This is a genomic window from Pantoea sp. Acro-807 (assembly GCF_011752675.1).
GTDB classification, from domain to species: Bacteria; Pseudomonadota; Gammaproteobacteria; order Enterobacterales; family Enterobacteriaceae; genus Pantoea; species Pantoea eucrina.
In genome coordinates, this window is record NZ_VWXE01000003.1 from 344,194 (window position 1) to 459,536 (window position 115,343).

99 protein-coding genes, 7 tRNA genes and 1 other annotated feature (2 of these 107 only partly in view) are annotated in these 115,343 nt (G+C 56.8%); of the genes, 82 read left to right on the top strand and 24 right to left on the bottom strand.

Translation table 11 applies throughout. The annotated features are described in order from the left end of the window. A protein-coding gene (gene aas, locus F3J39_RS10310; RefSeq protein ID WP_039379979.1) for a bifunctional acyl-ACP--phospholipid O-acyltransferase/long-chain-fatty-acid--ACP ligase crosses the window boundary here: on the top strand, positions 1 to 1,615 show its 3' portion. Its footprint begins 536 nt before the window's first position; the window shows 1,615 of its 2,151 coding nt (coding positions 537-2,151); its start codon lies beyond the left edge, outside the window; the stop codon is at positions 1,613 to 1,615. Continuing rightward, positions 1,612 to 2,811, top strand: a complete 1,200-nt coding sequence (gene lplT, locus F3J39_RS10315) for a lysophospholipid transporter LplT (RefSeq protein ID WP_104085481.1) — start codon at positions 1,612 to 1,614, stop codon at positions 2,809 to 2,811. Before aas ends, lplT begins: the two co-directional genes overlap by 4 nt. Before the next feature lie 310 nt (positions 2,812 to 3,121). On the opposite strand, the gene F3J39_RS10320 is transcribed toward lplT, so the two are convergent. The 3 genes from F3J39_RS10320 to mutH all read right to left on the bottom strand — a co-directional run bounded on the left by F3J39_RS10320 (position 3,122) and on the right by mutH (position 5,438). Further along, positions 3,122 to 4,162 (bottom strand): NADP(H)-dependent aldo-keto reductase, encoded by a 1,041-nt coding sequence (locus F3J39_RS10320; RefSeq protein WP_039379975.1) that lies wholly within the window; start codon positions 4,160 to 4,162, stop codon positions 3,122 to 3,124. A gap of 143 nt (positions 4,163 to 4,305) precedes the next feature. Beyond that, positions 4,306 to 4,524 carry a YgdI/YgdR family lipoprotein gene (locus F3J39_RS10325; protein WP_039379973.1) on the bottom strand — a complete coding sequence of 73 codons (219 nt, stop codon included), beginning with the start codon at positions 4,522 to 4,524 and terminating at the stop codon, positions 4,306 to 4,308. Positions 4,525 to 4,751: 227 nt separating this feature from the next. Continuing rightward, entirely contained in the window at positions 4,752 to 5,438 is a 687-nt protein-coding gene (gene mutH, locus F3J39_RS10330; RefSeq protein WP_039379971.1) for a DNA mismatch repair endonuclease MutH, read from the bottom strand. A 685-nt stretch (positions 5,439 to 6,123) separates the two neighbouring features. Between mutH and rppH the strand changes: the two genes are divergently transcribed. The 12 genes from rppH (at position 6,124) to recD (ending at position 24,417) form a co-directional block, all read left to right on the top strand. Beyond that, positions 6,124 to 6,654, top strand: a complete 531-nt coding sequence (gene rppH / locus F3J39_RS10335; RefSeq protein WP_039379969.1) for an RNA pyrophosphohydrolase — start codon at positions 6,124 to 6,126, stop codon at positions 6,652 to 6,654. 12 nt (positions 6,655 to 6,666) lie between these two features. Next, a complete protein-coding gene (gene ptsP / locus F3J39_RS10340; protein ID WP_039379967.1) occupies positions 6,667 to 8,913 on the top strand; it encodes a phosphoenolpyruvate--protein phosphotransferase in 2,247 nt (748 codons plus the stop codon). A gap of 112 nt (positions 8,914 to 9,025) precedes the next feature. Next, positions 9,026 to 9,907 carry a prolipoprotein diacylglyceryl transferase gene (lgt, locus tag F3J39_RS10345; RefSeq protein ID WP_039379964.1) on the top strand — a complete coding sequence of 294 codons (882 nt, stop codon included), beginning with the start codon at positions 9,026 to 9,028 and terminating at the stop codon, positions 9,905 to 9,907. Then, positions 9,904 to 10,698 carry a thymidylate synthase gene (gene thyA, locus F3J39_RS10350; protein ID WP_039379962.1) on the top strand — a complete coding sequence of 265 codons (795 nt, stop codon included), beginning with the start codon at positions 9,904 to 9,906 and terminating at the stop codon, positions 10,696 to 10,698. The genes lgt and thyA overlap by 4 nt, the downstream gene beginning before the upstream one ends. A gap of 189 nt (positions 10,699 to 10,887) precedes the next feature. Then, on the top strand, positions 10,888 to 11,358 hold the full coding sequence (locus tag F3J39_RS10355) for a prepilin-type N-terminal cleavage/methylation domain-containing protein (protein WP_166714148.1): 471 nt from the start codon (positions 10,888 to 10,890) through the stop codon (positions 11,356 to 11,358). Beyond that, the gene (locus F3J39_RS10360) at positions 11,349 to 11,888 is read left to right on the top strand and encodes a prepilin peptidase-dependent protein (RefSeq protein WP_039379955.1); all 540 of its coding nucleotides are present in this window, start codon (positions 11,349 to 11,351) and stop codon (positions 11,886 to 11,888) included. The genes F3J39_RS10355 and F3J39_RS10360 overlap by 10 nt, the downstream gene beginning before the upstream one ends. Further along, positions 11,885 to 12,313: a DUF2509 family protein gene (locus tag F3J39_RS10365; protein WP_166714149.1), complete on the top strand. Its 429-nt coding sequence runs from the start codon at positions 11,885 to 11,887 to the stop codon at positions 12,311 to 12,313. The genes F3J39_RS10360 and F3J39_RS10365 overlap by 4 nt, the downstream gene beginning before the upstream one ends. A 22-nt stretch (positions 12,314 to 12,335) precedes the next feature. Further along, on the top strand, positions 12,336 to 12,632 hold the full coding sequence (locus tag F3J39_RS10370; protein WP_166714150.1) for a prepilin-type N-terminal cleavage/methylation domain-containing protein: 297 nt from the start codon (positions 12,336 to 12,338) through the stop codon (positions 12,630 to 12,632). A 36-nt stretch (positions 12,633 to 12,668) separates the two neighbouring features. Next, positions 12,669 to 16,049, top strand: coding sequence for an exodeoxyribonuclease V subunit gamma (gene recC, locus F3J39_RS10375; RefSeq protein ID WP_039379950.1), 3,381 nt, complete (start codon positions 12,669 to 12,671; stop codon positions 16,047 to 16,049). A 90-nt stretch (positions 16,050 to 16,139) separates the two neighbouring features. Then, a complete protein-coding gene (ptrA, locus tag F3J39_RS10380) occupies positions 16,140 to 19,034 on the top strand; it encodes a pitrilysin (protein ID WP_104085487.1) in 2,895 nt (964 codons plus the stop codon). Beyond that, complete coding sequence (gene recB / locus F3J39_RS10385) at positions 19,031 to 22,573, top strand: exodeoxyribonuclease V subunit beta (RefSeq protein WP_166714151.1); 3,543 nt, start codon at positions 19,031 to 19,033, stop codon at positions 22,571 to 22,573. Before ptrA ends, recB begins: the two co-directional genes overlap by 4 nt. Continuing rightward, entirely contained in the window at positions 22,570 to 24,417 is a 1,848-nt protein-coding gene (gene recD, locus F3J39_RS10390; RefSeq protein ID WP_039379943.1) for an exodeoxyribonuclease V subunit alpha, read from the top strand. Before recB ends, recD begins: the two co-directional genes overlap by 4 nt. 171 nt (positions 24,418 to 24,588) lie before the next feature. On the opposite strand, the gene argA is transcribed toward recD, so the two are convergent. Continuing rightward, positions 24,589 to 25,917 carry an amino-acid N-acetyltransferase gene (gene argA, locus F3J39_RS10395; protein ID WP_039379941.1) on the bottom strand — a complete coding sequence of 443 codons (1,329 nt, stop codon included), beginning with the start codon at positions 25,915 to 25,917 and terminating at the stop codon, positions 24,589 to 24,591. Between the two features lie 232 nt (positions 25,918 to 26,149). Between argA and amiC the strand changes: the two genes are divergently transcribed. Continuing rightward, positions 26,150 to 27,385: an N-acetylmuramoyl-L-alanine amidase AmiC gene (gene amiC, locus F3J39_RS10400; protein WP_039379939.1), complete on the top strand. Its 1,236-nt coding sequence runs from the start codon at positions 26,150 to 26,152 to the stop codon at positions 27,383 to 27,385. An 89-nt stretch (positions 27,386 to 27,474) separates the two neighbouring features. Here the strand turns inward: amiC and F3J39_RS10405 are convergent. From F3J39_RS10405 to F3J39_RS10415, 3 genes are all read right to left on the bottom strand, one after another. Further along, positions 27,475 to 27,551, bottom strand: a tRNA-Met gene (locus F3J39_RS10405). A gap of 51 nt (positions 27,552 to 27,602) precedes the next feature. Then, positions 27,603 to 27,679 (bottom strand) — tRNA-Met (locus tag F3J39_RS10410). Positions 27,680 to 27,730: 51 nt separating this feature from the next. After that, positions 27,731 to 27,807, bottom strand: a tRNA-Met gene (locus tag F3J39_RS10415). A 205-nt stretch (positions 27,808 to 28,012) separates the two neighbouring features. Between F3J39_RS10415 and mltA the strand changes: the two genes are divergently transcribed. Both mltA and tcdA read left to right on the top strand, forming a co-directional pair. Next, the gene (mltA, locus tag F3J39_RS10420; protein ID WP_071668551.1) at positions 28,013 to 29,161 is read left to right on the top strand and encodes a murein transglycosylase A; all 1,149 of its coding nucleotides are present in this window, start codon (positions 28,013 to 28,015) and stop codon (positions 29,159 to 29,161) included. 83 nt (positions 29,162 to 29,244) lie between these two features. Then, entirely contained in the window at positions 29,245 to 30,051 is an 807-nt protein-coding gene (gene tcdA, locus F3J39_RS10425; RefSeq protein ID WP_039379935.1) for a tRNA cyclic N6-threonylcarbamoyladenosine(37) synthase TcdA, read from the top strand. Here the strand turns inward: tcdA and csdE are convergent. After that, entirely contained in the window at positions 30,039 to 30,482 is a 444-nt protein-coding gene (csdE, locus tag F3J39_RS10430) for a cysteine desulfurase sulfur acceptor subunit CsdE (RefSeq protein WP_039379933.1), read from the bottom strand. The two genes, tcdA and csdE, sit on opposite strands and share 13 nt — an antisense overlap. Before the next feature lie 4 nt (positions 30,483 to 30,486). Next, a complete protein-coding gene (gene csdA, locus F3J39_RS10435; protein ID WP_166714152.1) occupies positions 30,487 to 31,692 on the bottom strand; it encodes a cysteine desulfurase CsdA in 1,206 nt (401 codons plus the stop codon). Between the two features lie 206 nt (positions 31,693 to 31,898). Here csdA and F3J39_RS10440 point away from each other — a divergent pair, with 206 nt between their 5' ends. The 4 genes from F3J39_RS10440 to rlmM all read left to right on the top strand — a co-directional run bounded on the left by F3J39_RS10440 (position 31,899) and on the right by rlmM (position 34,915). Next, on the top strand, positions 31,899 to 32,123 hold the full coding sequence (locus F3J39_RS10440) for a YgdI/YgdR family lipoprotein (RefSeq protein ID WP_039379928.1): 225 nt from the start codon (positions 31,899 to 31,901) through the stop codon (positions 32,121 to 32,123). Positions 32,124 to 32,458: 335 nt separating this feature from the next. Continuing rightward, positions 32,459 to 33,376, top strand: a complete 918-nt coding sequence (locus F3J39_RS10445) for a transcriptional regulator GcvA (RefSeq protein WP_039379926.1) — start codon at positions 32,459 to 32,461, stop codon at positions 33,374 to 33,376. A 50-nt stretch (positions 33,377 to 33,426) separates the two neighbouring features. Beyond that, positions 33,427 to 33,822, top strand: a complete 396-nt coding sequence (locus tag F3J39_RS10450; protein ID WP_039379923.1) for a DUF423 domain-containing protein — start codon at positions 33,427 to 33,429, stop codon at positions 33,820 to 33,822. Then, positions 33,815 to 34,915, top strand: coding sequence for a 23S rRNA (cytidine(2498)-2'-O)-methyltransferase RlmM (rlmM, locus tag F3J39_RS10455; protein WP_166714153.1), 1,101 nt, complete (start codon positions 33,815 to 33,817; stop codon positions 34,913 to 34,915). Before F3J39_RS10450 ends, rlmM begins: the two co-directional genes overlap by 8 nt. A 100-nt stretch (positions 34,916 to 35,015) precedes the next feature. Here the strand turns inward: rlmM and xni are convergent, their stop codons facing one another. The 3 genes from xni to queF form a co-directional block, all read right to left on the bottom strand. Continuing rightward, entirely contained in the window at positions 35,016 to 35,774 is a 759-nt protein-coding gene (gene xni / locus F3J39_RS10460) for a flap endonuclease Xni (protein ID WP_166714154.1), read from the bottom strand. A gap of 42 nt (positions 35,775 to 35,816) precedes the next feature. Further along, positions 35,817 to 37,178, bottom strand: coding sequence for a nucleotide 5'-monophosphate nucleosidase PpnN (ppnN, locus tag F3J39_RS10465; protein WP_039379917.1), 1,362 nt, complete (start codon positions 37,176 to 37,178; stop codon positions 35,817 to 35,819). A gap of 186 nt (positions 37,179 to 37,364) precedes the next feature. Beyond that, positions 37,365 to 38,210 (bottom strand): NADPH-dependent 7-cyano-7-deazaguanine reductase QueF, encoded by an 846-nt coding sequence (gene queF / locus F3J39_RS10470; RefSeq protein ID WP_039379915.1) that lies wholly within the window; start codon positions 38,208 to 38,210, stop codon positions 37,365 to 37,367. A gap of 61 nt (positions 38,211 to 38,271) precedes the next feature. Here queF and syd point away from each other — a divergent pair, with 61 nt between their 5' ends. The 4 genes from syd to F3J39_RS10490 all read left to right on the top strand — a co-directional run bounded on the left by syd (position 38,272) and on the right by F3J39_RS10490 (position 40,972). Continuing rightward, the gene (gene syd, locus F3J39_RS10475; protein ID WP_104085491.1) at positions 38,272 to 38,829 is read left to right on the top strand and encodes a SecY-interacting protein; all 558 of its coding nucleotides are present in this window, start codon (positions 38,272 to 38,274) and stop codon (positions 38,827 to 38,829) included. 578 nt (positions 38,830 to 39,407) lie between these two features. Beyond that, a complete protein-coding gene (locus F3J39_RS10480) occupies positions 39,408 to 39,734 on the top strand; it encodes a YqcC family protein (RefSeq protein WP_039379911.1) in 327 nt (108 codons plus the stop codon). Beyond that, complete coding sequence (gene truC / locus F3J39_RS10485) at positions 39,734 to 40,513, top strand: tRNA pseudouridine(65) synthase TruC (RefSeq protein WP_039379909.1); 780 nt, start codon at positions 39,734 to 39,736, stop codon at positions 40,511 to 40,513. Before F3J39_RS10480 ends, truC begins: the two co-directional genes overlap by 1 nt. 12 nt (positions 40,514 to 40,525) lie before the next feature. Next, positions 40,526 to 40,972, top strand: a complete 447-nt coding sequence (locus F3J39_RS10490) for a flavodoxin (protein ID WP_071668546.1) — start codon at positions 40,526 to 40,528, stop codon at positions 40,970 to 40,972. Between the two features lie 51 nt (positions 40,973 to 41,023). Here the strand turns inward: F3J39_RS10490 and garD are convergent, their stop codons facing one another. Then, complete coding sequence (garD, locus tag F3J39_RS10495; protein WP_039379905.1) at positions 41,024 to 42,583, bottom strand: galactarate dehydratase; 1,560 nt, start codon at positions 42,581 to 42,583, stop codon at positions 41,024 to 41,026. Positions 42,584 to 43,091: 508 nt separating this feature from the next. On the opposite strand from garD, the gene F3J39_RS10500 reads away from it, so the two are divergent. From F3J39_RS10500 to F3J39_RS10525, 6 genes are all read left to right on the top strand, one after another. Beyond that, entirely contained in the window at positions 43,092 to 44,447 is a 1,356-nt protein-coding gene (locus F3J39_RS10500) for an MFS transporter (RefSeq protein WP_039379902.1), read from the top strand. Beyond that, positions 44,444 to 45,790, top strand: coding sequence for an enolase C-terminal domain-like protein (locus tag F3J39_RS10505; protein WP_039379900.1), 1,347 nt, complete (start codon positions 44,444 to 44,446; stop codon positions 45,788 to 45,790). The genes F3J39_RS10500 and F3J39_RS10505 overlap by 4 nt, the downstream gene beginning before the upstream one ends. A gap of 10 nt (positions 45,791 to 45,800) precedes the next feature. Further along, positions 45,801 to 47,132 carry a glucarate dehydratase gene (gene gudD, locus F3J39_RS10510; protein ID WP_039379898.1) on the top strand — a complete coding sequence of 444 codons (1,332 nt, stop codon included), beginning with the start codon at positions 45,801 to 45,803 and terminating at the stop codon, positions 47,130 to 47,132. Between the two features lie 52 nt (positions 47,133 to 47,184). Continuing rightward, on the top strand, positions 47,185 to 47,952 hold the full coding sequence (gene garL / locus F3J39_RS10515; RefSeq protein ID WP_039379896.1) for a 2-dehydro-3-deoxyglucarate aldolase: 768 nt from the start codon (positions 47,185 to 47,187) through the stop codon (positions 47,950 to 47,952). Between the two features lie 18 nt (positions 47,953 to 47,970). Beyond that, complete coding sequence (gene garR, locus F3J39_RS10520) at positions 47,971 to 48,855, top strand: 2-hydroxy-3-oxopropionate reductase (RefSeq protein WP_071668545.1); 885 nt, start codon at positions 47,971 to 47,973, stop codon at positions 48,853 to 48,855. Positions 48,856 to 48,945: 90 nt separating this feature from the next. After that, a complete protein-coding gene (locus F3J39_RS10525; protein ID WP_104085495.1) occupies positions 48,946 to 50,085 on the top strand; it encodes a glycerate kinase in 1,140 nt (379 codons plus the stop codon). A gap of 78 nt (positions 50,086 to 50,163) precedes the next feature. Here the strand turns inward: F3J39_RS10525 and barA are convergent, their stop codons facing one another. Further along, positions 50,164 to 52,893, bottom strand: coding sequence for a two-component sensor histidine kinase BarA (gene barA, locus F3J39_RS10530; RefSeq protein ID WP_166714155.1), 2,730 nt, complete (start codon positions 52,891 to 52,893; stop codon positions 50,164 to 50,166). 82 nt (positions 52,894 to 52,975) lie between these two features. Here barA and rlmD point away from each other — a divergent pair, with 82 nt between their 5' ends. The 6 genes from rlmD (at position 52,976) to queE (ending at position 61,516) form a co-directional block, all read left to right on the top strand. Then, on the top strand, positions 52,976 to 54,292 hold the full coding sequence (gene rlmD / locus F3J39_RS10535) for a 23S rRNA (uracil(1939)-C(5))-methyltransferase RlmD (RefSeq protein ID WP_166714156.1): 1,317 nt from the start codon (positions 52,976 to 52,978) through the stop codon (positions 54,290 to 54,292). A gap of 32 nt (positions 54,293 to 54,324) precedes the next feature. Next, entirely contained in the window at positions 54,325 to 56,559 is a 2,235-nt protein-coding gene (relA, locus tag F3J39_RS10540; RefSeq protein ID WP_039379884.1) for a GTP diphosphokinase, read from the top strand. Between the two features lie 81 nt (positions 56,560 to 56,640). Then, positions 56,641 to 57,432, top strand: coding sequence for a nucleoside triphosphate pyrophosphohydrolase (gene mazG, locus F3J39_RS10545; protein ID WP_039379882.1), 792 nt, complete (start codon positions 56,641 to 56,643; stop codon positions 57,430 to 57,432). Between the two features lie 251 nt (positions 57,433 to 57,683). Beyond that, positions 57,684 to 59,321, top strand: coding sequence for a glutamine hydrolyzing CTP synthase (pyrG, locus tag F3J39_RS10550; protein ID WP_071668542.1), 1,638 nt, complete (start codon positions 57,684 to 57,686; stop codon positions 59,319 to 59,321). Positions 59,322 to 59,397: 76 nt separating this feature from the next. Continuing rightward, entirely contained in the window at positions 59,398 to 60,696 is a 1,299-nt protein-coding gene (gene eno / locus F3J39_RS10555; RefSeq protein ID WP_065648317.1) for a phosphopyruvate hydratase, read from the top strand. 148 nt (positions 60,697 to 60,844) lie between these two features. Beyond that, positions 60,845 to 61,516 carry a 7-carboxy-7-deazaguanine synthase QueE gene (queE, locus tag F3J39_RS10560; protein ID WP_039379876.1) on the top strand — a complete coding sequence of 224 codons (672 nt, stop codon included), beginning with the start codon at positions 60,845 to 60,847 and terminating at the stop codon, positions 61,514 to 61,516. A 145-nt stretch (positions 61,517 to 61,661) separates the two neighbouring features. Here queE and F3J39_RS10565 read toward each other — a convergent pair whose 3' ends face one another. Together F3J39_RS10565 and queD are read right to left on the bottom strand one after the other, a co-directional pair. Continuing rightward, the gene (locus F3J39_RS10565; protein WP_166714157.1) at positions 61,662 to 62,261 is read right to left on the bottom strand and encodes an inorganic diphosphatase; all 600 of its coding nucleotides are present in this window, start codon (positions 62,259 to 62,261) and stop codon (positions 61,662 to 61,664) included. Positions 62,262 to 62,508: 247 nt separating this feature from the next. Then, positions 62,509 to 62,871, bottom strand: a complete 363-nt coding sequence (queD, locus tag F3J39_RS10570; RefSeq protein ID WP_104085513.1) for a 6-carboxytetrahydropterin synthase QueD — start codon at positions 62,869 to 62,871, stop codon at positions 62,509 to 62,511. Positions 62,872 to 63,164: 293 nt separating this feature from the next. Here queD and cysJ point away from each other — a divergent pair, with 293 nt between their 5' ends. From cysJ to rpoS, 16 genes are all read left to right on the top strand, one after another. Next, the gene (gene cysJ / locus F3J39_RS10575; RefSeq protein WP_104085497.1) at positions 63,165 to 64,970 is read left to right on the top strand and encodes an NADPH-dependent assimilatory sulfite reductase flavoprotein subunit; all 1,806 of its coding nucleotides are present in this window, start codon (positions 63,165 to 63,167) and stop codon (positions 64,968 to 64,970) included. Further along, the gene (gene cysI, locus F3J39_RS10580) at positions 64,970 to 66,694 is read left to right on the top strand and encodes an assimilatory sulfite reductase (NADPH) hemoprotein subunit (RefSeq protein WP_039379868.1); all 1,725 of its coding nucleotides are present in this window, start codon (positions 64,970 to 64,972) and stop codon (positions 66,692 to 66,694) included. The genes cysJ and cysI overlap by 1 nt, the downstream gene beginning before the upstream one ends. Further along, entirely contained in the window at positions 66,691 to 67,425 is a 735-nt protein-coding gene (locus F3J39_RS10585; RefSeq protein ID WP_039379866.1) for a phosphoadenylyl-sulfate reductase, read from the top strand. The genes cysI and F3J39_RS10585 overlap by 4 nt, the downstream gene beginning before the upstream one ends. Before the next feature lie 268 nt (positions 67,426 to 67,693). After that, complete coding sequence (gene cysG, locus F3J39_RS10590; RefSeq protein WP_071668539.1) at positions 67,694 to 69,109, top strand: siroheme synthase CysG; 1,416 nt, start codon at positions 67,694 to 67,696, stop codon at positions 69,107 to 69,109. Between the two features lie 9 nt (positions 69,110 to 69,118). Further along, the gene (gene cysD, locus F3J39_RS10595; protein WP_039379862.1) at positions 69,119 to 70,027 is read left to right on the top strand and encodes a sulfate adenylyltransferase subunit CysD; all 909 of its coding nucleotides are present in this window, start codon (positions 69,119 to 69,121) and stop codon (positions 70,025 to 70,027) included. Positions 70,028 to 70,037: 10 nt separating this feature from the next. Then, positions 70,038 to 71,465: a sulfate adenylyltransferase subunit CysN gene (gene cysN, locus F3J39_RS10600; protein ID WP_039379860.1), complete on the top strand. Its 1,428-nt coding sequence runs from the start codon at positions 70,038 to 70,040 to the stop codon at positions 71,463 to 71,465. Next, the gene (gene cysC / locus F3J39_RS10605) at positions 71,465 to 72,070 is read left to right on the top strand and encodes an adenylyl-sulfate kinase (RefSeq protein WP_166714158.1); all 606 of its coding nucleotides are present in this window, start codon (positions 71,465 to 71,467) and stop codon (positions 72,068 to 72,070) included. The genes cysN and cysC overlap by 1 nt, the downstream gene beginning before the upstream one ends. 58 nt (positions 72,071 to 72,128) lie before the next feature. Then, positions 72,129 to 72,449 (top strand): DUF3561 family protein, encoded by a 321-nt coding sequence (locus F3J39_RS10610; RefSeq protein WP_039379856.1) that lies wholly within the window; start codon positions 72,129 to 72,131, stop codon positions 72,447 to 72,449. Between the two features lie 169 nt (positions 72,450 to 72,618). Continuing rightward, complete coding sequence (ftsB, locus tag F3J39_RS10615; protein WP_039379853.1) at positions 72,619 to 72,936, top strand: cell division protein FtsB; 318 nt, start codon at positions 72,619 to 72,621, stop codon at positions 72,934 to 72,936. A gap of 4 nt (positions 72,937 to 72,940) precedes the next feature. Beyond that, a complete protein-coding gene (ispD, locus tag F3J39_RS10620) occupies positions 72,941 to 73,657 on the top strand; it encodes a 2-C-methyl-D-erythritol 4-phosphate cytidylyltransferase (protein WP_104085514.1) in 717 nt (238 codons plus the stop codon). Then, positions 73,657 to 74,136, top strand: a complete 480-nt coding sequence (gene ispF, locus F3J39_RS10625) for a 2-C-methyl-D-erythritol 2,4-cyclodiphosphate synthase (protein ID WP_039379851.1) — start codon at positions 73,657 to 73,659, stop codon at positions 74,134 to 74,136. Before ispD ends, ispF begins: the two co-directional genes overlap by 1 nt. Continuing rightward, positions 74,133 to 75,176, top strand: coding sequence for a tRNA pseudouridine(13) synthase TruD (truD, locus tag F3J39_RS10630; RefSeq protein ID WP_166714159.1), 1,044 nt, complete (start codon positions 74,133 to 74,135; stop codon positions 75,174 to 75,176). Before ispF ends, truD begins: the two co-directional genes overlap by 4 nt. A gap of 222 nt (positions 75,177 to 75,398) precedes the next feature. After that, positions 75,399 to 76,157, top strand: coding sequence for a 5'/3'-nucleotidase SurE (surE, locus tag F3J39_RS10635; protein WP_039385625.1), 759 nt, complete (start codon positions 75,399 to 75,401; stop codon positions 76,155 to 76,157). Next, entirely contained in the window at positions 76,154 to 76,780 is a 627-nt protein-coding gene (locus F3J39_RS10640) for a protein-L-isoaspartate(D-aspartate) O-methyltransferase (protein ID WP_166714160.1), read from the top strand. The genes surE and F3J39_RS10640 overlap by 4 nt, the downstream gene beginning before the upstream one ends. Before the next feature lie 166 nt (positions 76,781 to 76,946). Next, positions 76,947 to 78,086, top strand: coding sequence for a murein hydrolase activator NlpD (gene nlpD, locus F3J39_RS10645; protein ID WP_039379844.1), 1,140 nt, complete (start codon positions 76,947 to 76,949; stop codon positions 78,084 to 78,086). A gap of 51 nt (positions 78,087 to 78,137) precedes the next feature. Beyond that, on the top strand, positions 78,138 to 79,130 hold the full coding sequence (gene rpoS, locus F3J39_RS10650) for an RNA polymerase sigma factor RpoS (protein WP_039330767.1): 993 nt from the start codon (positions 78,138 to 78,140) through the stop codon (positions 79,128 to 79,130). 57 nt (positions 79,131 to 79,187) lie between these two features. Here rpoS and mutS read toward each other — a convergent pair whose 3' ends face one another. Next, positions 79,188 to 81,743: a DNA mismatch repair protein MutS gene (gene mutS, locus F3J39_RS10655; protein ID WP_166714161.1), complete on the bottom strand. Its 2,556-nt coding sequence runs from the start codon at positions 81,741 to 81,743 to the stop codon at positions 79,188 to 79,190. A 331-nt stretch (positions 81,744 to 82,074) separates the two neighbouring features. Between mutS and F3J39_RS10660 the strand changes: the two genes are divergently transcribed. The 19 genes from F3J39_RS10660 to luxS all read left to right on the top strand — a co-directional run bounded on the left by F3J39_RS10660 (position 82,075) and on the right by luxS (position 99,265). Continuing rightward, entirely contained in the window at positions 82,075 to 83,064 is a 990-nt protein-coding gene (locus tag F3J39_RS10660) for a LacI family DNA-binding transcriptional regulator (RefSeq protein WP_039385624.1), read from the top strand. A gap of 306 nt (positions 83,065 to 83,370) precedes the next feature. After that, the gene (locus F3J39_RS10665; RefSeq protein ID WP_071668534.1) at positions 83,371 to 84,288 is read left to right on the top strand and encodes an ABC transporter substrate-binding protein; all 918 of its coding nucleotides are present in this window, start codon (positions 83,371 to 83,373) and stop codon (positions 84,286 to 84,288) included. A gap of 21 nt (positions 84,289 to 84,309) precedes the next feature. Then, positions 84,310 to 85,794, top strand: coding sequence for a sugar ABC transporter ATP-binding protein (locus tag F3J39_RS10670; protein WP_166714162.1), 1,485 nt, complete (start codon positions 84,310 to 84,312; stop codon positions 85,792 to 85,794). A gap of 17 nt (positions 85,795 to 85,811) precedes the next feature. Next, positions 85,812 to 86,780: an ABC transporter permease gene (locus F3J39_RS10675; RefSeq protein WP_039385622.1), complete on the top strand. Its 969-nt coding sequence runs from the start codon at positions 85,812 to 85,814 to the stop codon at positions 86,778 to 86,780. Between the two features lie 66 nt (positions 86,781 to 86,846). Continuing rightward, positions 86,847 to 87,932 carry an alcohol dehydrogenase catalytic domain-containing protein gene (locus tag F3J39_RS10680; RefSeq protein WP_039379838.1) on the top strand — a complete coding sequence of 362 codons (1,086 nt, stop codon included), beginning with the start codon at positions 86,847 to 86,849 and terminating at the stop codon, positions 87,930 to 87,932. A 128-nt stretch (positions 87,933 to 88,060) separates the two neighbouring features. Beyond that, positions 88,061 to 89,143 (top strand): lytic murein transglycosylase B, encoded by a 1,083-nt coding sequence (gene mltB / locus F3J39_RS10685; protein WP_113655787.1) that lies wholly within the window; start codon positions 88,061 to 88,063, stop codon positions 89,141 to 89,143. Positions 89,144 to 89,227: 84 nt separating this feature from the next. Beyond that, on the top strand, positions 89,228 to 89,563 hold the full coding sequence (locus F3J39_RS10690) for a zinc ribbon domain-containing protein YjdM (protein ID WP_166714163.1): 336 nt from the start codon (positions 89,228 to 89,230) through the stop codon (positions 89,561 to 89,563). Positions 89,564 to 89,915: 352 nt separating this feature from the next. After that, positions 89,916 to 90,407, top strand: coding sequence for a nicotinamide-nucleotide amidase (gene pncC / locus F3J39_RS10695; RefSeq protein ID WP_039379832.1), 492 nt, complete (start codon positions 89,916 to 89,918; stop codon positions 90,405 to 90,407). 93 nt (positions 90,408 to 90,500) lie between these two features. Continuing rightward, entirely contained in the window at positions 90,501 to 91,571 is a 1,071-nt protein-coding gene (recA, locus tag F3J39_RS10700) for a recombinase RecA (protein WP_039379830.1), read from the top strand. Between the two features lie 111 nt (positions 91,572 to 91,682). Further along, a complete protein-coding gene (locus F3J39_RS10705; RefSeq protein ID WP_223811772.1) occupies positions 91,683 to 92,198 on the top strand; it encodes a regulatory protein RecX in 516 nt (171 codons plus the stop codon). A gap of 135 nt (positions 92,199 to 92,333) precedes the next feature. Next, on the top strand, positions 92,334 to 94,961 hold the full coding sequence (alaS, locus tag F3J39_RS10710) for an alanine--tRNA ligase (RefSeq protein ID WP_166714164.1): 2,628 nt from the start codon (positions 92,334 to 92,336) through the stop codon (positions 94,959 to 94,961). Positions 94,962 to 95,207: 246 nt separating this feature from the next. Beyond that, a complete protein-coding gene (gene csrA, locus F3J39_RS10715; RefSeq protein ID WP_039379826.1) occupies positions 95,208 to 95,393 on the top strand; it encodes a carbon storage regulator CsrA in 186 nt (61 codons plus the stop codon). Between the two features lie 292 nt (positions 95,394 to 95,685). After that, positions 95,686 to 95,778: transfer RNA gene (locus tag F3J39_RS10720), tRNA-Ser, on the top strand. Between the two features lie 8 nt (positions 95,779 to 95,786). Next, positions 95,787 to 95,863 (top strand) — tRNA-Arg (locus F3J39_RS10725). A gap of 96 nt (positions 95,864 to 95,959) precedes the next feature. After that, positions 95,960 to 96,036, top strand: a tRNA-Arg gene (locus F3J39_RS10730). Between the two features lie 56 nt (positions 96,037 to 96,092). Beyond that, positions 96,093 to 96,169: transfer RNA gene (locus F3J39_RS10735), tRNA-Arg, on the top strand. 365 nt (positions 96,170 to 96,534) lie between these two features. Then, the gene (locus F3J39_RS10740) at positions 96,535 to 96,963 is read left to right on the top strand and encodes a YqaA family protein (RefSeq protein ID WP_039379824.1); all 429 of its coding nucleotides are present in this window, start codon (positions 96,535 to 96,537) and stop codon (positions 96,961 to 96,963) included. A 31-nt stretch (positions 96,964 to 96,994) separates the two neighbouring features. Continuing rightward, complete coding sequence (gene gshA / locus F3J39_RS10745; RefSeq protein WP_039379822.1) at positions 96,995 to 98,599, top strand: glutamate--cysteine ligase; 1,605 nt, start codon at positions 96,995 to 96,997, stop codon at positions 98,597 to 98,599. A gap of 150 nt (positions 98,600 to 98,749) precedes the next feature. After that, positions 98,750 to 99,265, top strand: coding sequence for an S-ribosylhomocysteine lyase (gene luxS, locus F3J39_RS10750; RefSeq protein ID WP_039379820.1), 516 nt, complete (start codon positions 98,750 to 98,752; stop codon positions 99,263 to 99,265). A gap of 48 nt (positions 99,266 to 99,313) precedes the next feature. Here luxS and F3J39_RS10755 read toward each other — a convergent pair whose 3' ends face one another. Then, positions 99,314 to 100,600, bottom strand: a complete 1,287-nt coding sequence (locus tag F3J39_RS10755; RefSeq protein ID WP_039379818.1) for an HlyC/CorC family transporter — start codon at positions 100,598 to 100,600, stop codon at positions 99,314 to 99,316. Positions 100,601 to 100,611: 11 nt separating this feature from the next. Then, a complete protein-coding gene (locus F3J39_RS10760) occupies positions 100,612 to 101,406 on the bottom strand; it encodes an inner membrane protein YpjD (RefSeq protein ID WP_039379815.1) in 795 nt (264 codons plus the stop codon). A 166-nt stretch (positions 101,407 to 101,572) separates the two neighbouring features. On the opposite strand from F3J39_RS10760, the gene ffh reads away from it, so the two are divergent. From ffh to rplS, 5 genes are all read left to right on the top strand, one after another. Next, the gene (gene ffh, locus F3J39_RS10765) at positions 101,573 to 102,934 is read left to right on the top strand and encodes a signal recognition particle protein (protein ID WP_039379813.1); all 1,362 of its coding nucleotides are present in this window, start codon (positions 101,573 to 101,575) and stop codon (positions 102,932 to 102,934) included. 141 nt (positions 102,935 to 103,075) lie between these two features. Continuing rightward, the gene (gene rpsP, locus F3J39_RS10770) at positions 103,076 to 103,324 is read left to right on the top strand and encodes a 30S ribosomal protein S16 (RefSeq protein ID WP_007893313.1); all 249 of its coding nucleotides are present in this window, start codon (positions 103,076 to 103,078) and stop codon (positions 103,322 to 103,324) included. An 18-nt stretch (positions 103,325 to 103,342) separates the two neighbouring features. Further along, the gene (rimM, locus tag F3J39_RS10775; RefSeq protein ID WP_039379809.1) at positions 103,343 to 103,891 is read left to right on the top strand and encodes a ribosome maturation factor RimM; all 549 of its coding nucleotides are present in this window, start codon (positions 103,343 to 103,345) and stop codon (positions 103,889 to 103,891) included. Between the two features lie 35 nt (positions 103,892 to 103,926). Beyond that, positions 103,927 to 104,691 (top strand): tRNA (guanosine(37)-N1)-methyltransferase TrmD, encoded by a 765-nt coding sequence (trmD, locus tag F3J39_RS10780; RefSeq protein WP_052246437.1) that lies wholly within the window; start codon positions 103,927 to 103,929, stop codon positions 104,689 to 104,691. A gap of 42 nt (positions 104,692 to 104,733) precedes the next feature. Further along, a complete protein-coding gene (gene rplS, locus F3J39_RS10785) occupies positions 104,734 to 105,084 on the top strand; it encodes a 50S ribosomal protein L19 (RefSeq protein WP_039379805.1) in 351 nt (116 codons plus the stop codon). Positions 105,085 to 105,139: 55 nt separating this feature from the next. Here rplS and F3J39_RS10790 read toward each other — a convergent pair whose 3' ends face one another. Next, the gene (locus tag F3J39_RS10790; protein WP_071668529.1) at positions 105,140 to 105,655 is read right to left on the bottom strand and encodes a GNAT family N-acetyltransferase; all 516 of its coding nucleotides are present in this window, start codon (positions 105,653 to 105,655) and stop codon (positions 105,140 to 105,142) included. A 303-nt stretch (positions 105,656 to 105,958) separates the two neighbouring features. Between F3J39_RS10790 and F3J39_RS10795 the strand changes: the two genes are divergently transcribed. Both F3J39_RS10795 and tyrA read left to right on the top strand, forming a co-directional pair. Next, a complete protein-coding gene (locus F3J39_RS10795) occupies positions 105,959 to 107,038 on the top strand; it encodes a 3-deoxy-7-phosphoheptulonate synthase (protein WP_071668528.1) in 1,080 nt (359 codons plus the stop codon). A 6-nt stretch (positions 107,039 to 107,044) separates the two neighbouring features. Beyond that, positions 107,045 to 108,166, top strand: a complete 1,122-nt coding sequence (gene tyrA / locus F3J39_RS10800) for a bifunctional chorismate mutase/prephenate dehydrogenase (protein ID WP_104085505.1) — start codon at positions 107,045 to 107,047, stop codon at positions 108,164 to 108,166. 31 nt (positions 108,167 to 108,197) lie between these two features. Here the strand turns inward: tyrA and pheA are convergent, their stop codons facing one another. The 4 genes from pheA to bamD form a co-directional block, all read right to left on the bottom strand. After that, the gene (pheA, locus tag F3J39_RS10805) at positions 108,198 to 109,361 is read right to left on the bottom strand and encodes a bifunctional chorismate mutase/prephenate dehydratase (protein ID WP_071668526.1); all 1,164 of its coding nucleotides are present in this window, start codon (positions 109,359 to 109,361) and stop codon (positions 108,198 to 108,200) included. Between the two features lie 23 nt (positions 109,362 to 109,384). Continuing rightward, positions 109,385 to 109,510, bottom strand: a sequence feature (Phe leader region). Continuing rightward, positions 109,462 to 109,509, bottom strand: coding sequence for a pheA operon leader peptide PheL (gene pheL / locus F3J39_RS10810; RefSeq protein WP_104085515.1), 48 nt, complete (start codon positions 109,507 to 109,509; stop codon positions 109,462 to 109,464). (Overlaps the previous feature by 48 nt.) A 98-nt stretch (positions 109,511 to 109,608) precedes the next feature. Beyond that, positions 109,609 to 109,935 (bottom strand): ribosome-associated translation inhibitor RaiA, encoded by a 327-nt coding sequence (gene raiA / locus F3J39_RS10815; protein WP_104085506.1) that lies wholly within the window; start codon positions 109,933 to 109,935, stop codon positions 109,609 to 109,611. Between the two features lie 263 nt (positions 109,936 to 110,198). Further along, the gene (gene bamD / locus F3J39_RS10820) at positions 110,199 to 110,930 is read right to left on the bottom strand and encodes an outer membrane protein assembly factor BamD (protein WP_065648353.1); all 732 of its coding nucleotides are present in this window, start codon (positions 110,928 to 110,930) and stop codon (positions 110,199 to 110,201) included. 128 nt (positions 110,931 to 111,058) lie between these two features. On the opposite strand from bamD, the gene rluD reads away from it, so the two are divergent. The 3 genes from rluD to clpB all read left to right on the top strand — a co-directional run. Beyond that, positions 111,059 to 112,039, top strand: coding sequence for a 23S rRNA pseudouridine(1911/1915/1917) synthase RluD (gene rluD, locus F3J39_RS10825; RefSeq protein ID WP_104085507.1), 981 nt, complete (start codon positions 111,059 to 111,061; stop codon positions 112,037 to 112,039). After that, the gene (yfiH, locus tag F3J39_RS10830; RefSeq protein ID WP_166714165.1) at positions 112,036 to 112,764 is read left to right on the top strand and encodes a purine nucleoside phosphorylase YfiH; all 729 of its coding nucleotides are present in this window, start codon (positions 112,036 to 112,038) and stop codon (positions 112,762 to 112,764) included. The genes rluD and yfiH overlap by 4 nt, the downstream gene beginning before the upstream one ends. A gap of 127 nt (positions 112,765 to 112,891) precedes the next feature. Further along, positions 112,892 to 115,343: the 5' portion of an ATP-dependent chaperone ClpB gene (gene clpB, locus F3J39_RS10835; RefSeq protein WP_071668523.1), read on the top strand. It continues 122 nt past the right edge of the window; the window shows 2,452 of its 2,574 coding nt (coding positions 1-2,452); it begins with the start codon at positions 112,892 to 112,894; its stop codon lies beyond the right edge, outside the window.

Consider the following 115,343-nt stretch of genomic DNA (forward strand, 5'->3'; position numbering starts at 1 on the left):
CGACCGGCGCGTGCTGGCAGGTGAACACCTGCACCATATTATGATGGAAGCGCGCATGGCGGTGCGCCCGCGCGAAACGCTCTACGAAGCTTTTCTCAGCGCGCGTACCCGCTACGGACTGACCAAAGCCTGTATTGAAGATGTAAATTTTCAGCCGGACAGCTACACCGGCCTGCTGAAAAAGGCGCTTGGGGTGGGACGTATTCTTGAGCGCTACAGCCGGCAGGGAGAATATATTGGTCTGCTGCTGCCTAATGCTACCGTGACCGCTGCAGCGATCCTCGGTGCATCCATGCGCGGGCGCGTTCCGGCCATGCTCAACTATACGGCTGGCGTCAGCGGCATGCGTGCCGCGCTGACCGCCTCGCAGGTAAAAACCGTGTTTACCTCACGCCAGTTTCTGGAAAAAGGCAACCTGTGGCATCTGCCGCAGGGGCTGACTGAAGTCGAATGGATTTACCTCGAAGATCTTAAAGAGACGGTAACGCTGCAGGATAAGCTATGGATCCTTGGCCATCTGCTGCTGCCGCGCCGGGCACAGCTGGCGCAGCAGCCGGAAGAGGCGGCGATGGTGCTGTTTACCTCTGGTTCGGAAGGCCATCCTAAAGGGGTGGTGCATTCTCATAAGAGCCTGCTGGCTAACGTGGAGCAGATCCGCACCGTGGCCGACTTTACGCCGCGCGATCGCTTTATGTCAGCGCTGCCGCTGTTTCACGCCTTCGGCCTGACGGTGGGCCTCTTCACGCCGCTGCTCACCGGGGCGCAGGTTTTCCTCTATCCCAGTCCGCTGCACTATCGCATCGTGCCGGAGCTGGTTTATGACCGCAACTGCACCGTTCTGTTCGGTACGTCAACGTTTCTGGGTAACTACGCGCGCTTCGCCAGCCCCTATGATTTTGCCCGTTTGCGCTACGTGGTAGCCGGTGCGGAGAAGCTGCAGGAAGGCACGCGCCAGCTCTATATGGAGAAATACGGTATTCGTATTCTTGAGGGCTATGGCGTCACCGAGTGCGCGCCGGTTGTGGCGATCAACGTGCCGATGGCTGCCCGCACGCATACCGTTGGCCGTCTGCTGCCCGGCATGGATTCCCGTCTGATTTCAGTGCCGGGCATTGAGCAGGGTGGACGGCTGCAGCTGCGCGGCCCGAATATCATGAATGGCTATCTGCGTGTTGACGCGCCCGGCGTGCTGGAACCGCCCGTGGCGGACAACGGCGAAGGTGTGATGGAGGCGGGCTGGTATGATACCGGTGATATTGTCAGTTTCGATGAAGGCGGTTTTTGTCAGATTCAGGGCCGGGCGAAGCGCTTTGCCAAGATAGCCGGTGAGATGGTGTCGCTGGAGAGCGTTGAACAGATTGCGCTGAAAGCCTCCGGTGAAAAACAGCATGCCGCCTCGCTGCGTCCGGACGGTAATCGCGGCGAAGCGCTGGTGCTGTTTACCACCGACAGCGAGCTGACGCGCGAGCAGCTGCTGCAGGCGGCGCGTGAAACCGGTGCGCCAGAGCTGGCGGTGCCGCGCGATATCCGCGTCATGAAACAGCTGCCGATGCTCGGCAGCGGTAAGCCAGACTACGTCAGCCTGAAGCAGCTGGCGGAAGAGGAGAGAGCATGAGCCAGCATGGGGAGGCCCGCGCTCCGCTGCTGTCGCGCGGTATGATTGCCGTGATCGTGGCGCAGTTTTTTTCCGCTTTTGGTGATAACGCGCTGCTGTTTGCCACGCTGGCAGTGCTGAAAAATCAGTTCTACCCCGACTGGAGCCAGCCGGTCCTGCAGATGCTGTTTGTCGCCACCTATATTCTGCTGGCGCCGTTTGTCGGGCAGATGGCCGACAGCTTCGCCAAAGGACGGGTGATGATGCTGGCGAATAGTCTGAAGCTGCTGGGTGCGCTGACCATCTGTTTCGGCTTTAATCCGTTTCTCGGCTATACGCTGGTGGGCATCGGCGCGGCCGCTTACTCGCCGGCGAAGTATGGCATTCTGACGGAAATCACCAGCGGTGAACGTCTGGTGAAAGCCAACGGGCTGATGGAGGCATCGACCATCGCGGCCATTCTGCTCGGTTCGGTAGCGGGCGGGATACTGGCGGACTGGCATCTGCTGATGGCGCTGGCCGCCTGTGCGCTGACCTACGCGCTGGCGGTCGTCGCCAATCTCTTCATTCCCCGCCTCAGCGCGGCGCGTCCCGGTCAGAGCTGGCATGCGCTCAGGATGCTGCGCAGCTTCAGCGGTGCAGCACGCCAGCTGTGGCATAACGGCGAGACGCGTTTTTCCCTGCTGGGTACCAGTCTGTTCTGGGGAGCAGGGGTCACGCTGCGTTTCCTGCTGGTGCTCTGGGTGCCGGTGGCCTTAGGCATTACCGATAACAAAACGCCCACCACCCTCAACGCCATGGTAGCGATAGGAATTGTACTGGGCGCGGCGGCGGCGGCTAAGCTGGTGACGCTGCAGACGGTGCGGCGCTGTATGCCGGCAGGGGTGCTGATAGGAGTGATGGTTGTGCTGTTTTCGCTGCAAACCACGCTGCTGAACGCTTATCTCCTGCTGATGGCGATCGGCGCCCTGGGCGGTTTTTTTGTGGTGCCGCTCAATGCACTGCTGCAGGAGCGCGGTAAGGCGAGCGTGGGTTCAGGTAATGCAATTGCCGTGCAGAACCTCGGCGAGAATAGCGCCATGCTGCTGATGCTGGGTCTCTATACCCTGGCGATTAAGCTCGGTGCCCCGGCGATTGCCACCGGCACAGGCTTTGGCATAGCATTTGCCGCCGCAATCGCGCTGCTGTGGTGGAAATCGCGTCCCGTATCCCCGTAGGGGCCGCATTTATGCGACCCTGGTGCATTCACAGGGCGTCATTAATGACGCCCCTACGAATTCCCATCGCATGATTCAAAATTCCCGTAGGGGTCGTATTCATGCGACCCTGGTGCATTCACAGGGCGTCATTAATGACGCCCTGTGAATTCCCATCGCATGATTCAACATTCCCGTAGGGGTCGCATTTATGCGACCCTGGCGTATGTATCGATGCACCTGCGTTTATACGATTTCACCGCAATCAAAAAGGGCGTCATTAATGACGCCCTTGCGTTAATCTCCGCCGTATTCATATAACCCTGAAAAATTACGGTGCGGGATAGGTATACTGCCGGTGGATGGTTTCCAGCGCTTCCAGCACATCGGCGTTCAGCGTCAGATTAAAACTCTCCACATTCGTTTTCAGCTGCTCCAGCGTGGTCGCGCCCAGCAGGGTACTGGCAACGAACGGCTGCTGGCGCACATAGGCGAGGGCCATTTGCGATGGATCCAGATTATGCTGCTTTGCCAGGTCGACATAGGCGGCGATCGCCTGTTGCGACTGCTCACTGCTGTAACGGGTAAAGCGGCTGAACAGCGTGTTGCGGGCGCCAGCGGGCTTCGCGCCATTCAGGTACTTGCCGCTCAGAGTACCAAATGCGAGGCTTGAGTAAGCCAGCAGCTCCACGCCTTCATGCTGACTAATCTCGGCCAGCCCAACCTCAAAGCTACGGTTCAGCAGACTGTAAGGGTTCTGAATCGTCACAATCCGCGGCAGTTCATGTTTTTCAGCCAGCTGCAGATAGCGCATTACGCCCCAGGCGGTCTCATTCGAAACGCCAATGTAGCGGATCTTACCGGCGCGCACCTGTTCGGTCAGCGCTTCCAGCGTCTCCAGCAGGGTCACGGTCGCGGTACTTTCGCTGTACTCGTAGCCGAGCTTGCCAAAGTAGTTAGTCTGGCGCTGCGGCCAGTGCAGCTGATAAAGATCGAGGTAGTCGGTATTCAGACGCTTCAGGCTGGCATCCAGCGCCTCGCGAATGTTTTTGCGATCGAGCGCCTGATGCGGGCGGATCAGCGCGTCGCTGCCGCGAACCGGCCCGGCGACTTTGCTGGCGAGGATCACTTTATCGCGGCTGCCGCGCTTTTTCAGCCAGCTGCCAATGTATTGTTCAGTTAATCCCTGGGTTTCAGGACGCGGCGGAACCGGGTACATCTCTGCGGTATCGATCAGATTGATGCCCTGGCTCACAGCGTAATCGAGTTGTTCGTGGGCGTCGGCTTCGCTGTTTTGCTCACCAAACGTCATCGTGCCTAGCCCCAGTTGACTGACTTCCAGCGTACTATGGGGGATACGGTGATAATGCATTGCCGGCTTCCTTTTTTCATTATGAAACGGAATGTTCTGTCCTTTCGGACTATAGCCTGTCTGACACAGAGGAAGGAAGAGGGGAAACTCCGGGAAATCGCCTGCACGGAGGAAAACGCCGTGCAGGCCGGGTAATCTGGCACTTAACGTTCAATGATGGTGGAAACTTCATCACCGTTGATCTGCATAACGTGACCCTGCCGATCGGTGTACTCAACCAGGCCGGTCTCTTTATCGATCGAGGGCTTGCCCTCGGTCATAATCATCTGGCCATCTTTTGTTGCCATCACATAGTCACTACTGCAACCGCTCAGCACTGACGCTGCCAGCAGTAAACCCGCTACACCCGCTAACCCTTTCATTATCCGCTCCCTGAGCTGCTCCAACTGCAAAAGTGTAGTAATAAATGCTTTTACCTGACGAAGTAATCGCATGATTCTTAAAAAAGCGAGAGATAGCGTGCATTAGCTTGACAAGCAGGCACGTTTCCTGCTGGTTGCTCAGCACACTGAAGAGTGTAACGTTAGCTGGCGGACGCTGGCAAAACCAGACGTCGGAAAATGTGCGGTATAAGAGAGCGTGTAGTGAATTACAGTAAAAAATGGCGCGCCAGCAGCGCAGCCGTAAAGTGCTTTTTAAGATAGAAGCCGCGCGGCAGCGTCATAATGCGTTCACCATGCTCACCTACGGCTTCCGTCAGCGCCCGGTTGTTGGCTGCTTTGGGACGGATTTGCAGCCAGGCGCCGTGGCGGGCGGTAATACGCTCGACCTGCCCCAGCACAATCATATCCATCAGCTCCTCCCAGTCGGCGCGCAGCTGCTGCTCCTCTTCTGCGTCTGGCTGCCAGAGCAGGGGCGTACCCACCCGACGCTCAGCCAGTGGGATCGTGCGCTCGCCCTCAACCGGGATCCACAATACCCGCGCCAGCTTATGGCGCACATGGCTTGACGCCCAGGTCACGCCGCTGTTACCCGTCAGCGGCGCCACACAGACAAAGGTGGTCTCCAGTGGCCTGCCCTGAGCATCAACCGGAATGGTTTTAAGCTCGATACCCAAATGCGCAAAATCCTGCTCCGCTTTACTGCCGGCGCTGGCACCCAGGTGCAGCTCCAGCAGCATGCCGACCCAGCCTTTATCGCGTTTAAGATTATCAGGTACCGGCAGGTTAAGCCGGGCTGCCAGGGTTTCCAGCCGCTCTCCGGCCAGCTGATGCGCACGCTGCAGCAACTCTTCTTCACTTATCGGGGAACCGGGCAAAGGATCGTGAAATGTCATGATCAATATCTGAGTTGGTTAAAAAATAATCAGTTTGCGGGCGGGCAGGTTGTCCACATCGCCTCTTTCTGAACGGGCGTCATAATAGCATGATTCACACTGCTTTTTTGAATGACTGCAGCAGCAGGTACGGTTCAGAGAGACAGTTTATCCCGATTTGTCCGCCACAATAAACAGGATATCAGTGTAAGTTATCCACAGATAAATGGGATAAGCCCGTCCTGAACCGATCCCTGTTTCTATTTACAGGGCCTGCTGAACCGCAATGCGCGATTTTTTTGCATCATCTGACCAGGTTTAGGGCATTCCTTGTGGATAAAAACAACGGCGGTTGTTTTTTAATCACACGTCTCTCTTTATCTGACCCTCGCTAAAAAAAGCCTTTCTGACTGACACCATTTTTTTAATTAAGCTATTAATTATAATCATGTATTTATCAGGATAAGAATCCTCTGTTTTGCGCTGGCGTTAAACTGTCTGCAGTTAATTACCGCGTTCTGCACAAAGCTATCCACAGAAAAAGTGCATAAGATCGCACAACAGGCAGGGTAACTGTTTATAAGTTAAGTCATCTCTGTGGGTTAACTCTTTTTTATTCTGCGGAGGTCCGGCTTATCCAGTGGTTTACCGCCTGTAAGGAGTGTGAAACAATCAGACCATTCAAATTAAGCTTTGAGGTAGTCCAGTGATCGATGATGATGGCTACCGCCCGAATGTTGGTATCGTAATCTGCAACAGGCAGGGGCAAGTGTTATGGGCCAGGCGCTTTGGACAGCACTCCTGGCAGTTTCCTCAGGGAGGCATCAATCCGGGTGAAACCGCAGAGCAGGCGATGTATCGCGAACTGTTCGAAGAAGTGGGTTTACACCGCAAAGATGTTCGAATACTTGCTTCAACCCGTAACTGGTTACGTTACAAGTTGCCTAAACGTTTGGTGCGTTGGGATACAAAGCCGGTCTGTATCGGCCAGAAACAGAAGTGGTTTCTTCTGCAGTTGATGTGTAATGACGCGGATATCAATGTGCAACACAGCAGCACACCCGAGTTTGATGGCTGGCGCTGGGTGAGCTTCTGGTATCCGGTACGTCAGGTGGTCTCCTTCAAGCGCGATGTTTACCGGCGCGTGATGAAAGAGTTTGCTGGCGTGGTAATGTCGATGCAGGAGAGTGTGGGGCAGCGCAATAACCCTGTTGCCCACCGTCGTAAAAGAGGATAGGCCACGCCCCTTATGCTCACTCAGTTGCGCGAAATAGTAGAAAAAGTGGCGGGTGCACCGCGTCTGAATGAAGCACTCGACATTCTGGTTAACGAAATCTGCCTGGCGATGGAGACCGAGGTCTGCTCGGTTTACCTCGCCGATCACGATCGACACTGCTACTACCTGATGGCGACCCGCGGTCTGAAAAAACCGCGCGGCCGTACGATCGCACTGGCGTTTGATGAAGGCATTGTCGGCCTGGTTGGCCGGCTTGCTGAACCCATTAACCTGGCCGATGCGCAGAGTCACCCCAGCTTTAAATATATTCCTGCCGTAAAAGAAGAGCGTTATCGCTCTTTCCTTGGTGTACCTATTATCAGTCGTCGCCAGCTACTGGGCGTGCTGGTGGTGCAGCAGCGCGAACACCGTCAGTTTGATGAGAGTGAAGAGTCATTTCTGGTGACGCTCGCCACGCAAATGGCGGGGCTGCTCTCACAGTCACAGCTCGGCCAGCTATTTGGCCAGTTCCGGCAAACCCGTGTTAAAGCGATTGCCGCCTCTCCGGGCGTGGCGGTGGCGATCGGCTGGGTGGATGAAACACAGCCGCTGCTGGATCAGGTTTCTGCCGCATCAACCCTTGATCCCCAGCGCGAGCGCGAGCGGCTGGTGGTGGCGATGGGAGAAGCGGGCAATGAATTCCGCCGTTTCAGTAAACGCTTTGCGGCCGGCGTGCAGAAAGAGAGCGCGGCAATCTTCGATCTCTACTCGCATCTGCTGACCGATGCGCGGCTGAAAAAAGATCTGTTTGCGGAGATCGAGCGCGGATCGGTGGCTGAGTGGGCGGTGAAAACCGTGATCGAAAAGTTTGCGGCGCAGTTTGCCAGCCTGCAGGATCACTATCTGCGCGAACGGGCTGGCGATCTGCGGGTGCTGGGGCAGCGGCTGCTGTTTCATCTTGATGATACGCTGGTGGGAACCAACGCCTGGCCGGAGCGCTTTGTGCTGGTGGCCGATGAGCTGACGGCCACGACGCTGGCCGAGCTGCCGCATGAGCGGCTGGCAGGCGTGGTCGTGCGCGACGGCGCCGCTAACTCACATGCGGCGATCCTGACGCGGGCGATGGGGATCCCGACCGTGATGGGTGCCGATATCCTGCCGGTGCAGCTCAACAAGCGGCAGCTGATCGTTGATGGCTATCGCGGGGAAGTCCTGATCGATCCTGAGCCGGTGCTGGTACAGGAGTATCAGCGTTTGATCAGCGAAGAGAACGCGCTGAGCAAAATGGCGGAAGGCGTGGTGGATCAGCCCGGTGAGTTGAAAAGCGGGGAACGGGTGCAGGTCATGCTCAATGCCGGTCTTAGCCCGGAGCATGAGCAGGCGCTGGACAGCTGGGTCGATGGCATCGGCCTTTATCGTACTGAGATCCCGTTTATGCTGCAAAGCGGCTTCCCGTCAGAAGAGGAGCAGGTGGCGCAGTACCAGGGCATGCTGCAGCTGTTTTACGATAAGCCGGTCACGCTGCGCACGCTGGACGTCGGCGCGGACAAACAGCTGCCCTATATGCCAATCAGCGAAGAGAATCCGTGTCTTGGCTGGCGCGGTATTCGCCTGACGCTCGATCAGCCGGAGATCTTCCTGGTCCAGGTGCGGGCCATGCTGCGCGCTAACGTCGCCTCCGGGAACCTCAATATTCTGCTGCCGATGATCAGCCATATTGATGAGATCGATGACGCGCGCCGGCTGATCGATCGCGCCGGACGTGAAGTGGAGGAGGTACTGGGCTATCCCATTCCCCGGCCGCGTATCGGCGTTATGATCGAAGTGCCCTCAATGCTGTTTATGATCCCGCATCTGGCCAGCCGCGTTGATTTTATCTCGGTCGGCACCAACGATCTGACGCAGTATCTGCTGGCGGTGGATCGCAATAACACCCGGGTCGCAAACCTCTACGATCCGCTGCATCCCGCCATGCTGCGCGCGCTGCATACCATTGCGCGTGAAGCCCGGGAAGCCAAACTTGAGCTCTGCCTGTGTGGTGAAATGGCGGGCGATCCCATGTGTGTCGCGCTGCTGGTCGGGCTTGGCTATCATCATCTCAGCATGAACGGCAAAAATATTCCGCGGGTGAAGTACCTGTTGCGACATCTGGATCGGGAGGAAGTACAGAAGCTAAGCCAGCAGGGCATTGCAGCGCATACCGCTTCGGAAGTGCGTCATCTGGTTGCGGCATTTATGGAGCGTCGCGGTCTGGGTGGACTGATTCGCGGCGGTCGTTAACGGTTTACATTTCTGTGGAAACTGTGAAAAGCGGCTGTGCTATGATGCGCAGCCTTTTATTGTCTGGCCCTTTAGCCACGCCCGCGTTGGGCAGAAAAATCGATGGTGAATAATGAATAACGGCTACATTTCATTTCCCCAATTCGATCCGGTGATCTTCTCAATCGGACCGATTTCGCTTCACTGGTACGGCCTGATGTATCTGGTGGGCTTTGTTTTTGCCATGTGGCTTGCGGTGCGCCGCGCCAACAAGCCCGGTAGCGGCTGGACGAAAGACGAAGTGGAAAACCTGCTTTATGCCGGATTCCTCGGCGTCTTTCTCGGTGGTCGTATCGGCTATGTGCTGTTTTACAATCTGCCGCTGTTTCTGGAAAACCCGCTCTACCTGTTCAAGGTCTGGGATGGCGGCATGTCCTTCCACGGTGGCCTTATCGGCGTGATTGTGGTCATGCTGATTTTTGCCCGTCGCACGAAACGTACCTTCTTCCAGGTGTCTGACTTCATTGCGCCGCTGATCCCGTTTGGTCTTGGCGCGGGTCGCCTCGGTAACTTTATCAATGGCGAACTGTGGGGCCGCGTGGCGCCCGATTTTAAATTCGCGATGCTCTTTCCGGGATCGCGCAGTGAAGATCTCGCGCTGGCGGTGAATAACCCGCAGTATCAGCAGCTGTTGAATACCTATGGCGTACTGCCCCGTCACGCCTCCCAGCTCTATGAGCTGTGTCTGGAAGGCGTGGTGCTGTTTCTTATTCTCAACCTGTTTATTCGCAAACCGCGTCCAATGGGCAGTGTCTCCGGACTGTTCCTGATTGGTTACGGCGCGTTTCGCATTATTGTCGAGTTTTTCCGTCAGCCGGATGCGCAGCTGGGGCTGTTTGAAGGCGGTATCAGCATGGGGCAGATCCTCTCTGTGCCGATGATTCTGGCGGGCATTATCATGATGGTCTGGGCGTATCGTCGTCGTCCGCAGCAACAAACCCGAGAGGTAAAATGAAACAGTATCTGGAACTGATGCAGCATGTGCTGAATGAAGGCGCAGAAAAGGCCGACCGTACCGGTACCGGCACGCTTTCCATTTTTGGCCACCAGATGCGTTTCAATCTGCAGGAAGGCTTCCCGCTGGTCACCACCAAAAAAGTGCACCTGCGCTCTATCATTCACGAGCTGCTGTGGTTCCTGAAAGGGGAAACCAACATTCAGTATCTGAAAGAGAACAAGGTCACCATCTGGGATGAGTGGGCGGATGAAAACGGAGATTTAGGCCCGGTCTACGGCAAGCAGTGGCGCAGCTGGGGCAGCGCCTCTGGCGCAGAGATCGATCAGATAAGCAGAGTCATTGAGCAGCTGAAACGCGATCCGGACTCACGCCGCATTATTGTCTCAGCCTGGAACGTGGGCGAGCTGGATCAGATGGCCCTGGCTCCGTGCCACGCCTTTTTCCAGTTCTACGTCGCGAACGGCAAACTTTCCTGCCAGCTCTATCAGCGTTCGTGCGATATCTTCCTCGGCCTGCCGTTTAATATCGCCAGCTATGCGCTGCTGGTGCATATGGTCGCGCAGCAGTGCGATCTGGAAGTGGGTGATTTTGTCTGGACCGGTGGCGATACCCACCTTTACAGCAACCATCTGGAGCAGGCTTGCCTGCAGCTGACGCGCGAACCACGTCCGCTGCCGAAGCTGGTGATTAAGCGTAAGCCAGCCTCAATTTTCGACTATCAGTTCGAGGATTTTGAGGTAGAAGGCTACGATCCCCATCCTGCCATCAAGGCCCCTGTGGCAGTCTGATCTGCTCCCGAACGCCCCTGAGCCCTGCCGCTATGCAGGGCTTTTTTTTGCCTGTCAGGCCACGCTTTTCTGACGCTGCCGCACAAAAAAATGGTTCTCTCTGTAACGGATGAAACACGTCTGTGAGCCCCTCCTGACCGCACAACTGTCACGCTTGTACCGCTGCTGCGCTGACGGCAGAGTGACGTCATGAACAGAGATAATCATCACGGATTTACCCTGCCGGAACTGCTGATCGTCATGCTCATCGCAGGCGTACTGGGCGGCGGGGTGATACAGGGGTGGCAGCGCTGGCAGCAGCAGCAGCAGCTGCGCGAAAGTGTGCTGCAGCTGCAGGCGTTTTTGCTGCAGCTGCGTGCGCATGCGGGCTGGCATAATCGCGAGCTAAAGCTCTGGCTGCAGCCGGGTCAGGGGGGCTGTCTCGGTACCGGCCCCGTACCGCCTGCAGGCTGCACGACGCCCTCGCGCTGGTGGTTCACGCCACCGTATGCAGGCATACACCTCAGCGCACTGACGGGCGAACCCGGTTTTTACGGGCGCAGAGACGTAGCGCGCGCCGGTAGCGTGGAAATAACGAGCGCTGCCGGGCGCTGGCGCGCAATCATCTCTGCCCGCGCGCGTGTTCGTCTCTGCCAGCCGGAAGCAGCGACGTGCGGGTAGCTCAGGCCGGGTTCAGCCTGCTGGAAACGCTGATTGCGCTGGCGATAAGCGCCATGCTGATGCTTAGCCTGGGGCGTTTTCTGCCGCTGCTGCTGGAACAGAATCTGCGGCTGCAGCAGCGGGTACAGCTGCAGCAGGAGCTGGAGCAGATAGCCGGCATGCTGGAAAAAGCGCTGCGCCGGGCGGGCTACTGCCGGGGAACCTGCAGCGGTGCGCCACTGACGCTGGCAAACAGCGGCAGCTGTGTGCTGCTGCGCTGGGATGAGAACAGCAACGGTCGCTGGGAGGGAGCGGGGCATAGCGACAGTGATTACTACGGCTATCGTCTGCGTAGCGGGCAGCTGGAGATGCAGCGCGGCGTTGAGGCGTGTCACGGTAGCGGCTGGGAGCGCATCACCGATCCCGCATTTATGCTGCTGGAACGTTTTCAGGTCAGCCGCCAGCAGCGCTACCTGCGGCTGGAGCTGGCGGCACGTGCAGGTCAGCAGCAGGTCACGCTGGTACGCGTTATCGAAGGCATCAATCTGTGAACCAGCGGGGCAACAGTACGCTCGGCATGATCATGATGCTGCTGCTGCTGGGAGGCGTAACGCTGCATGCGACCCGCCAGCAGCTGAGCCGCAGCATGGTGCTGGTTGCCGATACGCAGCACTACTTTCAGCATCACAGCCAGGCGCAGGCGGCGCTGCGCTGGGGAGTGCAGCAGCAGTGGTCGCCGGCTGAAGGCTGGCAGTGTCAGCAGTGGACAACCGCGCAGTGGCAGAGCTGTCTGCTGCGCAGGGAGGAAGGGCATGGCTTGTTATCCGCGCGCCAGGCAGGCAGCGCACTCTGGCTCTACCGCTGGGTTGAACTTCGTGGAACGCACGTGCTGGCCTTGCCGCACGGCTGGATTGACTTCTGCCCGCTGGCCGCGCCGGAGGCGTGTCCGGGAGAGGCAGTTACAGCGGGGATTTAGCCTCGCCGAGGCGCTGGTGGGCATGCTGCTGCTGGCGCTGAGCATCTCGACGCTGCTGCACTATCAGCGTGCGCTGACGCTGGGGTTCAGCCAGCAGTGGCAGCAGCGACAGGCGTGGCAGGTTGCGCAGCAGGCGTTGCTGGGTCATGACACAGCGGGCTGGCACACGCAGCGCCAGCAGCAGATTCTGCCAGGTAGCTGCACGCTGGAGCGGGTGACCGTGACCGGCCCGCATCAGCGCACGGCCGTGCTGGCACGGCTGAAATGTCACGAAGATGACCAGATTAATAGGCATCTCCGCCGTTTAAGGGTAGAGTGACCAGGCTGTAGGGTACTGCTTTGTTAAAGGAGAATTATGTTCCGGGTTTACCACTCCAATCAGCTCGATCTGTTGAAAAATCTGGCAGGCATCCTGATTGAAAACCAGCCTCTCGCCGATCCTTTTGCGGCTGAACAGGTGCTGGTACAGAGCCCGGGAATGGCGCAGTGGCTGCAGATGGAGCTGGCAAACAGCTTTGGCATTGCCGCAAATATCGATTTCCCACTGCCTGCCACCTTTATCTGGAGCATGTTTGTGAAGGTGCTGCCGGGGATCCCGGAAGAGAGCGCCTTTACTAAAGCCAACATGAGCTGGAAGCTGATGCAGCGCCTGCCGGTGCTGCTGGAGCAGGAGACGTTTCAGTCGCTGCGGCTCTATCTGCAGGATGACGACGACAAGCGTAAGCTCTACCAGCTCAGCACCCGCGTCGCCGACCTCTTTGACCAGTATCTGGTCTATCGTGCTGACTGGCTCAACAGCTGGGAGCATGGTGCACTGATTGAGGGACTGGGTGACGCTCAGCAGTGGCAGGCGGCGCTCTGGCGCGATCTGGTCAGCTTTACGGAAAGCCTCGGTCAGCCGATGTGGCACCGTGCCAATCTGTACGCCCGCTTTATTGAAACGCTGGAACGGGCTGAAAGCACGCCGCCTGGCCTGCCGCCGCGCGTATTTATCTGCGGTATCTCCGCGCTGCCGCCAGTCTACCTGCAGGCGCTTGAAGCGCTGGGCCGTCATATCGATATTCATCTGCTGTTTACTAATCCCTGCCGCCACTACTGGGGGGATATTCAGGATTACGCGTTTCTGGCAAAGCTGCAGAGCCGTCAGCGCCGCCGTCTGCATTCAGAGGAGACGCTGCCGCTGTTTCGCGAACCTGAAGCCGCCTCCACGCTGTTTAACAGCAGCGGTGAACAGCAGCTGACAAACCCGCTGCTCGCCTCCTGGGGAAAGCTGGGACGCGATAACCTGTTTCTGCTCAGCCAGATGGAGTCAGCCGCCAACGATATCGATGCATTTGTCGATCTGCCTGATGACACGCTGCTGCACAACCTGCAGGCTGACCTGCTGAATCTTGACGATCGCGCGGTGATTGGTCTGAGTGCCGGAGAGCTGATGAACAGCGCAGAGAAGCGCCCTCTCGATCCGGCCGATCGCTCCATCACGCTGCAGATCTGTCACAGCGCACAGCGTGAAGTGGAGGTGCTGCAGGATCACCTGCTGGCGATGATGGAGGCCGATCCTGAGCTTAAGCCGCGCGATATCATCGTTATGGTGGCAGACATCGATAGCTATGCGCCCTTTATTCAGGCGGCATTTGCCAGCGCACCGCCGGATCGCTATCTGCCATTTGCCATTTCTGACCGTCGTGCCAGTCAGGCTCATCCGGCCATTCTGGCGCTGCTGAGCCTGCTGACGCTGCCGGAGAGTCGCTTCGCCTCAGAGGAGATCCTTGCGCTGCTGGAGGTGCCGGCGCTGGCGCAGCGTTTTTCCGTGGATGAGAGCGGGTTGCGTCTGCTGCGCCGCTGGGTCATGGAGTCCGGTATTCGCTGGGGGCTGGACGATGCCAGCATTGAAGCGCTGTCGCTGCCGGTTACCGGCCAGCACACCTGGCGTTTTGGCCTGCAGCGTATGCTGCTGGGCTATGCGCTTGAGAGCCGCAACGGTGACTGGCAGGGGATCCTGCCTTACGATGAGTCAAGCGGTCTGATCGCAGAGCTGGCGGGACATCTGGCCGAGCTGCTGATGCGGCTTGATACCTGGCGCAGCCGGCTGGCCGGTGAGCGCACGCTGGCGGAGTGGCTGCCGCTGTGCCGTGAGCTGATTGACAGCTTTTTCAGCGGAGATGCCGAAAGCGAGGCGGCGCTGCTGCTGGTAGAGACGCAGTGGAAAGAGATCATTGAACAGGGTATGGGATCTGCTTATCAGCAGCCGGTGCCGGTGACGCTGCTGCGCGATGAGCTGCGCTCACGCCTCGATCAGCAGCGCATCAGCCAGCGTTTTCTGGCAGGTCCGGTAAACTTCTGTACGCTGATGCCGATGCGCTCAATTCCCTTCAAAATCGTCTGCCTGCTGGGTATGAATGATGGCGTCTACCCGCGCACGCTGGCACCGGTAGGGTTTGACCTGATGCAGCAGCAGACGCGCAAAGGCGACCGCAGCCGGCGCGATGACGATCGCTATCTGTTCCTTGAGGCCCTGATTTCAGCCCAGCAGCAGCTCTATATCAGCTATATCGGCCGGGCGATTCAGGATAACACCGAGCGCTATCCCTCAGTGCTGGTCACGGAACTGCTTGATTATCTGGGGCAGAGTTTCTGCCTGCCGGGCGATGAGCAGTGCGAGCCGGACATCAGTGAACAGCATGTACGTGAGCACTTACAAACGTTGCACAGCCGCATGCCATTTGCCGCAGAGAATTTTGCGCCTGACACTCACCGGCAGAGCTTTGCTGCCGAATGGCTGCCGGCGGCTACCGGCCGCGGCGTGGCACAGCCCGACTTCGTGCAGCCGCTGGCGGTGAAAACGCAGGAGATTGTGACGCTGGAACAGCTGCTGCGCTTCTGGCGTCATCCGGTTCGCGCCTGGTTTCAGCAGCGTCTTGGCGTCTCATTCTGGACAGAAGAGAGTGAGTTGCCCGATAGCGAGCCCTTTGCACCTGATAGCCTTGAGCGCTATCAGTTAAACGCGCAGCTGCTCAATGCGCTGGTGAACGGCGAGGATCCGCAGCAGCTCTATGCGCATCATCGCGCAGCAGGTAACCTGCCTTATGGCGCCTTTGGTGAACTTTTCTGGCAGAGCCAGACCGAAGAGATGCAGGAGGTTGCGGCGGAAGTCGCCGGAGAGCGCCTGCCGGCAGAGAGTCAGGAGGTAAATCTGCAGCTCGGTACCGTGCGGCTGACCGGCTGGCTGACGCAGGTGCAGGCTGATGGCCTGCTGCGCTGGCGGCCTGGCGTGCTGAACATGAATGACGGACTGCAGCTGTGGCTGGAGCATCTGGTCTACTGTGCGCTGGGCGGCAGCGGCGTAAGCCGGATGTATGGCCGTAAACAGAGTTGCTGGCGCTTTCATGCCGTAGCCGCCGACCGGGCGCAGTCGCTGCTGGCAGAGTATGCCGCCGCCTGCGAGCAGGGGCTGGCGCAGCCGCTGCTGCTGTTAAACAAAAGCGGCGGCGCCTGGCTGGAGGCGAGCTTCGATCGCAAAAGCGGCCAGCTGCTGGAAGATGACGCCACGCAGAAAAAGGCGCTGAATAAGCTGCTGCAGGCGTGGCAGGGCGGCTATCAGGTGCAGGGGGAGGGCAGCGATCCTTATCTCCAGCGCCTGAATCGCACGCTGAATGAGGAGATGCTGCAGGCGATTATCGCTGCAGCACGGCAGTGGTATCTGCCGGTACGTCTCGCCCATCAGGATGATAAATAGCTGCTAAGCGTCGCGCTTACGCCAGAATAATATGTTGATAAACCTGCGCGGAAAACCAGCCGCAGGGCAGAGTAAGATTAAGGGGTTTACATGCGGATTTACGCACGCTGTATCGGCGCGCTGCTGTCAGGCGCGCTGGCGCTGAATGTTTTTGCCGATACCGGACAGGGCTGGCAGCCGGTTAATGACATTATCCGCAAAAGCGATCGCGATCCGCGCAGCTATCAGGCGATTACCCTGAACAACGGTATGACGGTGCTGCTGGTTTCAGACGCTGAGGCCCCGAAGTCGCTGGCGGCGCTGACGCTGCCGATTGGCTCGCTGGACGATCCCGACCAGCAGCCCGGGCTGGCGCACTATCTGGAGCATATGGTGCTGATGGGCTCAAAACGTTACCCCCAGCCCGATAATCTTGCGGAATTTCTCAAAATGCACGGCGGCAGTCACAACGCCAGCACCGCCTCTTACCGCACCGCATTCTATCTGGAAGTGGAGAACGATGCGCTGCAGCCTGCGGCAGATCGCCTGGCGGATGCGATTGCGGAGCCGCTGCTCGATCCGGTTAACGCCGATCGCGAACGTCACGCCGTCAACGCAGAGCTGACGATGGCGCGCTCGCGGGACGGGCTGCGCATGGCGCAGGTCAGTGCTGAGACGCTGAATCCGCAGCATCCGGGTTCGCGTTTCTCCGGAGGCAACCTGGAGACGCTGAGTGATAAACCGGGCAGCAAACTGCAGCAGGCGCTGCGCGACTTCTACCGTACCCACTATTCTGCCAGCCTGATGAAAGCAGTGATTTACAGCAATAAACCGCTCTCTGAGATGGCGCAGATGGCCGCCGCCACCTTTGGGCGCGTCGCGGCACATCCGGCTAGCGTACCGGAGATAGATGTACCGGTGGTCACCGGGGCGCAGAAAGGCATCATTATTCACTACGTGCCGGCTCAGCCGCGTAAACAGCTGAAGATTGAGTTTCGGATCGCGAACAACAGCGCCGATTTCCGCAGCAAAACCGATACGCTGATTGGCTATCTGCTGGGTAACCGCAGCGCCAATACGCTGAATGACTGGCTGCAGAAGCAGGGACTGGCCGATGGCGTGACCGCAGGGGCCGATCCGGTCACCGAGCGCAGCAGCGGCGTCTTTGCTATTTCTGTGTCGCTGACGGATAAAGGGCTGACGCAACGCGATGAAGTCGTGGCCGCCATTTTCAGCTACCTCGATATGCTGCGCCGCAACGGCATTGATAAGCGCTATTTTGACGAGGTATCGCATGTGCTGGCGCTTGATTACCGCTATCCGTCAATTACCCGTGATATGGACTACATTCAGTGGCTGGCCGACACCATGCTGCGTGTGCCGGTCGCGCACACGCTGGATGCGCCTTACCTTGCCGATCGCTTCGATCCTGCAGCGTTAGCGGCACGCCTTGGTGAGATGACGCCGCAAAATGCCCGCATCTGGTATATCAGCCCGCAGGAGCCGCACAATCAGCAGGCCTACTTTGTTAATGCGCCGTATCAGGTTGATAAAATCAGCGCCGCGCAGTACAGCGACTGGCAGCAGCGTGCAGCGCATATCACGCTCTCTTTGCCCGCGCTCAATCCCTATATTCCCACTGACTTTTCACTGATTGCACGCGACGGGAAAAACTACACGCATCCGATTGTGCTCAGTAATGACGCGGCAATGCGTATTTTATGGATGCCGAGCCGGTTCTATCCTGACGAGCCAAAAGCGGCGATTACCCTGGCGCTACGCAATAAGGCAACGATCGGCGACGCGCGTCAGCAGGTGCTGTTTGGTCTGAATGATTATCTCTCCAGCCAGGCGCTGGATGAGCTCAACTCGCAGGCGTCGGTGGGTGGCATCAGTTTCTCCGTGGGAGAAGATGATGGCCTGGTGTTTAACGCCAGCGGATTTACCCAGCGTTTGCCGCAGCTGCTGCAGGAGCTGGTCGCCGGTTACAGCAGCTTCCGTCCGGATGAAGCGCAGCTCGCTCAGGCTAAATCCTGGTATCGCGACCGTCTGGATGCGGCTGAAAAAGGCAAAGCGTTTGAACAGGCGATCCAGCCGATGCAGATGCTGTCGCAGCTGCCCTATACCCAGCGCGACGAACGCCGCCGGTTGCTGCCGGAGATCACGCTGCAGGAGGTGATCGCCTGGCGTGACGCGCTGCTGCATCAGTCGACACCAGAGATGCTGGCGGTGGGTAATCTCTCAGCAAAAGAGACGGAAGCGCTTGGCGTGGCCCTGAAAGCGCAGCTGCAGAGCAGCGGAGAGGCACCGTGGCGCAGTGACTATGTTGTGGTGGATAAACCGATCAAGGCGAACCTGCAGCAGGCGGGAAGCAGCAGCGATTCCGCGCTGGCGGCGCTCTATGTGCCTGTCGGGTATGATGAATATCAGAGCATGGCCGCCAGTACGCTGCTGAGTCAGATTATCCAGCCGTGGTTTTATAACCAGCTGCGCACGGAAGAGCAGCTGGGCTATGCCGTCTTTACCTATCAGATGCCGATAGGCCGCCAGTGGGGCATCGGTTTTCTGCTGCAGAGCAACAGCCGGCAGCCCGCGTTCCTGCTGCAGCGCTTCCAGGCATTCTATCCGCAGGCAGAACAGCGGCTGCGCAGCATGAAGCCCGAGACCTTTGCGCAGTACCAGCAGGCGATGATCAATGAGCTGAAACAGCGTCCTCAGACGCTGGAGGAGGAAGCCAATCGCTACAGTCGTGACTTCAGCCGTCAGAACTATGCGTTCGATACGCGAGAGAAAGTGATTGCGCAGGTGCAGCAGCTGACGCCGGCGCAGCTGGCCACTTTCTTCCGGCAGGCGATCCGGCAGCAGGGAATGGCGATGATTTCCCAGATCAGCGGTACGCAGGAGAGCGCACCGCAGGCAGATTACGCAGCGCTACCTGGCTTTACCACCTGGGCGGCGCTGGCGCAGCTGCAGCAGTCGCTGCCGGTTAAGAGTGATACGCCATGAGTCAGCGTGCTGAATCCCTCAATCCGCTGACGCTGCCGCTGCGCGGCGAGCGCCTGATTGAGGCCTCTGCCGGTACGGGTAAAACCTTTACCATCGGCCTGCTTTATCTGCGTCTGCTGCTGGGGCTGGGCGAAGAGAACGCTTATAGTCGCCCGCTCTCGGTAGAAGAGATTCTGGTGGTGACGTTCACCGAAGCGGCGACGGCAGAGCTGCGCGGTCGTATCCGCGCGAATATCCACGCGCTGCGGCTCGCCTGTATTCGCGGCGTCAGCAGCGATGCGATGCTGACCGCACTGCTGCAGGCGATCCCGCAGCGGGAAGAGGCCGCCTCGCTGCTGCTGGCGGCGGAAAGACAGATGGATGAAGCCGCTATTTTCACCATCCACGGCTTCTGCCAGCGTATGCTCAATCTTAACGCGTTTGAGTCCGGCATGCTGTTTGAACAGCAGCTGATTGAAGATGAGCATCCGCTCCTGCGTCAGGCAACGGCTGATTTCTGGCGGCGTCACTGCTATCCGCTGACGCTGGATATCGCGCGCGTGATTGTCACTGAATGGCTGGGGCCGGAACAGCTGCTGGCTACCCTGCGCCCGTGGCTGCAGGGAGAGTCGCCCTCGCTGCGGCTGCCGCCGGATGACCAGGAGACGCTTGCGTCGCGGCATGCACGTAATATGGCGCGCATCGCGGAGATCAAAGCGCAGTGGCGAACGCTGGGTGATGACGTGCAGACGCTGGTTGAGCAGTCGGGCGTGGATAAGCGCAGCTACAGCAGCAAACATCTGCCCGCCTGGGTCAGTAAAGTGAGCCAGTGGGCCCATAACGACAGCAGTGATTACCAGGTTCCGCCCGAGCTGGCACGCTTCGGGCAGCGGATACTGGATGAGAAAACCAAAAAAGGCGACGCCCCGCGGCACGCGCTGTTCAGCGCAATTGACGCGTTTCTGGCTGAACCGCTGTCGCTGCGTGATGTGGTCATTGCTCGGGCGCTGACCGAAGTGCGTGAGGCGGTGCATAAACAGAAGCGGCTGCAGGCGCTGCTGGGCTTTGACGATCTGCTGAGCCGGCTTGATGATGCGCTGCAGCAGGCGGGCGGCGCGCAGCTGGCGCAGCTGATCCGGCAGCGCTACCCGGTGGCGCTGATCGATGAATTTCAGGATACCGATCCGCAGCAGTACCGGATTTTCCGTACGCTCTATATGCATCAGCCTGAACATGCGCTACTGCTGATAGGCGATCCCAAACAGGCGATCTACGCTTTCCGCGGGGCGGATATTTTTACCTATATCCGGGCGCGTAATGAAATTGCGGCGCACTATACGCTGGACACTAACTGGCGCTCGTCACCCGCGATGGTAGAGAGCGTAAACCAGCTTTTCTCACGCTTGCCGGCTCCCTTTCTGTTTGCTGAAATTCCGTTTTTGCCGGTGCAGTTTGCGCCGCCTAACCAGGCGCTGTCGCTAAAGGCAGAGGGCAGAGAACAGCCCGCGCTGCGCTTCTGGCTGCAGCCCGGCAGCGGTGCCAGCGTCAGCGAATATCAGCAGCAAATGGCAAAGCAGTGCGCAATGGATATCAGCCGCTGGCTGCAGGCGGGGCAGCAGGGCGAGGCGATGCTGGGAAAAGGGCCGGCGCTGCGGCCCGTACAGGCATCGGATATCACGGTGCTGGTGCGCAGCCGCAACGAAGCGAATCAGATCCGCGAAGCGCTGGCGCAGCTCGCGATCCCCTCAGTCTATCTCTCTAACCGCGACAGCGTTTACACGACACCGGAAGCGCGCGAGCTGCTCTGGCTGCTGCGCGCTATTCTGGCTCCGGAACAGGAGCGGATGCTGCGTACGGCGCTGGCGACTTCGCTATTTGCGCTGGATGCGGCTCAGCTGGATGCGCTCGATCGCGATGCGCGCGGCTGGGACACGCTGGTAGATACCTTTGCGCGCTGGCAGCGCCTCTGGCATCAGCGCGGTGTGTTGCCAATGCTGCGGGAGATTATGCTGGAGCGCCAGCTGGCCGAAAATATGCTGGCGTCGGAAAATGGCGAGCGCCGCCTGACCGATCTGCTGCATCTGGGGGAGCTGCTGCAGGAAGCGGCATCGCAGCTTGACAGCCCGCATGCGCTGGTACGTTATCTGGCACAGCAGATAGCGCGGCCCGACAGTCAGTCGACCAGCCAGCAGCTGCGACTGGAGAGCGACCGCCATCTGGTGCAGATCGTCACCATCCATAAATCGAAAGGGCTGCAGTATCCGCTGGTCTGGCTGCCGTTTGCAGCCGGGTTCCGTGAAGCAGATATTGCGCTTTACCACGACCGCGATAATTTCAGCGCGGTGCTGGATTTGCAGGGCGATGAGCAGAGCCTGGCGCTGGCGGAACAGGAGCGACTGGCAGAAGATCTTCGCCTGCTTTATGTTGCGCTGACGCGCTCTGTGTATCACTGCAGCATCGGCGTGGCGCCGCTGTTTCGCGGCGCGCGCAAAAAAGAGGGCGAGAGCGACCTGCATAAAAGTGCGCTGGGCTATCTGCTGCAGCGCGGCGAAGCGGCGACGGCAGAGCAGCTCGGCACGCTGCTGGAAGCGCTGAACGGCGAAGGGTGCGAGGTGGTGATGGCCGATCGTGCTGAAGCCGCACGCTGGCAGGTGCAGGCTGGCGTACGCGACGATCTGCATGCACGCGCGATATCGCGCCAGCTGGCTGAATCGTGGCGCGTGACCAGCTATTCAGGTCTGCAGCAGCACAGCGCGCATCGCCTGCTGGAGGTGGTGCCCCACTTCGACCTGGAAGCGGCGGGTGAAGAGCAGCAGGCGGCGACCGAAGAGGTTGTGCTGACGCCACATCATTTTCCGCGCGGTGCCGCACCGGGTACGTTTCTGCATGAGCTGTTTGAGTCGATCGACTTTACCCAGCCGCCAGGGACGGAGCTGCTGGAGCAGCATCTGCAGCAGAACGGCTACCCGCTGCACTGGCAGCCGGTGCTGAGCAGCTGGATTGAGCGGGTTGTGACTACGCCGCTTAATGCGCAGCAGATCCGGCTGGCTGACGTGGCCGCACGCGACCGCCTGATTGAGATGGAGTTTTATCTGCCTATCAGCGCTCTGCTTACCGCTCCCGCGCTGGACCGGCTGATGCGCCAGCATGACCCGCTCTCTGCGCAGGCGCCCGCACTTAACTTCAGTCAGGTGCAGGGCATGCTCAAAGGCTTTATCGACCTGGTGTTTCGCCGGGACGGAAAATATTACCTGCTGGATTATAAATCCAACTGGCTGGGGGAGAGTCATGAAGCCTATACCCCGGATGCCATGGCACAGGCGATGATTGACCATCGCTACGATTTGCAGTATCAGCTCTATACGCTGGCGCTGCACCGGTTTCTGCAGCACCGGCTGCCCGATTACGACTATGAGCAGCATATGGGCGGCGTGTTTTATCTGTTTTTGCGCGGTATGGATGGCAGTTCGCCTGATAATGGCGTCTTTTTCACCCGTCCTGCCGCTGAATTTGTCACACAACTTGATAGCCTGTTTCGCGGGCAGGGAGAGGATGCATGAGCGATATCACTACGCTATTAAAGCAGGCAACAGAGCTGCGGCTGCTGCGCCCGCTGGACGTGCAGTTTGCTCAGCTGATAGCCACCAGCGATGAACCCGCCCGCTTACTGGCTGCTGCCTGTCTCAGCGCTGAAGCCGGAGAAGGGCATGTCTGCCTGCCGCTGGCCCAGCTTAACCGCGAGCAGCTGTTTCGCGGCCGTCATCCCGAACTGGCGCAGGCGATCTGGCAGGCAGCAGGCGATCCGCACGACTGGCACAGCCTGCTGGCGGGCTGGGATGCGCTCAGCTCCCGCGATCGCGCGGCCCCTGTTGTACTGAGCGACGACCGGCTCTATCTGCATCGCTTATGGCATCATGAAGGTGACGTGGCGCGCTTTTTCCATCCTCAGGCTGCGCCGCAGCCGTTTGCCCCGGAGCAGGTACGCAGCGTGCTGGATGCGCTGTTTGGCACCGCGCCGGATGACTGGCAGAAGATTGCCGCTGCTGTCGCATTAACGCAGAAGACCGCGGTGATTTCCGGCGGGCCGGGCACCGGCAAAACCACCACCGTGGCAAAACTGCTGGCGGCGCTGATCCGCCTGAGCGACGGCGCGCTGCGCATTCAGCTGGCGGCCCCAACCGGCAAAGCGGCGGCGCGCCTGACGGAGTCACTGGGAAAAGCGCTGCAGCAGCTGGCGGTCAGCGAGCAGGAGCGCCAGCGCTTTCCGGAGGAGGCCACTACGCTGCATCGCCTGCTGGGCGCACAGCCTGAAACGCAGCGTTTGCGTTACCATGCCGGTAATCCGCTGCATCTCGATGTGCTGGTGGTGGATGAAGCTTCCATGGTGGATCTCGGCATGATGGCCAGCCTGATTGCCGCGCTGCCATCGCAGGCGCGGGTAATTTTTCTCGGCGACCGCGACCAGCTTGCCTCCGTAGAGGCGGGAGCGGTACTGGGCGATATCTGTCGCTGTGCGGAGGCGGGCTACAGTCCGGTGCGCGCCACGCAGCTGACGCTGATGACCGGCTGTGAGATCGGCGGCAGTAATGAAACCGCAGCACCCGCGGTGCGCGATGCGATCTGCCTGCTGCGTAAAAGCTACCGTTTTGATGCAAGCTCCGGCATCGGCCAGCTGGCAGCAGCCGTTAACGCCGGTGATGCGCAGGCGGTGGAGCGCGCCTTTCAGAGCAATTTCAGTGATATTGCGCGTGCGCCGCTAAACAGCGGTGAAGCGTATCAGCGAATGCTGAATGAGATTGGTGCTGGTTATCGGGACTTTCTGCAGCAGGTAGCTGAGGATGCCGCGCCGGCTGATATCCTCGCCTCTTTCGGCCGCTATCAGCTGCTGTGCGCGCTGCGCGAAGGGCCGTTTGGCGTGGAAGGACTCAATCAGCGTATTGAGCAGAAGCTGATACAGCTGCAGCTGATCCGTCGCCCCGCAGGCGGCAGCCGCTGGTATCCGGGACGGCCGGTAATGGTCACGCGCAATGACAGCGCGCTGGGCCTGTTTAACGGCGATATCGGTATCACGCTGACAGACGAGGAGGGCGTGCTGAAGGTCTTCTTCCCGCTGCCGGACGGGACCATCAAAGCGGTCCAGCCGAGCCGACTGCCGGCACACGATACCGCCTGGGCCATGACGGTGCACAAGTCGCAGGGTTCGGAGTTTGAGCACACCGCGCTGGTGATGCCGGCCCAGTTTTTACCGGTGCTGACGCGGGAGTTAATTTATACCGCGATTACGCGTGCCCGCAGGCAGCTGACGCTCTACAGTGATGAAAACATTTTCCGTCGCGCAGTCCAGCTGCGCACGCAGCGCCGCAGCGGCCTGCTGTCACGGCTTGGCGCGACGTCTGACGCGTAAAGCTTCGTACAGGATAATCGCGCCCCTACGTGCTCCTGTAGGGGCCGCATTAATGCGGCCCTGGGGGGAAAATAACGCGGCCCGGAATTTCCCGTGCGGCCAGGGCGCCATAAATGGCGCCTCTACAGGATCACGCAGGGGCCGCATTTATGCGGCCCTGGAATACGTGGCTTATTTTAAATCTGCCATCAGCACCTTTGAACGACGCTGATAGTTATACATCTGCTGCTTGCTCTCTGGCAGCGACTCAATATCTACTGGTGTAAAGCCCCGCTCCTGAAACCAGTGAATGCTGCGGGTGGTGAGCACAAACAGCTTTTTTAACCCCATCTGCCGCGCCTGTAGCGCCACGCGATCCAGCAGCAGCTCGCCGCGTGATGAGCTGCGATAGTCGGGATGTACTGCCACACACGCCATTTCGCCAATCTGCTCATCCGGGAACGGGTAGAGCGCGGCACAGGCGATGGTCATATTATCGCGCTGGATGATGGTAAACTTATCGATCTCCATCTCCAGCTGTTCACGCGAGCGCCGTACCAGAATACCCTGCTGCTCCAGCGGACGAATCAGTTCCAGGATGCCGCCAATATCGTTGATGTTGGCGCGCCGGATCTGCTCGGCAGATTCCATAACAATCTGTGTACCGATACCGTCGCGTGAGAAGAGCTCCTGCAGCAGTGCGCCATCCTCCTGATAGCTGATCAGATGGCTGCGGCGCACGCCGCTGCGACACGCTTTCACCGCGCCGCGCAGAAAGCGCACCGTACCGGACAGAAAATCGCCGTCGCTCTCCATCTCATCAATGCGCGCCTGCGCATCACCGGGAAACAGCTCTGAAATAATTGTGCCAGCGCGATCGGTCACGCCCTGCTCGGAGCAGAAGCCAATCATCTTCTCTGCCTTGAGCTTGATGGCGAGCTGCGTGGCAACCTCTTCTGAGGTGAGATTAAAGCTTTCGCCGGTTACAGAGACGGCGACCGGGCCGAGCAGTACAATCGCGTTATTATCCAGCTGGCGGTGAATCGCCTCTTCATCAATACGGCGAATGCGTCCGCTGTGACAGTAGTCAACGCCATCATCCACGCCCAGCGGCTGGGCAATGATAAAGTTACCGCTGACGACATTAATATGCGCGCCCTGCAGCGGCGTGTTGTTAAGGCTCATCGACAAACGCGCCGTAATATCAAGCTGCAGACGGCCCGCCGCCTGCTTTACCAGCTCCAGCGATTGCGCATCGGTCACGCGGGTGTGTTTGTGATAGAGAGGCTCCAGCTGCTGCTGCGCCATGCTGGCATCAATCTGCGGACGTGCGCCATAGACCACCACCAGACGGATGCCCAGGCTATGCAGCAGGCCAATATCGTTAACGATACTGGAGAAGTTTTCATGCTCAATGGCTTCGCCGCCCAGCATGATGACAAACGTCTTGTTGCGATGGGCATTAATATAGGGAACGGTATGGCGAAAACCCTGAACCAGCTCGGTACTGCGTTCCTTCACGGTGCACCCTCTGTGAATGGTTATTCGTAATTAGTGTATTTTTATTCTGTTTTTCGCCGTATTGCAAGCGTTGCGCCTGACGTTACTTTACGATTTTTCAGATGCATCCGTTGATAACAGCCTGCATTATCTGGCTTTTCCGACGAGACAAGCGTTGCCAGATTGGATAAAGTTTTCGCTTTCTGAGCGTCGGCTGACGCAGATTTATCCATAACACAGTAGTTGGAGTGGCATGTCCCAGGCTTTTTCCCGAAGACGGTTATTACAAGGTGCCGGTGCGCTATGGCTACTTAGCGTAACGCGTACTGGGCTGGCAGCGAGTCAGCACATTGTTGCGGTACGCATCTGGCCTTCATCAACGTACTCCCGCGTCACGCTGGAGTCGAATATCCCGCTGCACTACAAGCAGTTTGCGTTGAGCAACCCTGAACGCCTGGTCATTGATATCAAAAATCTGCATATCAATCCGGCGCTGAAAGGCATCAATAAGCTGGTGCGCACAGACGATCCCTTTATCAAAACGGCCCGGGTCGGGCAGTTTGATCCGCACACGGTGCGGATTGTGCTGGAGCTGAAGCGTAACGTCGCACCAAAAACCTTTACCCTGGCGCCCGTGGCCGGTATCAAAAACCGGCTGGTGGTGGATCTGTATCCCAGTCAGGCATCGCACGCCGACGATCCGCTGCTGGCGCTGCTCAACGATTACAACAAAGGCGATCTGGAGCGCGATCAGCCTGCGCAGGCACCGTTGCCGGGTAAGGCGGGGCGCGATCGTCCGATCATTATCATGATCGATCCCGGACACGGCGGCGAAGATCCCGGTGCGCACGGCAAATACAAAACGCGTGAAAAGGATATTGTGCTGAAGATTGGTCGCTACCTGCGGGCATTGATCGATAAAGAGCACAATATGAAAGCCTACATGACGCGTAACGAAGATGTGTTTATTCCACTGCGCGTGCGGGTGGCAAAAGCGCGCAAGCAGCGTGCCGATCTGTTTGTTTCGATTCATGCCGATGCGTTTACCAGCCGGGCAGCGCGTGGCTCTTCGGTATTCGCGCTCTCCACGCGCGGCGCGACCTCTGCCGCAGCCCGTTTCCTGGCACAGACGCAGAACGAAGCCGATCTGATTGGCGGCGTCAGCATGAGCGGCGATCGCTATCTCGACCACACGATGTTCGATATGGTGCAGCGTCAGACCATCAGTGACAGCCTGAAATTTGGCAAAGAGGTACTGGCGCGCATGGGGCACATCAATCATCTGCATAAGCGTACGGTTGATCAGGCGGGTTTTGCCGTGCTGAAAGCGCCCGATATCCCGTCAATTCTGGTTGAGACGGCGTTTATCAGTAACGTGGAGGAGGAGCGCAAGCTGCGAACCGCACGCTATCAGCATCAGGTGGCCGAAGCGATTTTTCACGGTATCAAAGCCTATTTTGATAAAGGCGGCGTGCTGGCACGGCGGTAAGGGCAGGGCGGCAGCGATGCCGCTTTTTTCCGGCGGCAGAAACAAAAAAACACCCGTTAAGGTGTTTTATGTTTCTTCATCAGAAGAATTGGTTGCGGGGGCCGGATTCGAACCGACGACCTTCGGGTTATGAGCCCGACGAGCTACCAGGCTGCTCCACCCCGCGTCCGTCTGTCGCACTGAGCGACGTTTCACATTGTATTCTTCTTAAGACAATTGGTTGCGGAGGCCGGATTTGAACCGACGACCTTCGGGTTATGAGCCCGACGAGCTACCAGGCTGCTCCACCCCGCGTCCGTCTGTCGCCTGAGCGACACTTCATATTGTCTCTTCATTAAGAAGAATTGGTTGCGGGGGCCGGATTTGAACCGACGACCTTCGGGTTATGAGCCCGACGAGCTACCAGGCTGCTCCACCCCGCGTCCGTGGATGCGCACTATACACCTGGCGCGTGACGATGCAACCCCTTTTTGCGCTTAACGGGTGAAATCCATAAGCAGTTGCTGAATAATGTCGCATCCGGATGAAAAAACGTACAGATGTGAAGGCGATGGCGGGTGGCAGATTTCATTATGACCAGGGCTTTGCTATCGTCGCCGGGCGAACAACCGACAACAAGAGAGAGTCATGAACGGACACCGGGTAAAGTATGCACTCACTGGCGCATTTCTGGCGCTATTAGCGGGTTGTAGCTCAAAGCCGACCGATCGCGGTCAGCAATATATTGATGGCAAGCTGGAGCAACCGCTCGGGCTGGTTAATGAGCCTAATGCCAAAGGGCGTCCGGTTAACGGGCAGGATTTCGGCCTGCAGGTGCAGCAGATTCAGTCCGCTTCCTCGCGTCTGTTCAGCCGTAATAATGACACCTACAGCGCTATCCAGAACTGGCTGCTTTCGGGTGCAGATACGCGTCAGCTGCGTCAGTTCGGCCTGAATGCGTTTCAGATGGAAGGCACCGACAATTATGGCAACGTGCAGTTTACCGGTTACTACACGCCGGTAGTGGAAGCGCGTTATACCCGGCAGGGCGAGTTTCAGTATCCTATTTACCGCATGCCGCCGCGCCCGCGCGGGGCGAAGCTGCCGAGCCGCGCCGGCATTTATAGCGGCGCGCTCGATGAGCGCTACGTTATCGCCTGGAGCAACTCACTGATCGACAACTTTATGATGGATGTGCAGGGCAGCGGCTACGTCGATTTTGGGGACGGACGTCCGCTGCGCTTCTTTGGCTACGGCGGTAAAAATGGCTGGGCTTATCACAGCATCGGTAAAGAGCTGATCGATCGCGGTGAAGTCAAACGCGAAGATATGTCGATGCAGGCCATCCGGCAGTGGGCTGAGGAGCATTCACCGCAGGAAGTGCGTGATGTGCTGGAGACCAACCAGTCCTTTGTCTTCTTTAAACCTGAAGAGTACGTGCCGGTGCGGGGTGCCAGCGCAGTTCCGCTGATTGCCAAAGCGTCGGTTGCCTCTGACCGCTCTCTGATCCCGGCGGGCACGGCACTGCTGGCGGAAGTGCCGCAGCTGAATGCAAAAGGTAAGTTCAACGGTAAGTATGAAATGCGTCTGATGGTGGCGCTGGACGTCGGTGGCGCAATCAAAGGCCAGCACTTTGATATCTATCAGGGCGTAGGCCCGGACGCCGCACATCTGGCTGGCTTCTATAACCACTACGGCCGCGTCTGGGTACTGAAGACGGCTCCCGGTGCCGGACAGCCGCTGTTCAGCACTGCGCAAAACGGCAATAACGGTTCACTGCTGACCGGTGCAAATTGATACACTGACAGCCAGCTCTCTGCAGGAGAGTACATTATCGGGTGCGCCACGCGGCGCACCGCATTCCGGAGTAAAGGTCAGATATGAAAGTGGTAAGCGACGCCTGGCGACAGCGCTTTGGCGGAACGGCGCGTCTTTATGGACAGGAGGCGCTGCAGCAGTTTGCAGAGGCGCATTTCTGCGTAATTGGTATTGGCGGCGTAGGCTCCTGGGCCGCTGAAGCGCTGGCGCGTACCGGCATCGGACACATTACGCTGATCGATATGGATGATGTCTGTATTACCAATACCAACCGGCAGATCCATGCGCAGCAGGGCAATGTCGGTCAGGCAAAAACGGAAGTCATGGCCGCCCGTATCCGCGCCATCAATCCGGAGTGCATTGTCACCTGCATTGACGACTTTATCACGCCGCAAAACACCGCCGAATTGCTCTCTGCCGGGTTTGACTATGTGATTGATGCCATCGACAGCGTGCGGCCGAAAGCGGCGCTGATTGCCTGGTGCCGGCGTAATAAAGTCCCGCTTATTACCACCGGCGGGGCAGGCGGACAGATCGATCCCACGCAGATTCAGGTCAGCGATTTGGCGAAAACCATCCAGGATCCGCTGGCGGCTAAACTGCGCGAGCGCCTGAAAAGTGATTTTGGCGTGGTAAAAAACAGTAAGGGCAAACTGGGCATCGACTGCGTGTTTTCCACTGAAGCGCTGGTCTATCCGCAGCCCGACGGCAGCGTATGCGCCTCGCGCAGCACGGCAGAAGGCCCGAAGCGGATGGATTGCGCTGCAGGCTTCGGGGCGGCAACCATGGTGACCGCCACGTTTGGATTTATCGCCGTATCGCACGCGCTGAAGAAGTTTCAGGCGCGCAGGGCGCGTCAGGCTGCCTGACGCGCCGCGCGCATTACCGCCTCTGCCAGCGCCTGCAGGCCGCTGCTGCGTGACGCGCTCAGCTGCGCGCGCAGTCCCAGCGTATCAAACAGCGCCAGCGGATCCTGCGCCAGCAGCTGTGCCGGGGTTTTTCCTTCGGTGGCGGTCAGCAGCACGGCCAGCAGGCCACGCACAATCCGCCCCTCACTGTCGCCATAAAAATGCAGCGTGCCGTCAGGCAGCTGCTGGCTGCTGAGCCAGACGCGGTTTTCGCAGCCGCTCAGCTCGATCTCCGCACACTTCAGTTCTTCCGGCAGCGCCGGCAGCTGACGGCTGAGCTGAATCAGCTGCCGGTAGCGATCCTCCCACTGCTGAAAGCGGGCAAACGTATCGGTCAGCCCCTGGGCGGTGATCGTATGGCCAAAGGGGTGGGGAGCGAGCAGGGTTGTCATGAGATTATTCACCTAAAAGATCCACGGCGCAGTGCATGGCGCGCACCAGCGCATCCACATCCTGCAGGTTATTGTAAGGCGCGAATGAGACGCGCAGCGTGCCGCTAACGCCCAGGGCTGCCATCAGCGGCTGCGCACAGTGCTGTCCGGCACGCAGGGCAATTCCCTGTTCAGCCAGCAGCGTGACGATATCGCTGTGATGGATCCCCGCAATATCAAAGGCAAGCAGGCTGGAAGAGCCGCAGCGGAAGCTGCGAAAGCCGGGCAGCGCGCTTAGCTGCTCTTCGGCCAGGCAGGCGAGCTGCTGACTCCACATCTCCGCTTTTTCCTGATGATGGTGCGACAGCCAGTTCAGCGCCGCGCTGAGGCCCACCACACCTGCCACGTTGGGCGTTCCGGCCTCAAAGCGCCACGGTACCGGCTGCGGCGTAAATCCGCTGAAGTCAACCTGCGTCAGCATTTTGCCGCCGCCCTGCCACGGCTGCATCGACTCCAGCAACTCTGCTTTGCCATACAGCACGCCAATGCCCATCGGACCATAAAGTTTGTGGCCGGAAAACGCATAGAAGTCGATATCCAGCGCCTGCACGTCAGGCGGGCAGTGCACCACGCCCTGCGCGCCATCCACCATGACCTTTGCACCCGCCTCATGCGCCAGCGCGATAGCCTGCGCCAGATCCGGACAGCCGCCGGTGACGTTTGACATCTGGCTCACGGCCAGCAGGCGGGTGCGCGTGTTGATCAGCTCCGGCAGCAGGGCAATGTCGGGTCGGCGATCGGCTCCCAGCGGCCATTTCACTACCGTGGCGCCGCTTGCCTGAGCCACCATCAGCCACGGCACCAGGTTAGCGTGATGCTCCGCCTCGCTGACGATGATTTCATCACCCGGCTGCAGGCGCGGTGCCAGCCAGCTGTACGCCACCAGATTGATCGCCTCAGTGGTGCCGCGCGTCCAGACAATCTGCCGATCGTCAGCGGCATTCAGCCACTGTGCGACCACGCCGCGCGCCTGTTCATACTGTGCCGTCAGCGCACGCGCCGCAGCAAACTGGCTGCGGTGCACGGTGCCGGCACTGAGCGAATAGAACTGTGCGGTGGCATCAATGACCGCCTGCGGCTTGAGCGCCGTGGCGGCGCTGTCAAGATAGACGCCAGCATCGTTTAGCGCAGGAAACTGCTGACGAAAAGCGCCAGGAGAGAAGATGGTCATATCGGGCCCACTCCGGTGATTTAGGGCCAGCCGTAACAGCAGGCTGCAGGCTGGCAAAGCTGTAAAAGCGCGTTATGCTCATTATGGCAAGGTTTGAACCGAAACCCGCATAACCCGTTCGCCATTTTCAGCCGTGCTTTCAGGCTGATGGCGCAATGTCGTGGCTGCGGGCGGTTTAATGCAATCAATCTGCAAGGAGATAGAAGATGAACAAACTTACCGCAGTGCTGGCTGTCTGCACCATGGCGTTTACCCTGGCGGCCTGTTCCAGCAACTATGTTATGCACACGAACGATGGCCGCACGATTGTCGCTGACGGCAAGCCAAAAGTTGATGATGATACCGGTATGATCAGCTATAAAGATGCCAATGGCAATGAGCAGCAGATTAACCGCTCTGATGTGAAAGAGATGGTTGAGATGGGGCAGTAAAATTACGAAAAAAAAGCACCGCAATTTGCGGTGCTACATAAAATCACTTTGGACAGACAGGGTAAATCTCAGGAATTAAAAGTTTGATCTGCAAGATTCAGATCAAAAAATGCAAACACAACATCACGACCACAAGCCAAAAGCTCTCCAAAAGTCTGCGATCTCTCGCACGTTTTCAGAAAACTTTTCGTTCCGGCTCTGGAAGTGCGGCAACTATAGGTATTTGCTGGAGCTTCCTCAACGGACAAATTATAATGTCTCGGATTAAAAAATCTAATAGCTGACGACGTTGTATAAGTTGCAGTTTTACACTATGAATCCATCTGTGGAAAACCATGTCTAAACGCCTTCCGCCGCTCAATGCTTTACGTGTTTTTGACGCGGCTGCCCGCTATCTGAGCTTTACCAAAGCCGCTGAAGAGCTGTTTGTGACCCAGGCGGCGGTGAGCCATCAGATCAAGTCGCTTGAGGATTTTCTCGGGCTCAAGCTGTTCCGCCGCCGCAACCGCTCGCTGCTGCTGACGGAAGAGGGGCAGAGTTACTATCTCGATATCAAAGAGATTTTTTCAGCGCTTAACGATGCGACCCGCAAGCTGCAGGCGCGCAGCGCTAAAGGGGCGCTCACGGTCAGCCTGCTGCCGAGCTTTGCGATTCAGTGGCTGGTTCCGCGTCTCTCCAGCTTTAATATGGCTTATCCGGGAATCGACGTGCGTATTCAGGCGGTAGACCGTGAAGAGGAGAAGCTGGCAGACGATGTTGACGTCGCTATCTTCTATGGCCGGGGCAACTGGCCAGGCCTGCGGGTGGATAAGCTCTACGCTGAATATCTGCTGCCGGTCTGCTCACCGCTGCTGCTCTCCGGCGATAATCCGCTGAAATCGCCCGCCGATCTGGCGCACTTTACGCTGCTGCATGATGCGTCGCGTCGTGACTGGCAGGCCTACACCCGCCAGCTGGGACTGCAGCATATCAATGTGCAACAGGGGCCTATTTTCAGCCACAGTGCCATGGTATTGCAGGCAGCGATCCACGGGCAGGGTGTGGCGCTGGCGAACAACGTGATGGCAGAGAGTGAGATCGAAGCAGGGCGCCTGGTCTGCCCGTTCAATGATGTGCTGGTAAGTAAAAACGCTTTTTATCTGGTTTGTCATGACAGTCAGGCAGAACTGGGTAAAATAGCCGCCTTTCGTCAGTGGATTCTGGAAAAAGCCGCTACCGAACAGGAAAAATTCCGTTTTCGCTACGATCACTAAGTTACCGTTCGCTGCACAGTGATGTGCGGCGGGACCATGAGGATAGATCGATGTCCAGTCGTGCCATGTTTATATTTGCAGCCATCAGCGGCTTCGTGCTGGTGGCGTTTGGTGCGTTTGGCGCGCACGTATTAAGTAAATCGCTGGGGCCATCTGAAATGGCGTGGATCCATACCGGCCTGGAGTATCAGGCTTACCACACGCTGGCGGTAATGGGACTGGGTGCCGCGATGCTGCGACGCGCTAATATCTGGTTTTACTGGAGCAGCGCAGCGATGGCGCTGGGTACCGTTCTTTTCAGCGGCAGTCTCTATTGCCTGGCGCTGTCGCACCTGCAGTTCTGGGTGTTTGTTACGCCGGCGGGAGGATTTTGCTTCCTGATCGGCTGGTTTTTGATGTTGATTGGCGCGCTGCGTCTGAAAACAAAGGCAGAACGCCATGAATAAAGTATTACTCTATTGTCGTCCCGGATTTGAAAAAGAGTGCGCGGCTGAAATCAGCGCTAAAGCAGCAGAGCGGGAAATTTACGGCTTTCCGCGGGTAAAAGAAGAAGCGGGCTACGTGCTGTTTGAGTGCTATCAGCCAGAAGATGCAGAGAAGCTGCTGCGCTCGCTGCCGTTTGCTGAACTGATTTTTGCCCGGCAGATGCTGGTTGTCGGCGAGCTGCTGCGCGATTTACCTCCCGAAGATCGCATTACTCCCATTACCGGCATGCTGACCGGAGTGGTGGAGAAAGGGGGAGAGCTGCGGGTCGAGGTTCCGGATACCAACGAAGCCAAAGAGCTGACTAAATTTTGCCGCAAGCTGACGGTGCCGCTGCGCGCCAGCCTGCGTGCCAGCAATATCCTGCTCAATTATGAGAGTCCTAAGCGGCCGGTGGTGCACGTGTTTTTTATCGCTCCGGGCACCTGCTATGTAGGTTATTCGCTGCCGGAAAATAATTCGCCATTCTATATGGGGATCCCGCGACTGAAGTTTCCTTCTGACGCTCCCAGCCGCTCAACGCTCAAACTGGAAGAGGCGTTTCATGTGTTTGTGCCGGCCGATGAGTGGGACGAACGCCTGGGAAGCGGCATGTATGCGGTCGATCTGGGCGCCTGCCCGGGCGGCTGGACCTATCAGCTGGTGAAGCACAGCATGTGGGTCTACGCGGTTGATAACGGCCCGATGGCACCGAGCCTGATGGATACCGGACAGGTTACCCACTGTCGTGAGGATGGTTTTAAATTTCGCCCGCCGCGCAGCAATATCAGCTGGCTGGTATGCGATATGGTAGAAAAACCGGTGCGCGTGGCCACGCTAATGACTGAGTGGCTGGTAAACGGCTGGTGTCGTGAAGCGATTTTCAACCTCAAGCTGCCGATGAAAAAGCGCTATGAAGAGGTCACGCAGAATCTGGCGATGATGGATGAAGCGTTAAAAGCGCAGGGTATCAACGCCCAGATTCAGGCGCGTCAGCTGTATCACGATCGTGAAGAGGTAACGGTACACGTCCGGCGTATCTGGGCTGCTGCAGGCGGTCGCCGCGACGAACGCTGATCTGTCAGCAACGGGCGCCATTAATGACGCCCCTACGATGATTGTAGGGGACGCATTTATGCGTCCCTGACGTATTTATGCGTCCCTGGCGTACCGCGATTTATCCTGCCTGATAGCGCAGCGTATTAAGGTTGCCCTGCAGCACTAAATCGCGTTTCAGCGTGGCAACCTGGCGGCAGATCGTGGCTGTTTCATGCTGGGCGTGTAATTTACTCTGCCACTTTGCCGGTACCTGATCCCACTGCTGATAAATCGCCTCCAGTGAACCAAACTGCGCCAGCAGCTCGCGTGCGCTTTTCGGGCCGATACCGGAGACGCCCGGAATTTTACTGCTGCTGATGCCGCATAAACCCCAGTAATCCGGCAGCTGTTCCGGGGCAACGCCAAATTCCTGTGCGATAAACGGCACATCAAGCCAGCGCTTCTGAAAATAGTCGCGAATGCGGATAGCGGGCGCCAGCAGCTGACAATATCCCTTATCGGTGGAAACGATGGTGGCCTGATGCCCGGCATCCGCCATTTTCACTGCCAGAGTAGCGGCCAGATCGTCTGCTTCATCATCTTTGGCGATCCAGCAGCTGACGCCTGCGGTGCTAAAAGCTTCCTGCAGCAGCGGCAGCTCCTGTTGCAGATCCTCTGGCATTGGCGGTCGCCCCGCTTTGTAATCCGGCAGCAGCGCATGACGCCAGCCGGGCTGGCGCTCCGGACTATCAAATACCGCCACCGCGTGGGTCGGGCGTGTATGACCAAGCAGCTGATGCAGCGCCGCAACACAGGCGTCACGGCAGGGAGAGCCCTGAACGGCATGCAGGCGCCGGATGAGATTCAGCGCATCAATAATTAATAAATGTAGTGCCATAAAAGCGATAAGCGGCAGCCCGCAGGCTGCCTTCCTGAAGGGTTATTTGATGATTTCGTAGCAGGGGATATAGGCACTGCCCGGTAGTTTCATACGCTGCTGCGCCACAAAGCCCTGCAGCAGCTCATCCATCCGATGCATCAGATCGGCGTCGCCGCGCAGCTGATAAGGGCCGCGTTCACGGATCTCCCGGATACCGATTTCTTTTACGTTTCCGGCCACGATCCCGGAGAAGGCGCGGCGCAAATCAGCCGCCAGTTTTTCCGCCGGCTGATTCGGAAACAGGTTGAGATTTGCCATGTTTTCGTGGGTCGGCAGGAAAGGCACCTGCAGATCCGGCGCAATACGGATAGACCAGTTAAAGCTGTAAGCGTCACCGGTTTCGCGACGATGCTCTTTTACCTGCGGCATCGCTTTTTTCATCTGGCGCGCCACTTCAGCGGCATCATCAATAATGATCGTATAGTGTTTGCGCGCCTGCTCGCCCAGCGTATTGACGATGAAATCATCGAGCACGCGGAAATAGTCAGCGCTCTCTTTAGGGCCGGTGAGGATCAGCGGCAGCACCTGCTCGCTGTTTTGCGGATTCATCAGAATACCAAGCAGATAAAGGAACTCTTCGGCGGTGCCGACGCCACCCGGGAAGATCACGATGCCATGCGCGATGCGGACAAAGGCCTCAAGGCGTTTTTCGATATCGGGCATAATGATGAGTTCGTTAACCAGCGGGTTAGGCGGTTCAGCGGCGATAATGGAAGGCTCAGTCAGGCCGATAAAGCGGCTGTCATGATAGCGCTGCTGCGCATGACCTACCGCCGCGCCTTTCATTGGCGCTTCCATTACGCCAGGGCCACAGCCGGTGCAGATATTCAGCTCGCGCAGCCCCATCTGGGTGCCAACATTACGGCAATACTGGTACTCCACTGCGTTGATAGAGTGTCCGCCCCAGCAAACCACGGTATTAGGATACTCCCCGACGTGCAGCGCGCGCGCGTTACGCAGTATCGAGAAAACCTGATTGGTGATATGCGCGGAGTCGTCAGCCTGACCCGCGAGGCGCTCTGGCAGAGCAAGCTGGCCGTTAACAAACAGAATATCGCGCAGCACGGCAAACAGGTTGGCCTGCAGTGAGCGGATGATACGCCCATCCACAAAGGCCTCTTCCGGCGGATTGATCAGCTCCAGCTTAACGCCGCGCTCGCGGCGCAGGACGTTAATAGCGAAATTTTCAAAACGCGAGAGCAGCTCATGACTGCTGTCTGTCTGGCTGCCGGAGTTAAGCACTGCAAGGGAACAGTTACGAAAAAGCTGGTAGAGATCGCTGCTGGCGGTCTGCTTCAGCATGTCGACTTCCAGCTGTGAGAGCAGATCCATTGAGCCAAGCGGGCTGATATGTGTAATCAAAAGAACTCCTTTACACGCCATAGCGTGACTGATGACACTGCGCTTAACCTGCTGAGCGCAGTGACGAAAATCCCTGGTCGCATACGCTTTACGCTTAACGCCGCAGACAGATTAACGCTCCCGGTTGTGATTGCTCAAGAGGAACCGCGCATCCCTGCTACGGCCTGCGAGGTGCCTCGCAATCTGTTACTGGCGTGCCAGACGCGAAAAGCCGGGCGTGAAGGGAACATTGCTGCGCCACGGGTTGATATCCAGACCGCCGCGGCGAGTGTAGCGCGCATAAACGGTTAACGCCTCTGGCTGGCAGAAACGCTGCACGTCGTTGAAAATGCGCTCCACGCACTGCTCATGAAACTCATTGTGCTGGCGGAAAGAGATCAGATAGCGCAGCAGCGCCTCGCGGTCGATACGCGGGCCTTTATAACGAATCATCACCGATCCCCAGTCGGGCTGATTGGTGATCAGACAGTTGGACTTCAGCAGGTGGCTTACCAGCGTCTCATCTACGATTTCATTGCCCGCGGCGTGCGCAAGGTGTCCGGCATCAAAACCGTAATCGCTGATGCTGATATCCTGTTCATCGATAACGCTGCCGCTGAACTGTCCGATAGGCTGGCTTTCCAGCTCGCTCAGGCGAAACAGCGCCACGCTGACGTTGCCGCTGGCGCAGGCGCGCAGATCGCGTTCCAGCGTCTGACGCACGTCGCCCCAGTCTGCGAAACGGGTCTGATTAAAGCTGTTCAGGTAGAGCTTAAAGCTTTTCGACTCAATCAGATTTACGCTGTCAGCATCCAGCACCACTTCGCCAATCGCGACCTGCGGGACACCTTTGCTGTTTAGCCATGAAAGCTCATACAGGGTCCAGATATCTGCGCCGTGAAACGGCAGATTATCCGGAAAAAGATTGAGCGGTTCCCGGTTCAGACTGCGCGGCACAGATTGCAGCAGCGTGTTATCGTACTCATCTACATAGGCGACAGATTTGCCCAGGGTCAGGCCGCTTAAGGCCGGGTTTGGGTGTTCAGAAGACATAATGGTTACCACAAGGTGAATCAAAGTGGCTAAGTGTAACCGATCACCAGCGAGAAGATGAATGATGCAGCCCACCGCCAGCGCACTGTGTGCGTTTACCACCCGTTATATCGATCTCTGGCAGCAGCAGCAGGGACACTATCCTGCCAGTAGCGATCTGGCAGGGATCCCTTCGCCCTGTATCATCAACACCGTTGATGACCGCGTTCTCTGGCAGCCGCAGCCTTTTTCGCCATCGTCAGGGCTGGATGCGGTGGAGCGGGCGCTGGATATTCAGCTCCAGCCTGATATCACTGCGTTTTACACTACCCAGTTTGCCGGCGATATGCATGCCCGCCTGCAGCAGCGCAGGTTAACGCTGCTGCAGGTATGGAGCGAAGAGGACTTTATCCGGCTGCAGGAGAATCTGATTGGTCATCTGATTATGAAACGGCGTCTGAAACAGAGTCCGACGCTGTTTATTGCTACTACTGATTCAGAGCAGGAGATGGTGGCGGTGTGTAATCTTACCGGTGAAGTCATTCTGGAGGAGCCTGGACGTAACAAACGTGAAATTCTTTCACCTTCTGTCCGGACATTTCTCGATGATATACAACCTGTTATCGGTCCGATGGAGTGATAACCGAAGCGCTATGTAAGAGATCTCTTACAAAATCTGTGCGAGATCGACATTTTGTGAGTGAACCTTTCAGAAAAGCTAAATGTAAAGATATTGTGAATCATAGAGTTATGGTATCAGTCTGAAAATTGAGACAATACTTGATCGATTAATGACTCATGCTTACTTGTTATTGTGGCGATTTTTGAGAGAATACCCACCGTTAGCAGGACGCTATGGACAGAGCGACGTTCAGGAGAATGTCAGCCAGGAGGCGGGAACGTAACGGAGTTTACGTCACAGGGAAGGCTTCAGGACGGAGCAGGACACTCAGGAATGAGTAAGGGACACCTCCAGGATGGAGAATGTGAGCCGTGCGGAGCAGGGCGAGCCAGGATGCTAAGGATGCTGTCATGAAGACAGGCAATGGAAAGCGCAGGAAGAGTTGTCACGGATGAGCAGGGAGCACTGCGGTGGCGGGAATGCTGCACAACGAACCGGGAGCACTGTTATTAACAGTGCTCCCTTTTTTTATGCGCTTTTTACGCCACCGGTGACGAGTGATATGCTTGCCGCCCATTATTTCACGGAGGCAACCTATGTCGACGCACACTATTACGCAGCGACTGCAGCAGGTCGAAGCAGTCATGCGCGAACACGATTACTGGCAGCAGAGCGCTCCTGACGCGGCCGCGTTTAACAGCGACCAGCCTTTCTGCCTTGATACTATGGCTCCGCTGGAGTGGCTGCAGTGGGTATTGATCCCGCGTATGTCAGCCCTGATCGCCTCCGGCGCGCCAATGCCTGCCGGTTTCGCCGTCGCGCCCTATTACGAAGTTGCTCTGACTCCGGTCACTCCCGGCTATACCGCTCTGCTAATCGCGCTGCGTGAGCTTGACGCGCTGTTTGCGGAGCCAGCACGCTGATGCTGGAGATTATCTATCAGGATGAGTGGCTGGTAGCAGTAAACAAGCCTGCCGGCTGGCTGGTGCACCGCAGCTGGCTCGATCGCAAAGAGAAAGTGGTGGTGATGCAGACGGTGCGCGATCAGATTGGTCAGCACGTCTTTACCGCGCACCGGCTCGATCGCCCGACCTCTGGCGTACTGCTGATGGGCTTATCGAGCGAGGCGGGCCGTTTACTGGCGCAGCAGTTTGAGCAGCATCAGATACAAAAAACCTATCACGCCGTACTGCGCGGCTGGCTGGATGGCGCGGCTACGCTCGACTATCCGCTGCTGGAAGAGCTGGATAAAATTGCGGATAAATTTTCTGCTGAACCGCGTGCACCGCAGCCTGCGGTCACGGATTATCAGGCGCTGGCGCAGACAGAAATGCCGGTGGCAATCGGTAAATACAGCAGCGCCCGCTACACCCTGGTGGAGATGTCGCCGCGCACCGGGCGTAAGCATCAGCTGCGCCGCCATATGGCACACCTGCGCCACCCGATTATTGGTGACAGCGCCCACGGCGATCTGCGCCAGAATCGTGGCGCAGCGGCGCATTTCGGGCTCGATCGTTTAATGCTGCACGCCAGCGCACTCTCGCTGACGCATCCCTTTACCGGAGAGCCGCTGGTGATCCGCGCCGGACTGGATCCGATATGGCAGCAGATGCTGCAGCAGTTCGGCTGGCAGGATCGGTTACCGGACGTTCCCAGGGTTGAGTTTGACGCTGAGGCAGTTCAGGATAAGCCAACAGCGTAAAGGAGCAGCAAAATGGCAAAAATTGGCATTTTTACAGGCACGGTTTACGGCAATGCACTGCTGGTGGCCGAAGAGGCGCAGCCGGTGCTGCAGGCGCAGGGACATGAAGTAGAGGTCTTTGAGGATCCGACGCTGGCGGAGTGGCAGGCGTACAGCAGCGACGTCGTGCTGATTGTAACCTCAACCACCGGGCAGGGCGATCTGCCGGATAATATTGCCCGTCTCCATGCGCAAATCCATGATGAGCTCGGCTATCAGCCAGCGCTGCGCTATGGTGTGATTGCGCTGGGTGACAGCAGCTATCAGCACTTCTGCGGCGCAGGAAAAACTTTTGATGCCACGCTCCAGGCGCAGCAGGCGCAGCGTATTGGTGATGTGCTGATGGTGGATGCCGTTGAGCATCCGGAGCCTGAAAGCGTGACGACGCCGTGGGTGGAGAGCTGGGGTAAGCAGCTGTAGTGACCCGGGCCGCGCTGTATGGCGGCCCGGTATTAACGGTGCAGCCCGGTATCAGGTTACCGGTGCCGGATTAAATACCGCCAGCTGGTTGCGGATCCCCCAGCGATCGGACCAGGTCTGCTGACGACCGCTGGCGATCTCCAGAATCAGCTCAAACAGACGCCAGCCTACCTGCTCAATACTCTCTTCACCGGTGGCGATAGTGCCGGCGTTGATATCCATCAGATCATGCCAGCGCCGGGCCAGCGCGCTGCGCGTCGCCATCTTAATCACCGGAATAGCCGCGAGGCCATAGGGCGTGCCGCGCCCGGTGGTAAACACCTGCAGCGTAATGCCGGAAGCCATCTGCTGCGTACCGCAGACAAAGTCACTGGCAGGGGTAGCGGCGTAAATCAGTCCGCGCTGCGTAGGGCGCTGTCCCGGCGACAGCACTTCAGCAATCGGGCTGCGCCCCGATTTTGCAATCGATCCCAGCGCTTTCTCCACCACGTTTGCCAGTCCGCCTTTTTTATTGCCGGGTGAGGGGTTAGCGCTGCGATCGGTCTGTCCCTGATGCAGATAGTCGTCATACCACGCCATCTCTTCCAGCAGCCGTTTACCCACCGCTTCATTAACCACGCGCGGCGTCAGCAGATGAATAGCGTCGCGCACCTCCGTCACTTCAGAAAACATGACTGTGGCGCCGCAGCGCACCAGCAGATCGGAGGCGAAGCCCACCGCCGGGTTAGCCGTTACGCCGGAAAAGGCGTCACTGCCGCCGCACTGGGTGCCTACTACCAGTTCAGACGCCGGGCAGGGTTCCCGGCGGCGCAGATTAAGCTTTTTCAGATGACGTTCAGCGACCTGCAGGATCTCATCCACCATGGCGCCAAAGCCGACGTGACGCTCATCCTGCAGACGCACAATATCGTTATCATCCAGCGAGATCGCCTGTACATCAGGCGTACCGGTCAGCAGCCGCTCCGGCTGGAGCTTTTCACAGCCGAGGCTGACAATCATTACCTCGCCACCAAAATTGGGATTCAGCGCAAGATTATGAATGGTGCGGATCGGCACGACGGCAGCCGGGGCGTTGATCGCCACGCCGCAGCCATACAGATGATTCAGCGCGACCACGCCATCCACGTTGGGATAGCGCGGCAGCAGATCGCGTTCAATAAGCTGCACAACATAGTCTACGACGCCCGCCACACAGTGGACGCTGGTGGTAATGCCAAGCAGGTTGCGGGTTCCCACGCTGCCGTCTGCATTGCGATAACCATCAAAGGTATAGCCTTCCAGCGGCGGCAGTTCAGGCGGTACGTTGGTTGCCAGCGGCAGGCTGCTGAGCGGCGGCGCCTCGGGCAGGGCTACCAGCGACTCATCTATCCAGCTGCCGCGCGCAATAGAGCGCAGCGCCGTGCCGATCACTTCGCCATAGCGCAGAATCGGTGCATCCTGAGCGATATCCTCCAGCGCAACTTTGTGTCCCTGGGGCACATGCTCCGTCAGCTGCAGCCCGTCGGCAAAGCGTGTACCCGCGGGCAGGCCCTGGTCGTTGACGACAATCGCAACGTTATCCGCTTCATGAACTTTTATATAGAGTGGTTTTTCTGTAACGGGTCGGTTCATTGCTCACCTTCCGGGTAGCCGCACTGTGCATAGCAGTGCGATAAATAGTGGTTCTGGTCACGTCATCAAAGTCAGCCAGCTCCAGTATAAGCAGCACGCGCCCGCCAGCGCATTGTGCAACTGTCCGGCTTTTAGCCCCTTTCTCTCCGCACTTTGGTGGTTTTAACCAAAAGCAAGTGAAGGTGCTCACAAAGCGCTCTTTGACTGTCTGTTTTTTGTACAATTATGGCGCTGCGATCGGCGTTTCGTGAGCCATCACGCAGCAGGATGTGCATATGCCACAAATTCTTTTTTGTTTTGACTGAATTGTCGGGCTTTCTTCCAGTGTTTCAGCCGCGGGCTGTTTTTATACTGATTTCCGTTCTTAGAGGTTTGGTTACCTGTCACGACGCATCAACGTTCGCCATAACAACAATCGCCGTGTTTAACCCGACATCATTCTGATACCCAACGCGATGTGTATGCAGTCAGAGTGAATGTAGCGTTCGCTATATTTCAGGAGTGCATCATGAATAGTTACAGCCAGACGGCAGAGGCGGTGCAGAAACGTACCAATGCCCGCTACTGGATCGTGGTGATGTTATTTATCGTCACCTCATTCAACTACGGCGACCGCGCCACCATTTCCATTGCCGGATCGGCGATGTCCAAAGATATCGGTCTCGACTCTGTCGGGCTGGGCTATATCTTTTCCGCCTTCTCATGGGCCTATGTGATCGGACAGATCCCGGGTGGATGGCTGCTGGATCGCTTTGGATCCAAGCGTGTCTACTTCTGGAGTATTTTCCTCTGGTCGCTGTTTACTCTGCTGCAGGGCTTTGTTGATCTCTTCAGCGGCTTTGGCATTGTGATTTCACTGTTCCTGCTGCGCTTTTTGGTCGGTCTGGCTGAAGCGCCTTCCTTCCCTGGTAACAGCCGTATTGTCGCGGCCTGGTTCCCGGCACAGGAGCGCGGAACGGCGGTCGCCATCTTTAACTCTGCACAATACTTCGCCACGGTGATCTTCGCGCCCATCATGGGCTGGCTGGTCTCTGAAGTTGGCTGGGCGCACGTGTTCTGGTTTATGGGCGGGCTGGGCATCATCCTGAGCTTTATCTGGCTCAAAGTGATGCACGATCCCAACAACCACCCCGGCGTGAATAAGGCGGAGCTGGAGTACATGGAGCAGGGCGGCGCGCTGATCAATATGGATGCAAAAAAAGCCGATCGCAAAGTCAGCCGCGGTGAAAAGTGGGATCAGATCAAACAGCTGCTCTCTACCCGCATGATGTGGGGCATCTATCTTGGCCAGTATTGCGTCAACGCGCTGACCTACTTCTTTATTACCTGGTTTCCGGTCTATCTGGTACAGGCACGCGGCATGTCGATTCTGAAAGCGGGCTTTATCGCCTCCGTTCCGGCGATTTGCGGCTTCCTCGGCGGCGTGCTGGGCGGCGTGATCTCCGACTATTTGATGCGCAAAACCGGCTCACTCAATATTGCCCGTAAAACGCCAATCGTTATCGGCATGCTGCTCTCCATCAGCATGGTGATGTGTAACTACACCGAAACCGAATGGGTTGTGGTGCTGTTCATGGCGCTGGCGTTCTTCGGAAAAGGCATTGGTGCGCTGGGCTGGGCGGTGATGGCCGACACGGCACCGAAAGAGATCAGTGGCCTGAGCGGTGGTCTGTTCAATATGTTCGGCAACTTCTCCGGTATCGTTACGCCTATCGCGATTGGTTACATCATCGCCACCAGCGGATCGTTTGAGGGCGCGCTGGTATATGTCGGGATCCACGCTTTTGTCGCCGCCTTTAGTTTTCTGTTTATTACCGGTGACATTAAACGCGTTGAGCTGAAACCGTATAAGGAGCCGAAATGAGTACGCAAAGTACGCCTGTCATCACTGACATGCAGGTGATCCCGGTTGCCGGTTACGACAGTATGCTGCTTAACATTGGCGGCGCGCATAACGCCTGCTTCACGCGCAATATTGTGGTGCTGACCGACAGCGCCGGCCATACCGGACTGGGCGAGGCGCCGGGCGGCGATACAATTTATCAGACGCTGCTGGCGGCAGTACCCCAGGTCAAAGGGCAGCAGATTGCGCGTATGAACCGGCTGGTGCAGCAGGTGCATAAGGGCAATCAGTCAGCGGATTTTGACACTTTTGGCAATGGCGCCTGGACCTTCGAACTGCGCGTAAACGCAGTAGCCGCGCTGGAGGCGGCGCTGCTGGATCTGCTGGGGCAGCATCTGGGCGTACCGGTGGCAGAGCTGCTCGGACCGGGCCAGCAGCGCGATGAGGTCACCGTGCTCGGCTATCTGTTTTATATCGGCGATCGTCATAAAACCGATCTTCCGTATCGCAGCGGTGATGCCGCCAGCCACGACTGGTACCGGCTGCGGCATGAGGAGGCGCTGACGCCGGAGGCGGTGGTGCGTCTGGCAGAGGCGGCGCAGGATAAATATGGTTTCAAAGATTTCAAACTCAAAGGCGGCGTGCTGCCGGGTGAAGAGGAGATCGCCTCGGCGGTGGCGCTGAAGCAGCGCTTCCCGGAGGCGCGCATTACCGTCGACCCTAATGGCGCCTGGCATCTGGATGAGGCGATCGGACTCTGTAAAGGCCTGCAGGATGTGCTGAGCTATGCAGAAGATCCCTGCGGCGCGGAACAGGGTTACTCCGGCCGTGAAGTGATGGCGGAGTTTCGCCGCGCCACCGGGCTGCCGGTTGCCACCAATATGATCGCAACCAACTGGCGTGAAATGAACCACGCCGTGATGCTCAACGCGGTCGATATTCCGCTGGCCGATCCTCACTTCTGGACCCTGAGCGGCGCAGTGCGCGTGGCGCAGCTCTGCGACGAATGGGGACTCACCTGGGGCTGCCACTCCAATAACCATTTCGATATTTCGCTGGCGATGTTCACCCACGTGGGCGCTGCCGCCCCGGGCAAGCCAACCGCGATTGACACGCACTGGATCTGGCAGGAGGGCGATCAGCGCCTGACGCGCGAGCCGCTGCAGATCCGCAACGGCAAAATTGCCGTGCCGGATAAACCGGGGCTGGGTATTGAGCTGGATCGGGACCGCCTGCAGCAGGCGCACGAACTCTATAAGTCACTGCCGGCCGGCGCGCGCAACGACGCCACCGCGATGCAGTATCTGGTACCCGGCTGGTCATTTGATCGCAAGCGTCCGGCATTTGGGCGCCGTCCTACATAAGGAGCAGGAAATGAGTCAGACCCCTAAAATCGTCGCTATGCAGGTTATTCCGGTTGCCGGACACGACAGCATGCTGCTCAACCTGAGCGGGGCGCACGCGCCATTTTTTACCCGCAATATTGTGATCATTAAAGATAACGCCGGGCATACCGGCGTGGGCGAGATACCGGGCGGAGAAAAGATCCGTCAGACGCTGGAGGATGCCGCCGCGCTGGTGATCGAAAAAACCGTCGGCGAATATAAAAATATTCTCAACCTGGTGCGGAGCACCTTTGCTGACCGCGATGCTGGCGGGCGCGGCAGCCAGACGTTTGACCTGCGCACGACTATCCATGTGGTAACCGGTATCGAAGCGGCGCTGCTCGATTTACTCGGGCAGCATCTGGGCGTAAACGTCGCGTCGCTGCTGGGCGATGGCCAGCAGCGCGACCGCGTGGAGATGCTTGGCTACCTCTTCTATATTGGCGATCGCCGCAAGACCTCGCTCGCCTACCAGAGCCAGGAGCGCGATCCGTGCGACTGGTATCGCCTGCGCCATGAAGAGGCGCTTACGCCAGATGCGGTCGTGCGACTGGCAGAGGCCGCGTATGAGAAATATGGCTTCAACGATTTCAAACTCAAAGGCGGCGTGCTGCGCGGCGGCGAAGAGGCTGAGGCGGTTACCGCACTCGCCAGACGCTTTCCGGAGGCGCGCATCACGCTCGATCCCAACGGCGCCTGGTCGCTGAATGAGGCCATCCTGCTGGGCAAACAGCTGAAGGGCGTGCTCGCCTATGCAGAAGATCCCTGTGGCGCGGAGCAGGGCTACTCCGGCCGCGAGGTAATGGCGGAGTTCCGCCGCGCCACCGGGCTGCCGACCGCAACCAATATGATCGCCACCGACTGGCGGCAGATGGGCCACACGCTATCGCTGCAGTCGGTGGATATTCCGCTGGCCGATCCGCACTTCTGGACCATGCAGGGTTCCGTGCGCGTGGCGCAGATGTGCCACGACTTTGGCCTCACCTGGGGTTCGCACTCCAATAACCATTTTGATATTTCGCTGGCGATGTTTACCCACGTTGCCGCCGCCGCGCCGGGCGCGATTACCGCTATCGACACCCACTGGATCTGGCAGGAGGGTAATCAGCGCCTGACCAAAGAGCCGTTTGTCATTAAAGGCGGCATGGTGCAGGTACCGCAGAAGCCGGGGCTTGGCGTGGAGCTGGATATGGACCAGGTGATGCAGGCAAACGCGCTGTATCAGAAACATGGGCTGGGCGCGCGTGACGACGCTCAGGCGATGCAGTTCCTGGTACCGGACTGGACTTTTGATAATAAGCGTCCCTGCCTGGTGCGCTAACGCTTCAGGCTCCCTGAAAGGGGGCCTGCCGTCATATACAGGAGTAAACAGAATGAGTAATGCCTGGCCAAATACATTTCGCCGCCGCCTGCTGGCAGGAGAGACCCTGATAGGCAGCTGGTGCGCCCTTGCCAGTCCGCTGACTACTGAAGTGCTGGGGCTGGCAGGCTTCGACTGGCTGGTGCTGGACGGCGAACATGCGCCCAACGACATCACCACGTTTGTACCGCAGCTGATGGCGCTGAAAGGCAGCAGCAGCGCTGCGGTCGTGCGTCCGCCGTGCAATGAGCCGGTGATCATTAAACGCCTGCTCGATATCGGCTTCTATAACTTCCTGATCCCCTTTGTGGAGACGGAAGAGGAGGCGCGCCGCGCCGTTGCCTCAACCCGCTACCCGCCAGCGGGCATCCGCGGCGTGTCAGTTTCGCACCGCAGCAATATGTACGGCACGCTGCCGGACTATAACGCCACGATTAACGACAACATCACGCTGATGGTGCAGATCGAAACGCAGCAGGCGGTAGATAACATCGATGCGATCGCCGCCGTTGACGGCGTGGACGGGATTTTTGTCGGTCCGGGCGATCTCTCAGCCGCGCTGGGATACCTGGGCCAGCCTGCGCATCCTGAGGTGCTGAAAGTTATTCAGTACCTGTTTGAACGCGCCAAAGCCGCAGGCAAGCCGTGCGGCATTCTGGCACCGGTAGAAGCGGACGCGCGGCGCTATCTGGAATGGGGCGCCACCTTTGTTGCCGTCGGCAGCGATCTCGGGGTTTTCCGCAACGCCACGCAGGCGCTGTGCAACAAATTTAAACTGTAACGCAGAAAGGGGAAGGCAATGAAAATTGGATTTATCGGCCTCGGTATTATGGGCAAACCGATGAGTAAAAACCTGGTCAAAGCGGGTTACACGCTGGTGGTGCGCGATCACAACGCAGGCAATGAGGCAGAACTGGCCGAACTGGGCGCGACGATAGCAAAAACGCCCAAAGAGGTAGCAGAACAGGTGGATGTGGTGATCACCATGGTACCTAACTCGCCGCAGGTGCAGGAAGTCTGCCTGGGCGCGGGCGGCATCATTGAAGGTGCAAAACCTGGCCTGATTGTGATTGATATGAGTTCTATTGCCCCGCTGGCCAGTCGTGAGATCCACGACGCGCTGGCAGAAAAAGGGATCCGTATGCTTGATGCGCCGGTCAGCGGCGGTGAGCCAAAAGCGATCGAGGGCACACTGTCGGTGATGGTGGGTGGCGATAAAGCGATCTTCGACCAATGCTTTGAGATTATGAAAGCGATGGCAGGCTCGGTGGTGCATACCGGTGATATCGGCGCCGGTAACGTGACCAAGCTGGCAAATCAGGTGATTGTGGCGCTGAACATCGCAGCGATGTCTGAAGCGCTCTCGCTGGCAACCAAGGCGGGCGTGAATCCGGAGCTGGTTTATCAGGCGATCCGCGGCGGCCTGGCGGGCAGCACCGTGCTTGATGCCAAAGCACCCATGGTGCTGGATCGCAACTTCAAACCCGGTTTCCGTATCGACCTGCATATCAAGGATTTAGCCAATGCGCTGGATACGTCACACGGCATTGGCGCGCATCTGCCGCTGACGGCCGCGGTGATGGAGATGATGCAGGCGCTGAAAACCAGCGGTCAGGGCTCCGCCGACCACAGCGCGCTGGCTTGCTATTATGAGAAGTTAGCGCAGGTTGAGATCGCCCGGTAAAGCCGCTCTCCGGCGTCTGCGGAGGCCGGAGAACAGGCTGCGTGAGCAAAGCAGCATACCGTTACGTTACCCATCGCGCCTGGATTGCCTATGAAAATTGTCATCGCACCCGATTCATATAAAGAGAGTCTGTCTGCCCTGAATGTGGCTGCCGCAATTGAAGCGGGTTTCCGCGAGGTTTTCCCGGCCGCCGAGTATGTCAAAATCCCGGTTGCCGACGGCGGTGAGGGCACCGTTGAGGCCATGGTGGCCGCCACCAGCGGTACGCTTGTCCGGCTAACCGCAACCGGCCCGCTGGGCGAGCCCGTGGCGGCGTTTTATGGCCTGTCGGGGGATGAGCGCACCGCGTTTATTGAGATGGCTGCCGCCAGCGGCCTGGAACTTGTGCCGGTGGCGCAGCGCAATGCGCTGATCACCACGTCGTGGGGCACCGGTGAGCTGATCAAAAACGCGCTCGATCGCGGCGTAGAGCACATCATCATTGGCATAGGCGGCAGCGCCACCAACGATGGCGGTGCCGGAATGATACAGGCGCTGGGCGCCCGGCTGCTGGACAGCGCTGGCTGCGATCTGGCGCCTGGCGGCGCGGCGCTGGCGCAGCTGGCGCAGATCGATATCAGCGGAGTGGATGCGCGAATCAAAGCGTGCCGCTTTGAGGTCGCCTGCGATGTCACCAATCCGCTGACCGGGGAAAAAGGCGCTTCGGCGGTGTTTGGCCCGCAGAAGGGCGCCACTCCGGCACAAATCGCGCAGCTGGATCGGGCGCTGGCCCACTACGCTTCGCTTATTCAGCGCGATCTGGATATCGACGTGCTGCATATTGCGGGCGGCGGCGCGGCGGGCGGTATGGGTGCGGCGCTGCACGCATTCTGTCAGGCTGAGCTGCGCAGCGGCATTGAGATTGTGACGGAGGCGCTCGGGCTGGCGGAGCAGGTCAAAGATGCCGATCTGGTGATCACGGGGGAAGGGCGCATCGACAGTCAGTCTGTGAATGGCAAGGTGCCAATCGGCGTGGCGCGGGTTGCCAAACAGTTTAATAAGCCGGTGATTGGTATTGCCGGTAGCCTGACCTCTGATGTGGGGGTTGTACACGCTCACGGCCTTGATGCGGTCTACAGCGTACTGTTCAGTATCTGTTCTCTGGAAGAGGCGCTGGCCAGTGCGGAACAGAATGTGCGCCTGACGGCGCGTAACGTTGCGGCAGCCATCAGGATAGGCAAAGGGCTGTAGGCCGGACCGCGATGCGCGGCGGCCCGGCGGCTAAGGCCGGTATGGGCGTCGCCATAAAGATCGTTCTGACACGCCATTTTACGCCAGCGCCAGCCGCTTACGCGCCTCGCGCGCAACGTTGGCCATCTCATCACTCAGCTCCAGCAGTTCCGGCTCCAGCGCGGCAATATCACTCGCCTGGTGCAGGCTGCCTTCCAGCTGCTGGCAGAGCTGTTTCAGGCGCGGGACACCGCTGTAACTGGCGCTGCCGTGCAGCTTGTGAATAATTTCACGCAGCCCGTTTACGTCACCTTCAGCCATACAGTGCGCCACGCGCGCCTCCACCTCAGGCAGGAAATCGAGCAGCATCTGTAGCAGATCGCGCGCCAGGGCCGGTTTGCCGGCCGCCTGACGCAGCGCCAGTGACCAGTCAAGCGAGACGGCAACCCCCACCGCGGGCGGCTGAGAGGCGGGCGCAACCGGCAGATAGCGCTGCAGCAGCTGAGCCAGGCGGGTTTCATCAATCGGTTTTGCCAGATAGTCATTCATGCCGGCGGCAATCAGCTGCTCGCGCTCGCCATCCAGTGCGTGCGCCGTTACCGCAACGATTGGCGTGCTGGCGTGCAGCGGCAGGCGCCGGATAATCTCGCTGGCCTGAATACCGTCGATATCGGGCATCTGTATATCCATCAGGATCACATCCAGCCGCTGCTGCTGTGCGGCGTGTATGGCCTGCTCTGCGTTGTCACACAGAATGATATTTTCAACCTGCTCCTCCAGCAGCGCGCCGATAAGCCGGAGGTTAGCCGGGTTGTCATCCACCGCCATCACGGTCAGCGGCTGGCGCGGCAGTGGGGAGATCAGGCGGTGCTGACGGCTGCCGATATCCAGCAGCAGCGGGATAAAGCGCGTCAGCGAAACCGGTTTTGCGATACAGCCGGCAATGCCCCGCGCACGCAGATCGTCGGCAAACAGCATCATCTCGCTCGGCAGCGCCAGCAGTACGGCATCCGCGCGATCGCACAGCTGCTGGATCTCCGTATCGGTCAGCGTTGCCGGGTGCGGCTTAGCGACCGGCATTCCCAGCAGCAGCAGGGGATAGTGGCGTTCCGGCAGCGCAGCCAGGCTGGGATAATATTCTACCCTGAGCGGGGTGATACTCAGCATCTCCTGCACGACGCGCGCTACCGCCGGATGGGGCTCGACATAGGCCAGCGTTGTGGCGTGCAGGTCATCCAGCACGCGCGGAATGGTAGGGGCATTCGGGTTAAGATTGAGCCGGACGCGCACCCGGAAAACCGACCCCCGATCGGGCTGGCTGTGAAAAGCGATTTCGCCGCCCATCTCCTGTACCAGCTTCTGGGTGATCACCAGCCCAAGACCCGTGCCGCCGTGCCGGCGGGTAATACTGGCATCCGCCTGGCGAAACGCCTGAAACAGCTGCGGCTGCTGCATTTCCGGAATGCCGATACCGGTGTCATGCACCTGAATCTCCAGTTCCGCCTGCGTGGCGCTGAGATGCTGCAGCTCAACGCGCAGGTCGATATGCCCCTGCTCGGTAAACTTGATGGCGTTACCAATCAGGTTGATCAGGATCTGCTGCAGCCGCAGCGGATCGCCGATAACGTTGTCAGGTACGCTTTTTTGCAGGCAGACGGTGATCTCCAGTCCTTTTTCATGCGCGGAGGGCGCCAGCAGCACCAGCGTCTCATCCAGCGTGGCGCGCAGCGGAAAAGGAATAGATTCCAGCACCAGTTTGCCCGATTCCAGACGCGAGAAATCCAGCACATCGTTGATGATGCTCAGCAGATTATTGGCGGAGCGCTCAATCGTACTCATATAGTCGCGCTGGCTGGTGCTCAGGCTGGTTTTCAGCATCTGGCGGCTGAAGCCGATCACGCCGTTGAGCGGCGTACGCAGCTCGTGAGACATGTTTGCCAGAAACTCAGATTTAATGCGGGCCGCCTCCTGAGCGCGTTTCTTCGCCAGATCCAGCTCGACGTTCTGAATCTCCAGCTGCTCCAGCGTTTCGCGCAGATCCCAGGTGGCCTGGTCAATATTTTGCTGCATCTCTTCATGGTAGGCGGTCAGCGACATCGCCATCGCGTTGATACCGTTTTTAAGCATGCTGAGCTCGCCCAGCATATAGCCTTCCACCCGGCTGTCGAGCTGGCCGCGCCGGATGCGATCCACGGTGGCTACCATATTGCGTATCGGGCCGGTCACATCGCGCATCAGACGATAGGCGAACAGCATGGCGAGGCAGAGGCAGAACAGCAGCAGCAGCGTTGCGACAAATACCTCTTTATACTGCGCCAGCCGTACCGACTGCAGATCCAGCTCAATGGCGACATAGCCCAGGGGATTACCGTCGGGTTTGGTCTGTTCATCCGGCTGCTCATCAGCGAAGTAGCGTTCAGATATAATCGGCGTGCGCAGCACCAGCAGGTTACCCTGGCGTTCATGCGTTACGCCCTCGCGCAGCTGCGTCATATCCTCTTTTTGCAGCAGCGCCAGGTTCTGCTTACTGTTGGATGTGGCGTAAACGCGATTCTGGTTGTCGAAAACCGTAATGGCACGGACAATATCGGAATGGCGCCGGTGCAGCAGGCTGACCAGCTCGTGGATCGCAGCGCGATCGTGCCAGCTCATCCCATACTCACTGGATACCGCCAGAGGTTCGATAATATTTGCGCCGGCGTCAAAAACCTGGCGCTGCAGTTCGTTATAGCGGTGGACGACAAAAAAGGTGCTGAGCAGCAGACCAATCAGCAGCGTTGGCGCCAGTATTAAAATCATCATCCGCGCCCGCAGGCTGTATTTGGTCATCACGATGCCCTGGCGATTGCCGTGTTCCTGTGCACGCGTCGTGGCGGGCGGCACAACCTGATTAAAAGAGAATACGATTACTATGGCGCAATTTTACGCCGCAAAACAGCGGCCGACGACAAAGCAGCGGATCGCCGTCACGGTCGATGAGCTCGATCCGTTCGGCCAGGGCGTGGCACGCTATCAGGGGAAAACCCTGTTTATCAGCGGTGCGCTGCCGGGCGAACAGGCAGAGGTTACGCTGCTGGAAGATAAACGGCAGTTTGCCCGCGGTAAAGCGATAAAGATCGCACAGCCCAGTCCGCAGCGGGAAATACCGCGCTGCCGCCATTTTGGCGTCTGCGGTGGCTGCCAGCAGCAGCACGCTGCCGTTGCACTGCAGGAGAGCAGCAAGGCGCACGCGCTGAGCCGTCTGCTGAGCCGCGACGCCGCTTCTCCGGTGGCCGTTGAGGAGATTATCCGCGGCAATAGCTGGGGCTATCGCCGGCGCGCCCGGCTCGGACTGCAGTGGCAGCCGAAGCAGCAGCGGCTGGTGATGGGATTTCGCCAGGCGGCCAGTCATGCGCTGGTGCCCCTGCAGCAGTGCCCTGTTTTGGTGCCCGAACTTGAAGCGTTGCTGCAGCCGCTGCACCACTGCCTGAGCGCGCTGCAGGGGGTAAGGCGGCTGGGGCATGCAGAGCTGGTGCTGGCAGACAACGGCCCGCTGATGGTGCTGCGTCATCTCGACGCGCTTTCTGCGCGCGATCGCGCAGACCTGGAACGCTTTTCGCATCAGCACTCGCTGATGCTGTATCTGGCTGACGGCAGCGATGAGCTGCAGGCGATTAACAGCAGCATGCCTTACTACCGCTCGCAGGATTTAACGCTAACCTTTAGTCCACAGGACTTTATTCAGGTTAACGATCGCGTTAATCAGAAGATGGTGGCAACAGCGCTGGCGTGGCTCGATCTGCAACCCGATGACAGCCTGCTGGATCTTTTCTGCGGCATGGGGAATTTCACCCTGCCGGCAGGGAAATCTGTACAAAATGTTGTAGGTGTGGAGGGGGTTGCAGCATTAGTTAAGCAGGCAGAGTATAATGCCGCGCTTAACAATCTAAGCAATGTACGCTTTTTCCAGCATAATCTGGAAGAGGATGTTTCGCGTCAGCCGTGGGCGGCGCAGGGATTTAATAAGGTGTTACTGGATCCGGCGCGAGCCGGGGCGGCGGGCGTGATGTCGCATATTGTTAAACTTGCGCCAGAACGCGTGGTCTATGTTTCCTGTAACCCGGTGACACTTGCGCGCGACAGTCAGGTACTGCTGTCCGCGGGCTACCATCTGGAAAGGGTCGCGATGCTGGATATGTTCCCACATACCAGTCATCTCGAATCCATGGTGTTGTTCAGCAAAACATAAGCGACAGTTATGTCGCTGTGGCAGGAGAGGATATGGTTGCGGTCAGAAGTGCGCATTTAAATACGGCAGGGGAGTTTGCCCTCGATCAGTGGATTGCCAGCCTGACGATTAGCAATCCCCAATCCTGTGAGCGACTGGCAGAGACCTGGCGCTACTGTGAAGCCGAAACGCGCGAGCACCCCGATCAGACTCTGCTGCTGTGGCGCGGTATTGAGATGGTGGAAATCCTCACTATGCTCAGTATGGATTGCGATAGCCTGTGCGCAGCGCTGCTGTTTCCGCTGGCCAACGCAGAGGTGGTCAGTGAGGAGAAGCTGGAGCAGGCGTTTGGCAAAGGGATTGTCTCCCTGGTGCACGGCGTACGCGACATGGATGCCATTCGCCAGCTGAAAGCGATTCATAATGACTCTATGGCTTCAGCCCAGGTGGACAATGTCCGCCGTATGCTGCTCGCGATGGTGGAAGATTTCCGCTGCGTGGTCATCAAGCTGGCCGAGCGGATTGCGCATCTGCGTGAGATGAAAGATGCGCCAGAAGATGAACGCGTGCTGGCGGCAAAAGAGAGCACGAACATCTATGCGCCGCTGGCTAACCGGCTCGGTATCGGCCAGCTGAAGTGGGAGCTCGAAGATTACTGCTTCCGCTATCTGCATCCGGATGAATATAAACGCATCGCGAAGCTGCTGCATGAGCGGCGCATCGATCGTGAACAATATATCGATAACTTTGTGACCAATCTGCGTCAGGAGATGCAGAAAGAGGGCGTGCGGGCAGAAGTCTACGGGCGGCCGAAACATATCTACAGCATCTGGCGCAAGATGCAGAAAAAGTCGCTGGCGTTTGATGAACTGTTCGACGTGCGCGCGGTACGCATCGTGGCAGAGCGTTTGCAGGACTGTTATGGCGCACTCGGTACGGTGCACACCCTCTACCGGCATCTGCCGAGCGAATTTGACGATTATGTCGCAAACCCTAAGCCCAATGGCTATCAGTCCATTCATACCGTGGTGCTGGGGCCGCAGGGCAAAACCGTTGAGATTCAGATCCGTACCCGTCAGATGCATGAAGATGCCGAACTTGGCGTGGCGGCGCACTGGAAATATAAAGAGGGCCCGGGCGTCAGCAACTCGCGCGGGGCTGCCGGACACGAAGAGCGTATCGCCTGGCTGCGCAAGCTGATTACCTGGCAGGAAGAGATGGCGGATTCCGGTGAAATGCTGGAGGAGGTTCGCAGTCAGGTCTTCGACGATCGCGTTTACGTCTTTACGCCAAAAGGCGATGTGGTGGATCTGCCCGCCGGCTCCACGCCGCTCGACTTTGCCTATCACATTCACAGCGATATTGGCCATCGCTGTATCGGGGCGAAGATCAGCGGCCGCATTGTGCCTTTTACCTATCAGCTGCAGATGGGCGATCAGATCGAGATCATCACCCAGAAGCAGCCCAATCCAAGCCGCGACTGGCTCAACCCGAATCTGGGCTACATCACGACCAGCCGCGGGCGCTCCAAGGTACACGCCTGGTTCCGTAAGCAGGATCGCGATAAAAATATCGTGGCGGGCCGCCAGATCCTCGATAACGAGCTGAGCCAGCTCGATATCAGCATGCGCGAGGCGGAGAAGATTTTGCTGCCGCGCTACAACGTTGGCTCGCAGGATGAGCTGCTGGCGATGATTGGCGGCGGCGATATTCGTCTCAATCAGATGATCAACTTCCTGCAGGCAAAGCTCAATAAACCGAGCGCTGAAGAGGAAGATCGTGAAGCGCTGCGTCAGCTGACGCAGAAGTCGCATCACGCCTCAAACGCCCGTAAAGAGAGCGGTCGCGTGGTGGTGGAGGGGGTGGGAAACCTGATGCATCACATTGCCCGCTGCTGTCAGCCTATTCCCGGCGACGATATCACCGGCTTTATTACTCAGGGTCGCGGCATCTCGATTCACCGCGCCGACTGCGATCAGCTCAGTGAACTGATCTCTCATGCGCCAGAGCGTATCGTTGATGCCGTCTGGGGGGAGAGCTACTCCAGCGGCTATTCGCTGGTGGTGCGGGTTACCGCCAACGACCGCAGCGGCCTGCTGCGTGATATCACGACCATACTGGCGAATGAAAAGGTCAATGTACTGGGCGTCTCCAGCCGCAGCGATACCAGAAAACAGCTGGCGACCATTGATATGGATATTGAGATCTACAACCAGCAGGTGCTGGGGCGCGTGCTGGCGCGGCTTAATCAGGTGCCAGATATTATCGACGCGCGTCGTTTGAATTAACGCGCAGCCGGCACTGGCCCGCTGCTCTTCAGGGTCGCCTTTTACGGCGGCCCTTTTTATACCGTTGTTTGAGGATTTTTCATGACTGCCCTGAACCGTCTGCTTAGCCTGATGCAAACCCTGCGCGATCCGGCGCGCGGCTGCCCGTGGGATCGCCAGCAGACCTTTGCCACTATTGCTCCCTATACGCTGGAAGAGACATACGAAGTGCTTGACGCTATTCAGCGGGAAGACTTTACCGATCTGCGCGATGAGCTGGGCGATCTGCTGTTTCAGATTGTGTTTTATGCCCGTATGGCAGAGGAGGAGGGGCGTTTTAACTTCGACGATATCTGCAACGCAATCAGCGACAAGCTTGAACGCCGTCATCCGCATATCTTTGGCAGCGCCGAGGCTGAGAGCGCCGCAGAGGTGTTGCAGAACTGGGAAGCGATCAAACAGGATGAACGCGCGGCGAAAGCGCAGCACTCGGCGCTGGATGATATTCCGCGCGCGCTGCCGGCGCTGATGCGGGCGCATAAAATCCAGAAGCGCTGCAGCAGCGTGGGCTTTGACTGGGACAGCCTCGGACCGGTGCTGGATAAGGTGCATGAGGAGATTGACGAAGTCATGCATGAAGCGCAGCAGGCCACTGTCGACAGCGACAAGCTGGAGGAGGAGATTGGCGATCTGCTGTTTGCGACGGTAAATCTGTCACGCCACCTCGGCAGCAAAGCGGAAATTGCGCTGCAGAAAGCCAACGACAAATTTGAACGCCGCTTTCGCCACGTAGAGCAGATTATTACCGCGCAGGGATTGAGTATGCCTGCGGCGACGCTGGAGCAGATGGAAGCGGCGTGGCAGCAGGTAAAACTGAGTGAGAACAATCACTAACCTGTTAAGCGTCATACTGCTGTTTATTCCAGCAGTGTGCATAATTCAGCCGCTTGCGCTTACTCGATTCAGCCATCCAGCAACTTTGTGACATGCGTCAACATTTTCTGGCTGGCTATCCGCTATGTTAGCCGCTGCACGGCGCGGGAGGATGGTGTGATTCATCAATTGTGGCTGGGGACGACTTCGGGTATACTGCTTTCCCGTCCTGGTTATTCCATCGTCTTTAAACCTAAACTCTCAGGTTCAGCATGACAACGAATTATATTTTTGTGACCGGCGGGGTCGTTTCCTCTCTGGGCAAAGGCATTGCCGCAGCCTCCCTCGCAGCTATCCTCGAAGCACGTGGTCTGAATGTGACCATCATGAAACTCGATCCGTATATCAACGTTGATCCGGGTACCATGAGCCCGACACAGCATGGTGAAGTGTTTGTCACCGATGACGGGGCCGAAACCGATCTGGATTTAGGTCACTACGAGCGCTTCATTCGTACCAAGATGTCGCGTCGTAACAACTTTACGACCGGTCGTATCTACTCAGAAGTGCTGCGCAAAGAGCGTCGCGGCGACTATCTGGGCGCCACGATCCAGGTGATTCCCCACATTACCAATGCCATCAAAGAGCGCATCATCGAAGGTGGCGAAGGTCATGATGTCGTGCTGGTTGAGATTGGTGGCACCGTAGGCGATATTGAATCCCTGCCGTTCCTGGAAGCGATTCGCCAGATGGCGGTAGACGTGGGCCGTGAACACACCATGTATATGCATCTGACGCTGGTGCCATATATGGCGGCAGCGGGTGAAGTGAAAACCAAGCCTACTCAGCACTCGGTTAAAGAGCTGCTGTCGATTGGTATTCAGCCAGATGTGCTGATCTGCCGCTCCGATCGCGCGGTACCTGCTAACGAGCGGGCGAAAATCGCGCTGTTCTGCAACGTGCCGGAAAAAGCGGTTATCTCGCTGAAAGATGTCGATTCCATCTACAAAATCCCGGGCCTGCTGAAGTCGCAGGGTCTGGATGACTATATCTGTAAGCGTTTCAGTCTGAACGCGCCGGAAGCTAACCTTGCCGAGTGGGAGCAGGTTATCTATGAAGAAGCGAATCCGGGCGGGGAAGTGACTATCGGTATGGTCGGCAAGTATGTTGAGCTGCCGGACGCCTACAAGTCAGTGATTGAAGCCCTTAAGCACGGTGGTCTGAAAAACCGCGTAACCGTCAACATCAAGCTGATCGATTCGCAGGATGTCGAGACGCGCGGCGTGGAGATCCTCAAAGATCTCGATGCAATTCTTATCCCCGGCGGTTTCGGCTATCGCGGCGTGGAAGGCAAGCTGATGACGGCGCAGTACGCGCGTGAAAATAACATCCCGTACCTTGGCATCTGCCTCGGCATGCAGATTGCGCTGATGGAGTTCGCGCGCAATGTGGCCGGGATGGAAGGCGCCAACTCCACCGAATTTGTGCCAGACTGTAAATACCCGGTTGTCGCGCTGATCACTGAATGGCGTGATGAGCATGGCAACGTTGAGCAGCGTACTGAGCAGAGCGATCTGGGCGGCACCATGCGTCTGGGTAGCCAGCAGTGTCAGCTGACGCCGGAAAGTAAAGTGCGCCAGCTCTACGGTTCTGATGTGATTACCGAGCGCCACCGTCACCGTTATGAAGTCAACAATCTGCTGCTGAAGCCGATTGAAGCGGCGGGTCTGCATATTGCGGGCCGTTCCGGCGACGATCAACTGGTTGAGATTATTGAAATCCCGAACCATCCGTGGTTTGTGGCCTGCCAGTTCCATCCGGAGTTCACATCGACACCGCGTGATGGTCATCCGCTGTTTGCCGGTTTTGTGAAAGCCGCGCAGGAGCACCAGAAGCGTTTAGCGAAGTAAGAGTTTACGAACAACGCGCGAACTTTTCGCGCGTTGTTTGTCTTAGGATTGACTAACTTGTACTGAGGAAAATCGAATGTCCAAAATCGTTAAAGTCATTGGTCGCGAAATCATCGACTCCCGTGGCAACCCGACTGTAGAAGCAGAAGTGCATCTGGAAGGCGGTTTCGTTGGTCTGGCGGCGGCTCCATCAGGCGCTTCTACCGGTTCACGTGAAGCACTGGAGCTGCGCGACGGTGATAAGTCTCGCTTCCTGGGCAAAGGCGTAACCAAAGCGGTTGCTGCGGTTAACGGCCCAATCGCTGACGCGGTAAAAGGCAAAGATGCCAAAGACCAGGCGAACATCGATAAGATCATGATCGAGCTGGACGGTACTGATAACAAATCCAACTTCGGTGCAAACGCCATTCTGGCTGTTTCTCTGGCCGCAGCGAAAGCTGCTGCAGCATCAAAAGGCCTGCCGCTCTACGCACACATTGCTGAGCTGAACGGCACCCCAGGCAAATACTCTATGCCACTGCCAATGATGAACATCATCAACGGCGGTGAGCACGCGGATAACAACGTAGATATCCAGGAGTTCATGATCCAGCCTGTGGGCGCGAAAAATATCAAAGAAGCCATCCGTATGGGTTCTGAAGTATTCCACAACCTGGCTAAAGTTCTGAAAGCCAAAGGCATGAGCACTGCAGTCGGTGATGAAGGTGGCTATGCGCCAAACCTCGGCTCTAACGCTGAAGCGCTGGCAGTTATCGCTGAAGCGGTAAAAGCAGCGGGCTATGAGCTGGGTAAAGATATCACCCTGGCGATGGACTGTGCCGCATCTGAATTCTATAAAGATGGCAAATATGTTCTGGCTGGCGAAGGCAACAAAGCGTTCTCTTCCGAAGAGTTCACTCACTTCCTGGAAGATCTGACCAAACAGTACCCAATCGTCTCTATTGAAGATGGTCTGGATGAGTCTGACTGGAACGGCTTTGCTTACCAGACCAAAGTGCTGGGCGACAAAATCCAGCTGGTGGGCGACGATCTGTTTGTCACCAATACCAAAATCCTGAAGGAAGGTATTGATAAAGGCATCGCGAACTCTATCCTGATCAAATTCAACCAGATCGGCTCTCTGACCGAAACGCTGGCTGCAATCAAGATGGCGAAAGATGCGGGCTACACGGCCGTTATTTCTCACCGTTCAGGCGAGACAGAAGATGCAACTATCGCTGACCTGGCGGTAGGTACTGCAGCTGGCCAGATCAAAACCGGTTCTATGAGCCGTTCTGACCGCGTAGCTAAATACAACCAGCTGATCCGTATCGAAGAAGCGCTGGGTGAGAAAGCGCCGTTCAACGGTCTGAAAGAAGTGAAAGGCCAGGCGTAATCGCCCGCCGGTGCTGCTCTGTGCAGCACGGTTTGCCTGAAGCCCCGCCCAGTGCGGGGCTTTTTGTTTTTCAGGGCACAAAGCGGCTGTGAAGCCGCAGTAAAAATCTGCCATAATCTGCGCCCCGAATGAGAGACGTGAGTGAAAAATGTTCTACCCGATTAACGAAATGTTCCAGACGCTGCAGGGCGAAGGGTTTTATACCGGCGTGCCGGCCATCTTTATCCGCTTACAGGGATGTCCGGTGGGATGCAGCTGGTGTGATACCAAACATACCTGGGAGAAGCGCGCGGATCGGGAGACCTCACTGGGTGATATTCTGGTAAAAACCGTGGAGAGCGATGCCTGGGGAAGTGCAGACGCCGCCACGCTGATTGAGACCATCGCCCGGCAGGGCTGGAGCGCGCGCCACGTAGTGATCACCGGCGGCGAACCGGCAATTTTTGACCTGCGTCCGCTAACAGAGGGTCTGGAAGCGCACGGGTTCCAGTGTCAGATCGAGACCAGCGGCACTCATGAGGTGCACTGCTCTGCGGCAACCTGGGTTACAGTCTCACCTAAGGTGAATATGCGCGGAGGCTACGATGTGCTGCTGCAGGCGCTGACGCGCGCGGATGAGATCAAGCATCCGGTGGCGCGCGAGCGTGACGTTGAGGCGCTCGATGAGCTGCTGGCGGAGCTGCATGACGATAAACCGCGTATTGTGGCGCTGCAGCCGATCAGCCGCGGCGATGCCGCAACCCGGCTCTGTATTGAAACCTGCATCGCCCGTAACTGGCGGCTCTCTATGCAGACGCACAAGTATCTGAATATCGCCTGATTCACAGCAGGGGCGCATCAATGCGCCCCCTACGCACATATCCACAGGGGCGCCATTTATGGCGCCCGGATAGAAATCGCACATCGGCCAGGGACGCATTAATGCGTCCACTACGCACATACCGCTAGGGGCGCGCCCGGGTCAGCTACTGCTTCGCTTTATATGCGTCGAATGCCTGCTTAATCTCTGCTCTGGCCTTAGCGGCATCTTCAAAACCGTTGAGCTCGACCTTCTTACGGCCATCCGGTAACTGTTTATACACCCGGAAAAAGGCTTCCAGCCGCTGCTGCTCGATTCGCGGCAGATCGCTTATCTCTTTAATATCATCATAGGTTGAATCAATTTTGCTGGCGGGCACGGCGACAATCTTGTCATCCACCTCACCGCCATCAATCATCTTTAGCACGCCAATCGCGCGCAGCTTAATCAGGGTGCCGGGCTGTAACGGCGCCCGGGCGTAAAAAATCACATCCAGCGGATCGTTATCGCCACTCAGTGACTGAGTCAGCGAACCGTAGTTGGCGGGATAGGCGACCGGCATAGACTGAAAACGGTCAGCCACGATAAACCCGGTTTTAGCATCGGTTTCATATTTGATCGTCCCGCCTGCCGGAATTTCTGTCACCGCATAAAACTCCGCCGGCATACTCTCCGGCTGGGGAAAATCAAGTACGTTTTGCGCCTGAACGGCAGCAGAGGCAGAGATAAAAACAGCAAGCAGAGAAAGGTGTTTCACAAGGTTCATTGTTGATTCTCTTGAGCTTTAACAGAGGAGACAACAACGTAGAGGGGGATCGTTACAAAGAGATGAATCAGCAGTAATCGGCTGTTCGAAGATTAATACAGGTATCACAGCGGTTCAGAGACCGGCACCTGTGGTTCCACGTTGCAGGAAGGCGGCAACCGCGTTCATCCTCAGGCGCTTACATGAGTAAGTGACGGGGTGGACAAGGGCAGCCAGCGCACCTGCAGCGTGGAAGAGGCCGCTCTGGTCAGCCGCGGTAAACGCAGCCTGCCGTACAGGTCTCTTTGATCATGACCGCGCTCAGCACCGGCAGCACCGGCTTAAGCTCATCCCAGATCCACTTCGCCAGCACTTCACTGGTGGGATTCTCCAGACCCGGAATATCGTTCAGGTAGTGATGATCCAGCCGCTCATAAAGCGGACTGAAAATCGCTTTCAGTTCAGCAAAATCCATAACCCAGCCGGTATACGCATCCACTTCACCGGTTATTTCCAGTCGCACCAGAAAGGAGTGGCCGTGCAGACGACCGCATTTGTGCCCTTCAGGCACGTGAGGTAAGCGGTGAGCCGCTTCAAACTGGAACTCTTTAAACAGCGTGGTAGACATAATCACTCTCAAACGAAAAAACCGCTGAAGTCTACCTCAAAAGCAGATTTTTCGCACCCGTGGGGGTGTAAAAGCGCATTTAACGCGATCCGGTAACGCGTCTGAAGATAAAAACCATATTTTACAAAGGGATAATTTACCACTTTTGGCGGTTAGCGATACCCGAAAAACCGCTTAGTCGTTTTGGTTATTTATTATGTCGAACCCTTATTTAATCGTTAATATACAGCTCGGTAACCTACCTCCTCTTCCACCGCTTCTCGGTCCGGACTTCTGACACTGGAATTTTTAACGCGATGACGACTCAGGCACCCCCAGGCTCCATGCTGCCGCTCTCTCCGGAGCAACTTGCGCGCTTACAGGCGGCGACTACGGAATTTAATACGACTCAGCTTGCCTGGCTTTCGGGCTACTTCTGGGGCATGGTCAACCAGACCCCTGGCGCGGTGGCGACACCTGCAGCTCCGCCAGCGGAAACCCCGGGCGTCACGCTGATTTCAGCCTCGCAAACCGGCAACGCGCGTCGCCTGGCAGAACAGCTGCGTGATGATCTGCTGGCAGCGAAACTGAACGTGAATCTGGTTAATGCCGGCGACTATAAGTTCAAGCAGATCGGCCAGGAAAAGCTGCTGGTTATCGTCACCTCGACCCAGGGCGAAGGCGAACCACCGGAAGAGGCGGTGGCGCTGCATAAATTCCTGCTGTCGAAGAAGGCACCGAAAATGGATGGCGCGGCGTTTGCCGTGTTTGGTCTTGGCGACACCTCTTACGAATTTTTCAGCCAAGCGGGCAAAGATTTCGATAGCCGTCTGGCCGAGCTGGGCGCAGAGCGCCTGCTGGATCGTGTCGATGCGGACGTTGAATATAGCGAGCTGGCCAGCGCCTGGCGCCTGCAGCTGACCGATCTGCTGAAGGCGCGCGTGCCGGTCGCCCCTGCGGCGCAGATTGCGGCCAGCAGCGCCGGCAGCGTCAACCTGGTTGATAGCAGTCCTTATACGAAAGAGCTGCCGCTGACCGCCAGCTTTGCGCTGAATCAGAAAATCACCGGCCGCCTCTCTGATAAAGATGTGCGCCATATTGAGATCGATCTCGGTGATTCCGGCCTGCGTTACCAGCCGGGTGACGCGCTGGGCGTCTGGTATGAGAATGATGCAGAGCTGGTGCAGGAGCTGCTGCAGCTGGTGTGGCTGAAAGGCGATGAGCAGGTAACGGTGCAGGGCAAAACGCTGCCGCTGGCTGAAGCGCTGCAGACGCAGTTTGAACTCACGGTCAACACGCCGCAGATAGTGGAGCGCTACGCTGCGCTGTCGCGCAATGAGGCGCTGCTGGCGCTGACGGAAGATAAGCAGAAGCTGCAGAGCTATGCCCAGAGCTTCCCGATTGTGGATATGGTGCGCCAGGCGCCCACCGAACTGAATACAGAGCAGCTGACGGGCTTACTGCGCCCGCTGACGCCGCGCCTTTACTCTATCGCCTCCTCCCAGGCGGAGAGCGAAAGCGAGGTGCATATTACGGTGGGTGCGGTGCGGTATGAAATCGATGGCCGTCAGCGCGGCGGCGGTGCTTCCACCTGGCTTGCCGACCGTGTGGAAGAAGAGGGCGCCATTCGCGTCTTTATCGAACACAATGACAACTTCCGCCTGCCGGCCAATCCGGATGCACCGGTAATTATGATTGGTCCGGGCACCGGCATTGCGCCGTTCCGCGCCTTTATGCAGCAGCGTGACAATGACGGCGCCGGGGGTAAAAACTGGCTGTTTTTCGGCAACCCGCACTTCACCGAAGATTTTCTCTATCAGGTAGAGTGGCAGAAGTACGTTAAGCAGGGGCTGCTGACGAATATCGATCTCGCCTGGTCACGCGATCAGGCTGAGAAAGTCTATGTACAGGATAAAATCCGGGCGAAAGGCGCAGAGGTCTGGCGCTGGATCGAAGAGGGCGCTCACCTTTACGTTTGTGGCGATGCGAATCGCATGGCGAAAGATGTGGAGCAGGCATTACTGGATGTGGTGGTCGAACACGGCGGCATGGATCGTGAAACGGCTGATGAATTTTTGAGTGAGCTGCGCATTGAGCGCCGTTATCAGCGAGACGTTTACTAATGAGCGAAAAACACCCTGGACCGCTGGTGGTTGAAGGTAAACTTTCTGACGCCGAGCGTCTGAAAAAAGAGAGCAACTATCTGCGTGGCACCATCTTAGACGATCTCGACGATGGCCTGACCGGTGGGTTCACCGGCGATAACTTCCTGCTGATCCGCTTTCACGGCATGTATCAGCAGGACGATCGCGATATTCGCGCCGAGCGAGCTGAGCAGAAGCTGGAGCCGCGTCACGCCATGATGCTGCGCTGCCGTCTGCCGGGCGGCATCATTACCCCGACGCAGTGGCTGGCGATTGATAAGTTTGCGGCTGAAAAAACGCTCTATGGCAGCATCCGCCTGACGAACCGGCAGACGTTTCAGTTTCACGGTATTCTGAAAAAGAACGTGAAACCCACGCATCAGATGCTGCATGAAGTGGGACTCGATGCGCTGGCGACCGCCAATGACGTTAACCGCAACGTACTCTGCACCTCAAATCCGGTTGAGTCTGAGCTGCATCAGGAAGCTTATGAGTGGGCGAAAAAGCTCTCTGAGCACCTGCTGCCGCAGACCCGCGCTTATGCGGAGATCTGGTGGGATAAGGAAAAAGTTGCGACCACAGATAAAGAGCCGATTCTTGGCGAAACCTATCTGCCGCGTAAGTTTAAAACCACCGTGGTGGTGCCGCCGCACAATGATGTCGATCTGCATGCTAACGATCTCAACTTCATTGCGATTGCTGAGCACGGCAAGCTGATAGGTTTCAATGTGCTGGTAGGGGGAGGCCTCTCTATTGAGCATGGCAATAAAGCGACCTACGCCCGTACCGCCAGTGAGTTCGGTTTCCTGCCGGTGGAGAAGATCCTCGATGTGGCCGCCGCGGTAGTGACCACGCAGCGCGACTGGGGTAATCGCACCGATCGCAAAAACGCTAAAACTAAATATACCCTTGAGCGCGTGGGCGTTGAGACGTTTAAAGCGGAAGTGGAAAAGCGTGCCGGTCTGACTTTCGCGCCGGCGCGTCCGTATGAATTCACCACCCGCGGCGATCGTATCGGCTGGGTTAAAGGCATCGACAACAAGTGGCACCTGACGCTGTTTATCGAAAATGGTCGCCTGCTTGATTACCCGGGCCGTCCGCTGAAAAGCGGCATCGCTGAAATCGCCAGAGTACACCAGGGTGATTTCCGCCTCACCGCCAACCAGAACCTGATTGTGGCTGGCGTGCCGGAGGCGCAGAAAGCGCAGATTGAAGCGATCGCCCGCGAGCACGGCCTGATGGAAAGCGTAACGCCGCAGCGTGAAAACTCGATGGCCTGCGTAGCGTTTCCGACCTGTCCGCTGGCGATGGCAGAAGCGGAGCGTTTCCTGCCATCATTTGTTACCAAAGTCGAAGAGATCATGCATCGTCACGGCGTGGGCGAAGAGCATATCGTTCTGCGCGTAACCGGCTGCCCGAACGGCTGCGGTCGTGCGCTGCTGGCGGAGCTGGGGCTGGTTGGCAAAGCGCCGGGTCGCTACAACCTGCATCTCGGCGGGAACCGCGTGGGTACGCGCATTCCGCGTATGTACCGCGAAAATATCACTGAGAGCGAAATTCTGGCCACGATTGATGAACTGGTGGCGCGCTGGGCAAACGAGCGCGAGGCCGGTGAAGGTTTTGGTGACTTCACGATTCGCACCGGTATCGTTAAAGCGGTGACGGATCCGGCTCGTGACTTCTGGGACGCGGAGGCTGTATGACCCTGCCCGATCTCGCCGTACTCAACAGCGGCAGCAAAGTTGACCGTATTATGGCGCTGGCTGAAAGCAACGTGCAGCTGGAGAAACTCTCTGCTGAAGCGCGCGTCAGCTGGGCGCTGGAACAGCTGCCGGGGGCCTTTGTGCTCTCATCCAGTTTTGGGATCCAGGCGGCGGTGCTGCTGCATATGGTGACGCAGCAGCGGCCGGATATTCCGGTGATCCTCACCGACACCGGTTACCTGTTCCCGGAAACCTATCGCTTTATCGATGAGTTAACGGCAAAGCTTAACCTTAACCTGCAGATTTTCCGTGCGGAAACCTCGCCCGCATGGCAGGAAGCACGCTACGGCAAACTGTGGGAGCAGGGCGTGGACGGCATTGAGCAGTATAACCAGCTCAATAAAGTGGAACCGATGAACCGGGCGCTGAGCACGCTGGGCGCACAGACCTGGTTTGCCGGACTGCGGCGCGATCAGTCAGGCAGCCGTGCCAGCCTGCCGGTGCTGGCGGTACAGCGCGGTGTCTTTAAGATCCTGCCCATTATCGACTGGGATAACCGGCAGGTGCATCAGTACCTGAAACAGCACGGCCTGAGCTACCACCCGCTGTGGGATGAGGGCTACCTTTCGGTGGGTGATACCCATACCACGCGAAAATGGGAACCGGGCATGGCAGAAGAAGAGACGCGCTTCTTCGGCCTCAAGCGCGAGTGCGGTTTGCACGAAGGCTAACCACCATCCACAGGGCGAATTTTCGCCCTGTTTTTTGTTTCCCTCTCACGCACCTCTGTTAATTCCTAAAGTCATGCCCGGCTGGTTACAGCCGAAATCGTGCTGCCTGGAAAAAGCGTTATAAAATCAATTCTTAAGCAGAAAAACGCATCAGCTTTGCCAGCGCTATATTCCATTTGGTAACTACTCATGCGAAATCGTAATTTCATCTGGCGGAATAGCGCGACGTATAGTCGCGGTAACTTATTGTAAAACTAGCAAGGTTATCGTGGATTATCTGCCCCTCTTTGCCGATCTCAGACAGCGTCCGGTGCTGGTTGTCGGCGGTGGTGAAATCGCTGCCCGTAAAATTGAACTGCTGCGCCGGGCTGGCGCGCGCATCCTGGTGGCCGCCCGCGAGCTGGGGCATGAACTGCAGGCGCTGGAGGCAGAACAGGCCGTAGAGTGGATAGCCCGCAGTTTTGAGCCGGCTCAGCTTGACGGCGTATTTCTGGTTATTGCTGCCACCGACGATAACGCACTTAATTCACAGGTGTTTGACGCCGCCAACGCGCGGCACAAGCTGGTTAACGTGGTGGATGACCAGCCTAAATGCAGCTTTATCTTCCCTTCTATTGTTGACCGCTCACCGCTGGTGGTGGCGATCTCATCCAGCGGCACCGCGCCGGTACTGGCGCGGCTGCTGCGGGAGAAAATCGAAGCGCTGCTGCCGGCAAACCTGGGTCAGATGGCCGCGCTGGCAGGAGAGTGGCGCGACAAAGTCAAACAGCGCTATCGCAAAATGTCCGATCGCCGCCGCTTCTGGGAGCGCGCCTTTAATGGCCTGTTTGCCAGCCAGATGGCGGCCGGTAACGTCAGCGCCGCACGCCAGACGCTCGATCGCGAACTGGAACATATCAGCGATAACCAGGGCGAAATTGCGCTGGTCGGCGCGGGTCCTGGCGACAGCGGTCTGCTGACGCTGCGCGGTCTGCAGGTGATGCAGCTGGCTGATGTGGTGCTGTATGACCATCTGGTCAGCGATGAGGTGCTGGATCTGGTGCGGCGCGATGCCGACCGCATCTGTGTTGGAAAACGCGCCGGCGCCCATTCGGTGCCGCAGGAAGAGACGAACCAGCTGCTGGTATCACTGGCGCTGCAGGGCAAGCGCGTCGTGCGTCTGAAAGGCGGCGATCCCTTTATCTTTGGCCGCGGCGGCGAAGAGCTGCAGGCGGCGAAAGCGGCAGGCATTCCGTTCCAGGTGGTGCCGGGTATTACTGCCGCCGCAGGCGCGACCGCCTATGCCGGTATTCCGCTGACGCACCGCGATTATGCGCAGAGCGTGATGTTTATTACCGGCCACTGCCGCGCTGACGGCGATGGCATCGACTGGCCATCCCTCGCGCGTGCGCGCCAGACGCTGGCTATCTATATGGGCACCGTAAAAGCAGCGGAAATTGCCGCCGGTCTGATTGACCACGGCCGCGATCCGCTGACGCCCGTGGCGGTGATTGGCCGCGGCACGCGTCAGGATCAGCAGGTGCTGACCGGAACCCTGAATCAACTTGAGGTGCTGGCAGCCGCCGCGCCGACGCCTGCGCTGTTAGTGATTGGCGAAGTGGTGAACTTGCACGGGCAATTAGCCTGGTTTCAACATTCTGCACAGCAGGGGGCTCGCGAGTCCGCCGTTGTCAATTTGGCTTGAGGAAAAACTATGGACCAAAATCGTCTTACTCATCTGCGTCAGCTGGAAGCAGAGAGTATCCATATCATCCGCGAGGTGGCGGCCGAGTTCAGCAATCCGGTGATGATGTACTCCATCGGCAAAGACTCCTCGGTAATGCTTCATCTGGCGCGTAAAGCATTCTTCCCGGGAACCCTGCCGTTTCCTCTGCTGCACGTGGATACCGGCTGGAAATTCCGCGAAATGTATGAGTTTCGCGACCGTACGGTGAAAAACATGGGTGCCGAGCTGCTGGTGCACCGTAATCCGGAAGGCGTGGCAATGGGGATCAACCCGTTTGTTCACGGCAGCGCCAAACATACCGATATTATGAAGACGGAAGGGCTGAAGCAGGCGCTCAACAAATACGGTTTTGATGCCGCCTTTGGTGGCGCGCGCCGTGATGAAGAGAAATCGCGCGCGAAAGAGCGCATCTACTCTTTCCGCGATCGCTTTCATCGCTGGGATCCCAAAAATCAGCGTCCTGAGCTGTGGCATAACTACAACGGCCAGATCAACAAGGGCGAAAGCATTCGCGTATTTCCGCTCTCTAACTGGACCGAACTCGATATCTGGCAATACATCTTCCTGGAAAACATCGAAATCGTACCGCTCTACCTGGCCGCGCCGCGCCCGGTACTGGAGCGCGACGGCATGCTGATGATGATCGATGACGATCGTATCAACCTGCAGCCAGGTGAAGAGATCACCGAGCGCATGGTGCGTTTCCGTACGCTGGGCTGCTGGCCGCTGACCGGCGCCGTAGAGTCTGAAGCGCAGACGCTGCCGGAGATTATCGAAGAGATGCTGGTCTCCACCACCAGCGAACGCCAGGGACGCATGATTGACCGCGACCAGGCGGGATCGATGGAACTGAAAAAACGCCAGGGTTATTTCTAAGGAGACGCAGATGAATACCGTTATTGCACAACAGATTGCCGAGCAGGGTGGCGTAGAAGCCTGGCTGACGGCGCAACAACATAAGAGCCTGCTGCGTTTCCTGACCTGCGGCAGCGTAGATGACGGCAAGAGCACCCTGATTGGCCGCCTGCTGCACGATACGCGACAGATTTATGAAGATCAGCTCTCCTCTCTGCATAACGACAGCAAACGTCATGGTACCCAGGGTGAAAAACTCGATCTGGCGCTGCTGGTGGATGGCCTGCAGGCGGAGCGCGAGCAGGGCATCACTATCGATGTCGCCTATCGCTACTTCTCGACGGAAAAACGCAAGTTTATTATCGCGGATACCCCGGGGCACGAGCAGTACACCCGCAATATGGCCACCGGCGCCTCAACCTGCGATCTGGCTATTCTGCTGATCGACGCGCGCAAAGGCGTGCTGGATCAGACCCGGCGCCACAGCTTTATCTCAACGCTGCTGGGCATCAAACATCTGGTAGTGGCGATCAACAAAATGGATCTGGTGGAGTATCGCCAGGAGACATTTGAGCAGATCAAACAGGATTACCTCGACTTCGCGGCCCAGCTGCCGGGCGATCTGGATATTCGTTTTGTACCGATGTCCGCGCTGGAAGGGGACAATGTCGCTACCCCGAGCACGACTATGCCGTGGTACAGCGGTCCGACGTTGCTGGACGTACTGGAAACGGTTGAGCTGAAGCGCGTTGTCGATCACCAGCCCATGCGTTTCCCGGTGCAGTATGTTAACCGTCCTAATCTCGATTTCCGCGGCTATGCCGGAACGCTGGCGTCAGGCACCGTACGGCCGGGAGATCGGGTAAAAGTCCTGCCTTCTGGCGTGGAGTCGACTATCGCACGTATCGTGACCTTTGACGGCGATCTGCCGGAAGCTGCGGCGGGTGAAGCGATTACGCTGGTGCTGAACGATGAGATCGATATCAGCCGCGGCGACCTGCTGGTTGCTGCCGATGCTGAACTGCAGGCGGTACAGTGCGCTACGGTTGACGTGGTCTGGATGGCGGAGCAGCCGCTGAAGCCGGGTCAAAGCTATGAAATCAAAATTGCGGGCAAAAAAGCGCGCGGCCGGGTGGAAAAAATCCTGCATCAGGTGGAGATCAATACCCTGGCAACGCACACCGTTGACAGCCTGCCGCTGAACGGTATCGGACTGGTAGAAATCACCTTTGATGAGCCGATGGTGCTGGATCCTTACCAGCAAAACCCGGTAACTGGCGGCATGATCTTCATTGACCGGCTGAGCAACGTCACCGTGGGCGCCGGTATGATTAACCAGCCGCAGAGCGCAGCACCTGCTACAGCGGGTAACTTTAGCGCCTTTGAGCTGGAGCTGAATGCGCTGGTGCGTCGTCACTTCCCGCACTGGAACGCGCGCGATCTGCTGGGCGGTGCGTAATGGCGCAGCATGATGAAAACGTGGTGTGGCACGACCATCCGGTCACCCGGGCGGCGCGTGAGCAGCAGCATGGTCATCAGGGTGTAGTGCTGTGGTTTACCGGGCTCTCCGGCTCGGGTAAATCCACCGTGGCAGGTGCGCTGGAGCAGGCGCTGCATCAGCTTGGCGTCAGCACTTACCTGCTGGACGGTGACAACGTGCGCCACGGTCTGTGCCGCGATCTCGGCTTCAGCGATGACGATCGCCGGGAGAATATCCGGCGCGTGGGTGAGGTGGCCCGGCTGATGGTCGATGCCGGACTGGTGGTGCTCACCGCCTTCATCTCGCCGCACCGGGCTGAGCGGCAGATGGTGCGCGATCTGCTGGGCAAAGGTGAGTTTATTGAGGTCTTTGTCGATACACCGCTGGCGGTGTGTGAAGCGCGCGATCCGAAAGGGTTATATAAAAAAGCGCGCGCCGGTGAACTGCGTAATTTCACCGGTATTGACGGCGCGTATGAGGCGCCCGAAGCCGCTGATATCACACTGGATGGCGAACAATTGGTTACAAAACTCGCGGCCCAATTGTTAGACCTGCTGCGCCGCCGCGATATCATCAGATCCTGAACCGACGCGGCAAACGCCTTCTCCGGGTTTGCCGCATTTTAGCGTCAACAGGATCTCTATGCAGAACGTCACTCCCATGCTCGCACGCAAAGACGACAGCTTGCCCGAAGAGCCGCGCTCCTCATTACCCGGCGGCGTTATTGGCTTTTTTGCCTACTGGTGCGCGCTGGCCATTCCCTTTCTGCTCTACGGCTCCAATACGCTATTCTTTTTTCTCTATACCTGGCCTTTTTTCCTTGCGCTGCTGCCGGTATCGGTGCTGGCCGGCATCGTGCTGAGCCTGATGATGCGTGGGCACCTCTTCTGGTGCGCCCTGGCGACCGGTCTGCTGGTCATCTGCCTCTTCTGGCTGGTGTTCTCCTATCTGTCCGGCTGGTAAGCGCAGAGATGTGCAAACGCATCCGCTGGTTACAAAAGTTTGCCTGCTGTTTTTCGTGACCGCCTGCTATAAATAATCCGGATAAATCTGCTTACGCGCCATTTTCGCTGCCGCAGTGGAGTCCGGGCTCAAGTTATGGGATGATTGGGCCGTTTTTCAGGGGGCGGGGATGGGAAAACTGACGTTACTGCTGCTCGCGCTACTGGGATGGTTGCAATATTCCCTGTGGCTGGGCAAGAACGGTATCCATGATTACACACGCGTCAGCGAAGACGTGGTGTCACAACAGGCGAATAACGCCAAACTCAAAGCGCGAAACGATCAGCTGTTTGCCGAAATTGACGATCTCAATGGCGGTTCAGAGGCGATTGAGGAGCGCGCACGCAGCGAGCTGGGCATGATTAAACCCGGCGAGACTTTCTATCGCCTGGTGGCAGACCAGAACAAACGAAATGCGCAGCAGTCTGCGCAAAATCAGCAACGATAACAACATGACTCACCACTCTCACGCTGCGGATGTGATTGCCGTCGTGCCGGCTGCCGGTGTCGGCAGTCGCATGCAGGCGGCGTTTCCCAAGCAATATCTCACTATTGGTACCATGACGCTGCTGGAACACAGCGTGGCGCGCCTGCTGGCTAACGCCGCAGTGCAGCAGGTGATTGTCGCCGTCAGCGCTGACGACGGCTGGTTCGATTCGCTGCCGCTGGCGCACGATCCGCGCGTGGTGCGGGTCACCGGCGGCGCAACCCGGGCCGAGTCAGTGCTGGCAGGGTTACAGCACATCAGAGAGAGCGCATGGGTGCTGGTGCATGACGCCGCGCGCCCGTGCCTTCATGCTGACGACCTGGCACGGCTGCTGGCCGTGCGGGAGCACAGCAGAACCGGCGCCATTCTGGCAGCACCGGTACGCGATACCATGAAGCGCGCTGAGCCGGGCAAAACGGCGGTGGCACATACGGTGGAGCGTGACGATCTCTGGCACGCGCTGACGCCACAGTTTTTCCCGCATAGGCTGCTGACTGCCTGCCTGAGCCGGGCGCTCAGCGAAGGCGCTACGATCACGGATGAGGCGTCAGCGCTGGAGTATTGCGGCTATCATCCGCAGCTGATTAGCGGGCGCAGCGACAACATCAAGGTCACGCGGCCGGAAGATCTGGCGCTGGCGGCCTTTTACCTTACTCAGATTCAACGACAGGAGAACGCATAATGCGTATCGGTCACGGCTTCGACGTTCACGCTTTTGGCGGTGAAGGTCCACTGGTGATTGGCGGGGTGCGTATCCCGTTTGAGCACGGTTTTATTGCCCACTCCGACGGCGACGTTGCGCTGCATGCGCTGACCGATGCCCTGCTGGGCGCGGTGGCGATGGGCGATATTGGCAAGCTTTTTCCGGATACGGATCCGGCGTTTAAAGGAGCTGACAGCCGCGGCTTGCTGCGCGAAGCGTGGCGTCGTATTCAGGCGAAAGGCTACGCCATTGGCAACGTTGACGTCACGATTATCGCGCAGGCGCCTAAAATGCTGCCGCACGTGCCGCAGATGCGCGTCAATATCGCCGAAGATCTGGGCTGCCACATGGATGCGGTTAACGTGAAGGCCACCACCACCGAAAAGCTCGGCTTTACCGGACGCGGTGAAGGTATTGCCTGCGAGGCAGTGGCTCTGCTGGTAAAGGCTGACGCATGAGTGAGCTGCACTATCTGCACGGCGTGCCTGCTGCCACTGGCATAATTAAAGCGCGTCCGGATGATTTTGTGGTGATCGAAGATCTCGGTTATCCCTATGACGGCGACGGCGAGCAGCTGCTGGTACGCATCCGCAAAACGGGCTGCAACACGCGTTTTGTTGCTGAAGCCCTGGCAAAATATCTGGGCGTGCCGGCGCGCGACCTGAGCTATGCCGGCATGAAAGATCGCCACGCCGTGACTGAACAGACGCTCTGTTTCCGCCTGCCGGGTAACGCAATGCCGGTAATGAGCGGCTTTCAGCTTGAAGGGGTTGAGATCCTGCAGGTGATCCGGCACAGGCGTAAGCTGCGTACCGGCGCGCTGGCGGGAAATGCCTTTCGGCTGGTGATCCGCGACGTGTCTGATCGCGCCGACGTTGACGCGCGCCTGCAGCAGATTCAGGCTCAGGGCGTTCCCAACTATTTTGGCGAGCAGCGCTTTGGCCGCGGCGGGAATAACCTGCAGCAGGCGCAGCGCTGGGCAGAAGAGCAGTTTCATCCGCGCGATCGGAATATGAAAGGCTTGCTGCTGTCAGCCGCGCGTAGCTACCTGTTTAATCAGGTGACCAGCGCGCGTCTGCAGCGCGACGGCTCACTGCAGCTGGCGCAGGCAGGCGATGCGCTGCAGCTCGCCGGACGCGGCAGCTGGTTTGTCGCCGCCGCCGATGAGCTGCCAGCGCTGCAGCAGCGCGTGGCCGCGCATGAGCTGCGCATCACGGCACCGCTGGCGGGACGCGGTGAGGCGGGCACGCAGGGAGAAGTTGCCACATTCGAGCAGCAGCAGCTGGCGCAGTCGCCGGCACTGCTGACGCTGCTGACGCGTGAACGGGTTGATACCGCCCGCCGCGCGATGCTGGTGGTGCCGGATAATCTGCAGTGGCAGTGGCAGGATGACGCCACGCTGGCCCTGCAGTTCTGGCTGCCCGCCGGCAGCTTCGCCACCAGCCTGGTGCGCGAGCTGCTGAGCAACGGCGCTGCGGCACCGCTCGGCGACGAGTAGCGCTGACGCCCGGCGCGTTAATTCACCCGGCCGCTGGCCGGGTTCTGACCACTGCAGAGACAAACCCTGCCTCTGTCACGATTTACGTCTACCACTTCCCACGCCTCATCGCTAGAATGCATCTATCCCTGTCTCACCGGCCGCTGGCGTAACTACGCCCGATTTTTCGCACAGCCGGCACCGGCTGGCGGGGACCGGTGAATGAACAAAGGTCAGAAACAGATGCGGATATTGCTGAGTAACGACGATGGAATCCATGCGCCCGGCATTCAGACGCTGGCGCACGCGCTGCGGGAATTTGCTGAGGTACAGGTGGTGGCACCCGACCGCAACCGCAGCGGTGCCTCAAATTCACTGACGCTGGAAACGCCGCTGCGTACCTTCACGCATGCCAGCGGCGATATCGCTGTACAGATGGGGACACCCACCGACTGCGTTTTTCTCGGCGTGAATAAGCTGATGCAACCGCGTCCTGACATTGTGGTCTCAGGCATCAATGCCGGTCCCAATCTGGGCGATGATGTGATCTATTCCGGTACCGTTGCAGCTGCGATGGAGGGGCGCCATCTCGGCCTGCCGGCGCTGGCGGTGTCGCTGAATGGTCATACGCACTATGACAGTGCGGCAGCCGTAACCTGCGTGCTGCTGCGTGCGCTCTCCCGGGCACCGCTGCGTACCGGACGTATCCTCAATATTAATGTGCCCGATTTGCCACTGGCGCAGATTAAAGGTTTTCGCGTCACGCGCTGCGGCAGCCGCCATCCGGCAGATCAGGTGATTTGCACTGAAGATCCGCGCGGCCAGCCGCTCTACTGGATAGGCCCGCCAGGCAAACAGCTTGATGCCGGCCCCGACACCGATTTTGCCGCCGTAGACGCCGGCTATGTTTCGCTGACGGCGCTGCATGTCGATCTCACCGCACACGCCGCGCAGAGCGTGCTGCATGACTGGCTGCTGCAGGCAGAGGTCTCACTGGCATGATAAACCGGCGCATCGACACGCTGTTAGCCCAGCTGCGGGCGCAGGGCATTACAGATGAGCGTCTGCTGCAGGCGATTGCGGATGTACCACGTGAGCGCTTTGTAGATGAAGCGTTTGAGCACAAGGCGTGGGACAACATGGCACTCCCTATCGGCAACGGACAGACCATTTCCCAGCCCTATATGGTAGCGCGTATGACCGCGCTGCTGGAGCTGAACCCGCACTCCCGCGTACTGGAAATCGGCACCGGCTCCGGCTATCAGACCGCTATTCTGGCGCATCTGGTCAATCACGTCTGTTCCGTTGAGCGCATCAAAGGGTTGCAGTGGCAGGCTAAACGCCGTCTGAAGCAGCTCGACCTGCATAATATCTCTACCCGGCACGGTGATGGCTGGCTCGGCTGGCCCGCGCGCGGGCCGTTTGATGCCATCATTGTTACCGCAGCGCCCCCCGAAATTCCGACTGCGCTGATAGCACAGCTGGGTAAGGGTGGCAGAATGGTGCTGCCGGTGGGGGAGGACCATCAGGTGCTTAAGCGTCTGCGCCGCCACAAGGGCGAGCTGACGGAAGAGATTATCGAGCCGGTACGCTTTGTTCCGCTGGTGCAGGGTGACCTGGCGTAAGGGCGATCTTACGTATTTCTTCACAATCACAGCGTGGCATGGCGCAGGTGATATTGTTACTATCCTCTTTTTCGATACCGATGCGCGTTTGAGCCTATTCGCGTAGAGATTTATGCGGTTCAGGCCGCGAGAGAGTTCTGACCAGTATTGCCATCACGGGGGAGCAATGAGCACAGGAAGCACCGCATTTCAATTACGCCGTCTGGCGGCAGTCTCACTGGTAGGTTTCTGGCTGGCTGGCTGTAGCTCTGGCGATAATACGCAGGCGCCTATCAGTCAGGTTGGCAGTAATAATGGCGGCGGTATGCTGACCCCTCAGGGCGGCGGTATGGTCGCTCCACAAGGGGGTGGTATGGTTTCCGGGCAGAGTTCGCCGGTGCCCGCTATGCCACAGGGCGGAATGTTAAGCAGTAATACATCTTCTGCTGCTCCTGCGGGTGGAATGATTAGTGCCAGTAATAATGTAGCGACTGAAAACGGACGCATTGTTTACAACCGCAATTACGGGAATATTCCGAAAGGCAGCTACGGCGGTGAAACCTATACCGTCAAACATGGCGATACCCTGTTTTATATTGCCTGGATCACCGGCAATGACTTCCGCGATCTGGCTCAGCGCAACAATATTCCCGCGCCATACGGCCTGAGCGCAGGGCAAACCCTGCAGGTAGGCAACGGTAACGGTCAGACAATTACCGGTGGAAATGCGATTACAGCAGCCGATGCCAGCCAGAGCGGAGCCACCGGAACAACGGCGCAAACGCAAATAAAATCCCCTGCTGTTGCACAGCAACCTGTTATTACGTATTCTGATGATTCAGGTTCGACAGGTGGGAAAATGCTACCGTCGAAAGGAGCAACTAATGTGGCAACGACCACAGCTCCGGTTACCGCACCGCCTACAGTCAGCAGCACCTCAAATAGCTCAACCCCGGTGGGGAGCTGGCGCTGGCCGACTGATGGCAAGATCATCGATAACTTCTCTGCTGCGGAAGGCGGAAACAAAGGTATCGATATCGCCGGGTCTCGCGGACAATCTGTTGTCGCTACCGCATCGGGAAGGGTGGTGTACGCAGGTAACGCGTTACGCGGGTACGGTAATTTGATCATCATTAAGCATAATGATGATTATCTGAGTGCCTACGCCCACAACGATACAATGCTGGTCCGGGAACAACAGGAAGTTAAGGCGGGGCAAAAGATAGCTACCATGGGTAGCACCGGTACCAGTTCAGTTAGATTGCACTTTGAAATTCGTTACAAGGGGAAATCCGTAAATCCGTTGCGTTATTTACCGCAGCGATAATCCGGCAGAACCTTTGGTGTTCTGCCCTTGGATCACGGGTAGGAGCCGCTTATGAACCAGAATACGCTGAAAGTTAATGAGTTACATGAAGATGCGGAATTCGAGGAGAACGGAGCTGAAGTTTTCGATGAGAAAGCTCTTGTTGAGAACGAACCTGGTGATAGCGAAGTAGCAGAAGAAGAGCTGTTGTCACAGGGTGCGACGCAACGAGTATTGGATGCGACGCAGCTCTACCTCGGAGAGATCGGTTATTCCCCGTTGCTGACGGCAGAAGAAGAAGTCTTCTTTGCGCGTCGTGCTTTACGAGGCGATATTCCTTCTCGCCGCCGCATGATCGAAAGTAACTTACGCCTGGTAGTGAAGATTGCCCGTCGTTACAGCAATCGTGGTCTGGCCCTGCTGGACCTGATTGAAGAGGGTAACCTCGGCCTGATTCGTGCCGTAGAGAAATTTGACCCGGAGCGCGGGTTCCGTTTCTCAACGTACGCTACCTGGTGGATTCGTCAGACTATTGAACGGGCTATCATGAACCAAACCCGTACAATTCGCCTGCCGATTCATATTGTCAAAGAGCTGAACGTTTACCTGCGTACCGCGCGTGAACTTTCACACAAGCTCGATCACGAGCCGAGTGCGGAAGAGATTGCCGAGCAGCTGGACAAGCCGGTTGATGACGTGAGCCGTATGCTGCGTCTCAATGAACGTATTACCTCGGTTGACACCCCGCTGGGTGGTGATTCCGAAAAAGCGCTGCTGGATATCCTGGCCGATGAGAAAGACAACGGCCCGGAAGACACCACGCAGGACGATGACATGAAACAGAGCATCGTTAAGTGGTTGTTTGAACTCAATGCCAAGCAGCGTGAAGTGCTGGCGCGTCGTTTCGGCCTGTTAGGCTATGAAGCGGCAACCCTGGAAGATGTGGGTCGCGAAATCGGGTTAACCCGCGAGCGCGTTCGTCAGATTCAGGTGGAAGGGCTGCGTCGCCTGCGGGAAATCCTGCAGACACAGGGCCTTAATATCGAAGCACTGTTTCGTGAATAAGCCATAATCAGCAGCAAAAACGGTGACCTGTCTGGTCACCGTTTTTTTTTGCTGCGATCAGACCAGGCTTTTCAGCCGGTAGATCCACTCCAGCGCCTGCTTTGGCGTCAGGCTGTCAGGATCCAGCGCTTCCAGCGCGTCCACCGCCGGCGAGGTCTCTGCCACCAGCAGAGGCAGCTGCGCACCGCTGGCTGCCGAGGCGTTCTGACTGCCGGAAAGCGCCTCCAGCTCTTTCAGCTTCTGCCGCGCGCGCTTGATTACCTCTTTTGGCACGCCCGCCAGCGCCGCAACCGCCAGGCCATAACTCTTGCTGGCGGCACCCTCCTGCACGCTGTGCATGAAAGCGATGGTATCGCCATGTTCAACCGCATCCAGATGCACATTCACAACACCCTCCAGTTTTTCCGGCAGCGTGGTCAGCTCGAAATAGTGGGTGGCAAACAGCGTCATCGCTTTGATGCGACTGGCAAGGCTTTCGGCACAAGCCCAGGCGAGTGACAGGCCATCATAGGTTGAAGTGCCGCGACCTATCTCATCCATCAGTACCAGGCTATTTTCCGTGGCATTGTGCAGAATATTGGCGGTTTCTGTCATCTCAACCATAAACGTTGAGCGGCCGGAGGCAAGGTCGTCTGCCGCACCGACGCGGGTAAAGATGCGATCGACAGGACCAATCACGACCTCTTCAGCCGGTACGAAACTGCCTATCCACGCCATCAGCGCAATCAGCGCGGTCTGACGCATATAGGTGCTTTTACCGCCCATGTTTGGTCCGGTGATGATCAGCATGCGCCGCTGCATCGACAGCGAGAGCGGGTTGGCAATAAAGGGCTCTTTCAGCACCTGTTCCACCACCGGATGCCGGCCTGCGGTAATGCGGATACCCGCTTTCTCCTGCAGCACCGGCCGGCAGTAGTTCAGCGTCCAGGCGCGCTCTGCCAGGCTGGCGAGTACATCCAGCTCGGCCAGCGCGGCCGCGCTCAGCTGCAGCGCTTCAAGATGCGGCAGCAGGCGATCGAACAGCTCCTCATAAAGGCCTTTTTCCAGCGCCAGCGCCTTGCCTTTGGAGGTCAGAACTTTATCTTCATACTCTTTCAGCTCAGGAATGATATAGCGCTCGGCGTTTTTCAGCGTCTGGCGGCGCACATAGTGGATGGGCACCAGGTGACTCTGACCGCGGCTGACCTGAATGTAGTAACCATGTACCGCGTTAAAGCCGACTTTCAGCGTATCCAGCCCCAGTTTTTCCCGCTCGCGGATCTCCAGCCGGTCAAGGTAGTCACTGGCACCGTCAGCCAGCGCCCGCCACTCATCGAGTTCAGCGTTGTAACCAGGCGCGATGACGCCGCCGTCACGCACCAGCACCGGCGGTGATTCAATAATTGCCTGCTCCAGCAGCGTACGCAGCTCAGCAAACTCGCCCGTCTGCGTGCGCAGGCTCACCAGCCGTTCCGCCTCTGCTCCGGCCAGCAGCTGATTGATTTCCGGCAGCTGCTGAAACGCATGCCGCATGCGCGCCAGATCGCGCGGGCGCGCGGTGCGCAGCGCCAGGCGTGCCAGTATGCGCTCCAGATCGCCTACCTGACGCAGGACCGGCTGCAGCGCGTCGCTCAGCGACAGCAATTCTGCAATCGCATCCTGACGCCGGACAATTGTCGTAAGGTCACGCAGCGGCATATGCAGCCAGCGCTTCAGCATACGGCTGCCCATCGGCGTGACGGTTTTATCCAGGACCGCTGCCAGCGTGTTATCGATCCCGCCGGCCAGATTCTGGGTGATTTCAAGATTACGGCGCGTGGCCGCATCCATGATCACGCTATCCTGCTGGCGCTCCATGCTCAGGGAACGAATGTGCGGCAGTGTGGTACGCTGAGTATCTTTGGCATACTGCAGCAGACAGCCCGCAGCGCGCAGTCCCAGATGCGCCTGCTCCACGCCAAATCCGCGCAGGTCGCGCGTGCCGAACTGCAGATTCAGCTGCTGGCGCGCGGTGTCGATCTCAAATTCCCACAGCGGACGCCGCCGCAGCCCGCGGCGCTGGTCAATAAGCGACATCGCCTGCAGGTCTTCAGGGTAGAGCAGCTCCGCAGGATTCGTGCGCTGGAGTTCTGCTGCCATCGCTTCAGCGTCGCCCGGTTCGCTCAGGCGGAAACGCCCGGAGCTGATATCCAGCGTGGCGTAGCCAAAGCCGCGCTGGCTCTGGAAGATAGCGGCCAGCAGGTTATCCTGGCGCTCCTGCAGCAGCGCTTCATCGCTGATAGTGCCAGGGGTGACAATCCGCACCACCTTGCGCTCAACCGGGCCTTTGCTCAGCGCCGGATCGCCAATCTGTTCGCAAATCGCTACTGACTCGCCCAGCTGAACCAGCTTTGCCAGATAGCCCTCTACGGCGTGATAGGGCACACCGGCCATCGGGATGGGCTCACCGGCTGAAGCACCCCGTTTGGTCAGCGAGATCTCCAGCAGCTGCGAGGCGCGCTTTGCATCATCAAAGAACAGCTCGTAGAAATCGCCCATGCGGTAGAACAGCAGGATGTCAGGGTGATCGGCTTTCAGGCGCAGATACTGCTGCATCATTGGCGTGTGAGCGCTGATATTCTCTAATGTACTCATAGTATTAGGGTGTCCATGTTTAAACATAAGCAGCGCGATACATGATTCTGATTCTCTTTTATCTGCCCCTCTTAAGGCTCAGCGTGGTTGCCAGAGGCTGGCTGAAGGGCGGGCAGTAACCTGAATGTGTTCACGAGTACGTGCTGATTATGATAACGGAGTCTGTATAGCAGGAAAACCGGCGCGCAGGGCTGTTTCTTCGGGCAGGCTTCAGAATTGCAGAATGAGCCGGTACTGTTTCTGCGCTGAGGGCGCAAAATGTCATCGTCAACATTTCACGAAAGCTGCTACCATCGCGTTACTCCTGCTGACACTGCCGATAGCGAATGTTATGACCCGAAAAAGTACCAAAGCGGCCACCATTAAAGATATTGCGCAGATTGCCGGCGTAACCAATATTACCGTTTCACGCGTGTTTACTGCCCCTGATAAGGTTAAACCCGAAACGCGCGAGCGGATCCTGGCCGCAGCACGCACGCTTAACTATGTGCCTAACGCGTTTGCCCGCAATATCAAAGCCAGCCAGAGCCCTATTATCGGCGTGGTTACCGACGATACCTTTAATATTGTTTATTCCCATATCATCAAAGAGGTGTGCCGCCTGTCAGATGCCAAAGGCTATTCGGTCATGTTCTTTACCACGAACGGCAACCGGCAGATTGAGGCGCGCGCGCTGCAGACGCTGGTCAGCTATAAAGCGGCCGGGATTATTTTGTCGGTAGTGGAGGATTCTGACCGCTACGATAAAAGCCATATCGACGTGGTGCGCCACTCCTCAAGCCAGCTTATCCAGCTGGATCGTCAGTTTGATACGTTGCTGCCGGCGGTCTATATCAACAACAGCCGTGCCGGTGAGCTGGTTGCAGAAGCGATAATGAAAAAAGCGTTTCGCAATGTGCTGGTCATTGGCGGCAGCGAACACTCTCACATTACCCGGCAGCGTATTGACGGGATCCGAAGCGGGATTGACGAGCGCGTTACTCTGCACACGCTTTATACCGACTACCGCTACGAACATGCTAAGGCGATGATTCAGTCATGGTTCTCTACCACCCATGAACGCTACGATGCAATTGTCGGATTAAACGGCATGATTACGCTGGCGGCTATTAATCTGGCCAACAAGTGGGGAATGCACGACACCGGCTTTATCTCTGTTGATGAAGTACCCTGCGCCGAAGATTTTAATCAGGTTATTCCTTATGTCGCTCATGATACCGGCCAGTGGGCGCGGGTGGTGTCAGAAAATATCATCTCTGCTATTGAGGGCCGTCCCTACGAAACCCGCGTGATGCTTAATGGCTTCCTGAAAAACCTTTAGTTTCAGACGCCTGCCGGGTTTTTTCTGTAACAACACTGAAAGCGATGTTAATAAGATGTGACATGCCGCAAGGATCTTAAACTTGTCCATCTGAGAATGTTGACGTTGTCATTTCAGGTGTTTAAATTTTGATCTCATGTCTGTGGCGATGAATTTAACAATCCTCAGATAGCGTATTCCTGGCATACAGGACGTTTTTATCTTTATGTTAACGTCAACATTTCAGGTGTGGTTGCGCAGTGTTCCTGTACCGGCTTTATTTCGTAACGACGATAAGCAGTTAACTGAAAAGACCCGGAGAAAATTATGAAAGGCAAACTGAACACCCTGCTGGCGCTCTGTGTAACGACCCCTTTAATGCTGGCATCTGCACTGGCGATAGCAAAGCCGCTGACTATCGGCATGTCCTTCCAGGAGATGAATAACCCCTATTTTGTCACCATGCAGGAAGCGCTCAAGGCTGCAGCCGGCAGCATGGGGGCTACGGTGATTGAGGCAGATGCCCGTCACGATGTCTCAAAGCAGATCAACGACATTGAAGATATGCTGCAGAAAAAAGTCGACATCCTGCTGATTAATCCGGCGGACACCAACGGGGTGGAAAACGCGGTAAACGAGGCAAAAAAAGCGGGCGTAGTGGTAGTGGCGATTGACGCTCAGGCTAAAGGCCCAATCGACTCTTTTGTTGGCTCCAAAAATTATGATGCCGGCCTGCAGGCCGGAGAGTTTCTGGCGAAAGCGCTGGGCGGTAAAGGTAAGGTCGCCATTCTTGATGGTATTCCGGTGGTGCCGATCATCGAACGCGTTAAAGGGTTTGAAGATGCAATGAAGAAATATCCCGGCATCAAAATCGTTAACCGTCAGAACGGCAAACAGGAGCGTGATACTGCGCTAAGCGTTACCGAAAATATGCTGCAGGCAGCGCCGGATCTGGCCGGCATTTTTAGCGTCAACGATACCGGTGCGCTCGGGGCTCTGGCGGCGATTCAGGCGAACGGCGCAGATGTGAAACTGGTCAGCGTCGATGGTCAGCCGGAAGCGGTGAAAGAGATTGAGAAAGCGGGATCGCCGTTTATTGCAACTTCTGCGCAGTTCCCGCGTGACATGGTACGGCTGGGGCTGGGCGTGGCGATGGCGAAGCACTGGGGAAGTCAGGTGCCGGCTGCAGTACCGCTTGACGTAAAACTGATCACGAAAGAGAACGCCAGCGGCTTTAGCTGGTAATCACTCCGGGGAGGCGCTGCCATGCCGTTACTGCAACTCAGCGGAATCAGTAAATCATTTCCGGGCGTACGCGCGTTAAACAACATCAACCTGACGCTGCACGCCGGTGAAATCCATGCGCTGCTCGGTGAAAACGGGGCGGGTAAATCCACGCTGATGAAGATCCTGAGCGGTATTTATCAGCCTGACAGCGGCGAAATCGCTATCGACGATCGGCCGCAGCAGTTTGCTGGCTATCGTCAGGCGATAACAGCTGGCGTGGGAATTGTCTTTCAGGAGTTCTCGCTGATACCGGGTCTTAATGCCGTCGAGAATATTTTTCTGAATCGCGAACAGCGTACCCGCTGGGGATGGCTGGATCGCCAGACGATGCGCAGTCGTACGCTGGCGCTGCTGGCGCGGCTGGGGGTTGAACTCGATCCGGACATTGCGGTAACGCACCTCAGCGTGGCGCAGCAGCAGTTTGTTGAGATTGCCAAAGCGCTGGCGCTGGATGCGCGGATCCTGATCCTTGATGAACCTACGGCAACGCTGACGCCGGGTGAAGCTGAGCATCTGTTCCGGGTGATGCGCGACCTGCGACAGCAGGGGGTGGGCATGCTGTTCATCTCGCATCATCTGGAGGAGATCTTTGCGGTATGCGACACCATCACGGTACTGCGCGACGGAGGCTATGTTGGCACCCTCCCGGTGAGCGACTGCAGCAGCGAGCAGCTGGTAAAAATGATGGTGGGCCGTCAGGTGGCACAGCATTTCCCCAATAAGCTGCCGCTGCCGGCGGCAACGCTACCGCTGCTGGACGTCAATCTGCAGCGCCAGCGCCAGGGACCCGCAGACGCTTTTCAGCTCTGGCCCGGAGAAATTCTCGGCTTTGCCGGGCTGGTGGGATCGGGCCGCACCGAAACCGCCTGCGCGATGCTGGGTGCACAGGCGTGCTGGCAAAAGGAGGTGCGCCTGAATGGCGAGCCGCTGCGGCTGCGTACGCCCGCCGATGCCTTAGAGCAGGGGATCGGACTGCTGCCGGAAAACCGCAAAACCGAAGGGCTGGTACTGCCGTTTAGCGTGGCGCATAACATCACGCTGAACCGGCAGATCACCCACGGCGGATTTCTGCACCATGTGCGCGAGCGTGAAGTGGTCAGCGATCTTATCCGCAGGGTTGGCGTGAAAACGCCGTCAGCGGAGCAGGAGGTGAATACGCTTAGCGGCGGCAATCAGCAAAAGGTGGTCATTGCGCGCTGGCTGAATAATGACTGCAAGGTGCTGATCTTTGACGAACCCACACGCGGTATCGATGTGGGGGCAAAAATGGAAATTTATCAGCTGATGCAGCAGCTGACCCGTAAGGGCATCGCCATCATCGTCATCTCTTCTGAGCTGCCGGAGATTATTGGCCTCTGCCACCGGGTGCTGGTGTTTCGCAACGGACATATTGCGCAGGAGCTTCACGATACGGCAATCAACGCTGAAACCATCATGCTACACGCTACGGGGAACGCATCATGAGTATTCTCTCTAATTCCATGCTGTCACAAACGTCGCGCAGGCGCGGCCGGCTTGACCGCTGTCTGCACCATCCCGCCTTCCTGCCGTTTGTCGGTTTTGTGCTGCTGTTTATTGTGATGATTTTTCTCAACGATAGCTTTCTGACCGCGAACAACCTCAGCAACGTGGCGCGTCAGGTCTCTATCAACGCCATTATTGCCGTGGGAATGACCTGTGCCATCTTAACTGGCGGGATCGACCTGTCGGTGGGATCGGTGATGGCGCTCTCCGGCACAGTGGCCGCCGGTCTGATGGTGGCGGGAATTCCGATGCCGCTGGCGGTGCTGGCTGGATTGCTGATCGGTATGGGCTTTGGCGCCCTGAACGGCGGCTGTATCGCCTGGCTGCGGATGCCGCCCATCATCGTTACGCTCGCCAGCATGGGGATCGCACGGGGACTGGCGCTGATGTATACCGGGGGATATCCCATCTCCGGCCTGCCGGAAAGCTTCATGATGTTTGGCCGTGCCAGCCTGCTGGGTATTCAGGTGCCCATTTTAATCATGCTGGTGGTCTATTTGCTGGCGTGGATCCTGCTGCACCAGAAGCCCTTTGGTCGTCACGTCTACGCTCTGGGCGGCAATGAAGAGGCCGCGCGCCTGAGCGGTATCCGTGTCTCACGCACCAAGCTCTGGGTATATATCATCAGCGGACTCACGGCGGCGGTGGCCGGTATTGTGCTCAGTTCGCGTCTGATGAGCGGACAGCCCAACGCCGGTAACGGATTTGAGCTGGATGCGATCGCTGCTGTCGTGCTGGGCGGGGCGGCAATAGCTGGCGGTAAAGGTGCCATTCTTGGGACGCTGGTGGGCGCGATGATGCTCGGCATCCTCAATAATGGCCTGAATCTGATGGGGGTTTCACCCTATGTGCAGATTGTGATTAAAGGCGGGATCATTCTGGGCGCGATCTGGCTGAGTTCCGTTAAGCGTAAAGCACACCGTTAAGATAGCCTGCGGGCTCTCTCTCTGTCATTCAATGTTGACGTTAACATTTATCGAAAAGGATACGCTATGAATATTCTGCCGCAACAGATCAAAAGCCTGGTGAACTATGGCCCGCGCGATTATCGCCTGGAAACCTTACCGCTGCCTGAGCCAAAAGCACGCGAGCTGCTGGTAAAAGTGGGGGCATGTGGTATCTGCGCGTCTGACGTCCACTGCTGGCACGGGGCGCCAATGTACTGGGGAGATGGTAATCCGGAAAAAGCCTGGGTTAAAACGCCAGTAGTGGTGGGGCATGAGTTTTATGGCACGGTCGTCGGATATGGCGAGGGCGCGCTGGAGCATTTTGGCGTGTCGCCTGGCGACCGCGTCATCGCTGAACAGATTATTCCCTGTAATCAGTGCCGCTTCTGCAAAGATGGCAAATACTGGATGTGCGAAAAGCACGACATCTACGGCTTTCAGACGCAGGACTCTGATGGCGGTATGACCGAATATATGCTGTTCAAAGCCAACAGCCGGGTGCATAAAATTCCTGATACGCTGACGCACGAAGAGTGCGCGCTGATTGAGCCCTTCGCCTGTGCGGTCCACGCGGTGAACCGCGCGGCGATTGAATTCAATGATGTGGTGGTGCTGGCAGGGGCTGGCCCGCTCGGCACCGGCATGATTCAGGCTATCCGCCTCAAAAACCCCAAGCTGTTTATTGTACTGGATACCATTCCGGAACGTCTGGCGCTGGCGAAAAAGCTGGGGGCCGATCTGGTTTTCAACCCGCTGGAGCAGGATGTGGATGCGGAGGTGCGCAAACTCACTGACGGCTACGGCTGCGACATCTATATAGAGGCGACCGGCAACCCACTGGCAGTTAATCAGGGACTGCAGATGATCCGGCGCATGGGCCGCTATGTCGAGTTCAGCGTGTTTGGTAAGCCTGCAACGGTAGACTGGTCGATCATTGGCGACCGCAAAGAGCTGGATGTGCGCGGCTCACATCTTGGCCCGCACTGCTATGAAACGGTCATCAGCTTTTTTGAGAAAAAATGGTTCACCGCAGAAGGCATTGTTACGCACAGTTTTCCGCTGGCGGAGTGGGAGCAGGGGTTTGCGATGGCATCAGGTCGCGAATCGATCAAAGTGCTGCTGGTACCCTGAACCGTTACGTGCGCCACCTCGTCCTGAGGGGCGCACACACCGCGTAAAGTTACGACATTACTCTGTCCGTTAATGCGCTGAACGACTACCATATGCGTTCAGGTTTTTTGCTCGCTTATGGATATCTAATGCGTATTAAGGTTGCCCTCATTCCGTTGTTTTTCCTGCTTGCTGCCTGCAGCAGCAAGCCTGCGCCTCATCAGCAAGGCGATGTTGTGCCGGCACCTAAAGGCGGCTTCCTGCTGGATTCGTCGCATGCGGTTCAGCCGATGTTTGGTGACTTTGCCGGCAACCCGGCAGCAGAACAATTTATCGATCGGATGGTAGCGAAACATGGTTTTGATCGCGATCAGCTGCATGCGGTTATCGGCCAGGCAAAGAGGCTTGATTACGTACTGCGCCTGATGGATCAGCAGGCACCGAGCTATACGCCGCCAGCGGGGCCAAACGGCGCCTGGCTGCGCTACCGGAAAAAATTTATCACGCCCGATAACGTACAGAATGGCGTAGCGTTCTGGAATCAGTATGAAGATGCTCTGCAGCGGGCGCAGCAGGTTTATGGCGTACCGCCGGAAATTATCGTCGGCATTATCGGCGTTGAGACGCGCTGGGGCCGGGTGATGGGCAAAACTCGTCTGCTGGATGCGCTGGCGACGCTCTCGTTTAACTATCCGCGCCGCGCCGCCTATTTCAGCAGCGAGCTGGAGACCTTTCTGCTGATGGCGCGCACCGAACAGGACGATCCGCTGGATCTGCGCGGATCCTTTGCCGGGGCAATGGGCTATGGCCAGTTTATGCCCTCATCCTATAAAGAGTACGCGGTGGATTTCAACGGAGATGGTCATACCAATCTCTGGGATCCGGTTGATGCGATTGGCAGTGTCGCAAACTATTTCAAAGCGCACGGCTGGCGCAGCGGTGAGACAGTCGCCGTACCGGCGAGCGGACAGGCACCCGCGCTGGAGAATGGCTTCAAAACGCGTTATCCGGTTGCCACGCTGGCGGCGAGCGGTCTGACCCCGCAGGGCTCACTGAATGGCAACAGCGAAGCCAGCCTGCTGCGACTCGATCTGGGCACCAGCTATCAGTACTGGTACGGCCTGCCTAACTTCTATGTGATTACGCGTTATAACCACAGCACCCATTACGCGATGGCCGTATGGCAGCTGGGAGAGGAGGTCGCCAAAGCGCGGCAGGGCAATCTGCTTTAATGCTGTCCTTATAAAGTGTGAGGATATAATATGGCACCCTCTTTGCGGTGCCATTTCACCGCATGCAGATTATCAGGAGCACTTATGGAGCATTTACCCGCCTGTCCGCTGTCTCAGGCTGATTATACCTGGCAGGATGGCGACAACCTTAACTGCCCGTCGTGCGGCCATATCTGGTCTGCCAGCGCGGCAGAAGCGAGCGATACGCTGCTGGTACGCGATGCCAATGGCAATACGCTGGCAGATGGCGACAGCGTCACCGTGGTCAAAGATTTAAAGGTAAAGGGCAGCTCTTCGGTGCTGAAAATTGGTACCAGGGTCAAAAGTATTCGTCTGGTTGAAGGCGATCACAATATTGACTGCAAAATCGAGGGCTTTGGCCCGATGAAACTCAAATCTGAGTTTGTGAAAAAGAGCTGATGGCCGGACGGCGCAGGCCGTCCTGTTTTTTACCCTGAAGGTATTTACGCCTCCCGCTTTCGGTTCCTGCTGCGCCACCCTCTGTACTGAACACCTCCGGTCTCACTCACTGCTGAACGTCAGCGCCTGCCTGGCACAGATCGCGACTATGCTTGATTAAGCGGTACTGACTCCGGCCGATCCGGCACGCGGCAACGGCACGCTGCTGTGCGCTTCCCCGCATCCGGTCAGGATGGCATGAAACCGGACCGGAGGCAGCGGAAGCAGGGGCGCAAATTTCACTGCTGCTGGTTGAAAAGCGCCGTCTGCCGCTCCATTTACTGCTAACGTTGCGCCGCAAAAGGAGAAAGCGATGAATGATGAACAGCTGCAGCAGTTAAGCCGTCAGATTGGCGAAAAGCTCATAGCGCGCCACGCCAGCGTGACGACGGCTGAATCCTGTACCGGCGGCTGGATTGCCAAAGTTTTCACAGATATCAGCGGCAGCTCTGCCTGGTTTGAGCGCGGATTTGTCACCTATAGTAATAGTGCCAAGCAGCAGATGGCAGGCGTGCAGGCGAGCACGCTTGCGCGCTATGGCGCAGTGAGTGAAGAGACGGTACGTGAGATGGTGGCAGGCGCGTGTCAGGCGGCGCAGGCACCTTATGGGATCGCTGTAAGCGGCATTGCAGGACCGGGCGGCGGCAGCGCAGATAAACCCGTGGGCACCGTCTGGTTTGCCCTTGCCGGACCGGAAGGTATCTTTGCGCAACGCTGTGTTTTTGCAGGCGATCGCGAGGCGGTGCGGCGCCAGTCGGTGGCGTGGGCGCTGCAGACGCTGCTTGATCAATTTCTGATAAATTAGGCTTGATACTGTATGATTATACAGTATAATTATTGGCAACAGAACGAGCGGACACAGCCAGTGTTTGCTCACCCGGCATGATTAGGAGTGTAAATGGCGATCGACGAGAACAAACAGAAGGCTTTAGCTGCCGCACTGGGCCAGATTGAAAAACAATTTGGTAAAGGCTCCATCATGCGTCTGGGTGAAGACCGCTCGATGGATGTAGAAACTATTTCTACCGGCTCCCTGTCGCTGGACATCGCACTGGGTGCGGGTGGTCTGCCGATGGGCCGTATCGTAGAGATCTACGGACCGGAAGCTTCTGGTAAAACCACGCTGACGCTGCAGGTTATTGCGGCTGCACAGCGTAAAGGTAAAACCTGCGCCTTTATCGATGCTGAGCATGCGCTGGATCCGGTCTATGCGAAAAAGCTGGGCGTGGATATCGATAATCTGCTCTGTTCACAGCCGGATACCGGTGAGCAGGCGCTGGAAATCTGCGACGCGCTGGCACGTTCAGGTGCCGTTGATGTCATCATCGTTGATTCCGTTGCGGCGCTGACGCCTAAAGCGGAAATCGAAGGTGAGATCGGTGACTCGCATATGGGTCTGGCGGCACGAATGATGAGCCAGGCGATGCGTAAGCTGGCAGGTAACCTGAAACAGTCCAATACGCTGCTGATCTTCATCAACCAGATCCGTATGAAAATTGGTGTGATGTTCGGTAACCCGGAAACCACCACCGGTGGTAACGCGCTGAAGTTCTACGCCTCCGTTCGTCTTGATATCCGCCGTATCGGTGCGATCAAAGAGGGCGACGAAGTGGTAGGTAGCGAAACGCGCGTGAAAGTGGTGAAGAACAAAATCGCTGCACCGTTTAAGCAGGCAGAATTCCAGATCATGTATGGCGAAGGGATCAACACCTTTGGTGAGCTGGTAGACCTGGGCGTGAAACACAAGCTGGTGGAAAAAGCCGGTGCGTGGTACAGCTACAACGGCGATAAGATTGGTCAGGGTAAAGCAAACGCGACCAACTTCCTGAAAGAGAACCCGGCAATTGCGAACGAGATTGACAGCAAACTGCGTGAGGCGCTGCTGACAGGTGCGACAGCAGAGGCAAATACTAAAGAGCCTTCTGACGCTGAGCTTGAAAAAGCAGGCGAAACTAACGAAGACTTTTAATATCAGCGGGAGCAGCAATGCTCCCGTTTTCTTTTTTACTCCTCTGCACGCCTTCCGCTCTCTGCCCCCCATGCTTTACCCTGTCCGTTACCAACAGTAAGGCTAATGTGTATGTCATCAACATCATCACAGGCACCGGTGCCTGACTTCTCCCGTTTACTTGACCGCGCTATGCGCCTGCTTTCACAGCGCGATCACAGCCGCAGCGAGCTGAAGCGCAAACTGCAGCTCTCCGGCCAGCGTGCGGCCTATCTGCAGCAGCAGGAAAATATCCCGATTCCGGATGAGCTGCTGGAAAAAGTGCTCGACTGGTGTCAGGAAAATGGCTGGCTGAACGATAATCGATTTACTGAGCGTTTTATCCAGAGCCGGGCGCGCAAAGGATATGGTCCGCAGCGCGTCAGGATGGAGCTGCAGCAAAAAGGCATCGGACGCGACGAGATCAATCAGGCGCTGGCAGAAAGTGACGTAGACTGGACAGCGTGTGCTGCAGAGCTTGCCAGACGTAAGTTTGGCGAGCCGCTGCCGCAAACCTGGGCAGAAAAAAGCAAAGTACAGCGTTTTCTGATGACAAAAGGCTTTATGATGGAAGATATTCAGGCGGTTTTCAGAAATAGTGACGACTGAAAGGCAATGTGATTTTACTTCCTATTGCAGAAATTTTATCTTATTCCCACTTTTTGTTCCTCAGTCAGCGACGGACCGGATAGACAGGGTTTGTCAGCGAAAGGGAACGTTCGTTAGCGTGATTCCAGGAATTTTATGAGCAAGAGCACTGCTGAGATCCGTCAAGCGTTTCTCGACTTTTTTCATAGCAAGGGACATCAGGTTGTAGCCAGCAGCTCCCTCGTACCGAATAACGATCCAACGCTGCTGTTTACCAATGCCGGCATGGTGCAGTTCAAAGACGTTTTCCTTGGCCAGGACAAGCGTGATTACACGCGTGCGACTACCTCGCAGCGCTGCGTGCGTGCAGGCGGCAAGCATAACGATCTGGAAAATGTGGGTTATACCGCACGCCATCACACCTTCTTTGAAATGCTGGGCAACTTCAGTTTCGGCGACTATTTCAAGCAGGAGGCGATTGCTTATGCCTGGGAACTGCTGACGGGTGAGCAGTGGTTCAGCCTGCCAAAAGAGCGTTTATGGGTAACCGTTTACGAAACCGATGATGAAGCCTTTGATATCTGGGCTGACCAGATCGGTGTGCCGCGCGAACGCATTATTCGTATTGGCGACAACAAGGGCAGCGCATACGCATCTGATAACTTCTGGCAGATGGGCGACACCGGTCCGTGCGGTCCCTGTACTGAAATTTTCTACGATCATGGCGACCATATCTGGGGAGGCCCGCCGGGCAGCCCGGAAGAGGATGGCGATCGCTATATTGAGATCTGGAATATCGTGTTTATGCAGTTCAACCGTCAGGCTGACGGCACCATGCAACCGCTGCCTAAGCCGTCGGTGGATACCGGCATGGGGCTGGAGCGTATCGCGGCAGTCCTGCAGCATGTGAACTCCAACTATGAGATCGATCTCTTTGCGCAGCTGATCAAATCTGTTGCTCAGGTCACTGGCGCAAGCGACCTCAATAACAAATCGCTGCGCGTTATCGCAGATCATATCCGCTCCTGCGCCTTCCTGATTGCCGATGGCGTCATGCCATCGAATGAGAACCGTGGCTATGTGCTGCGTCGCATCATTCGTCGTGCGGTCCGCCACGGCAACATGCTGGGCGCGAAAGAAGCATTCTTCTATAAGCTGGTGGCACCGCTGATTGAGGTCATGGGCGCTGCGGGTGAAGATCTGAAGCGTCAGCAGAAACTGGTAGAAAATGCGCTGAAAGCGGAAGAGGAGCAGTTTGCTAAAACGCTGGAGCGTGGTCTGGCGCTGCTGGATGATGAGCTGGCAAAAGTGAGCGGCGACACGCTGGATGGTGAAACCGTCTTTCGTCTTTATGACACCTTTGGCTTCCCGGCGGATTTAACCGCTGACGTCTGTCGCGAGCGTAATCTGAAGATTGATGAGGCGGGATTTGAAGCCGCCATGGAGCAGCAGCGCCAGCGCGCGCGCGAAGCCAGCGGCTTTGGCGCGGACTACAATAGCGTTATTCGCGTTGATGCCGTAACCGAATTTAAAGGTTATGAAGAGCTGACGCTGAACGCCACGATTAAAGCGCTGTTTGTTGATGGTCAGTCAGTAGAACAGATCACCGCGGGACAGGATGCTGTCGTGATCCTGAACGCTACGCCGTTCTACGGTGAATCAGGCGGGCAGGTGGGGGATACTGGCGTACTGACAGGGCAGAATGCTGAATTTAGCGTGCAGGATACGCAAAAGTATGGCAAAGCACTGGGACATATCGGTAAGCTCACTCATGGTCAGCTGCGTATCGGTGATGCGCTGCAGGCGCAGGTAAACGAAGCACGTCGGGCACGTATTCGCCTGAATCACTCGGCAACGCACCTGATGCATGAAGCACTGCGTGAAGTGCTGGGCGATCACGTCGGGCAGAAAGGCTCGCTGAATAACGATAAATATCTGCGTTTTGACTTCTCCCATTCTGAAGCGATGAAGCCGCAGCAGATCCGTGAAGTTGAAGATATCGTCAATGCACAGATCCGCCGCAACCTGCTGATTCAGACCGATATCATGGATCTGGAAGAGGCTAAAGCGCGTGGGGCGATGGCGCTGTTTGGCGAGAAGTACGATCAGCGGGTGCGCGTGGTCAGCATGGGCGAATATTCAGTGGAGCTGTGTGGCGGTACGCACGCTGCGCGCACGGGTGATATCGGCTTGTTCCGCATTCAGTCTGAGTCGGGCACGGCTGCCGGTATTCGTCGTATCGAAGCGCTGACCGGTGAAGCGGCAATTGCTCAGCTGCATGCACAGAGCGATCAGCTGGCTGACATTGCTCAGGTGGTGAAGGCCAACAGCAGCAACCTCAGTGAGAAGGTGCGCGGTCTGGTGGATAACGTACGCGCGCTGGAGAAAGAGCTGCAGCAGCTACGCGATCAGCAGGCAGCCCAGGAGAGCGCATCGCTGAGCAGCAGCGCCATTGAAATCAGGGGCGCTAAACTGCTGGTAAGTGAGCTGAGTAACACTGAACCGAAAATGCTGCGTACGATTATGGATGACCTTAAAAACCAGCTTGGGTCTGCCGTGATCGTACTGGCAACGGTAGCAGAAGGTAAGGTTTCGCTGATTGCAGGCGTAACCAAAGATCTGACCGACCGCGTGAAAGCAGGTGAGCTGATTAGCGCGCTGGCCGTTCAGGTGGGCGGAAAAGGCGGTGGACGTCCTGACATGGCGCAGGCGGGCGGTACCAATCCGCAGGCGCTGGCAGGCGCGCTGGCAGGCGTACAGGAGTGGGTAAGCAGCCGGCTGTAACAATTAAAATTAAGCGTTGTATAGCGCCAGGAACGTCTGTTCCGGCGCTTTTTAGTGCAATGGACACCAGGTAATGACAAAGTCCGGTCGATGTAGTGTATTTCGGCTAAACTGATTATCAGCAGAATGTATTGGTGTGACAAATCACAATGGTGTATTTGTCATAGGTATTGTTCAGCGGTATATGATGGATATGGCCGGGAGCCCGAACAGGCCCGACTCTTTTAATCTTTCAAGGAGCAAAGAATGCTTATTCTAACTCGTCGAGTTGGTGAAACCCTCATGATTGGCGATGAGGTGACTGTAACGGTGCTGGGCGTTAAAGGTAACCAGGTCCGCATTGGCGTTAATGCGCCAAAAGAAGTATCGGTACATCGTGAAGAGATTTATCAGCGTATTCAGGCTGAAAAAACACAAACCACGGGTTACTAACGTTTTCAGCGTCTCGCTCATGGGCGAGACGCTACCTTTCTGCTCCCTCCATCCGTTTATTTCTGTTTTAGCTTCCTCGCTTTTTTCATTACTGCTCTGGCTTTTGCTGTTGATAAATCACCCTTTTCGCCGTTAAATCAGCCGAATTGTGCGTCATTTGTGCAATCGAACGCGTGAGTGAAAAAAGTCGGGAGAAATTGTTTGACTTATAAGTCCGGGAAAGTAATATGTGCGCCACGCAGTGCCGATGAGCAGAAACAAGTTCAGAAGCACGGTTCGGAAGAACGCGTAAGGTGAGGTGGCCGAGAGGCTGAAGGCGCTCCCCTGCTAAGGGAGTATGCGGTCAAAAGCTGCATCCGGGGTTCGAATCCCCGCCTCACCGCCATTTCCGATGCATCCATAGCTCAGCTGGATAGAGTACTCGGCTACGAACCGAGCGGTCGGAGGTTCGAATCCTCCTGGATGCACCATCTTTTAGATGGTAGCGGATAAAGTTAAAGAGTGAACGAGCAGTTCCTTTCATGGTGAGTTGTTAGCACCCTGCGTAATACAAGAATTACCTCAATGCATCCATAGCTCAGCTGGATAGAGTACTCGGCTACGAACCGAGCGGTCGGAGGTTCGAATCCTCCTGGATGCACCATTCTTTGTATCATTTCAGGCTTGTTGCAGTTAGTCCATCGTAAGAAATACCTCAATGCATCCATAGCTCAGCTGGATAGAGTACTCGGCTACGAACCGAGCGGTCGGAGGTTCGAATCCTCCTGGATGCACCATTCTCTGCTTTTTCCCCATATGCTTCAGTTAAACCCGTTACCGACAGCTTCAGCACCCGGGCTGTGCTCTCCAAATCTCCCCGGCAGTACCAGCCGCTTTCGCAATTAACCCGTCTCTGTTCAGCGATTTTAGCGCCGCCAGAGTTCACTGGCGTTAATAGGAATGCTGACTCTCTTTTGTACTCTGTTTTGAAAAATGCTGCATTTACCGCCATTTATGCCCGGTTTTGTTCCCTGACCTTTTTCTGAAAACGAAAATTCCTAATGCTTTCAAAGCATTTGCGGTTAAGCCTGCCTGGCGACAACCTGAGCGCATTAAGCTAAAGTAATGGCTCATTTTGTCGTACGTGCGATATGCCATTACCGTGAATGATTTCCTGATTTATGGCTCGCTGCTGGGCAGCAGCTTTCTGAGCGCCACGCTGCTTCCGGGCAGTTCAGAAGCTGTACTGATAGCGCTGCTGGTTGCTCAGAAAGGATCGGTATATGGCCTGTTGCTGGCTGCATCAGTGGGAAACACGCTGGGTGGCCTGACCAACATTTTTCTTGGTCGCCTTATGCCGCAGAACGGGCAGGGGCGATGGCATGACACAGCATTGACGTGGTTACACCGATGGGGCCCTGCGGCATTGATCTTTAGCTGGCTGCCGGTTGCTGGCGATCTGCTTTGCGTTCTCGCAGGCTGGTTGCGCTTCAGCTGGCTGCCTTGCATGCTGTTTCTCGCTCTCGGCAAAACGCTGCGTTATATCTTTATCGCGATCGCCACAATACAGGGTATGGAGTGGTGGCATTGATTCGCACAGATTCGAGGCTACGGTTAACATTATGCTGAACAAAAATAAATTATTCTCACAGCGGGAGGTTAATGTGATCCCGGACGTATCAAAAGCGCTCTCCTGGCTGGAAGCGCATCCCGACGCGTTAAAGGGTATCGGCCGTGGCATCGAACGCGAAACGTTACGCGTCGGGCCCGATGGTCATCTGGCTACTACCGGCCATCCGGCATCGCTTGGCTCGGCGCTGAAGCATGACTGGATCACCACGGATTTTGCGGAAACGCTGCTGGAGTTCATTACGCCGGTCGATAAAAATATCGATCGCTCGCTGACCTTCCTGCGCGACATCCATCGCCATGTGGCAAAACAGCTGGGTGAAGAGCGCATGTGGCCCTTCAGTATGCCCGGTCACGTTGACGATACCGATAAAATTGAGCTGGCGCAGTATGGCAGTTCAAACGTGGGCCAGATGAAGACCCTCTACCGGCAGGGGCTGAAAAACCGCTACAGCGCGCTGATGCAGATTATCTCTGGCGTGCATTACAACTTCTCGCTGCCGCTCTCTTTCTGGCAGGAGTGGGCGGATGTAAAAGATGCTGAGAGCGGTAAAGAGACCATCTCTGCGGGCTATCTGCGCCTGATCCGCAACTATTATCGTTTCGGCTGGGTGATCCCTTATCTGTTTGGTGCCTCGCCGGCGATCAGCTCCTCATTTCTTCAGGGGCGTGAGAGCCAGCTGCCGTTTGAAACGGATGGTAAAGATACGCTGTGGCTGCCGTATGCGACCTCTCTGCGCCTGAGTGACCTGGGTTATACCAATAAGTCACAAAGTAATCTCGGTATTACCTTCAACTCGCTGGAAGGGTATGTGAGCGCGCTGAAGGCCGCAATCAAAACCCCTTCTGAAGAGTACGCAGCCATGGGCGTCAAAGATGCTGAAGGCAACTGGCTGCAGCTTAATACTAATGTACTGCAGATTGAGAACGAGCTGTATGCGCCTATCCGTCCGAAGCGCGTTACCCGTTCGGGAGAAGCCCCTTCTGATGCGCTGCTGCGTGGCGGCATTGAGTATATTGAAGTGCGCTCGCTTGATATCAATCCGTTCTCACCGGTAGGTGTGGATGCCGATCAGGCGCGCTTCCTCGATCTGTTCCTGATTTGGTGTACGCTGGCCGATGCCCCTGAACTGAGCGCCAGCGAGCTGCTCTGCAGTCGCAAAAACTGGAACCGCGTGGTGATGGAAGGACGTAAGCCAGGGCTGGTTATTGGCGTTGGCTGCAGCGACACTGAACATTCGCTGGTTGAAGTAGGCAAAGCGCTCTTTGCCGATCTGCGTCGCGTCGCGGAAGTGCTGGATAGCAATGAGGGCAGCACGCAATATCAGCAGGTATGCGATCAACTGGTAGCTTCTTTTGACGATCCTGAGCTAACCTACTCGGCGCGCATTCTTCACGCTATTAAAGAGAACGGCCTGACCGGAGCAGGTGTTGCACTGGCGGAGCAGTACCGGCAGATGCTCTGCGCGGAGCCACTGGAAATTCTGACCGAAGCGGATTTCACTCAGCAGGCGCAGGAGTCTGTTGCTGCACAGCAGGCGCTGGAAGCGAGTGATAGCATAAGCTTTGAGGATTATCTGGCAGGTCGGGAAGGCTGAAAAAGAAAATGGCCACATCACTGTGGCCAAAATTAACATCTCTGTTGTCAGGGATGATGATAACAAATGCGCGTCTTTCATATATTCAGACGCAGAACGACGAGAAAAGTTTCATCGTTCAGAAAAAATTTTTCAAACAGGAGGTGACGTATGCCACTACTGGACAGTTTTACCGTTGATCACACCATCATGGCCGCGCCGGCAGTACGCGTGGCAAAGACCATGACAACTCCGCATGGCGATACCATCACCGTTTTCGATCTGCGTTTCTGCCGGCCAAACATCGACATTCTGACCGAGCGCGGGATCCATACGCTGGAGCATCTGTTTGCCGGCTTTATGCGCGATCACCTCAACGGTGAGGGCGTGGAGATCGTAGACATCTCTCCAATGGGGTGCCGTACCGGTTTCTACATGAGCCTGATCGGCACGCCAGACGAGCAGCGCGTGGCGCAGGCGTGGAAAGGGGCGATGGAAGATGTTCTGAAAGTCAAAGATCAGAATCAGATCCCGGAGCTTAATGAGTATCAGTGTGGCAGCTACAAGCTGCACTCCCTGGACGAAGCGCAGCAGATTGCGCGTAATGTTCTGTCACACGAGATCGGTATTAATCGCAACGAAGATCTGAAGCTGCCAGCAGAGAAGCTGAAAGAGTTGCATATCTGATTAGCCCTTTCTGTAAAAACGCCGCATATTCTGCGGCGTTTTTTTGTATCACGATCCCACTGAGCTTTTCAGCGGCTGCTGCGGTGTAACCCGCACCTGCTTCACCATGTTGTCCTGCACGTCGAGAATATCGATGTCATAGCTGCCAACCTGTACCCGCGTTTCGGTCTGCGGGATCTCTTCCAGCGCCTCAAGCAGCATGCCGTTAATGGTGCGCGCTTCCTCTTCCGGCAGCGTCCAGTTGAACGCCTTATTGATTTCGCGCACGTTAGCGCTGCCTTCAATCAGCACCGAGCCATCATTCTGCGGCATCACCTCTTCTGCGAGAGAAGGGGACATGGAGGTAGTAAAGTCGCCAACGATCTCTTCCAGAATATCTTCGATGGTGATGAGCCCCTTAATATCGCCATACTCATCCACTACCAGACCCGCTTTTTTCTTATTGCGCTGGAACTTAACCAGCTGCACATTCAGCGGCGTGCCTTCCGGCACATAGTAGATCTCATCAGCCGCGCGCAGCAGACGATCCTTATTGAACTCCTTTTTTTCCGTCATCATGCGCCAGGCTTCGCGCACGCGCAGCATGCCCACGGTATCGTCCAGCGAATCGCGAAACAGCACAATACGCCCATGCGGTGAGTTACTCAGCTGACGCTCAATCGATTTCCAGTCGTCATTGATATTGATACCAACAATTTCATTGCGCGGCACCATGATGTCATCCACGCTGACTTTTTCCAGATCGAGCACGGAGAGCAGCATATCCTGATTACGGCGAGACATCAGCGAGCGCGACTCGTAGACAATGGTGCGCAGCTCCTCTTTGCTCAGCGCGGAGTTTACGGAGCCCTCTGTTTTAATCCCCACCATACGCATCAGCATGCGCGTAATGGTATTAAGCAGCCAGACCAGTGGCAGCATCACATACTGCAGCGGCGCCAGTAAAACGCTGCTGGGGTAGGCCACTTTTTCAGGGTAGAGCGCTGCGATAGTTTTAGGCAGGACTTCAGCAAAAACCAGAACAACAAAGGTCAGCACGCCGGTGGCGATAGCAACCCCGGCATCACCATACAGACGCATCCCTACGATAGTCCCCAGTGCGGAGGCGAGAATATTGACCAGGTTGTTGCCGATTAAGACCAGACTAATCAGGCGATCGGGCCGGCGCAGCAGTTTCTCAACGCGCCGCGCTGCACGATTACCGCTTTTCGCTTTGTGCCGCAGCTTATAGCGGTTGAGCGTCATCATGCCGGTCTCAGAGCCGGAGAAGTACGCTGAGACCAGCACCATGATGACAAGAATGATAATCATCGTGGTGGTTGAAACATGTTCCAACGAAAAATTCCTTAGTGGGAAGTGAGAAGATGCTGCAGTACGCGACTGCCGAAGTAAGCCATGGTCAGCAGCAGCGCACCGCCGCAGTTAAACCAGACCACGCGCCGTCCGCGCCACCCTTCACGGTAGTGCCCCCAGAGCAGCACGATATAGACGAACCAGGCAAGAATGGAGAGCACCGCTTTATCAATGTTCTCTGCGCTGAACAGGTTATCCATGAAGAAAAGCCCGGTGCAGAGCACCAGCGTCAGCAGCACCACGCCAATCTGCGTGATATGAAACATTTTGCGCTCAATGCTTAGCAGCGGCGGCATATCCTGCGTAAAGGCGAGCTTTTTGTTTTTCAGCTGATAGTCGATCCACGCCAGCTGCAGCGCATAGAGCGCGGCAATAATCAGCGTGGCATAAGCAAACAGCGACAGACCAATATGCACCATCATGCCCGGCGTGGTCTCGAGGTGCGTAATAAAGGCATTCGGGACAAAGGTGGCAAACGCCAGATTAATTAACGCAAAGCTATAAACCACCGGCAGCAGCAGCCAGCCACGGTTACGTGAAGCCACAATAGTCATAATGGCGCAAATCAGCAGGCTCACCAGCGATCCGATATTAAGTAAGCTGAGATTTTGCCCGCTGTCGATAGCAAATATCCGCTGCTGCAGCGCGACAGCATGCGCAATCAGCGCAACGCAGGCGGACAGGACAGCAAATCGCCGCCAGCCGCTGTTACGTTTCAGTAAGCTGGGGATGATAAGTGCAAGACTGAGGGAGTAGGCGAAGAGCGCCACGATCGCGAAAACGAACATAGATCCTTTCTGAGAGTGATGAGATAAGGAAAAAAGCAGTATAGCGTCAGCGGCAGTATGCTCCAAACGATCTCACGGTCAATTGCAGAGATCGCTCAGGCTTCGTGTTATAATCCGGCGCATTGTGTCGCTCAGGCGGCCTCGCTACGGTATTAAGTGAGAGAGCATGTTTGATAATTTAACCGATCGTTTGTCGCAAACCCTGCGCAACATCAGCGGCCGCGGACGGCTGACCGAAGAGAACATCAAAGATACCCTGCGCGAAGTGCGCATGGCGCTGCTGGAGGCGGACGTTGCGCTGCCGGTAGTACGTGAATTTATTAACCGCGTAAAAGAAGCCGCGGTCGGACACGACGTCAATAAAAGCCTGACGCCGGGTCAGGAGTTTATCAAGATTGTCCGCAACGAGCTGATTGCGGCAATGGGGGCTGAAAATAATACCCTGAACCTGAATGCGCAGCCGCCGGCCGTGGTGCTGATGGCGGGCCTGCAGGGTGCCGGTAAAACCACCAGTGTGGGTAAGCTCGGTAAGTTTCTGCGTGAAAAGCACAAGAAAAAAGTGCTGGTGGTCTCAGCTGACGTTTATCGCCCGGCGGCGATTAAACAGCTGGAGACGCTGGCGCAGCAGGTGGGGGTGGATTTCTGTCCCTCCGATCTCAGCCAGAAGCCGGTTGACATCGTTAAGCATGCGCTGAAAGAGGCGAAGCTGAAGTTCTACGACGTGCTGCTGGTGGATACCGCCGGTCGTTTGCACGTAGACGAAGCGATGATGGACGAAATCAAACAGGTCCACGCCGCCATTAATCCGGTGGAAACGCTGTTTGTTGTCGATGCCATGACCGGTCAGGATGCCGCGAACACGGCTAAAGCATTTAATGAAGCGCTGCCGCTGACCGGGGTGATCCTGACCAAGGTTGATGGTGACGCACGCGGCGGTGCCGCGCTTTCGATTCGTCACATCACCGGTAAACCGATCAAGTTTATGGGGATGGGTGAGAAAACCGAGGCGCTGGAAGCGTTTTATCCCGACCGTATCGCCTCGCGCATTCTGGGCATGGGCGATGTCCTGTCGCTGATTGAAGATATTGAAAGCAAGGTTGACCGCGATCAGGCGGAAAAGCTGGCGAAAAAGCTGAAAACCGGTGACGGTTTCGATCTCAATGACTTCCTTGAGCAGCTTAAGCAGATGCGCAATATGGGCGGTATGGCCAGCCTGATGGGCAAACTGCCGGGTATGGGGCAGCTGCCGGACAACGTTAAATCGCAGATGGATGACAAGGTGCTGGTGCGCATGGAAGCCATCATTAACTCCATGACGCGTAAAGAGCGTGAGAAGCCTGAAATCATCAAGGGTTCACGCAAGCGTCGCATCGCGACCGGCGCCGGTATGCAGGTGCAGGATGTCAATCGGCTGCTGAAGCAGTTCGATGATATGCAGCGCATGATGAAAAAGATGAAGAAAGGTGGCATGGCAAAAATGATGCGCGGCATGAAGGGTATGATGCCGCCAGGTTTCCCGGGCCGTTAAGATATCGCTACACAGCCAGAAAAGTATGCTACTGCGGTTGCTTTTTGCGCCAAAATGAGTAAAATTTTCGGGCTTTTTATATTGCACCCGGGCCCCGTTCCTCGATGGGGCCCGGTTGTTTTATTAACTAAAGAGGATGTTATGGTAACAATTCGTTTGGCACGTCACGGCGCAAAAAAGCGTCCGTTCTACCAGGTCGTCGTCACTGACAGCCGCAATGCACGCAACGGCCGCTTCATTGAGCGCGTTGGTTTCTTCAACCCGATCGCATCTGGTCAGGCTGAAGGTCTGCGTCTGGACCTGGACCGTATTGAGCACTGGGTTGGCCAGGGCGCAACGCTTTCCGATCGCGTTAACGCGCTGATCAAAGAAGCAAAAAAAGCAGCTTAATCTGTCACGGTGGTGAGCATGACCAGTAAACCTGCCGCACAGCCTCCTGTTAACCCCATCGTTTTGGGCAAAATGGGTGCCGCTTACGGAATTCGGGGCTGGCTCAAAGTGTTTTCCTCCACTGAAGACGCTGAAAGCATCTTCGACTATCAACCCTGGTTTATCCAGCGCGCCGGTAAATGGCAGCAGGTAGAACTGGAAGGTTGGAAGCACCACAATCAGGACCTGATTATCAAAGTCAACGGCATTGACGATCGGGACGCGGCGGCGCAGTTAACCAATTGTGAAATCACGGTTGACTCCACGCAGCTGCCTGCGCTGGGAGAGGGTGATTACTACTGGAAAGACCTTATGGGTTGTAAAGTAGTTAACCTCGACGGCTATGAGATGGGCAAAGTCATTGATTTGATGGAAACCGGCTCAAACGATGTACTCGTCGTTAAGGCGAACCTGAAAGATGCATTCGGTGTACAGGAGCGGTTAATACCGTTTCTCGATGAACAGGTTATCAAGAAAGTCGATCTCGCTACTGGCACTATTGAAGTAGACTGGGATCCTGGTTTTTGATCTCCGGACAATCCGGTAACGTAACGGCGAACGCGATGTGGATTGGTGTTATCAGCCTGTTTCCAGAGATGTTTCGCGCTATTACCGAGTACGGGGTAACTGGCCGGGCAGTTAAAAATGGCCTGCTCAACATTGAGAGCTGGAGTCCTCGTGACTTCACGCACGACCGGCACCGTACCGTGGACGATCGTCCTTACGGCGGCGGACCGGGAATGTTGATGATGGTGCAACCCTTACGGGATGCGATCCACGCAGCGAAAGCAGCGGCGGGAGAAGGTGCTAAGGTGATTTATCTGTCACCTCAGGGGCGCAAACTTGACCAGCAGGGCGTTTGCGAACTGGCGACTAACCAGAAACTGATTCTGGTCTGTGGTCGCTACGAAGGTATTGATGAGCGCGTGATCCATACAGAGATTGACGAAGAGTGGTCAATCGGTGATTACGTTCTCAGTGGTGGTGAGCTGCCAGCCATGACGCTGATTGACTCCGTCGCCCGGTTTATTCCCGGCGTACTGGGCAAGCAGGCGTCCGCCGATGAAGACTCATTCTCGGATGGTTTGCTGGATTGCCCGCACTATACCCGGCCTGAAGTGTTAGAAGGGATGGAAGTACCGTCAGTTCTGCTGTCGGGCAACCATGCCGATATTCGCCGCTGGCGCCTGAAACAGTCGCTAGGCCGTACCTGGCTAAGAAGACCTGAACTTCTGGAAAACCTGGCTCTGACTGAAGAGCAAGCAAGGTTGCTGAATGAGTTCCAGCGGGAACAGCAGCAGCAACAAAACGATGAAGCGGAAGAGTAATCTTCCCTGACTATCAGTTTACCCAGGATATGAGATTTAATTATGAGCAACATTATCAAGCAAATTGAACAAGAACAGCTGAAACAGGATGTACCTTCATTCCGTCCGGGTGATTCCGTGGAAGTGAAAGTATGGGTCGTTGAAGGTTCTAAAAAACGTCTGCAGGCATTCGAGGGCGTGGTTATCGCTATTCGTAACCGCGGTCTGCACTCTGCATTCACTGTTCGTAAGATTTCCAACGGCGAAGGCGTTGAGCGTGTCTTCCAGACTCACTCTCCGGTAATTGACAGCATTACTGTCAAACGTCGTGGTGCTGTGCGTAAAGCCAAACTGTACTACCTGCGTGAGCGCACCGGTAAGTCAGCTCGTATCAAAGAGCGTCTTGGCGCGTAAGCGACATCTCAAAGTTAATAGCAAACAAGGGGTTGGCATAATGCCAGCCCCTTTTTTATGGATGCTTTAAGCGATAAACCGCGGCCTCAACCGGCCCGTCCGGCAGCACAATCAGCCCGTGCTGGCAGCCTGTCAGCGTAAACCCGCTGCGTAATGCCACGGCGCGGCTGGCGACATTATCTGTGGCGGCCAGGATTTCCAGCTCCGTGATATCTGGCCGGCTAAAACCCAGGGTTATCAGTTGCGCTACCGCGCGTGTAGCCACGCCCTGACGCTGCGCATCGCTGCGTACCCAGTAGCCCAGCGCTGCAACCTCGCCGGGCTGACGGGCAAAACGGATCCCGGCCCCTCCCAGCAGACGATGACGGCTGTCTGCGATCGCAAACCTTTCGGCCTCACCTCTGACACGCTCTGCGTGAGCGAAATTAAACCAGCTTACTGCCTCTTCCGGCCGGTAATTTTCATGTGCCCACGTCATCCAGGGCAGCAGGGTATCAAGAGACTGATTGACGGCCTCAGCAAAAGCAGTTGCATCTGACAGCGCAAAGGGACGCAGGATTATCTCAGTCATAATCAGTCAGCCTTCATAAATTGTGAGGAATTACAGAATATTAACTGAGCGCGCAGTGAAAAACGAGTCGCAGCTCTACGATAGTGTAATTTTATATTTACACACATCCGGCAAGGTATACAGTGTCATTTATTTATATATATCTGATAAATATAAATTTAAATGCAAATTTATACCGTGGTGCAATGCAGGTGGTAAAAATAGTGTACACGCATGGATTGCATACAATACAGCCTGTGATAGAGTAAGCGTCATCCTCACTGAGGATCCAAACCGCACAGATGAGTAAAAAGGATCGCCACCATGCAGAAAGACGCGCTGAATAACGTACATATCGCTGACGAACAGATTTTAATTACGCCGCAGGAGCTGAAAGCACGCTTTCCGCTGACGGCAGAGCAGGAAGCTCAGATTACTGCTTCGCGTAAAACTATTGCGGACATTATTGCCGGGCGCGATCCGCGTCTGCTGGTGGTCTGCGGTCCCTGCTCAATTCACGATCCGGAAGCAGCGTTAGCGTACGCCCGTCAGTTAAAAGATCTCTCTGTGCAGCTGAAGGATCAGCTCTATATCGTCATGCGCGTCTATTTTGAAAAACCCCGCACCACCGTAGGCTGGAAAGGGCTGATCAACGATCCTTACATGAACAACTCATTTGATATGGAAGCCGGGCTGCACATTGCGCGTCAGCTGCTGGTAAACCTGGTTGAAATGGGTTTGCCACTGGCGACAGAAGCGCTGGATCCTAATAGCCCGCAATATCTCGGCGATCTGTTTAGCTGGTCAGCCATTGGTGCGCGCACCACGGAATCACAAACGCACCGTGAAATGGCGTCTGGTCTTTCAATGCCGGTAGGTTTTAAAAACGGCACCGATGGCAGTCTCGGCACGGCGATCAACGCTATGCGTGCGGCAGCGATGCCTCACCGTTTTGTCGGCATTAACCAGGCAGGGCAGGTCTGCCTGCTGCAGACGCAGGGCAACCCGGACGGACACGTGATCCTGCGCGGTGGCAAAGCGCCTAACTACGGCCCGGACGATGTTGCACAGTGTGAAAAAGAGATGCTGAAAGCAGGACTGCGCCCGGCCTTAATGATAGATTGCAGCCATGGCAATTCTAACAAAGACTATCGTCGTCAGCCTGGCGTAGCCGAATCGGCTATTGCGCAGATCAAAGATGGAAACCGCTCTATTATTGGCCTGATGCTTGAGAGCAATATTCACGAAGGCAATCAGCCTTCAGAGCAGCCGCGCAGCGAAATGAAGTATGGTGTCTCGGTGACCGATGCCTGCATTGACTGGAATACTACCGAAACGCTGCTGCGCACGATCCATCAGGATCTGCAGGGAGTGCTGTCGGCGCGTCTGTCACACGAGGTATAAAGAGTCATGGTGGCTGAACTGACCGCATTGCGCGATCAAATTGATGAAGTCGATCAGGCGCTGCTTGGGCTGCTGGCAAAACGACTGGAGCTGGTGGCACAGGTTGGCGAAGTAAAAAGCCGTTACGGCCTGCCGATTTATGTACCCGAGCGTGAAGCAAGCATGCTGGCGTCACGCCGGCACGAAGCAGAAGCGCTCGGCGTATCTCCCGATCTGATTGAAGATGTATTGCGTCGTCTGATGCGGGAATCCTATACCCATGAGAATGACAAAGGTTTCAAAACCCTTTGTCCTTCACTGCGTCCGGTAGTGATCGTCGGCGGCAGCGGCAAGATGGGGCGTCTGTTTGAAAAAATGCTGACACTGTCCGGTTATCAGGTGCGCATTCTGGACAAAGAGGACTGGGATCGCGCCGATCGGCTGCTGCAGGATGCGGGCATGGTGATCATCAGTGTCCCAATCCATCTTACCGAGAAGATCATCGCCGATCTGCCTGCGCTGCCGGACGACTGCATCCTGGTCGATCTTGCATCGGTAAAAAACAGGCCGCTGCAGGCCATGCTTGCCGCGCACGCCGGACCGGTACTGGGGCTGCACCCGATGTTTGGGCCCGACAGCGGCAGTCTGGCAAAACAGGTTGTGGTCTGGTGCGACGGTCGTCAGCCGGAAGCGTATCAGTGGTTCCTGGAACAGATTCAGGTTTGGGGAGCACGGCTGCACTGCATCAGCGCCGCAGAGCACGATCAGAACATGGCCTTTATTCAGGCGCTGCGTCACTTTACGACTTTTGCTTACGGCCTTCACCTGGCTGAAGAGAATGTGAACCTGGATCAGCTGCTGGCGCTCTCTTCACCTATTTACCGGCTGGAGCTGGCCATGGTAGGGCGGCTATTTGCGCAGGATCCACAGCTCTATGCCGATATCATTATGGCTTCAGAAAGCAACCTGGCGCTGATAAAACGTTACCATCAGCGCTTTGGTGAAGCTATATCGCTACTGGAACAGAGCAATAAGCAGGCGTTTATCAGCAGTTTTGAGCGCGTGGAACAGTGGTTTGGCGATCACGCCCAGCGTTTTCTGGTTGAAAGCCGCAGTCTGTTACGCTCGGCTAACGATAGCCGGCAATAAAAAAAGGCACCCTCAGCGGTGCCTTTTCTGCTTATATGCGGGGTTCAACCGGAACCACATTTTCACCAGGATAGCAGCCCAGCACTTTCAGTGAGCGCGTCAGCTGGCGTAATTCTGCCAGCGCCAGCTGCATATTTTCCGACTGCAGATTGCCCTGCACATCAATGTAGAACATCTCTTCCCACGGGTTACCGTTAATTGGGCGATTCTCCAGCCGGCTCATAATCAGATTATGGTTGCGCAGTACCAGCAGGGCCTCTACCAGCGCACCCGCCTGCTGACCGGTAGCCATGATCAGCGTGGTTTTGGCCGGGACCTGCACCGAAACGTCAACCGGCTTGCGCGCCAGTACGATAAAACGCGTGTGGTTCTGCTGCTGATTTGCCAGGTTACGCTCCAGCACCTGCAGCCCATAGAGTTCACCGCCTGCTTCGCTGCCCAGGGCGGCAACCTCTGGGGAATTAAGCGCGGCGACTTTCTCCATGGCTGCGGCAGTGCTTTCGGTGTACTCAATTTTCCACTGCGGGAAACGGTTAATAAACTGACTGCACTGCTGAAAAGGCTGGGGATGACTGTAGACGGTTTTGATCTGTTTAAGCGTGGTGGTCTCTTTTACCAGTACACAGTGCTCGATAGGGATGGTCAGTTCGCCAATGATTGAGAGCGACGTCTGCTGCAGCAGATCGTAAACATCATTGATAGAGCCTGAGCTGGTGTTTTCAATTGGCATCACCGCATAGTCAGCCTGGCCAGCCTCAACCTGCTGGATAATATCCTGAAATTTCAGACAGCCGTTTTCAACATATGAAGCAAAATGGCGTGACGCATATTTACGGGCGGCCAGATGCGAATAAGATCCCTTAGGTCCCAGAAAGGCGATGCGGGGCGCCAGCGCATGCGGGTGGTTCAGGTTTTTCTGCAGCAGCGCCTGCTGCGTCAGCACCGAATCTTCAATAATCAGCTGAAACAGACGGGTAATGTAGTGGGCATCGAGCTGCTGCTGCTTACCGAGGGAAATCAGATTTTCCAGCAGGGCACGCTCCCGCTCAATATCACGTATGGGCCGCAGCGTGGTCAGTTTCGCCTGGGCAACTTCGATTGCCAGCGACCGTCGCTCGGCCAGCAGCGTAAGTAGTTTGCTGTCAACTGCGCTGATTTTATCGCGCAGCACCAGCAGTGGATTATCGATACTCATTAAGCTCACCTGTAAATACAGTTAAAAAAAAAGCCTCCCGCTGGGGGAGGCTTTGTCATTCGTCTTCGCATTCATTTTCGCATGACGACACGCCTCCCGTTCAGGGGAAGGTAAAAAAGAATGCGAAGAAAAATGGCTGATGTTTCATGTCTGATTCCGGCAGGAAAGTGTTCTGAGAGTAATCGTACTGCTTAAAAGCTGTCAATAAAAAACGCGCCAGCTGGCGCGTTTTTTATAACTACAGCGTTTATCCTGCCGGAATAAAATCTTTAACACTGCTGGCAGCGCGGCGTGCTTCAGGCTTGTGCTGAGCTTTATTTAGCTGGCGCCCCAGTTTCTCAATCAAATCATTGATGGCGGTATACATATCACCATGTTTGGCACTGGCAACCAGAGTACCGTTAGGCGTATTAATCGTGGCATCTGCCGCAAACTCTTTAGGCTCTTTTGACAACACGATGTGTGGGTTAATGAGGTGGACTTGCCGCTTTTCCAGCTTAGCGAGACGGTCTTCGACATGGCTGCGGATGGCCGGAGTGATTTCCATTTGTTTACTGGTAATGTTCAGAATCATAGTTAAACCTCTCTGTCATTTCCGTCTGGGTAGAGTCAGCATACCGCGCCCCACAGGAATTTATGTGATCTTGATCACATAGAAAGGTCACTTTTTGTCAACGCAGAGGATTTGCGAGAAAGACCGGAGATTATTTAAAAATTGCTTGAAGCCAGCACTACAGCAGGGCAGGATTGACGGGTTAACCGCAACGCAAATGCCCTTTGCAGGCATAAAAAAAGCAGCCAAACGGCTGCTTTTTAAGCACGTTATCAACCACTTTTTTAACTGTTATTGGCCGCGATAATTTTCGCAACTTTGTCAGCTTCGGCCGTTAACTGCAGCTGGCGATAAGCATTCTCCATCAGCGGCAGCGCATCGCGTGTTGCCTGCGTATCCTGATAATCACGCATCATGCCTTCCACACGATTAACAACAGCGACATAAGCCCCGCGCTTGGTATAGAATTGCGCCACCGAAAGTTCATATTTCGCCAGACGATCTTTCAGATAGGTCAGGCGTTTCTGAGCATCCGCCGCATACTGGCTGTTTGGGTAGCTACGCAGCAGCTGGGAGAAGTCACGGAAGGCGTCGCGCGCATGGTTGGGATCGCGATCGGAGCGATCGATACCAAAGAAGCCCTGCAGAGCTGAGTCATCCAGGGCCATATCCGTCAGACCTTTCATATAGATGACGTAATCGATATTCGGATGAGTCGGGTTCAGACGCATAAAGCGCGAGATAGCAGCCTGCGCCAGCGGAAGATCGGCATTTTTGTAATACGCGTAGATTAAATCCAGCTGCACCTGCTGCGAGTAAGGACCAAATGGATAACGATTATCCAGCGCTTCCAGTTGCTTAATTGCCGCTTTGAAGTTACCGTCCTGCAGCTTTTGCTGAGCTGTGGCATAAATTTCAGACGGCGGGCTGTCCGGAACCGGATCAGATGAGCCGGAGCAGCCTACCAGGGCCAGGCTCAATGTGGCGGCAGCCACCAGATGTTTCATACGCGTCATGACGAAATGATTATCCTCAAAATGTTATGGCGGAAGCTGTCCGTATAGCTCCCGGTAATGACCAGTACGATAGCACATTATATTAAACGGCATCGCCGTAAAACCCAACGTTAACGAAGAAGCTGTATATGGCACAACAAGTTCAACTCACCGCAACGGTGTCCGAAGCACAGCTTGGACAACGTTTAGATCAGACTTTGGCAGAATTGTTCCCTGATTATTCACGCTCCCGCATAAAAGAGTGGATCCTCGATCGCCGCGTCAGCGTCAACGGCACTATCATCGATAAACCGAAAGAGAAAGTTCTGGGCGGTGAGCAGGTGGCTATTGATGCTGAAATTGAAGAGGAACAGCGCTGGGAAGCGCAGAACATCCCTCTTAATATCGTTTATGAAGATGACCATATTCTGGTTATCAATAAACCCCGCGACCTGGTGGTACACCCCGGTGCAGGTAATCCTGACGGCACTATTCTGAATGCACTGCTCTACCACTTTCCGCCGATCGCTGATGTACCGCGCGCCGGTATCGTACATCGCCTGGATAAAAACACTACTGGCCTGATGGTCGTGGCAAAAACGGTTCCGGCACAGACCCATCTGGTGGAAACGCTGCAGCTGCGTGAAATCACGCGTGAATATGAAGCGGTTGCCATCGGTACGATGACGGCTGGCGGCACCGTTGATGAACCCATGGCGCGACACTCCACCAAGCGTACCCATATGGCCGTCCATCCGATGGGAAAACCGGCAACCACGCACTACCGCATCATGGAGCATTTCCGGGCCCATACGCGCCTGCGCCTGCGCCTGGAGACGGGCCGTACGCATCAGATCCGTGTTCATATGGCGCATATCAACCATCCGCTGGTGGGCGATCCGCTTTACGGTGGCCGGCCGCGTCCGCCAAAAGGGGCGTCAGAGGCGTTCATTAATACGCTGCGCGGATTTGATCGTCAGGCGCTGCACGCGACAATGCTGCGTCTCTATCATCCGATAACCGGTATTGAAATGGAGTGGCATGCTCCGCTGCCGCAGGACATGGTTGATCTGATTGACGCCTTAAAAGCCGATACGGAAGAGTTCCGCGATCGCATGGACTGGCTATGAGCGAATGGATCATCCCGGACTGGCCTGCTCCGCAGCGCGTTCGGGCCTGCTCCACGACCCGGCGGGGCGGTCATAGCCTGGCGCCCTGGGATTCGCTCAACCCGGCGGCTCACGTCGGGGATGCGCCCGCTCACGTGATGCGTAATCGCCAGCACATCGCAGAAACATTAGCGCTTTCTGCGATGCCGCAGTGGCTGGATCAGATACATGGCAATGCGGTAGTGCGCCTGCCTGCAGCCTGTGCGCTGCCACAGGCTGACGCGGCCATTACCCGGGAGCCGGGCGTGGTGTGCGCCATTATGACGGCTGACTGCCTGCCGGTGCTGTTTTGCAGTAAAGATGGCAGTGAAATCGCAGCAGCCCATGCGGGCTGGCGCGGCCTCTGTAACGGCGTGCTGGAACAGACGCTGGCGCAGTTTCACTGTCCGGCCAGCGAGGTATATGCCTGGCTGGGCCCGGCTATCGGACCCGGTGCGTTTGAAGTAGGAGCGGAAGTACGTCAGGCATTTATGGCCCACGATGCGCGCGCAGAAGTGGCCTTTCGTCCGGCAGGCGCAAAATATTTTGCGGATATCTGGCTGCTGGCCGAACAGCGTCTGCTTAGCGCAGGCGTAACCTCTGTCAGCGGTTCACGACGCTGCACGTTCACAGAAAAGCAGGATTTTTTCTCTTTTCGCCGCGACGGTGTTACCGGGCGTATGGCTACATTAATCTGGCTGCAATAACCTTACGCCCGGAGACGAGCCGGGTAGCCTGTTTTTTGCTCACAATGTCAGGTCAGAAACCTTGAAAATTTGAGGCCTGACCTCATCTTAATCTCCAGTAGCATTTTGACCTGTAACGGGAGGAATTATGCGTCTGGATCGTCTTACCAACAAATTCCAGCTAGCCCTTGCTGATGCCCAGTCCCTGGCTCTGGGACAGGATAACCAGTTTATTGAACCACTTCATGTGATGAGCGCTCTGCTCAACCAGGAAGGGGGATCGGTGCGTCCGCTGCTTAGCGCAGCAGGAGCCGATGTCGCCACTCTGCGTAGCAGTATTGAACAGGCAATCAATCGTCTGCCCCAGGTCGAAGGCACCGAGGGGGATGTACAGCCCTCAGCCGATCTGGTGCGGGTGCTGAACCTGTGTGACAAACTGGCGCAAAAGCGCGGCGATAACTTTATCTCATCTGAATTATTTGTTCTGGCGGCTCTGGATTCACGCGGTTCACTGGCGGATCTGCTTAAAGCTGCCGGCGTGACGTCTGACAAACTCGCGAACGCTATCGAACAATTGCGCGGAGGCGAAAACGTGAATGACCAGGGAGCTGAAGATCAGCGCCAGGCACTGAAAAAATATACCATCGATCTCACCGAGCGCGCCGAACGTGGCAAGCTGGACCCGGTAATCGGACGCGATGAAGAGATCCGCCGTACCATCCAGGTGTTGCAGCGCCGTACCAAGAATAACCCGGTATTGATTGGTGAACCCGGCGTGGGTAAAACCGCCATTGTTGAAGGGCTGGCTCAGCGCATTATCAATGGTGAAGTGCCTGAAGGCCTGAAAGGTCGTCGCGTACTGGCGCTGGATATGGGGGCGCTGGTGGCGGGAGCCAAATACCGTGGTGAATTTGAGGAGCGCCTGAAAGGGGTGTTGAACGATCTCGCGAAGCAGGAAGGCAATGTCATTCTGTTTATCGATGAGCTGCACACGATGGTAGGCGCAGGCAAAGCTGATGGCGCGATGGACGCAGGAAACATGCTGAAGCCAGCTCTGGCGCGTGGTGAACTGCACTGCGTTGGCGCAACCACGCTGGATGAGTATCGGCAGTATATAGAAAAGGATGCTGCCCTGGAGCGTCGCTTCCAGAAAGTATTTGTGGCAGAGCCCAGCGTCGAAGATACCATCGCTATTCTGCGCGGTCTGAAAGAGCGCTATGAGCTGCATCACCATGTGCAGATCACCGACCCGGCTATTGTGGCAGCAGCAACGTTGTCACATCGCTATATCGCCGACCGGCAGCTGCCAGATAAAGCGATCGACCTGATTGATGAAGCTGCATCCAGTATTCGTCTGCAGATCGATTCGAAACCTGAGCCGCTCGATCGTCTGGAGCGCCGTATCATCCAGCTGAAACTGGAGCAGCAGGCGCTGAAGAAAGAGTCTGACGATGCCAGCGTCAAGCGTCTTGAGATGCTGGAGACGGAGCTGAATCAGAAAGAGCGCGAATATGCAGAACTGGAAGAGGAGTGGAAAGCTGAAAAGGCGTCACTCACCGGTACGCAAAATATTAAAGCGGAGCTGGAGCAGGCAAGACTGACGCTGGAACAGGCGCGGCGCACAGGCGATCTGGCGCAAATGTCAGAGCTGCAGTATGGCAAAATTCCGGCGCTGGAAAAGCAGCTGGCGAGTGCCACTCAGGCTGAAGGCAAAATCATGAAGCTGCTACGCAACCGCGTAACGGATGTTGAGATTGCCGACGTACTGGCGCGCTGGACCGGTATTCCGGTAGCACGCATGATGGAAGGTGAGCGCGACAAACTGCTGCGTATGGAGCAGGAATTACATGCGCGGGTTATCGGCCAGAACGAAGCGGTAGAGGCGGTTTCAAATGCCATCCGTCGCAGCCGGGCAGGCTTGTCCGATCCCAATCGCCCGATTGGTTCATTCCTGTTCCTCGGTCCAACCGGGGTAGGTAAAACCGAGCTGTGTAAAGCGCTGGCAAATTTTCTGTTTGACAGCGACGATGCGATGGTGCGGATCGACATGTCTGAGTTTATGGAGAAACATTCGGTTTCGCGGCTGGTGGGTGCACCTCCGGGATATGTCGGATATGAGGAGGGCGGTTATCTTACTGAAGCGGTACGCCGCCGGCCTTACTCCGTCATCTTACTGGATGAAGTTGAGAAAGCGCATCCGGATGTATTTAACATCCTGCTGCAGGTGCTGGATGATGGACGACTGACGGATGGTCAGGGGCGTACCGTAGATTTCCGCAACTCAGTGGTGATCATGACGTCGAACCTGGGATCGGATTTAATTCAGGAGCGCTTCGGTGCGCTTGATTACCCAGCGATGAAAGAAACGGTAATGACGGTAGTCGGACACCACTTCCGTCCTGAGTTTATCAACCGTATCGATGAAGTGGTGGTATTTCATCCGCTGGGAGAGCAGCACATTGCCTCTATTGCGCAGATACAGCTGCAGCGGCTTTATCAGCGTCTGGAAGATCGCGGCTATCAGCTGCACATCTCCGAAGCAGCACTGAAACTGCTTGGTGAGAATGGCTACGATCCGGTTTACGGTGCGCGTCCGCTCA

Coding starts and splice junctions, on each gene's coding strand:
- lplT (WP_104085481.1), top strand. CDS start 1,612: ATGAGCCAGCATGGGGAGGCCCGCGCTCCGCTGCTGTCGCGCGGTATG.
- F3J39_RS10320 (WP_039379975.1), bottom strand. CDS start 4,162: ATGCATTATCACCGTATCCCCCATAGTACGCTGGAAGTCAGTCAACTG.
- F3J39_RS10325 (WP_039379973.1), bottom strand. CDS start 4,524: ATGAAAGGGTTAGCGGGTGTAGCGGGTTTACTGCTGGCAGCGTCAGTG.
- mutH (WP_039379971.1), bottom strand. CDS start 5,438: ATGACATTTCACGATCCTTTGCCCGGTTCCCCGATAAGTGAAGAAGAG.
- ptsP (WP_039379967.1), top strand. CDS start 6,667: ATGCTCACTCAGTTGCGCGAAATAGTAGAAAAAGTGGCGGGTGCACCG.
- lgt (WP_039379964.1), top strand. CDS start 9,026: ATGAATAACGGCTACATTTCATTTCCCCAATTCGATCCGGTGATCTTC.
- thyA (WP_039379962.1), top strand. CDS start 9,904: ATGAAACAGTATCTGGAACTGATGCAGCATGTGCTGAATGAAGGCGCA.
- F3J39_RS10355 (WP_166714148.1), top strand. CDS start 10,888: ATGAACAGAGATAATCATCACGGATTTACCCTGCCGGAACTGCTGATC.
- F3J39_RS10370 (WP_166714150.1), top strand. CDS start 12,336: ATGCTGCTGCTGGCGCTGAGCATCTCGACGCTGCTGCACTATCAGCGT.
- recC (WP_039379950.1), top strand. CDS start 12,669: ATGTTCCGGGTTTACCACTCCAATCAGCTCGATCTGTTGAAAAATCTG.
- ptrA (WP_104085487.1), top strand. CDS start 16,140: ATGCGGATTTACGCACGCTGTATCGGCGCGCTGCTGTCAGGCGCGCTG.
- recB (WP_166714151.1), top strand. CDS start 19,031: ATGAGTCAGCGTGCTGAATCCCTCAATCCGCTGACGCTGCCGCTGCGC.
- recD (WP_039379943.1), top strand. CDS start 22,570: ATGAGCGATATCACTACGCTATTAAAGCAGGCAACAGAGCTGCGGCTG.
- amiC (WP_039379939.1), top strand. CDS start 26,150: ATGTCCCAGGCTTTTTCCCGAAGACGGTTATTACAAGGTGCCGGTGCG.
- mltA (WP_071668551.1), top strand. CDS start 28,013: ATGAACGGACACCGGGTAAAGTATGCACTCACTGGCGCATTTCTGGCG.
- tcdA (WP_039379935.1), top strand. CDS start 29,245: ATGAAAGTGGTAAGCGACGCCTGGCGACAGCGCTTTGGCGGAACGGCG.
- csdE (WP_039379933.1), bottom strand. CDS start 30,482: ATGACAACCCTGCTCGCTCCCCACCCCTTTGGCCATACGATCACCGCC.
- csdA (WP_166714152.1), bottom strand. CDS start 31,692: ATGACCATCTTCTCTCCTGGCGCTTTTCGTCAGCAGTTTCCTGCGCTA.
- F3J39_RS10440 (WP_039379928.1), top strand. CDS start 31,899: ATGAACAAACTTACCGCAGTGCTGGCTGTCTGCACCATGGCGTTTACC.
- F3J39_RS10445 (WP_039379926.1), top strand. CDS start 32,459: ATGTCTAAACGCCTTCCGCCGCTCAATGCTTTACGTGTTTTTGACGCG.
- F3J39_RS10450 (WP_039379923.1), top strand. CDS start 33,427: ATGTCCAGTCGTGCCATGTTTATATTTGCAGCCATCAGCGGCTTCGTG.
- rlmM (WP_166714153.1), top strand. CDS start 33,815: ATGAATAAAGTATTACTCTATTGTCGTCCCGGATTTGAAAAAGAGTGC.
- xni (WP_166714154.1), bottom strand. CDS start 35,774: ATGGCACTACATTTATTAATTATTGATGCGCTGAATCTCATCCGGCGC.
- queF (WP_039379915.1), bottom strand. CDS start 38,210: ATGTCTTCTGAACACCCAAACCCGGCCTTAAGCGGCCTGACCCTGGGC.
- syd (WP_104085491.1), top strand. CDS start 38,272: ATGATGCAGCCCACCGCCAGCGCACTGTGTGCGTTTACCACCCGTTAT.
- F3J39_RS10480 (WP_039379911.1), top strand. CDS start 39,408: ATGTCGACGCACACTATTACGCAGCGACTGCAGCAGGTCGAAGCAGTC.
- truC (WP_039379909.1), top strand. CDS start 39,734: ATGCTGGAGATTATCTATCAGGATGAGTGGCTGGTAGCAGTAAACAAG.
- F3J39_RS10490 (WP_071668546.1), top strand. CDS start 40,526: ATGGCAAAAATTGGCATTTTTACAGGCACGGTTTACGGCAATGCACTG.
- garD (WP_039379905.1), bottom strand. CDS start 42,583: ATGAACCGACCCGTTACAGAAAAACCACTCTATATAAAAGTTCATGAA.
- F3J39_RS10500 (WP_039379902.1), top strand. CDS start 43,092: ATGAATAGTTACAGCCAGACGGCAGAGGCGGTGCAGAAACGTACCAAT.
- F3J39_RS10505 (WP_039379900.1), top strand. CDS start 44,444: ATGAGTACGCAAAGTACGCCTGTCATCACTGACATGCAGGTGATCCCG.
- gudD (WP_039379898.1), top strand. CDS start 45,801: ATGAGTCAGACCCCTAAAATCGTCGCTATGCAGGTTATTCCGGTTGCC.
- garL (WP_039379896.1), top strand. CDS start 47,185: ATGAGTAATGCCTGGCCAAATACATTTCGCCGCCGCCTGCTGGCAGGA.
- garR (WP_071668545.1), top strand. CDS start 47,971: ATGAAAATTGGATTTATCGGCCTCGGTATTATGGGCAAACCGATGAGT.
- F3J39_RS10525 (WP_104085495.1), top strand. CDS start 48,946: ATGAAAATTGTCATCGCACCCGATTCATATAAAGAGAGTCTGTCTGCC.
- barA (WP_166714155.1), bottom strand. CDS start 52,893: ATGACCAAATACAGCCTGCGGGCGCGGATGATGATTTTAATACTGGCG.
- rlmD (WP_166714156.1), top strand. CDS start 52,976: ATGGCGCAATTTTACGCCGCAAAACAGCGGCCGACGACAAAGCAGCGG.
- relA (WP_039379884.1), top strand. CDS start 54,325: ATGGTTGCGGTCAGAAGTGCGCATTTAAATACGGCAGGGGAGTTTGCC.
- mazG (WP_039379882.1), top strand. CDS start 56,641: ATGACTGCCCTGAACCGTCTGCTTAGCCTGATGCAAACCCTGCGCGAT.
- pyrG (WP_071668542.1), top strand. CDS start 57,684: ATGACAACGAATTATATTTTTGTGACCGGCGGGGTCGTTTCCTCTCTG.
- eno (WP_065648317.1), top strand. CDS start 59,398: ATGTCCAAAATCGTTAAAGTCATTGGTCGCGAAATCATCGACTCCCGT.
- queE (WP_039379876.1), top strand. CDS start 60,845: ATGTTCTACCCGATTAACGAAATGTTCCAGACGCTGCAGGGCGAAGGG.
- F3J39_RS10565 (WP_166714157.1), bottom strand. CDS start 62,261: ATGAACCTTGTGAAACACCTTTCTCTGCTTGCTGTTTTTATCTCTGCC.
- cysJ (WP_104085497.1), top strand. CDS start 63,165: ATGACGACTCAGGCACCCCCAGGCTCCATGCTGCCGCTCTCTCCGGAG.
- cysI (WP_039379868.1), top strand. CDS start 64,970: ATGAGCGAAAAACACCCTGGACCGCTGGTGGTTGAAGGTAAACTTTCT.
- F3J39_RS10585 (WP_039379866.1), top strand. CDS start 66,691: ATGACCCTGCCCGATCTCGCCGTACTCAACAGCGGCAGCAAAGTTGAC.
- cysD (WP_039379862.1), top strand. CDS start 69,119: ATGGACCAAAATCGTCTTACTCATCTGCGTCAGCTGGAAGCAGAGAGT.
- cysN (WP_039379860.1), top strand. CDS start 70,038: ATGAATACCGTTATTGCACAACAGATTGCCGAGCAGGGTGGCGTAGAA.
- cysC (WP_166714158.1), top strand. CDS start 71,465: ATGGCGCAGCATGATGAAAACGTGGTGTGGCACGACCATCCGGTCACC.
- F3J39_RS10610 (WP_039379856.1), top strand. CDS start 72,129: ATGCAGAACGTCACTCCCATGCTCGCACGCAAAGACGACAGCTTGCCC.
- ftsB (WP_039379853.1), top strand. CDS start 72,619: ATGGGAAAACTGACGTTACTGCTGCTCGCGCTACTGGGATGGTTGCAA.
- ispD (WP_104085514.1), top strand. CDS start 72,941: ATGACTCACCACTCTCACGCTGCGGATGTGATTGCCGTCGTGCCGGCT.
- ispF (WP_039379851.1), top strand. CDS start 73,657: ATGCGTATCGGTCACGGCTTCGACGTTCACGCTTTTGGCGGTGAAGGT.
- truD (WP_166714159.1), top strand. CDS start 74,133: ATGAGTGAGCTGCACTATCTGCACGGCGTGCCTGCTGCCACTGGCATA.
- surE (WP_039385625.1), top strand. CDS start 75,399: ATGCGGATATTGCTGAGTAACGACGATGGAATCCATGCGCCCGGCATT.
- F3J39_RS10640 (WP_166714160.1), top strand. CDS start 76,154: ATGATAAACCGGCGCATCGACACGCTGTTAGCCCAGCTGCGGGCGCAG.
- nlpD (WP_039379844.1), top strand. CDS start 76,947: ATGAGCACAGGAAGCACCGCATTTCAATTACGCCGTCTGGCGGCAGTC.
- rpoS (WP_039330767.1), top strand. CDS start 78,138: ATGAACCAGAATACGCTGAAAGTTAATGAGTTACATGAAGATGCGGAA.
- mutS (WP_166714161.1), bottom strand. CDS start 81,743: ATGAGTACATTAGAGAATATCAGCGCTCACACGCCAATGATGCAGCAG.
- F3J39_RS10660 (WP_039385624.1), top strand. CDS start 82,075: ATGACCCGAAAAAGTACCAAAGCGGCCACCATTAAAGATATTGCGCAG.
- F3J39_RS10665 (WP_071668534.1), top strand. CDS start 83,371: ATGAAAGGCAAACTGAACACCCTGCTGGCGCTCTGTGTAACGACCCCT.
- F3J39_RS10670 (WP_166714162.1), top strand. CDS start 84,310: ATGCCGTTACTGCAACTCAGCGGAATCAGTAAATCATTTCCGGGCGTA.
- F3J39_RS10675 (WP_039385622.1), top strand. CDS start 85,812: ATGCTGTCACAAACGTCGCGCAGGCGCGGCCGGCTTGACCGCTGTCTG.
- F3J39_RS10680 (WP_039379838.1), top strand. CDS start 86,847: ATGAATATTCTGCCGCAACAGATCAAAAGCCTGGTGAACTATGGCCCG.
- mltB (WP_113655787.1), top strand. CDS start 88,061: ATGCGTATTAAGGTTGCCCTCATTCCGTTGTTTTTCCTGCTTGCTGCC.
- F3J39_RS10690 (WP_166714163.1), top strand. CDS start 89,228: ATGGAGCATTTACCCGCCTGTCCGCTGTCTCAGGCTGATTATACCTGG.
- pncC (WP_039379832.1), top strand. CDS start 89,916: ATGAATGATGAACAGCTGCAGCAGTTAAGCCGTCAGATTGGCGAAAAG.
- recA (WP_039379830.1), top strand. CDS start 90,501: ATGGCGATCGACGAGAACAAACAGAAGGCTTTAGCTGCCGCACTGGGC.
- F3J39_RS10705 (WP_223811772.1), top strand. CDS start 91,683: ATGTCATCAACATCATCACAGGCACCGGTGCCTGACTTCTCCCGTTTA.
- alaS (WP_166714164.1), top strand. CDS start 92,334: ATGAGCAAGAGCACTGCTGAGATCCGTCAAGCGTTTCTCGACTTTTTT.
- csrA (WP_039379826.1), top strand. CDS start 95,208: ATGCTTATTCTAACTCGTCGAGTTGGTGAAACCCTCATGATTGGCGAT.
- gshA (WP_039379822.1), top strand. CDS start 96,995: ATGCTGAACAAAAATAAATTATTCTCACAGCGGGAGGTTAATGTGATC.
- luxS (WP_039379820.1), top strand. CDS start 98,750: ATGCCACTACTGGACAGTTTTACCGTTGATCACACCATCATGGCCGCG.
- F3J39_RS10760 (WP_039379815.1), bottom strand. CDS start 101,406: ATGTTCGTTTTCGCGATCGTGGCGCTCTTCGCCTACTCCCTCAGTCTT.
- ffh (WP_039379813.1), top strand. CDS start 101,573: ATGTTTGATAATTTAACCGATCGTTTGTCGCAAACCCTGCGCAACATC.
- rpsP (WP_007893313.1), top strand. CDS start 103,076: ATGGTAACAATTCGTTTGGCACGTCACGGCGCAAAAAAGCGTCCGTTC.
- rimM (WP_039379809.1), top strand. CDS start 103,343: ATGACCAGTAAACCTGCCGCACAGCCTCCTGTTAACCCCATCGTTTTG.
- trmD (WP_052246437.1), top strand. CDS start 103,927: ATGTGGATTGGTGTTATCAGCCTGTTTCCAGAGATGTTTCGCGCTATT.
- rplS (WP_039379805.1), top strand. CDS start 104,734: ATGAGCAACATTATCAAGCAAATTGAACAAGAACAGCTGAAACAGGAT.
- F3J39_RS10790 (WP_071668529.1), bottom strand. CDS start 105,655: ATGACTGAGATAATCCTGCGTCCCTTTGCGCTGTCAGATGCAACTGCT.
- F3J39_RS10795 (WP_071668528.1), top strand. CDS start 105,959: ATGCAGAAAGACGCGCTGAATAACGTACATATCGCTGACGAACAGATT.
- tyrA (WP_104085505.1), top strand. CDS start 107,045: ATGGTGGCTGAACTGACCGCATTGCGCGATCAAATTGATGAAGTCGAT.
- pheA (WP_071668526.1), bottom strand. CDS start 109,361: ATGAGTATCGATAATCCACTGCTGGTGCTGCGCGATAAAATCAGCGCA.
- raiA (WP_104085506.1), bottom strand. CDS start 109,935: ATGATTCTGAACATTACCAGTAAACAAATGGAAATCACTCCGGCCATC.
- bamD (WP_065648353.1), bottom strand. CDS start 110,930: ATGACGCGTATGAAACATCTGGTGGCTGCCGCCACATTGAGCCTGGCC.
- rluD (WP_104085507.1), top strand. CDS start 111,059: ATGGCACAACAAGTTCAACTCACCGCAACGGTGTCCGAAGCACAGCTT.
- yfiH (WP_166714165.1), top strand. CDS start 112,036: ATGAGCGAATGGATCATCCCGGACTGGCCTGCTCCGCAGCGCGTTCGG.